Raw genomic sequence first — 93,143 nt, 5'->3', positions numbered from 1 at the left:
ATTCCATGTTTGCTGCCGCCGGCAGGAGGGTGGCGGCGAACGCCTCCCATTGCGCCAGAATCGGCTCGATGTCGCGCGAGATAAAGTCAGCAAGTCGCATGTAGGCGCCTCCAAAGCGTAAGCGGGTGTCGAGGTCCATTACCTTAATATGCTGCGCCCGAATCAGTGACGAATTTCGATGGGAAAGCCCCATTGAGGGCGAACGCTATCGTGGCCAGCCCGGCAATACGGAGGAGGCTGCGATCTCGGGGGGCAGGCTTAATCGGAAGCGGCCGTTCGCGGGACGCAGCCGAACGTCTCAAATTGGCCGGCTACTGACTCCTGCTACGAAAGCCAGCGACTTTGTCCCAGCCCCCGGGCACGCGTGTTGCAAGCGCTATCGTCATGGCGGAGAGAATGCCGCACTACGATGTGGAGGACAAAATCATGAGACAAACCGTATTAGGCGTGTTCGATAAATATGCCGACGCGCGCTCGGCACAACGGACATTGGGCGAGGCTGGCATCGCCCAAGCCGATATTGCCATCTACTCGATGTCAAATGACACACCGGTTGAAAAGGGGCCGCGTGTTTATGCACCGGGCAGCGGCGATGTACGCCATCACAACCCAGTGTTCGATCAACTCGAACAATTGTTTGCACGGCTCTTCAGAAGTGGCCAGTATCCACCGGAAACGGAGGATTACAGAGAAGTGATCCGTCGCGGTGGAACGATCGTCAGCGCCGACGTTTCCGAAATGCAGGTCGACCTGGCTCGCGATTTGATGCGCCGTGCCGGCGCAGCCGACATCGAGGAGCGCGCCAAGGTATGGCGAAATGATTCGGTGCGCTCGGAACAGGCGAACGAGCCGTCTCCTGCGCAGCAAGGCGACACGATCGCGCTACCCGGAAAGTGGGTGGGAACGATTCAAGGCGGCCGTGCGGCACGGTTGGGAACGGGTTACAGGCGGCTAACATTTTTATGCGGGACCCCGGCGATGGTGGGATCGGTGCCGGCGTCGGGCGTCGCGACGGACATCGACTTTGGGCGCGGTCGCTTCCGGCCGAATCTTGCGTGGTGAACTGCCTGATAGTCGTTGCCGCTGCCGTATTGCCGAACTCGAGCAGATGGCGAGCTTCCGTACTCGACGCGCAAGTTCGAACGCAACGACAGCTTTCGAGGGACAGCGGCCGTTCTACTCAGGCGCCACGCTCTTACAAAAGTGTAAGACGCCAGGCGAGGGCGAAGCTTCCGCATGGCCGATGCCGAACCGAAATCTCGATCGCGCCTAAGAACCTATCCGCCGGTCCGAGATGACATCACCATCTACCGTATTTGTCCGTGTCAGCATTCCAACGAGCTTGGAAAGCGCAGCGGTCTGGCTTGTGACTTCGTTCATCACAGACTCCACCGCACCACGCGAGAGTCGCTCATAGACGCCTGGCGACTTGGCGACGTCGACGACGAAATCCGCGATGCGTTCTGCCATTCGATCATCGTCGACAACGCAGGCTCCGCCACCCCGTCGCAATGTCGAAGGAATGCAGCCCCTGTCGGACGCGATAACAGGGACGCCAAACCCGATTGCCTCGATGACGGTGAGCGGTTCGGCCTCGTTTTCATAACGGGATGGAAAAACCAGCAAGTCGATCGACTCGTAGAACTTCCTCTTTTCATCACCCGAAACCCGGCCGACATAATCTGCTTGAGGATAGCGAATTAGCGCTGCATTAAATTCAGACCCGATCGTGTCGGCGACCGGGCCGGCTATAGCTGCACGAACTTGCAGACCTCTTCGATCGAGTGCGGAAAGCACGTCGAAAAATACGAAGATCCCTTTGTCGCGCGTGATATTTGCCAAAAAACCCAGCGTCAGCAGTTGCCCTCCACGCACCCGCGGGTGTCCACCTCGCGCTGCTGGAAACAGTGCGGTATTGGACAGCACCAGCGTTTCCCGGACCGATGTCGGGTACAGCTGTTTTAGGCGCGCCGCCATATGCGGGCACAATACGATGTGGGTTGCATTGCCCGCAAGATGGAAAACCAGTCGCGTCAATCGTGATGGTTTGTTGATGTATCGGAAACTATGATGGTGAATGAACACCGGAATATGCAGTAGGTTACCAATCAAAGCGAACATCCCGTCGTACAGCTGACCAAGTCCACCCGACAGACCGATATAGATTGACGATGGTCGCCGCACGGCTGCCATGATCGCGAAACGAAAGACGACCAATCCAGTGCCGAGCCGGCAGAGACGACCTGCCCACCCAGACCCGACTCGCGCCCCCGCAGTGTCGAACTTGACGATCCGGGCGCGGCCGCCCAGGCGCTCGGCGATTGCTTCGTTCGCCATCGACAGCCCATGAACGGGCGGCGGAAACGCGCCTACCATGAAAACGGCCGGACGCTTTGGCACTTCCACCATCGGACAATCTCCTGCAGTCGCTCAGGCGGGCTCGAGTTCGAGCTCGCGGTATGGGCAGCAGCCATAGTCACCCGCTGCCGCAACAATGTTTCGATGCGCGGTTATTGTTGCTTCGCGCTTTCCTGTCGAATCGGTGCGGGGGAACCCCAAGGGTGTAGCAAGCGGAGTGCCCACGTCCGAACACGTTCATCGTCGCAAATCGAGTGATCGTTTAGTGGGTAGAGCCGACGTCTGAACGTCCGCGCGTCGCGACGGCCGAATCTCGCCTCCTGGCCGCCCCCTGCCTGATGCGGTCGGCTCAGACCCGACGCGGTCATGCACCGTCGAGGCAGACAGACGCCCGGTTCAAGGCGGGACAGTCACTCATGCTGGGAGGCCGACCATCCTCTGCTAAGCCAATGCCAACATTGGTGAGCGCAGATCGCGTACGAATCCCGCGCGCACGCAAGAGTCGAGCGCGGCCCGAGTGAGGGTTAGTCAGGACCACAGCGACGCTTATACGCTTTCGACCTCGTCGACTACGCAGATAACTGGCCTTGGTATAGAACTTGCGATCTATGAAGAGGAGCACGAGCGCAATTCACATCATCCGCTTGACTGTCCTCGGTTTGCGCGCACACTCCACGTCTATGGTGACTGCCCGCAAAACGGAGTTCGACGATGACTAAGCCTTTTCAGCAGTGGAAAGTGTTGCCGCATGGCAAGCTCACAGAAGTCGACGAAAACGTCCTCACGGTGACCGGTGAACTCCATATGCCGCTCACCGACCTCCCACGACGCATGACCGTGGCGCGTTTGAACGACTCGCGACTGGTCGTATTCAGCGCAATTGCGCTTGATGAGGTCGAGATGCAAGCGCTCGAAGAATACGGGCGGCCCGCGTTTCTGGTGGTGCCCAACGACCATCATCGGTTAGACGCAAGAGTCTGGAAAGAGCGCTACCCGTCAATGCAGGTCGTTGCGCCCGAAGGCTCTCGGACGAAGGTGGAAGAAGCGGTGCACGTCGACACGACGGCCCCCAGATTTGGCGATCCGAATGTGCAGTTCGTGACCGTCCCTGGGACGCGTGCCCACGAGGCGGCGCTCGTCATACGCACGCCGAACGGCACGACGCTGGTGTTGAACGATCTCGTCGGTAACATTCGCCATGAATCCGGGTTCGGTGGCTGGCTGCTGCGCGTGATGGGATTCGCGGGGGACGAGCCGCATATTCCGAAGCCGGTGAAGGTGGTCCTCATCGAGGATAAAGAGGCGCTGCGCGTTCAGCTTCTGCAATGGGCAGAACTTGAGTCGCTGAAGCGCATTCTCGTGTCGCACGGTTCGCCCATTGAAGATCATCCGAGCCAGACTCTGCGCGCTCTGGCGAGCTCCTTGGGTTAACAACGCGCGGGCGCACGACAGCAGCGGCGTGCGGAGCGTCACTGTGCCGAAAGCGGCATCTAACCAACGACGGGGCGTGGCCGGCTGCTGCCCGATGCGTTGGATTCGTGTCAACCCGTGACAGACGCACAGCGTAGTATTTCAGCGGACTGCTCGGCCTGCTTAACGGTCGTTTGATTGGGGACGATGGAAGTTGCATCGTTTGCCGTTGCCGCCGTTCGCGCCTCGCCAACTGGCCCCTCTCCAGTGACCGGGCTGCCCCCCGCTCGGCACAGCGAGCGACATGGGCGGCCGGACAGGCCGCACCCTACAATCATCTCCATGTCCGCTGGATGTACCTGACCAGGCTCGAAAGCACGCTCGCATACGCTGCCGCTAGACTGCCATGCCTGCACGAATCGGACAATCACCCCGTGCATTCGGTCAGCATTCGCTGCGCGTTAAGGGGCGCTCATGAGCAACCAATTTTCCGGCACTGCATCCGGACAACTCGACAGTGTCTCAGCCTGGAGCCTGATCAGACCGTACTGGGTCTCCGAGGAACGTAGAACGGCGTGGGGCCTGCTGATCGCGATCATCGCCATGGACCTGCTTCTGGTCGGCATCAACGCCCGGTTGAACACGTGGAACCGCGATTTCTACAACGCACTGGAAGGTAGGGACGTGCACGAATTCCCGCAGCTGATGCTTTTTTTCAGCGCGCTCGCGTTCGCGTTCGTCGCGATCTCCGTCTATAACCGCTATCTGCGCCAGATGCTTGGCTTCCGATGGCGCCAGTGGCTGACCACGCGCTATCTGCAGGAATGGCTGGGCGACGGCACCTTCTACCGCATCGAGCGCGACCGCCTCACCGACAACCCTGACCAGCGGATCGCCGTCGATCTCGAATCATTCGCCACCACCACACTTTCGCTCACACTCGACCTGCTCTCGACGCTCGAGACACTCGTCTGGTTCTCGACCGTCCTATGGAGCACGGCGGGCGCGCTGGCAGTCATGATTGGCGGCACGCCCGTCCAGATTCCTGGCTACATGCTCTGGGCAGCCATCGTCTATGCGATTGCCGGCTCACTCCTGACAAACAAGGTGGGTCACCCGCTTGTGTCGATCAACTACCAGTTGCAGCGCGTCGAGGCGGATTTCCGGTTCGGCCTGATCCGTCTGCGCGAGAACGCTGAGCAGATTGCGTTCTACGACGGTATGCGGGCCGAGGAAACGACCGCCCAGGACCTGTTCGGCCGGATTCGTGAAAACTGGTGGCGCGTGATGAAGTACACGCGGCGCTACAGCTTCGTGCTCAATTTCTACGGTCAGATCGCCGAGATCTTCCCGATCGTCGTGGCGTCGCCCCGTTATTTCGCAGGTTTGTTCAGTTTCGGCACACTGATGCAAATCGCCGACGCATTCGGTTCGGTTAGCGAATCGCTTTCGTGGTTCATCAACAATTACGACACGCTCGTCCAATGGCGCGCAACGGTCAACCGTCTGCGCGAGTTCAGGCGCGTCATGCAGCGACCTCATCTGAAGGAGTCCGTGTCGCCCGCAACCGAGCATGGCGGCATCAATCTGCACTACGTCGTCGAGAGCCAGCTCGCCACGCACAACCTCATGCTTGCGCTGCCCAACGGCGAGACGCTCGCGAGCGTGCGCGACATCACCGTCAAGCCCGGTTCGCGCCGGCTCGTGCGTGGGCCGTCCGGCTCGGGCAAGAGCACGCTGTTGCGCGCGCTGGCTGGTCTCTGGCCGTTCGGAAACGGCTCGATCGACGCACCTGTGAACGCGCGCATGATGTTCATCCCGCAGCAGAGCTACCTGCCGGTTGGCACCTTGAAGGCTGGGCTCACCTATCCCGCAGCGGCCACCAACTTCAGCGACGAGGAATGTTGCGAGGCGCTGCGTCTGTGCCGGCTTGAAAGCTACGTTGACCGATTGCACGAATCCCACCATTGGTGGCGCATTCTTTCTCCCGGCGAGCAGCAGCGGCTAGCGGCCGCACGCGTGCTGATGCACAAGCCTGACTATGTGTTCCTCGACGAAGCAACGAGTGCGCTCGACACAGAGAACGAAGCGCATCTGTATCGCCTGTTGACCGAACGACTGCCGAAAGGGGCGATTGTCAGTGTCACGCACCGCAAGTCGCTCGCGAAGTTCCACCAGGAGACCCTCGATATCGCTCGTACGCGCGAGGACGAAGTGGCATATACACGGCCGCCGTCGACGTGACCGTTTGACCGCAGAGGGGTGGCGCCGCAAACTCTTTCACTTCCACGATGCCGGAATTCACCGGAGTGGCCCTGCTCACACCGTGCGGCTCTGTCTGTCGACGCTCCGCATGGCCCGGAGCATCGGGCTCCGCAGCGACGCTGGGACGTCAAAGCGCGGCGCCGCGGGCACCACAGCCTCGCTGCCGTACGGGCAGCGCTCACCCAATCCTGGTCCAGATGCCCACGCGGTACGACCGCGCGCGGCAAACCAGCGAGCCCAGTGATGGGACGCCGATACCAACAGGCGCGTTGGTGGACCGCTCCGGGTCGCGACCGGCCTCTCGACGGAAATGAGCAGCGCGGCCAGGATATGTGAAGTGGTTAATTTGGATGGTTAATCGAGGTAAGTGAGTGGTCGGTGATTCCGGATTGCATAACGTAAGTGGTCTCGATGAGTAGGGGCGGGGTGAGGGCATTTCCGGCCTCGCGTGACGAAAGACTTTCGTAAGTTTTTGCCGGCACGAGGCGGCGAAGCCGCCAATCCTTCACCGTAGCCCACACCATGCGCCCCTCAAATACGCAAAATCTGAAAACCAGAGGGTTTCATCGGTCAGACAGCCAGAACGGGCATGCGCTCCCTGATAGAATGCTTGGGCCGCAACGTAGTGGATTGCAGATGAAATTGCTTGATGCGTTAGTCGAACAGCGTATTGCCGCCGCAGCCGCGCGCGGTGAGTTCGACGATTTACCGGGCGCCGGCGCGCCGCTGCCCCTGGACGACGATGCACTGGTCCCGGAAGAAGTGCGCGTCGCCAACCGGATTTTGAAGAATGCGGGCTTCGTGCCGCCCGCCGTCGAGCAGTTGCGCGCTTTGCGCGATCTTCAGGCGCAGTTGAACGCGGTCAACGACAGGACCACCCGTTGCCGCCTCCAGGCCCGCATGCTGGCGCTCGATATGGCACTCGAATCGCTGCGCGGCGGCCCGCTGGTCTTGCCGCGTGAATATTGCCGGCGGATTGCCGAGCGACTCTCGGAGCGGGTCGGCAACCCTAATACGGCCGACGCGGGACCGCAGTGAGCGAGCCGCTAGTCCGCCCCGTCACGCTTGGCCCGGAGTCCGTCGAACCGGTCGACGCTATGACATCGCCGGTCTCTCGAGCCGAACGCGTCGGCGCCGGTTCTGTCGAATCGATGCCGTGCGGCGCACCAGCCGGTGAATCAATCAACGCCTCCTCGCCGGACGGACCGCCCGGGGCGCTGATCGCCGAGCGCGATCGCCGCTTCATGGCGCTGGCTCAGGCCGCAGCAGAAGAAGCGCGCGCAGCGGGCGAAGTGCCGGTCGGCGCGGTGCTCGTGCGCGGCGACGAAGTCATCGCCAAAGGTTTCAACCATCCGATCGGTGCGCACGACCCATCGGCGCATGCGGAAATGGTCGCGTTACGCGCAGCCGCGCAAGCCGTCGAGAACTACCGGCTGCCCGGCTGCGAGCTGTATGTGACGCTCGAGCCCTGTCTGATGTGTGCCGGTGCGATCATGCACGCACGCATTGCCCGCGTCGTGTTCGGGGCGCGCGATCCGAAAACGGGCGCGTGCGGCAGCGTCGTCGATGCATTCGCGAATCCGCAGTTGAATCATCACACCTCGGTGACCGGCGGCGTGCTCGAAGACGAATGCGGCGCCGCGCTCAAAACGTTCTTTGCCGAACGGCGGCGCGCAAGCCGCGAAGCACGCGCGGCAACGCGCGTCGAACCGGGACCGGCCGAGCCGCTCTAAAAACTACAACGTCGAACAGGTCTTGCCCATGACCGTCCATCGCACCATCGAACTGATCGCGCCGTCCGGCTATCCGCATGACCAGGAGGTGCTGCATCGCGCGTTGCACCGCCTGCATGAGCAGGGGCATCGCGTCGACGGCGTGGAAGCGACGAGGCGCCGCTACCAGCGTTTTGCCGGCACCGACGGCGAGCGCGCGGCGGAGTTGAACCGCCTGGCCGACCCTTCGCGGATGTTGCCCGACATTGTGCTGGCTGTCCGTGGCGGCTACGGCGCGATACGGGTTCTGCACGGACTCGATTACCTGGGGCTGCAACGGCGGCTGACCGATCAGCCGGTCGCGTTGGTAGGGCACAGCGATTTCACCGCGATCCAGCTGGCATTGCTTGCACGTGCCGGCGTGAAGACTTTCGGCGGCCCGATGTTGATGAGCGACTTCGGCGCGGAAGACCTGAGCGAATTCACCATGCGGCACTTCTGGTCGGCGCTGACCACGCCGACCATGACGGTGACGAGCCATGTGCCGCAAGCGCAATCCGTCGACGTGTCGGGCATGTTGTGGGGCGGCAATCTGGCAGTGCTGGCGTCGCTGGTCGGCACGCCGTACATACCGCCGGTGCAAGGCGGCATTCTGTTCCTGGAAGACGTCAACGAGCAGCCATTCCGGCTTGAGCGGATGCTTTACCAACTGCATCTTTCCGGCATCCTCGCGCAGCAGCAGGCGATTGTGCTCGGCGATTTTTCCGGCAGCAGATCGTACGATTACGACAACGGATTTGACCTTCAGGCGATGATCGAGCAGATGCGCTCGGTGATCGGGATTCCGATCATCACCGGCCTGCAATTCGGCCATGTTCCGGACATGCTGACGCTGCCGGTCGGCGCTGACGCGCACCTCGTAGCCGGCGCGCATGGGTTCAAGCTGACGTTATCGGGCTATCCCTGCCTGAGCTGAAGCGGCACAGAAGCGGAAGCGGGCGTTCCCCCGCTTTCTTTTTGATTTATGAATGCAACTAACGGTCAGCCATTCAATGCCACCGCCAGCAGAACCGCCACTGAAGGTCCATCGATTTTGTTGACAAAAACCGCCATCAACGGACCTGCCCGTCTCGCCTTAATTAAACTGATATTGAAGCGAGGCTAGGTTTCCATACCGTGCCAGATAGGCTGCAGCCCATTACCGCCATGCGGATTGTCGAAATTAATAACAAAAATTGTTGACAATATTTATGTCCATCCTAAGATAACCAACATACCGAGACGCACATCATGTCCGACACAGATTCCGCCAGCTCGAATAGTTCGAAACCCGAAGCGATCGCCGAGCGCATCCGCGCGGCGATCCTCGAGCATCGGCTGGCGCCGGGCACCAAGCTCACCGAAGCACAGTTGTGCGAAGTATTTGGCGTGAAGCGCGGTCCGATCCGCCAGGCGCTCGCGCAACTGGCCACGGATCACCTCGTCGACCTTGAACCGAACCGCGGTGCATTTGTTGCGAGTCCATCGTTGCAGGAAGTGCACGAGGTGTTCGAGATGCGCCGGATCATCGAGTTGGCCGTGGTGGAGCGCATTTGCAGCGGACACGGCATCCGGCGTTTGAAGAGTATTGGCAGCATGATCGGCCGCGAGCGTAAAGCGTTCGAGACACGTGATTTTCCGGCGTGGATTCGCCTGTCGGGTGAGTTCCACACCGAGTTGGCCGGGCTCACCGGCAACGCCGTGCTGTGCGACTGCCTGAACGGCCTGGTGGCGCGCTCCACGCTGATTTCCGCGCTGTACGAGTCGCTCGGACGCAGCCCGTGCTCGTTCGAAGACCACGAAGCGATTCTCGCCGCGCTCGACGCCGGCGATGCGAAAGAGGCGGCGGCATTGATGTCGCGCCATCTGCAAAGCGTCGAGTTGAAGATGCTGGAGCGCCCGGCACGCGGTGCTGCCGATCTGCATGAAGTGTTCGGTGCACGTAACGATGCACCCAAAGGCAAGTCCGCGCCAGAGTGAGGCAAGCGGCCGGCGCGCGCTCGTTGCTGGTGCGCGCCGCACTGAATTGAACTGAACTGAACTGAACTGAACTGAACTGAACTGAATCAGGCGTGGCAAGGCGGCTCGACGTGAGCGTCGCCGGCTTGCGTGCGCGTGGCCGTCGCTGAACGACAGCCTTGGAGTAGCAACACATCGTCAGGAGTCCGCGGCTGCCGGCGGTGCGATAACCACAAGTACGTCAGTACGGAGACACCCGCGGCGCGGACCTTCAGGCGCCTGAAATTCCCTCCGGTTCCACTCGGGTGAGGGGAGTACGCCTGGCATGGCCGATGCAACGTCCGTCGATTCGCTTGTCGATGGTCCCTATCTCAAGGAGGAATCATGGCTCAGTTCAGTGCAGCGCCCAGCAATCCCGCAATACCCGCTTATGGAGACGCTGACGCACCCGGCGATCCGTCGATGCCGGCAGGTTACAGCGAGAGGCTGTACAACGAAGACCTGGCGCCGCTGCGCCATCAAACCTGGGGCGCTTACAACATCTTCGCGTTCTGGATGTCCGACGTGCACAGCGTCGGCGGCTATGTATTCGCGGGCAGTCTGTTCGCGCTCGGGCTGACGAGCTGGCAGGTGCTGATTGCGCTGCTGGTCGGCATTACGATTGTCAATGCGCTGTGCAATCTGATCGCCAGACCGAGTCAGCAGAACGGCGTGCCCTATCCGGTGGCCTGCCGCGCGACGTTCGGCGTGCTCGGTGCGAATATTCCCGCCGTGATTCGCGGTTTGATCGCGGTGGCGTGGTATGGGATTCAGACCTATCTGGCGTCGAGCGCGCTGGTGATCGTGGTGCTGAAGTTCGTCCCGCAACTGTTGCCGTATGCGGACGTTCATCACCATGGCTTCATGGGTCTCTCAGCCCTTGGCTGGACCGGTTTCATGTTGTTGTGGGTATTGCAGGCGCTGGTGTTCTGGCACGGCATGGAGACCATCAAGAAGTTCATCGACTTCGCCGGCCCGGCAGTCTATGTGGTGATGTTCATTCTCGCGGGCTACATGGTGTATCGCGCAGGGTGGCGCAATATCGGCATCAACCTGGGCGGCGTCAAATATCACGGCATGGAAGTGGTGCCGGTGATGATTACGGCGACCTCGCTGGTGGTGTCGTACTTTTCCGGACCGATGCTGAATTTCGGCGACTTTTCGCGCTACGGCAAGAGCTTTCGCAGCGTGCAGCGCGGTAACTTCTGGGGCTTGCCGGTCAACTTTCTCGCCTTCTCGCTGGTGACCGTGGTCACGACCGCCGCTACGCTGCCGGTGTTCGGCCAGCTGATCACGGATCCGGTCGAAACGGTGGGCCGTATCGACTACCCGAGCGCAGTGATTCTCGGCGCGTTGACCTTCACGATCGCGACTATCGGTATCAACATCGTCGCTAATTTCGTGTCGCCGGCCTTCGATTTCTCGAACGTCGCGCCGCGCCTGATCAGCTGGCGTGCAGGCGGCATGCTCGCGGCGGTGGCGTCGATCTTCATCACGCCGTGGAATCTGTTCAACAATCCGGCGGTGATTCACTATACGCTCGATGTGCTCGGCAGCTTCATCGGACCTTTGTATGGTGTCCTGATCGTCGATTACTACCTCGTGAAACGCCAGAAGATCGTGCTCGACGATCTTTACACGGTTTCGCAAAGCGGCTCGTACTGGTACAGAAACGGCGTCAACTACCGGGCCGTGGGCGCGTTGCTGCCGGCCGCGCTCATCGCCGTGATCTGCGTGATGGCGCCGACGCTCGACGGGCTGGCAAATTTCTCGTGGTTCATCGGCGCCGGATTGGCTGCGGTGTTCTACCGCGTGCTCGCTCGCTGAGCCGGCGTCGCAACAGGAGTCGATATGCGCATCAAACTGATCAATCCGAATACGACGCAACGTATGACCGAGGCAATGGGCCGCTGCGCGCGCGAAGTCGCCGCGCCCGGCACCGAAGTGATCGCGGTGAATCCGACGATGGGACCACCGTCGATCGAAGGCTACTACGACGAAGCACTCGCGACGCCTGGCTTGCTGGCCGAGATCGTCGCCGGCGAGCGCGACGGTTGCGACGGCTACGTGATCGCCTGTTTCGGCGATCCCGGTCTGTATGCGGCACGCGAGCTGGCACGCGGTCCGGTGATCGGCATCGCCGAGGCGGCGATGCACGCGGCAAGCGTGCTGGCGCCGGGCTTTTCCGTCGTGACGACACTGGCACGCACTTGCGGCATGGCGTGGCATCTCGCGGAGCGCTACGGGATGAAGCGCTTCTGCCGCAATGTGCGTGCCACTGACGTCGCCGTGCTCGATCTCGACAAACCCGGCTCGGCGGCGCGCCGCATCATCCTCGACGAATGCCGCCGCGCGCTGGACGAGGACGGTTCGGACGCGATCGTGCTCGGTTGCGCCGGCATGGCGCAGTTGTGCGCGGAGATCGAAGACGCCTTGGGCGCGCCGGTTATCGAGGGCGTGACGGCGGCCGTCAAATGGACCGAGGCGCTGGTCGCGCTGCGGTTGTCGACGGCTAAACGCGGTGACTATGCGCGGCCGCTGGCGAAGCGCTACGACGGCGCGCTGGAAGCTTTCAGTCCGACCGATGCCGATCCGAACCCGGCGCCACCGCGCGATTTTGCGGCAAATACGCAGGAAACCACGAAAAACGCCGACTTGCTGGGGTAAACACTACAGAACCCGCACCGCACATACATTCCGTCTGACACGCACTATCTGCCCGGGTGTATGGGCGCACCCGGGCGTTTTCGCTACACTGGTTCCACTCGGCGCCGGTGCCCGAAATGCTTTTTATCTCCTCAAACCATGCCACTCGACTCGAACTATCCACGCGATCTGATCGGCTACGGCCGCCACCCAGTGCAAGCGAACTGGCCTGGTCGAGCGCGTGTGGCCGTGCAATTCGTCCTGAACTACGAAGAGGGCGGTGAAAACTGCGTGCTGCACGGCGATCCGGGCTCGGAGCAGTTCCTCTCGGAGATCGTCGGCGCGGCTGCTTATCCGGCTCGCCACATGAGCATGGAGTCGATCTACGAATACGGCTCGCGGGCCGGCGTGTGGCGCATCCTGCGCGAATTCGAAAAGCGCGGTTTACCGCTGACTGTGTTCGGTGTCGGCATGGCGATCGAACGGCATCCGGAACTGGCGCGCGCGTTCGTCGAACTCGGTCACGAAATCGCCTGCCACGGCTATCGCTGGATTCACTATCAGGACGTGTCGCCGGAGAAAGAAGCGGAGCACATGCGCCTCGGCATGGAAGCGATCGAGCGCGTCACCGGCGAACGTCCGCTTGGCTGGTACACCGGCCGTGACAGTCCCAACACGCATCGGCTGGTCGCCGAATACGGCGGTTTCCTATACGACTCGGATTACTACGGCGACGACCTGCCGTTCTGGATGGACGTCGAAGTGACGGGCGGCGCGACAGTGCCGCAACTGATCGTGCCGTACACGCTCGACACCAACGATATGCGCTTTGCGAGCCCGCAAGGCTTCAACACTGCTGATCACTTCTTCACCTATTTGCGCGACGCATTCGACGTGCTCTACGAAGAAGGCGAAGAAGCGCCCAAGATGCTGTCGATCGGCATGCATTGCCGCTTGCTCGGCCGTCCAGGGCGCTTTCGTGCGCTGCAACGTTTTCTCGACCATATCGAACAGCACGATCGCGTGTGGGTGACGCGGCGCGTCGATATCGCGCGGCACTGGCGTGAACATCACCCTTACCAGCAAAACAACCGCGGGGCAGCGGCATGAAGGCGATGCAATACACTCTGGACCAACTCAACAGCACCTCGACCGACGCGTTCGTCGCGGCGCTGTCGGGCATTTTCGAGCACTCGCCGTGGGTCGCGGAAATCGCCGCGAATCAAAGGCCGTTCGCCAGCATCGACGCGTTGCATCGCAAGATGTCGAATATCGTCGAAACGGCAGGTGAAGAGAAGCAACTCGCCTTGATCAACGCTCACCCGGAGCTTGCCGGCAAAGCTGCGGTACGCGGCGAACTGACGGCCGAATCGACACGTGAGCAAAGCGGCGCGGGCCTCGCCCAATGCACGCAGGAAGAATTCGACAAGCTGGTCGCGTTGAACAGCGCCTATCGCGAGAAGTTCGGTTTCCCGTTCATCCTCGCGGTGCGCGGCTTCGATCGCCACGGCATCATCGCGAACTTCGAAGCGCGTGTGAACAACAGCCGCGCCGATGAATTGCGCGCCAGCCTCGACCAGATCTACCGCATCGCACGTTTCCGGCTCGACGACCTGATCGACGCGTAAGACTCGTAACTTGACCGCGCCTGGATCTCGCTTATCTCGCCTGAACCGCGCGCGTCGCGGAACTCGAACCGAAACGTTTTTTCTGCACTAGCAAACATTAAGGAAGACAAAGATGGCACTGCCGATTCTCGACCCCAACGCACCGGACTTTACGCGCCGCTATGTGAACCTCGCGGACCCGCGTCTGGGCGCGCAGGCGCTCGAGGCCAGCGACGATTTCTTCGCGCCGAAGGAGCGCATGCTGAATCCGGAACCGGCTGTCTTCATTCCCCGCAAGTACGACGACAACGGCAAGTGGATGGACGGCTGGGAGACGCGCCGCAAGCGGGCCACCGGCTACGACTGGTGCGTCGTCAAGCTCGCGCGTGCGGGCGTGATCAAGGGGCTCGATCTCGACACCAGCCACTTCACGGGTAACTTCCCGCCGGCGGCTTCGGTGGAAGCCGCGCGCGTGGTGGACGGTGTGCCGGATCAGTCGACGCAATGGACGGAAATCGTCCCGTCGACCACGCTGCAAGGCAACAGCCATCACTATCACGAAGTCGGCGACACCAGCGCTTACACGCACCTGCGCGTGAACATATACCCGGACGGCGGCATCGCGCGTCTGCGCGTGTACGGTCAGCCGCAAGTCGATTGGGCAGGCGCGAGCCGCACGGAGCAGTTCGATCTGGCGGCGATGGAAAACGGCGCGTATCTGGTCGCCGCGAACAACCAGCACTTCGGCGCCGCGTCGACGATCCTGATGCCGGGCCGTGGCGTGAACATGGGCGACGGCTGGGAAACGCGCCGCCGCCGCGAGCCGGGCAACGACTGGGCGATTGTCGCGCTGGCGCAGCCGGGCGTGATCAGGAAGATCGAAGTGGATACGGCGCACTTCAAGGGCAACTATCCGGACCGTTGCTCGATTCAGGCCGCGTATGTGACCGGCGGCACAGATAGCTCGCTGATCACGCAGGCGATGTTCTGGCCGGTGCTGCTCGGTGAACAGAAGCTGCAGATGGACAAACAGCATGACTTCGAGAGCGAAATCGCCGCGCTGGGTCCCGTGACGCACGTGCGCTTCAACATCATTCCGGACGGCGGCGTGTCGCGTCTGCGTCTGTGGGGCACGCTCGCATGATGAAAACGCTGGCTATCGAACCGTTGACGAAGGAAGCGTTTGCCCCGTTCGGCGACGTGATCGAACTCGAAGGCGCGAAGCAGATTCCGATCAACCTCGGCACCACGATCCGTTACCACGACCTGGCGAAGGTGGACGTGACCGACGAGAACGGCCGCACGCTGGTGAACCTGTTTCGCGGGCAGCCGCGCACGCTGCCGTTCGAAGTGAAGATGCTCGAGCGCCATCCGCTCGGCAGTCAGGCGTTCGTGCCGTTGAACGACAGGCCCTATCTGGTGGTCGTGGCGCCGGCGGGCGAGCTGGATGCGTCGCAGATTCGTGCGTTCGTGACGAGCGGCTGGCAGGGCGTCAACTATGCGAAGGGCGTGTGGCACCATCCGCTGATCGCGTTGGGTGACGTGAGCGACTTCATCGTCGTCGACCGTGGCGGGGATGGGCTCAATCTCAATGAGCAGGATCTGGCCGAGTCGCTCTGGCTCACCGAAGATGTATTGAACGCGGTGACGGTTTGAGGCTGGTTGCTTCGGCGTATTGTTGAACGGGTGGTTTATGCAAAAAGCCCCCAGCGGATGCTGTGGGCTTTTTGCGTTTGCGGGACGCAAAGGACCGAATTGCTCGCGGATCAGATTCAGCAGATAACCCTCCGGCAGGTTCTGCCGGAAAAACGGGTGCAGGTCGCGCGGCCAGCGCCAGGCTTGTTCTCGCACCGGCATCGCGAGGCTGACGAAGTCGGTCGCCGCTGCGTCGCGGTTGTATTTGAGGACATAGTCGTCGCGCTCGCGGAACAGCGTAGCGACGTTCTTGCCCAGAACCTGAACGTCGAGCCTCATGAGCGCGAATCCGGCATGCGTTGCTCCGCCAGGATGTCCTCGAGCGTGCGCCCATGTCCATGCGCGACGACCTTGAGGTCGTAGCCCGCTGCTTCGAGCAGGCGTACGAAAACCGACACGCTCATGTCGTTTCTGGCGAGCGTTTCCATGCGCGCGACCGTGGTGCGGGCGACGCCGGCACGCCGCGCCAATTCATCCTGCGACAGGCTGCTTTCGCGCCGTACGGCCTTCAGCATGTCAGAGACGTCAGCAAGGGTGGTCATTTGTAGCCCTAGGGCATCTGTTTGGTGATATTAAGGAAATGTTGTAGCCTAAGGGCTATATTGTCGGCTGATAAACCGTGGGCTACAAATAACTTAACTTTCGCATTTATGTGTCCTTTGGGATACAAATTCAGGCGTCACGCCCCGGCAGCACCACCATCAAAACAGCAGCAAAGAAAAAGCGGGCTTCCCGCTCGTGCGAAAAGCCCGCTTCATGTTTTACAAAGCCGGGCGCGAGGTCCGGCGCGGTCTTCACTTCACCGCACCGCCTTGAAACCAGGCGGCGATCTTCATCCGCTCGTCGTCGGTCATATGTGTCACATTGCCCAGCGGCATGGCCTTCAACGTCACCGCCTGCTGATAGATCCGCTGCGCGTTCTGCGAGATTTCGTCAGGCGTATCGAGCAGCACACCGGCCGGCGCACTGCCCATCATCGTCGGATGTGCCGAGTGGCACGCAACGCAACGCTGTTGCAGCACCGGCGCGATATCGGCCACCTTGACAACCGGCGCATTCGCGGCTTGCGCCTGCGGCACGACCGGCTTCGGCATCGTCCAGAAGAGAGCGGCGAACATCAGCACGATGCCGACCAGCGGCAGATACCACAGCACCTGACCGCGGTGACGCATCACGAAGAACTGGCGAATCAGCGCGCCGGCCAGCATGATGATCACCAGCACGGCCCAGTTGTACGGGTGCGTGTAGGTCATTGCGTAGTGGTTCGACAGCATCGCGAACACCACCGGCAGCGTGAAATATGTGTTGTGCACCGAACGTTGCTTGCCGCGCTTGCCGTAGATCGGGTTCGGCGTGTCGCCCTTGAGCATCGCGTCGACCATCTTGCGCTGGCCGGGAATGATCACGAAGAACACGTTCGCCGACATGCTCGTGGCGAGCATCGCGCCCATGATCAGGTAAGCCGCGCGGCCCGCGAAGATGTGGCACGCGAGCCATGCCGCGATCAGCACATAAGCGCCGACGCAAATGCCGAGCACTTTGTCCTTATTGCCGAGGATCCGGCACAGCGAGTCGTAGACGATCCAGCCCGCGGCGAGGAAGCCGAGTGCCGACGCAATGGCGACGACCGGACCCATATCGAGCACGTTCCTGTCGATCAGATACGTGGTCGGCGAGAACAGATACAGCACGGTGAACAGACCGAAGCCCGACAGCCACGTCGTGTACGACGGCCACTTCGACCAGTGCAGGTCCTCCGGCATTTCCGGCGGCGCGACGGTGTACTTCTGCATGTTGTAGAAGCCGCCACCATGCACGTGCCACAGTTCGCCGAACACGCCACGCTTGCGCTGGTTCGGGTCCTGTGGCGGTTTCAGGCTGTTGTCCAGCGCGACGAAATAGAACGACTCGCCGATCCATGCAATCGCGGCGACGACGTGAAACCAGCGAATTGCCAGATTCAGCCAGTCGGTGATAAAGCCTTCCATGACACTCCTCCACTTCTGATTCATTGTGCGCGCAACGACGTTTGCGCCTTCTGGGACCCGGCGGCGGGTCGTCGGCATGCTTGACGTCACTGCGCAGACTGCGGGGTGTCCCCCAAGGGGACTTCTTTCAGGGCGAAAGACGCGGTGCGCCCAGTTCGCACGACGCCGTTTTTTTATGGAACTGCGGGTTGAGTCGCCAGTCCCTTAGCTGCCCCGATAGGTGCTGTACGACCACGGCGACACCAGCAGCGGCACGTGATAGTGCGCGCCGGCATCTGCCACGCCGAAGCGCAGCACGACGCGGTCGACAAAGCGCGGCTCCGGCACTTTCGTGCCGATCGATGCGAAGTAGTCGCCGGCGCCGAACACGAGTTCGTATTCGCCCGCGACCAAAGCATCGCCTTCGAGCAGCGGCTGGTCGCAGCGGCCGTCGTCATTGGTGACGGTGGTTTTGAGCGCGCGGCGGGTGTCGCCTGAGAGCGCGAAGAGTTCGACCTTGATGCCCGCGCCGGGACGGCCGTTCGCGGTGTCGAGCACGTGGGTAGTGAGCTTTCCCATTCGCAATTTTCCTTATGTGAATGCGAGGTTTCGGCGGCAGCCCGATCCAGATACGTGTGCGGCGGATCGAGGCTCCACGTCAGTGGCTACATACCCGTCGGCGAATTGAAGCGAGCGCCGTGGCAGCCATTGTAAAAAGGTTGTTCCCATCAGCGCGCGAGAGATAGGAAAGATAATACCTGGCGCATGACAGACAGCCCGTCGAAAGCCGTATCGAGTCGATTCGTTCGACGATTGCAGTGCATTTGACCTTACCGGCGGATCGTACTGGCGCCAAAAATGGCCCACTATATCGGCAGCGTGAACTCGGGTATCGCACTGGCGCGAGTTGTCAGCATTATTTTGGCCGTCGAAGGTTACACCTGTGCCGCGGCAGTGCCGCGCACGGCCCGAAGGAAGTCCTCTTGGGGACGCTCCGAAGGATGTCCTCTTGGGGGGCGCCCCGAAGGAAGTCCCCTCGGGGGATCCCGAAGACGGCGGAAGCACGCTGGGTAACCGGGCCAACGGCGTTCGACGGGACGCGGCGGCACGGTGGCGTGCCGTCACATCGCGTTCGAACGGCTTTGCACGGAAGCAATGAAGCGGAGAAACGAATGACGATGGAGCAGGCGGGTCTGGAACCCAACAAGCCAAAGAGAACGATGCTGGTCAGGCACGCGGACGTGCTGGTCACGATGGACGGCGCCCGGCGCGAACTGCGCGACGGCGGCCTGTATATCGAGGACAACCGCATCGTCGCGGTCGGACCGACGGCGGAACTGCCGCAAACGGCCGACGAAGTGCTGGACATGCGTGGGCATCTGGTGATTCCGGGGCTGGTCAATACGCACCACCACATGTACCAGAGCCTGACGCGGGCGATTCCCGCCGCCCAGGACGCCGAGTTGTTCGGCTGGCTGACCAGCCTCTACAAGGTATGGGCGAACCTTACGCCGGAGATGATCGAGGTCTCGACGTTGACGGCGATGGCCGAGTTGCTGCTGTCCGGTTGCACGACCTCGAGCGACCATTTGTACATCTACCCGAACGGCAGCCGCCTCGACGACAGCATCGCCGCGGCGCGCCGGATCGGCATGCGTTTTCACGCGGCTCGCGGCAGCATGAGCGTAGGGCGGAAAGACGGCGGTTTGCCGCCGGATTCGGTGGTCGAGCGTGAAGCGGACATCCTGAAGGACACGCAGCGTCTGATCGAGACGTACCACGACGAAGGACGTTACGCGATGCTGCGCGTGGTGGTCGCGCCGTGCTCGCCGTTCTCGGTGAGCCGCGATCTGATGCGCGAATCGGCGAAGATGGCGCGGCATTACGGCGTATCGCTGCACACGCACCTTGCGGAGAACGTCAACGACATTGCGTACAGCCGCGAGAAGTTCGGCATGACGCCGGCCGAGTATGCGGAAGACCTCGGCTGGGTCGGTCACGATGTCTGGCATGCGCACTGCGTGCAACTCGACGAAGCGGGCATCGCGCTGTTTGCCCGCACCGGCACCGGCGTCGCGCATTGTCCGTGCTCGAACATGCGGCTGGCTTCAGGCATTGCACCGGTCAGGCGAATGCGTCTCGCGGGCGTGCCGGTGGGCCTGGGCGTCGACGGTTCGGCGTCGAACGACGGTGCGCAAATGGTCGCGGAAGTGCGGCAGGCGTTGCTGTTGCAGCGGGTCGGCTTCGGTCCGGATGCGATGACCGCGCGGGAAGCCTTGGAAATCGCGACGCTAGGCGGCGCGAAGGTGCTGGACCGCGACGATATCGGCGCATTGGCGCCGGGCATGGCGGCGGATTTCGTGTCGTTCGATTTGCGTCAGCCGCTGTTTGCGGGCGCCTTGCACGATCCGGTCGCGGCGCTGGTGTTCTGCGCGCCGTCGCAGGTGAGTCATAGCGTGATCGGCGGCAAGGTGGTGGTGAAAGATGGACAACTGACGACGCTGGAACTCGGACCGGTCATCGAGCAACACAACCGGTTGGCGAAGACGCTTTACGAAGCGGCGGCGTAGTCGCGCAAAGCACGAGGCGTGAATCTATCGGCATCCATGACGCATGAGGGATGCCGGTAGATCACCAAAGAAGCTTAAGGTTTGTCGATCAGCGTCCTGGTCGCTTCGGCAACCAGACTGCGCAGCCAGCGCACTTCGTCGGAGTAATGGACGCGTTCGTGCCACAGCTGGTAGTACTGCATCGGCGGGAAATCGAGCGGCGCGGGCACCACGGTCAGCGGCAGGAACTTGGCGTAGTAATCGGCAAACAGGCGCGTCGTCGTGAAGATCAGGTCGGACTTGATCAGCACGTAAGGCGCCAGATTGAAGTACGGCAACGTGACGACCACATGACGCTTTAACCGCTCGCGCGCGAGATGCACATCGATCGCGCCGCGTTGGCCCACCGAGTAAGGAGTCGGCGCAAGATGCGGCGCATTCAGGTACTGGTCGAGCGTCAGCCCGCCGCGTTTGGCGAACGGATGCGCGTTACTCATCAGGCAGACGATCTGATCGACGAACAGATTCGACAGGTGCAATTGCTCCGGCGGCTCCGGCCAGTTGCCGACCACGATGTCGAGCTTGCCGTCTTCGAGCGCCAGTTCGTAGTCGAAGGCCGGCCCGAGCGAGTGAAACTCGAGCGTCGCGTTCGGCGCGGCCTGACGAAAGCGTTCGACCACCGTCGGCACGAACAGCACGTTCAGGTAGTCCGGGCAGCCGATCCGGTAGCAGCGGATCGAAGTGGCCGGATCGAAGTTGTGTTGCTGGAACTTGATGCGTTCGATCTCGCGCAGCGCGTTCTGCACCGGTTCGAGCAGGCGCAGACCGTACTCGGTCGGCACCATGCCGGACTTGCCGCGCACCAGCAGCGGGTCGCCGGTGATATCGCGCAAGCGGCGCAGCGCCGCGCTGATGGCGGGTTGCGATTGATTGAGTTTGACGGCGGCGCGCGTCACGCTGCGCTCCATCAACAGGGTGTGCAAGACGCGTAGTAAATAGGTATCGATCGCCTCGCGTTGCTGACTCATGACTTCTCCGAAATATATGTGCTGGCTGATCGAGCGGGCGTGGGGGTATATGGCTTTTAATATGAACACAAAACCACGTCAAGAGTGGGATACCCGCAGAGCACGCTGCGGCGCGGGTTTGCGGGGAATTTTGACGGCTCGACTGAGTGGGTCGAATTAGGTATTGTCATCCGGTTGTGGTGACGGATCGCACGCTGACAGGGCGTGCGGACGTGCCGTAACGGGCAGTCTCCGAGGTACTACGGAATCACATGAGCGACTCTTCTTATAGCGACGGCGCCGCCGCGCAGCCGGCGCACAGGCCGGAACAGGCGGCGCCCCGGTTGGTGCTCGAGGGCATCACCAAACAATATCCGGCCGTGCGCGCCAACGACGACGTCACGCTGATCGTCGCGCCCGGTGAAATCCATGCCGTGCTCGGCGAAAACGGCGCCGGCAAAAGCACGCTGATGAAGATCATCTACGGCGCGGTGCGGCCCGACGCCGGCGAGATTCGCTGGGAAGGCGAGGCGGTCGAGATCGCCAACCCGGCGGCCGCGCGCAAGCTCGGCATCGGCATGGTGTTCCAGCACTTCTCGCTGTTCGAGACGCTGACCGTCGGCGAAAACATCGCGCTCGCGCTCGACGAACCGTTCGACCTGAAGGCGCTCGCCAAACGCATCCGCGAAGTTTCCGCCGACTACGGCCTCGACATCGACCCGCAGCGGCACGTGCATAGCCTGACGGTGGGCGAGCGGCAACGCGTCGAGATCGTGCGTTGCCTGCTGCAGAACCCGCGCTTGCTGATCATGGACGAGCCGACTTCGGTGCTGACGCCGCAGGCGGTGCGCAAGCTGTTCGAGACCCTGCGGCGTCTCGCGGCCGAAGGCTGCAGCATCCTTTACATCAGCCACAAGCTCGACGAAATCCAGGAACTGTGCGACACCGCGACGGTGATGCGCGGCGGCCGCGTGACCGGTCACGTGAAGCCGAAAGAGGAAACCCACGCGTCGCTCGCGCAATTGATGGTCGGTCATTCGCTGCCCGATTACACGAGGCGTGAACACAAGCCGGGCGACGTGCTGCTCGACGTGAAGCAACTCTCGGTGGCGAGCGACGATCCGTTCGGCACCTCGCTCGACAACGTCTCGTTCGGCGTGCATGCCGGCGAGATCTTCGGCATCGCGGGCGTGTCGGGCAACGGCCAGGCCGAACTGCTGTCGGCCCTCTCGGGCGAAAAGCGCGGCGTGCGCGCCGCTGCGGTCACGATCTGCGGCAAGGCTGCGGGGCGTATGGGCGCGGGCGGGCGGCGCGCCCTCGGTTTCGGTTTCGTGCCGGAAGAGCGGCTCGGCCGCGGCGCAGTGCCGGCGATGACGCTGTCGGAAAACGCGTTGCTGACCGCGCATCGGCAGCAGATGGTGAATGCCGGCTGGATCAAGGCGGGTGCGATGCGCAGCTTCGCCAAACGCTGCATCGAAGCCTTCGACGTGCGTTGCGGCGGTTCGGAAGCGCTGGCGCAAAGTCTCTCCGGCGGCAATTTGCAGAAATACATCATGGGCCGCGAGATCCTGCAGGCGCCCAAGGTGCTGGTGGTCGCGCAGCCGACCTGGGGCGTCGACGTCGGCGCGTCGGCCTTCATCCGGCAGCAGCTGCTCGATCTGTCCGCGCGCGGCGTGGCGATTCTGGTGATTTCCGAGGAACTGGAGGAGTTGTTCGACATCTGCGATCGCATCGCGGTGCTCGCGCGCGGCAGACTCTCGCCGGTGCGTGCGACCGGCGCGACCAACGCCGAGGAAATCGGCCGCTGGATGGCCGGCCTGTTCGGCGACCGCGAGGGGGCGGCGCCTTCGGCGGAACAGCCGGCGCATGCCTGACCGGTCGCCGATCCGGTGCTTGATCTCACGTTAAAACCCAGAACCAGACAAATCACACGCTACCCATGATTCTTCCGTATCGACTCGAAGCACGCACGACGCCCTCGCGCACGATGCAGATCGCCGTGCCGCTGATTGCCGCGTTGCTCACGCTCGCGATCGGCTTCCTGATCTTCAGCCTCGTCGGCCGCGATCCGTTGCAGGCGATGCATGCCTTCTTCATCGAGCCGCTCGCGAGCGTGAACGGCTGGTCCGAACTGCTGCTGAAGGCGTCGCCTTTGTGCCTGATCGGCCTCGGCCTCGCGATCGGTTATCGCGCGAACGTCTGGAATATCGGCGCTGAAGGGCAGATGCTGCTCGGCGGCATCGCCGCGAGCGGCGTCGCGATCTATTTCGATCAGGCCACCGGCTGGTGGATCCTGCCGACCATGATGATCGCCGGTGTGTTCGGCGGGATGGTGTGGGCGGCGATTCCGGCGCTGCTGAAGAGCCGCTTCAACACCAATGAGATTCTCGTCAGCCTGATGCTCACGTATGTGGCGACGCAGTTGCTGATCTATCTGGTGAGCGGCCCGTGGCGCGATCCGCAGGGCATGAACTTCCCGCTCTCGGAGATGTTCAGCGGCGACGCGCTGTACCCGACGTTCGCCGGCGACTGGCATTGGAAATGGTTGCGCGGCACGCGTCTGAACGCGTCGGTGTTCGTCACACTGATCGCGATTCCGCTCGTGTGGCTGTTCATGCGCAAGAGCTTCGCGGGTTACCGGATGAACGTCGGCGGTCTCGCGCCGCTCGCCGCGCGCTACGCCGGTTTCTCCGACAAGAAAACCATCTGGACGTCGCTGCTGATCAGCGGTGGTCTGGCGGGCCTCGCCGGCATGGGTGAGATCGCCGGCCCGATCGGCCAGTTGCAGGCGACGTGGTCGCCGGGCTATGGCTTCACCGCGATCATCGTGGTGTTCGTCGGGCGGCTGCATCCGCTCGGCATCGTGCTCGCCAGCCTGCTGATGGCGCTGCTGTACCTCGGCGGCGAAGCGGTGCAGACCTCGATGCAATTGCCGCAGGCGCTCTCCGGCGTGTTTCAGGGGCTGCTGCTGTTCTGCCTGCTGGGCGCCGACCTGTTCGTGAACTACCGCGTGCGCCGCCGTTCGTTGGCCCCGCAAGTTCACTGATTGGCCCACTGATTTTCCCCGCCGGATCTCCATGGATATTCAACAAGCCAGCGCGCTCACTTCGAGCGCCGTTACCGCCGCGATTCCGCTGATGTTCGCGGGCGCAGGCGAACTCGTCACCGAGAAATCGGGCGTGCTCAACCTCGGCGTCGAAGGGATGATGCTGATGGGCGCGGTCACCGGCTACGCGGTCACCGCGATTACCGGCAACCCGTGGCTCGGCGTGGTCGCCGCGATCGGCGCGGGTCTCGCGATGTCGCTGCTGTTCGCGTTTCTCACGCTGACGATGCTCGCCAACCAGGTCGCCACCGGCCTGTCGCTGACGATCTTCGGCATCGGCCTGTCCGCCTATGTCGGCAAGCCGTACACGTCGGCCGCCGTGCGCGCGACGATCGACACGTGGACCATTCCGGGTCTCTCGAAGATTCCGGTGCTCGGCCCCGCGCTTTTCAGCCTCACGCCGCTCGACTACCTCGCGTTCCTGATGTTCGCCGTGATCGGCTGGTTCCTGTACCGCACGCGTGCGGGCCTGGTGTTGCGCTCGGTCGGCGAATCGCCGCAAGTCGCGCACTCGGTCGGCTTTCCCGTGGTCGGCGTGCGCTATGGCGCCGTGGCCTTCGGCGGCGGCATGGCAGGGCTCGCGGGCGGTTATTACTCGATCGTCAACCTGCACTTGTGGCAGGAGCAACTCACCTCGGGCCGCGGCTGGATTGCGCTCGCCCTCGTGGTGTTCGCGACGTGGCGCCCGGGGCGTCTGCTGATCGGCGCGCTGCTGTTCGGCGCGGTGACCGGCTTGCAGTTCTACGCGCAGGCGATCGGCGTGCCAGTGCCGACGCAATTCCTCGCGATGCTGCCGTATGTCGCGACCGTCGTCGTGCTGGTGCTGATTTCGCGCAATCCGAACACGATTCGCCTGAACGCACCGGCATCGCTCGGCAAGCCGTTTTTCTCGGCGGGCTGACGCGGTTGGCTTAGTCGACCGACCACACGTTTCCCCTCATTTGAGCAACACGCATCCGATAGACACGACAGGAGAAAACATGAAGAGAAGAAATCTGCTGACCGCCTTCGCATGGGGCGCGGCCTCGCTGGCGCTCGCCGCACCGCTTGCGCAAACCGCACGGGCCGCCGACGCACCGGGCGTCGCGTTCGTCTACCTCGGCAACCCGGGCGATGCCGGCTGGACCTTCGCGCACGACCAGGGTTCGAAGGAAGCCGAAGCGAAGTTCGGCAGCAAGATCAAGATCACCCGCATCGAGAACGTGCCGGAATCGGCCGACTCCGAGCGCGTGTTCCGCGACCTGGCGAACAAGGGCAACAAGATCATCATCGGTTCGAGCTTCGGCTACCAGGACTTCGAACTGAAGGTCGCGAAGGACTTCCCGGACACGGTGTTCCTGCATGCAACCGGCTACAAGAAGGCGCCGAACTTCGGCACCTACGACGTGCGCATGTATCAGGGCGCGTATCTGGCCGGCGTCGCCGCGGGCTACGTGACGAAGACCAACACGCTCGGCTTCGTCGCTTCGGTGCCGATTCCCGAAGTGATCCGCAACATCAACGCGTACACGCTGGGCGCGCGTTCGGTGAATCCGAAGGTGCACACCAAGGTCATCTGGATCAACAGCTGGTTCGACCCGGGCAAGGAAAAGCAGGCCGCTGAAACGCTGATCGGCCAGGGCGCCGACGTGCTGCTGCAAAACACCGATTCGAGCGCGACGCTCGCGACCGCATCGGAGAAGCACGTGCATGCGTTCGGCTGGGATTCGGACATGAAGAAGTTCGGTCCTGACGCCCACCTCGGCTCGGTGGTCGCGCACTGGGGCGTGTATTACAACGCGGCGATCCAGCAGGTGCTGGACGGCAAATGGAAGAACGACCCGGTGTGGTGGGGCATTCCGCAAAAGGCCGTCAATCTCGAAGACCTGAACACGTCGGCGATTCCGGCCGACGCGCAGAAACAGGTGGCGGCGAAGCGCGATGAACTGGCGGGCGGCAAGTGGGACGTGTTCACGGGCCCGATCAAGGATCAGGGCGGCGCGGTCAAGGTGCCGGCCGGCAAGACGCTGACCGATCCGGAATTGCAGCGCCTGAACTGGTATGTGGAAGGCGTGGACGGTTCGCTGCCGAAGTAACGCAGGTACGCGACGATCGACCGGGTCGCGATCGACCGGGTCGCGATCGACCGGGTCGCGATCGACCGGGTCGCGATCAACCAGGCGACGGTTTCCGCAACCGCTGCTGCAAGGAGCTGCGTCCAGTACGGACGCAGCTTTTTTTGCTTCAGGCTTTGCTTTGCATTCCGCTCGGGTTGAGCGCGTAACACCCTAGTCGATGCGCAAGCCGACCTTGATGGTGACCTGCCAGTACGCGACCTTGTCGTTTTCGATCTGGCCCCGCGTTTCCGTGACTTCGAACCAGTGCAAATTGCGCAACGTCTTGGACGCTCTTGTAATCGCGGTGCTGATGGCGTCGTCGATCGACTTGGTCGACGAACCGGTCAGCTCGATTTGTTTGTAGACGTGGTCTGACATGAACTTCCTCCTTTGATCTTCGTTGGTGTGCAAAAAAAGTATAGGCAATGGAACGCGGCCAGCGGCGGGCGCGGCCGTTATCATGTCCACGCACACTCAACCTGAAACCTGACGAGGCTCGAAAGTGGAACTTGGTTTTTGCGGTCCCGGATTGATGGGCGCGCCGATGATCCGGCATTTGCTGCGTGCGGGGCATACCGTGCATGTCTGGAACCGCACGCGGGCCAAAGCGCAAGCGCTGCTGGCGGACGGCGCTCAGGTCGTCGATACGCCGCTTGAGCTGGCCGCACGCTGCGAAGCGGTGCTGTTGTGCGTCGCGGATGCAGCGGCGGTCGAAGAGGTGATGTTCGGTGACGCGGGGCTGCTCAGTGCCGGCGCACCGGGCCGGGTGCGCTGGATTGTCGACCACTCCAGCATCCCGCCGGCGGCGACGCGCGCGCTCGCGCAACGCGCGGCGGCGGTTGTGGGCGAGGGCGCTGGCGTCGGCTGGATCGATGCGCCGGTGTCGGGCGGGGTCGCGGGCGCTGCGGCCGGCACGCTGGCGGTCATGGCCGGCGGCGCCTCGGCGGATGTCGAGGCTCTCAGGCCGGTGCTCGGCGCGTACGCGGCCCGCGTCACGCATATGGGGGAGGTCGGCGCGGGTCAGACCGCCAAACTCTGCAATCAGACCATCGTCACCGCGACGCTGGCGGCGATCGCCGAAGCGGTGAGTCTTGCGCAACGCAGCGGCATCGACGCCGCCAAACTGACCGAGGGTCTCGCGGGCGGTTGGGCCGATTCGGTGCTGTTGCAGATTTTCGTGCCGCGCATGACGCAAAACGGTCTCGCGCCGATCGGCGCGTTCCGCACGTTCCAGAAAGACATCGACACGGTTGCGGCCACCGCTTACGAAACCGGTACGCCGATGCCGGTGGCGTCGACGGTCCAGCAACTGTTGCGGCTGGGCGCGGCAATGGGCCTCGCCGAGGCCGATCTGTCAGCCTTCATCGACGTTTTGCAGACGCCGCGCGGCGGCTAAAGCCGGATGGTAGGCGCGCGTGCGGGTTGATTTCGCGATAACCTGCTAAAATATGCGGTTTTTCGCCGATATCACATTCAAAGGGACGCGCCGTGCTGTCTACCGCCAATATCACCATGCAATTCGGGCCAAAGCCCCTCTTCGAGAACATCTCGGTCAAATTCGGGGAAGGGAACCGCTATGGCCTGATCGGTGCGAACGGCTGCGGTAAATCCACCTTCATGAAGATCCTCGGCAGCGATCTGGAGCCGAGTTCGGGCAACGTGATGCTCGAGCCGAACGTGCGTCTGGGCAAGTTGCGCCAGGATCAGTTCGCGTACGAAGACGTGCGCGTGCTCGACGTCGTGATGATGGGCCACACCGAAATGTGGGCCGCGATGACCGAGCGCGACGCAATCTACGCGAACCCGGACGCCACCGACGACGACTACATGCACGCCGCCGAACTCGAAGCGAAGTTCGCCGAGTACGACGGCTACACCGCCGAAGCGCGCGCGGGCGAACTGCTGCTCGGCATCGGCATCGCGATCGAGGACCACAACGGGCCGATGAGCAACGTCGCGCCGGGCTGGAAACTGCGCGTGCTGCTTGCGCAGGCGCTGTTCTCGAAGCCGGACGTGCTGCTGCTGGACGAACCGACCAACAACCTGGACATCAACTCGATCCGTTGGCTGGAAGACGTGCTCAACCAGTACAACTCGACGATGATCATCATCTCGCACGATCGACATTTCCTGAACCAGGTCTGCACGCACATGGCGGACATGGACTTCGGCACGCTGAAGGTCTATCCGGGCAATTACGACGACTACATGCTGGCCAGCACGCAGGCGCGCGAGCGTCAGCAGAACGCCAACGCGAAGGCGAAGGAGCGCGTCGCCGACCTGCAGGACTTCGTGCGCCGCTTCTCGGCCAACAAGTCGAAGGCGCGTCAGGCCACCAGCCGTCTGAAGATGATCGACAAGATCAAGATCGAGGAATTCAAGCCGTCGTCGCGGCAGAACCCGTTCATCCGCTTCGAGTACGAGAAGAAGCTGCACAACATCGCAGTGGTCGCCGACAGGATTTCGAAGAAGTACGAGCGCCAGATCTTCAACGATTTCAGCATCAGCGTGCAGCCGGGCGAGCGTATCGCGATCATCGGCGAGAACGGTGCGGGTAAGACCACGCTGCTGCGCTCGCTGCTCGGCAAGCTCACGCTCGATCACGGCACGGTGAAGTGGGCTGAAAACGCGAATGCCGGTTACATGCCGCAGGACACGTACGAAGAGTTTCCGAACGACGTCACGCTGATGGAGTGGATCGACACCTACCGCAAGGAAGGCGACGACGAGCAGATGGTGCGCGGCACGCTCGGCCGGCTGCTGTTCAATGCCGACGATATCCGCAAGTCCGTGAAGGTGCTGTCGGGCGGCGAGAAGGGTCGCATGATCTGGGGCAAGCTGATGCTGGGCCGCCACAACGTGCTGCTGATGGACGAGCCGACCAACCACATGGACATGGAATCGATCGAGTCGCTGCAGATCGCGCTTGACAAGTACGAAGGTACGCTGATTTTCGTTTCCCACGATCGTGAGTTTGTGAGCGGGTTGGCGAACCGGATCATCGAAGTGCGCACGGATGGGACGTTGAATGACTTCGGCGGTAACTATGAAGACTTCCTGTTGAGCCAGGGCGTGCAGTAAGCCGTTCGTTGCCGCACTTTTTGTCGTCAAGCCTGCTTCTTTGAAGTGGGCTTTTTTTATGGCGTGGCGCAGGCAAAAAAACTCACTACGAAGTGACCGACATCAACTAACCAGAACGAAAACCCGATCTGCAAACCAATCCCTTGACCCAAAGCAACGCAAGCCGCGCCTGACGACCGATTATCACGCCTTCGATAATCCATCCATCGGGTCGCCATCCATGCTTACCTCTCACTCGTTCCCGCCTCTAACCATCCGCGGCCGCGCTCTACTGCCGATCGTGCAAGGCGGCATGGGCGTCGGCATCTCCGCTCACGGGCTCGCCGGCAGCGTCGCCCGCGAAGGCGCACTCGGGACCATTGCCAGCATCGACCTGCGCCATCATCACCGCGATCTGATCGAACTCTGCCGTCAATCCCCGGACCGGGCCACCCTGGAACAAGCCAACCTCACGGCGCTGGCCCGCGAAATCCACTCCGCCAAAGCAATCAGCGAAGGTCGCGGGATGATCGCCGTCAACGTGATGAAGGCAGTCACCGCGCAAGCAGACTACGTGCGCGTCGCCTGCGAAAACGGCGCCGACGCGATCGTGATGGGGGCGGGCCTGCCGCTCGATCTGCCCGACATGACCGAAGGCCGCGATATTGCGCTGATCCCCATCCTGTCGGACAGTCGCGGCGTTGCGCTGGTGCTGAAGAAGTGGATGAAAAAAGGCCGTCTGCCGGACGCCGTCGTGATCGAACATCCGGCCCACGCAGGCGGCCACCTTGGTGTGACCAACCTCGCTGACCTGCACGACCGGCGCTTCGACTTTTTTCGCATCATCGAAGAACTCGATGCGGTATTCACGTCGCTCGGCCTGGATCGCAAAGACGTGCCGTTGATCGTCGCGGGCGGCATCAATAGCCACGAAGCGGTGCGCGAACTGTTGAACGCGGGTGCAAGCGGCGTGCAACTCGGCACGCCATTTGCCGTCACCGAAGAAGGCGATGCGCATCCTGACTTCAAGCGCGTGCTGGCAGACGCGAAGCCCGATGACATCGTCGAGTTTGTCAGCGTCACGGGACTGCCCGCGCGCGCCGTGAAAACGCCCTGGCTGATGCGCTATCTGCGCAACGAAACAAAAATTCGCGAGAAGATCGGCACGCTCAAGCATGTCTGTCCGACGGCACTCGAATGCCTGAGCGTCTGTGGCCTGCGCGACGGTATCGAGAAGTTCGGCCACTTCTGCATCGATACGCGACTGGCCGCGGCGTTGCGCGGCGATGTGGCCAATGGTCTGTTCTTCCGCGGCCGCGAAGCATTGCCGTTCGGCAACGCGATTCGCAGCGTGCACGATCTGATCGAATTGCTGTTGACCGGCGTGACGCGACCGGCTGTCGCAGGGCGGTGGGCATTTTCGCTTGGTTGATACGCGTCAACGTCCGGGCTGACGAGACCTTCGACAATCTCCGCAGGCAAACAACCACTCGGGGAAGAACATGAAGCACTCGCTCAGAAACAGAATCAAGGCCGCCGCCGTCGCATCGAGCCTGCTATGCGCGGCCGCGCTGGCTCAGCAAGCGCACGCCGCTGGCGACGACCAGATGAGCGGCATTCACGCCGGCGACGTACTGGCGCGTCTGCGTGCGATCAGCATCATGCCGAACGTGACGACCAATCAAACGCTTTCGGCGTTGAACGTGGGCGTCAACAACGCCATAGTGCCGGAACTGGATCTGACGTACATGATCCGCGATTACCTCGGCGTCGAGCTGATTCTGGCCACGTCGCGCCATCAGCTCACGTCGAGCCTCGGCAATCTCGGTGGCGTGAACGTTCTGCCGCCCACGCTGCTGCTGCAATATCACTTCAATCACGCTGGGCGTATCCGTCCGTATCTCGGCGCGGGTATCAATTACACGTATTTCTACAACAACGGCCTGAGCGCCGGCGGGCAGCCGATCTCGATCACCAATCACAGCTTCGGGCCGGCGTTGCAAGCCGGCGTCGACGTGCAGGTGACCAAGTCGCTGTTCGTCAACGCGGACATCAAGAAGATCTGGATGCACACGGATACATCGCTCGGCGGTCAGTCGCTCGGCCGGCTGAGTATCGATCCGGTGGTGGTCGGTCTGGGTGTCGGTATGCGGTTCTGATTGCCGCCTCTTGGGCTCAGCGCTCAAAAAAGCAAAAACGCCGGAATTTCCCGGCGTTTTTTATTGCAAGCGCTTATTGCAAGCGCGAACCGCGCCGGACAGCGGTTACAGCTTGTCGTACTTGAAGCGCATCGCCGTGCCGTCCTGCTCGATGCGGACCCACACCGCGCGTTTTTCCTCGTCGCTGAGGAACACCCAATTGGACACTTCGGCGGCGGTTCGGCCGCAGCCTTTGCAGACTTCGTCGAAGAGCGTTGAGCAGACGCCGATGCACGGGCTGTCGGGAAGATCGTGGAGATTCGAAGCCATCGGAAACCTTGGGGCGGGAAGCGGAGTTCCGCTATGTTAACCGATGCGGTGTATGCGCCTTGCGGACCCAGCAAAGGTGAGAATGCTTACAAAACGGCTTCATTCGCAAGTGGATCGAGCGAATCAACGGCATGATCGCAAGGCAATTGCAGGCTCCGCACCAGCTGGCTTGCCGCCGGCAGCTGATGGGAGTGCTGTCCAACCAAAGTGCACACAGCGGGTATAACGTGACAACGGCACAACACCGCGACGGACACCTGCGTTTTTTTCGAGTAGACACGGGCCGATAACCCGATAAAATTGCGCCGATTTTGTAGCGGCACGGCTTATGCTGTGCCGTTTGCGCGACAGCCTGGCATTTTTTTTGAGGCGCGCAATAATTAGTGGTAGTTTTCGGGTTTTTCAGGGAGCCGCGCGTGCTGTACCGCGGCGTGAATGAGGAAGCGGTCGGCTCGGCCGGCCACGATCGGAGAACGAAATGAAAAGACGGGTAGTGGGGCAAGTGGCGGCGCTGGTCTTGTGTGCGACGCCCTGGTTGACGGCCGCTGCAAAAGACACGCAGCTCAACGTGTATAACTGGTCCGATTACATTGCCAAGGACACCATCCCGAACTTCACCAAACAGACCGGCGTCCAGGTCAAATACGACAACTACGACAGCGACGATACGCTGCAAGCCAAGCTTCTCACCGGCAATTCCGGCTACGACATCGTCGTGCCGACCAGCAATTACGCCGGCAAGCAGATCGCCGCGGGCATCTTCGCGCCGCTCGACAAATCGAAGCTGCCGAACCTGAAATACCTCGACCCGTCGCTGATGGCGCTGGTGGCCGGCGCCGATCCGGGCAACAAGTACACGGTGCCTTGGGCGTACGGTACGACCGGCCTCGGCTACAACGTCACCAAGGCGCAGCAGATCCTCGGCAAGAACGTGCCGCTCGACAACTGGGACGTCCTCTTCAAGCCGGAAAACATTTCGAAGCTGAAAGCCTGCGGCGTATCCGTGCTCGACGCACCGGACCAGATGTTCGCCGCCGCGCTGCACTACATCGGCAAGGATCCGATGAGCACGAACCCGGCCGACTACCGCGCCGCGCTCGCCATGATGAAGAAGATCCGCCCGTACATCACGCAGTTCAACTCGTCGGGCTATATCAACGACCTGGTCGGCGGCGATATATGCTTCGCGTACGGCTGGTCGGGCGACGTCGTGATCGCCAAGCATCGCGCGGTCGAAGCGAAGAAGGCCTACAAGATCGAGTACTACATTCCGAAGGGCGGTGCGCCGGTGTGGTTCGACGTCATGGCGATTCCGAAGGACGCGAAGAACAAGGAAGCTGCGCTCGAGTGGATCAACTACATCGAAACGCCGCAGGTGCACGCCGCGATCACCAACGCCGTCTACTATCCGAGCACCAACCTCGAGGCGCGCAAGTACGTGGACAAGGACGTGGCGAACGACCCGGCCGTGTATCCGCCGCCCGAGGTCATCAAGACGCTGTTCCTGCTGAAGCCGCTGCCGCCGGAAATCCAGCGGCTGCAGACGCGGCTGTGGACTGAATTCAAGTCCGGCCGCTGAACCCGCGGCCATTTTGAACGGGTAAGTATCGTCATGAAGCCCCCGGTGTCCGCCGGGGGCTTTGTTCGTCAAACGCCGGAGTGAAGCAGCATTATGATGAGTAGCGACCAGTTGGGCGCGCTGCCAGGGTCCGGCTTGCGGTCCCCGGGCCTCAGCACCGTTGGCGAAGACGCAGCGGATAACTTCGTCCAGATCGTCGATGTCGTGAAGAAATTCGGCGAGACCGTGGCGGTCAAGCAGGTCAATCTGTCGGTGAAAAAGGGCGAGTTGTTCGCGCTGCTCGGCAGCTCCGGCTGTGGCAAATCGACCTTGCTGCGGATGCTGGCCGGTCTCGAGAGCGTGACCTCGGGCAAGATCCTGATCGACGGTGAAGATCTTGCGCAGTTGCCGCCGTACCGGCGGCCGATCAACATGATGTTCCAGTCGTATGCGCTGTTTCCGCACATGAGCGTCGAGGCCAACGTCGCCTTCGGTCTCAGACAGGAAGGCGTGCCGAAAGCCGAAATGAAAGAGCGCGTGCACGACGTGCTCGAACTCGTGCAGATGGGCCGCTTCGCCAAACGCAAGCCGCATCAGCTCTCCGGTGGGCAGCAGCAGCGTGTCGCGCTCGCGCGCTCGCTGGTCAAGCGGCCGAAGCTGCTGTTGCTCGACGAGCCGATGTCCGCGCTCGACAAACAGATTCGTCAGCGTACGCAGATCGAACTGGTCAACATTCTCGACAAGGTCGGCGTGACCTGCATCATGGTGACGCACGATCAGGAAGAGGCCATGACGATGGCCGCGCGCCTCGCCGTGATGAGCGAAGGCGAGATCGTGCAACTCGGCACGCCGCACGAGGTCTACGAATTTCCTAACTGCCGCTTTTCGGCCGAGTTCATTGGCTCGACCAATCTGTTCGAAGGCAACGTCGTCGAAGACGAACCCGATCACGTGTTCATCGAGACGCCCGATCTGCCGAGCCGCCTCTACGTGAGCCACGGCATTACCGGTCCGCTCGGCATGCCTGTGACCATCTCGGTGCGGCCCGAGCGCATCTCGCTGACGCGCAAACCGCCTGAAGGCGCGTACAACTGGGGCAAGGGCGTCGTCACGAATATCGCTTACATGGGTGGCTATTCGCTGTATCACGTGAAGATCGAGGCCGGTAAAACGGTGATCGCGAATGTCACGAGTCTCGCATTGAGCGAAATCGATCCACCCACCTGGGGCGACGCAGTGTACGTGCGCTGGAGCGCATCGGCCGGCGTGGTGCTGACATCATGAAACGCATGATGAGTTCTCTGGCAGCGTGGCCGGTGCGGCGCTTCAACCTGACCGGCAGCACGGCGGTCGTGGCCGGCCCGTTCGTCTGGCTGCTGCTGTTTTTTCTCGTACCGTTCCTGCTGGTCGTGAAGATCAGCTTCGCCGATCTGCAGCTCGGCATTCCGCCTTATACGGAACTGACGACCTATACGGACGGCGTGGTTCACGTCGCGCTCGATCTTTCGCATTATGCGTTTCTGCTGACCGACAGCCTGTATTTCGCGACTTACGTGAATTCGGTGGTGGTGGCGGCGGTATCGACCCTGCTGTGTTTGTTGATCGGCTATCCGATGGCGTACTACATCGCGCGATCGAATCCGGCGAGCCGCAATCTGTTGATGATGGCGGTGATGCTGCCGTTCTGGACGTCGTTTCTGATTCGCGTGTATGCGTGGATCGGGATTCTGAAGAACAACGGTTTGCTGAACAACTTCCTGATGTCGACCGGGCTGATTCATACGCCCATCGAGCTGTATCACACGAATGCCGCGGTTTATATCGGCATGGTGTATTCGTACCTGCCGTTCCTCGTGATGCCGCTGTATGCGCACCTGGTGAAGATGGACATGACCTTGCTGGAAGCCGCCTACGACCTCGGCGCAAAGCCGTGGAAGGCGTTCTGGCAGATCACGTTGCCGCTGTCGAAGAACGGCATCATCGCCGGTTGCCTGCTGGTGTTCATTCCGGCGGTGGGCGAGTACGTGATTCCTGAATTGCTGGGCGGCGCGAACACGCTGATGATCGGCCGTGTGATGTGGAATGAGTTTTTCGACAATGCCGATTGGCCGATGGCGTCTGCCGTGACGTGCGCGATGGTGTTGTTGTTATTGGTGCCGATGGCGTTTTTCCAGTACGCGCAGGCTAAGGCGATGGAGGAAGGGCGCTGATGAAGCCGAACCGGATTTTGCAGTTGATTGCATTGGGGATTGGTTTTTTGTTTCTGTATGTGCCGATCGTGAGTCTGGTTGTGTATTCGTTCAACGAATCGCAGCTGGTCACGGTGTGGACGCGGTTTTCCACGCGGTGGTATGCCGCTTTGCTGCGCGATGATGAACTGATCGCGGCGGCGTGGCTGTCTTTGCGGGTGGCGTTGCTGACGGCGTTCGCTTCTGTGGTGATCGGTACATGGGCTGGGTTTGTGCTGGCGCGGATGGGGCGGTTTCGTGGCTTCGCGCTCTATACCGGGATGATCAATGCGCCGCTGGTGATTCCCGAGGTGATTCAGGGGATTTCGCTGTTGCTGTTGTTCATCGAAATGGCCAAGTGGCTGGGATGGCCCGCCGGGCGTGGCATTTTCACGATCTGGATCGGACACGTGATGCTGTGTATTTCTTATGTGGCCATCATCGTTCAGTCTCGCGTGAAGGAGTTGCATCCTTCTCTTGAAGAAGCTGCGCTTGATCTTGGGGCTACACCGGTCAGGGTGTTTTTCTCCATTACGTTGCCGTTGATTTCGCAGGCGCTCGTGTCCGGGTGGTTGCTGTCTTTTACGTTGTCTATCGACGATGTGGTTTTGTCGGCCTTCCTGTCGGGTCCCGGCTCGACTACTTTGCCGCTGGTGGTGTTTTCCCGTGTTCGGCTTGGGTTGAATCCTGAGATGAATGCGCTCGCTACACTGTTTATTGCCGTTGTCACGGTTGGGGTGGTGGTGGGGAATTATTTTATGCAGAGAGCGGAGAGGAAGCGGGGTGTGATGGCGGTTTAGGTTTTTTGCCTGCGCGGCGCTTTGGTTGTTGTGCCTGCGGTGTTGGCCTTTCCTTGCTTTGTTATTGGTCTATTAGCGTTCCCCCTGTGCGGGGGAGCACCTACTTTTCTTTGCCGGCCGCAAAGAAAAGTAGGCAAAAGAAAGCGGCTCACACCGCTAATTCTTAAGCGGGTCCCCTGGCTTGGAGGAGGTAGTGGAGCATCTGGAATCGGTGTCCTCGCACATTCCGCGCTGGTGACAAGGCAGTCATTCTTCCGGCGGCGCTGCGCGCGCCGCAGCGGTGCTTCACCAAACCGGCGGGTGATTCTGGCGTGCGCGGTTTTGTCTGTGCCGTGACCTGCAGCCCGTCCGTTTATGCGTTTCTGCATTGCGTGCAGTACCACATTTGCAAGCTCACCAAGCCAGCTTCACCCGACCTTATTTCCCACTAGCACATCGCCGAGACGAGGCCGATGGCTCCCACAGAAGGGGAGTCACCCCCTGGTTTACCTGGCCGATCGGACCGCGACGCACGCAGTGCGGAGTGGCAAGAATGACGCCGGGGGCGCGTGTCCGCTATCGGTTTTGTGAAGTACCGCTTCGGCGCGCGCAGCGCCGCCGGAAGTATGACTGCCTTGTCGCCAGCGCGGAGTGTGCGAGAACACCGATTCCAGATGCTCCACTACCTCCTCCAAGCCAGGGGACCCGCTTAAGGGTTAGCGGTGTGAAGCCGCTTTCTTTTGCCTACTTTTCTTTGCGGCCGGCAAAGAAAAGTAGGTGCCCCCCGCACAGGGGGAACGCTAATAGACCACTAAGAAATCAAGGAAAGGCCAACACCGCAGGCGTACAACCAGAAGCGCCGAGGAAGCAAACAGCACAGGGGGACCGCTAATAAACCAATATCAAATCAAGAAAAGGCCACCGCCGCAGGCACAACAACCAAAGCGCCGCGCAGGCAAAAAAACTTAAACCTTATAACCAATCCGAACCCCGCCCCAATGCCGTCCGGCAACAAACACAGGCGCCGACGCATCCTTCATCAAAACAAACTGGCCGCCGCCCATATCGCGCCGATAGGTCTGCAACAAAAACTTCTTGGTATGAGAACCAGCAGCAAGCCCGGTACGATCGTTGAACATCCGTCGATTCCTGCAGTTAGCCATATTCCAGACCACGTCCTCGCGCTGCGGCAAAGAAAACTTCAGATTATGGGTAGGCAGATAGCCGCGCACGTCGACAGCGGCACAAAACGCGACCCGTGGATCGAGCCCGAGCAACGGCTCCTGAATAGCCGGCAAAACCCGATCGGTAAAGGCAGTAAACCGGGTAACGAACTGAGCAGGATTGCTTCCAGCCACCGGGACATACTTCTGATCGAACAGATCTTCAATCGACACTTCGCCCCGAGCCACAGCCGTTTCGAATAACTTGCCTACCGCAGCCGCGGCCTGCTGCACCGCTTCGATAAACCGCGTGTCCGCCGTCTCCACGCCGGTCGCGGCAGTCAGTTCAATCAACGTCTCGGAAACACTCAGCAAATTCCCCAGCCGGTCCTTCGCCTGCACGAAGTTCTCGCTCGAATTCTCGACGCCCGTCGCCATCTCCAGCACCTGCGCCTCGAGTCCGTCGCATTGCGTCTCGATCTCGCCGGTCAACATGGCAATCTGCCCAGCCTCGTTGTTGAGCTGCGCAATCGCATCGCCCGTCGCATGCACGACGTCGCCGATCTTGCGCGTGCCCTCGCGTACCCGGTGCGCCCGCGCTGTGTTCACCGAGCCTTCGCTGATCAACTGCTCGGTCTGCCGCGTCAGCTGCGCCAGCGTCGTCTCGATCTGGCCGGTCGCTTGCGCGGTCTTCGCCGACAGGTTCTTCACCTCGGCGGCCACCACCGCGAAACTCTTGCCGGAATCGCCGGCGCGCGCGGCTTCGATCGCCGCGTTCAGCGCCAGCAGATGCGTTTGGCGGGCAATCAGCGAAATCTCCTCGGAGACGCGGCTCACGTGCGCAAGCGCGCTGCGCAGCGCGCCGATCTGGCTCTCGATCACCGTGACGCCTTCAACGAGCCCGTGGATGTCGGCCAGCGACGCTTCCAGCGTCTGCTGCGATGCCTGCACGCCGGTCGCGGCTTCAGCCGACACGCTGCGCATTTCGCGCGCGGCGGCGGCAATGCGGTGGTTGCCCGCGAGCGTTTGAGCGGCGGACTCGCGCAGCGTGCGGCATACCTGGGCCTGCCGCTGCACGCGCGCGGCGACTTCTTCGACGTGGCCCGATACGTCGAAGATTTCAATGCCCAGTTTGCCCGCTTGCGCGGCTATGTCGTCGTCTCGGGCTGGCAGCAGCTCTCCCACCTGTGGGCGCTGATCGTGATTCTCTGCAAATTTTTCTGGGGCCTGCTGCGCTTGCTCGGCGGCGGTTGAAAGCGCATCGTCATGCACCGGCCGTTCAACCCGGGTAACGTAGAGCCCTCCCCAAAGCTCGCACAGGACGCGCCCATGAGCGATTCAACCCAGCGTTTCACCGACCGTGTCGCGGACTACGTCAAGTACCGGCCGAGCTATCCGCGCGAAGTCGTGACGTTCCTGCACGACACCTGCGGGGTTGCGCCTCACGCTCTGGTGGTCGATATCGGCGCCGGCACGGGCATCTCAGCGAAGCTGTTTCTCGATGCAGGCCATCCGGTGATCGCGGTCGAACCGAATCGGGCGATGCGCGAAGCATCGAACGCGTGGCTCGTGGGGCGGGGCGATTTCCGCAGCGTAGCGGGCACCGCGGAAGCGACTACGCTCGACGACGCCAGCGTCGAGCTCGTGATCGCCGCCCAGGCCTTCCACTGGTTCGATCACGCAGTGGTGAGCCGCGAGTTTGCACGCATCCTGAAGCCGAAGGGGTTGGTCGCGCTGTTCTGGAACAGCCGCCTGCTGGAGGGCACGCCGTTTCTGGCCGGCTACGAGGCGCTGCTGAAAAAGTACGGCGTCGACTACACGGCGGTGTCGGAGCGCTATGGCGACGACGAATCGATGGCCGCATGGTTCGGCGACGGCTTCGCGTACAAGGCGAGCTTCCCGAACGGACAACAACTGGACTTTGACGGCCTGAAGGGGCGCTTGATGTCGTCGTCGTATGCGCCGAAAGCGGGGCATACGAACTATGAGCCGATGATGGCCGCGCTGCGCGAACTGTTCGACAGCACCGCGCAAAACGGCACGGTCGACTTCGCTTACGCGACGCGTGTTTATGTCGGCTACCCCAACGCCAACGGGTGATGGTTCAACGCGCCGCGTGCGACAGACGCACGCGGCGATGCGTCCGTTGTTTCAGGCAGACCCGGAAAGCCGCATCAAACCGGCGAGCGACTCGCGCTTGCCGTAGCTGCGGCCCTTGTCGCTGGCGCCGAGAAAGGCGCGCAGATCGGCCATCACACGCTCGGGCGCTTCTTCCATCGGGATGTGGCCGAGTCGAACGCAGCGGGCCTGTCACGCCGAACGGCGGCAAATCGAGACGGATCACGCGATGCGTGCGCTTGAGTTCGTCGGCGACGCGATTCCACGTATGCAGCGACGACGCGAAACCATGAATCATCACGATCGTGTCGCCGCTGCCTTCATCGACGTAGTGCACGTCGGCGCCCATGATCTTGACGAACTTCGAACCGCTTTGCGTATAGCGCCGCTGTAATTCGGCGCGCGGCACACTGGTGATGCCGAGGCGCGCGGCGAGCGAGCGCGGCGGCAGCGGCGCGGATGCGGCGGACGTAGCGGGTTTAGCGGGTATAGCAGGTCCCAGGCTTGCCATCGTTTTTGTCTCCCTTTTTAGTTCGAGTCGAGGATCGCGGCTGCCGCGTCGACGAGCGGCCCCTCAGCCGCGAACGACATCCAGGCGCATCAAGGCGCAAAGCGGTAATCGCGCGGCCGCACGCGGCGCGTGCGCTGGCGAAAACTGAACGTGAAGCCCGGCCAGATCGCGGTCACCTTGCCGCTCCTGGTCTGATACCAGCTATGGCAGCCGCTCATCCAGACGGAGCGTTGCATCTCCTTCTGCAAACGCGCGTTGAAGTCGCGCTGCACGTCGGGCCGCAGGTTCATCGTGCGTGCTTTACGCAGGCGCAGCACGCGCAGGCAATCGGCGATGTATTGCACCTGCGACTCGATCATGTAGATCATCGAGTTGTGACCGAGGCCGGTATTCGGGCCGGCCATCATGAAGAAGTTCGGGAAGTTCGCGATGCTGGTGCCGAGATACGCTTGCGGGCCGTCGCGCAACCACATTGCGCCGAGATCGGCGCCGTCGATGCCGGTCACGTCAAACGGCGCGCCGACGTCGTTGACCTGGAAGCCCGTGCCGCAAATGATCGCGTCGGCAGGGTGATGTGCGCCGTCGTCGGTCACGATGCCGTCAGCGACGATCTCGCGGATGCCGGCCGTCACCACGTCGACGTTCGGCTGACCGAGCGCTGGATAGTAGTCGCTCGACAACAGCACGCGCTTGCAGCCGAGCCGGTAGTTTGGCGTCAGCCTGGCGCGCAGCGCCGGATTCTTGACGCGCCGTTCCAGATAGCTCAGGCCGAACTTCATCGGAAACTTCATCAGTTCCGGATTGACGACGAACGCGATCGCGCGCGATTCGAGTTGCCAGTAGATGGCATGGCGCACGAAACGCTGCGTGAACGGCAGATGGTGGAACAGCCAGCGCGCGCGCGGGCCGATCGGCTTGTCGGGTTTTGGCATGATCCAGGGCGCGGTGCGCTGGAACAGTTCGAGCCGCGCGACGCGCGGCTGGATCCGCGGCACGAACTGGATCGCACTCGCGCCAGTGCCGATGACCGCGACGCGCTTGCCTTCGAGCGGATACGCATGGTCCCAGCGCGCCGAGTGAAACAGTTTGCCTGCGAAGCACTCGAGCCCGGCAATGTGTGGCATGGCCGGCCGCGACAACGGACCGCTCGCGGCGATCACGACATCGGCTTCGATGCTTTCGCGCACGCCGTTCGAATCGATCTCGACCTGCCATACTTGCCGCGCTTCATCGAAACGCGCGGCGGCCACGCGCGCATTGCAACGCACGAAACGATCGACGCCATACTTGTGCGCGCAATGCTTCAGGTACGCGAAAATCTCGGCCTGGCTGCCAAATGCGCGCGACCACGCCGGGTTAGGCTCGAAAGAAAATGAATACAGATGCGACGGCACATCGCAGGCCGCGCCGGGATAGGTGTTGTCGCGCCACGTGCCGCCGATGTCGCCGGCCGCCTCGTAGACCGTGAACGACGTGATGCCCATTTGCTGAAGACGGATCGCCATGCCGATGCCCGCGAAACCGCTTCCGACAATGGCAATGCGTGGCATGGCAGGTGAGGCAGGCGTCACAGCGGGTCTCCGGCGTTGGGCAAAGGCGTGCAAAGGGGCGTGCAAAAGGTGTGCAAAATCCGAATGTCTGCAGGTGTCTACTGCAGCATAACGCGCAGGGTAGACAACTGTACACTTCGCGTCAACATCGTTTAGAGTCCCGCTATTAAACGCGCGTGCCGCGCCCTGATCGAAACCTCATGACATCCGTACCCGAAGCGGCGCTTGACGCCGGCCACGGCGCCACAACCGGACAGGAACTGGCGCCCGGCAAGCGCAAGCTGATCGAAGCCGCGTTGCGCCTGACTGCGGGAGGCCGCAGTTTCGCGAGCCTGGGTTTGCGCGAGCTGGCGCGCGAGGCGGGGTTGAATCCCAACACGTTCTATCGTCATTTCGATACGCTCGACGACCTTGCGCGCGAAGCGGTCGAATCGGTGAACCGCCGCTTGCGGCCGATGCTGCGGCGCGAGCGCTGGCTGGCTGCGCACGATGAGCCGCATAGCGTGCCGCGCCGTGCGTGCGTGGCGTTCTTCGAGTTCGCCCTGGAAAGCCACGAAGCGTTCCGCAGTGCGCTGGCCGAGTATCACGGCACGTCGCCGGCGCTGCGCGAAGCGGTGCGTGCGAATCTCCACGAGGTGTCCGCGGAAATGGCGGACGACGTCGTGCAATTGAATCTGATGCCGGCGCTCGCCCGCGAAACCGTCGATGAGGTCTGCACGCAGATCGTGCTGCAACTGTTTCATCTATCGGATGAATACATCGCCGCGAATGCCGCGCGCCGGGAAGCGCTGATCGCGTACGCGGAGCGTTTTATCGTCAGGCTGTTCGCGGGGGCAGTGCTGCTCGCGCAACATGAAGCGGCGAGAGCGTAGCTGGCGGGACATAAAAAAACAGGCTCCGCGAAGGAGCCTGTTTTCAGGGTGGTAGCAGTGGGGGAACAGCTCAGGTATCGTTCCAGCCGCCCGAATCGTCGCTGCTGCCCAGATCGACGCCGCCGCCGTTATCGTTCCAGTCGTTCGAACCCTGGCCGAAATCGACACCGTTGCCATTGCCGCCGTCGTTGCCGCGGCGGCGCGTTTCGTCGTCGACGATCACATCGCGCTCCACCACGCGCTCACGTCCGGAATTCAGCGCTTCGCCGAGCAACACGCCGGTCAGCAAACCGCCCATGCCGCCGCCGAAACCGCCACCGCCTTGCTGCACGATCACCTGCGGTTGTTGCTGATAAGGACCTTGCTGCGGATAGGGCGCCTGCGGCGGATTGCCGAAACGCTCGGCTTCCTGCGCATATGGCGACTGCTGCGCGCTCGCGGCAGGTGCCGCATACGGATCGGGCCGTCCCTCGGCCCGCGCGCGCATGCTGGCGATGCGCTGCTCCAGTTCGTCCAGCTGATACGGCGGCACCGGATTCTTGCTGTTCGACAGCGATTCGACGAGGCCGCGCAACTGATCTTCGGTCGCTTCGACTTCCTTCTCCAGCGCTTCATGCCCTTGCACGGTGGAGAGCTTCACGTCGAGCTTCAGGGAACGCACGGCGTTCAGCATCTCGGTCGCGCGCTTGAGTTGCACGCGACGATCGTCGTCGGCGCGCGAATCGTCTTGCGAGCGGGCGCGGCGCAGCGTCCAGCGCAGCACCAGCGCAATCACGCCGATGACGAGGAGGATGCCGATCCACATGCCGATCCCCGGACCATGCCGTTGCTGCGCCTGCGACACCATCGCCGACTGTTGCTGCACGGCCGGCGCATTCTGTTGCACAAACGGGTTGGCCGCGCGGCTCGTGACGTTGCCACCGCCGCCGCCGGCACGTTCTGCGTCCTTGCGGATCCGAGCTTCGGTTTGCGCAAAACGGGTCGGGTCGGTGAAGCGGATTTGCGGGTCGAGCGTTTTGGCCTGCTGCACCTGGGCGAGCGCGTCGGCGGAGCGGCCTTCGCGATCGAGCACCTGGCTGTACAGATAGTGCGCGCGAGCATTGTTCGGATGCGCTTGCAGCACTTCGCTCAAGCCTGCGTCGGCTTGTTGCCAGTTGCCTTGCGCCATCGCGGATTCGATCTGCTGAACCGTCGGTACGGCGAACGCCGTGGCCGACACCAGCAGCAGCGAGGCGAATGCAGTTGCGAGAAATTTTTTCATATACGGGCCGGGCGCTGCGCGCCCGTCTCCTTGGCAATCGATTCCGGCGGCCCGGCGGCCGGACCGCCGGCGCACCGGTTACAGCGCATGTGGCGGGTGTGTTGGAATACACCCGGAACGCCGGTGAAACGCGCAGCGCCGCGCACCATGCCGACGCCGCTTGACACTCATACTGCGAACTACTACAACGCGATACTGCCGACGCAATTACTGAGCCGGCGTATTGATCTGTTTCTTCAATGCTTCGAGCCGGTCGTCGACCGAAGGGCCGTGGTTCAGATCCGCGAGCTTGTCGTCGAGCGCTTTGCCGCTCTTCACGTCAGCCGAATTCATGCGCGCGTCGGAGCGGGCATTCGACAGCGCGACCTTGTCTTCCAGCTTCTGGAAATCCTCGGACAGATTCTTGCCGCCGATACCGCCCAACGCGGTTGCCGCGACATCCTTGGCCTGGGCGATCTGCTGCTTGGCTTGCAGAATGTTCGAGCGTGCGTTCAGGTCGTTACGACGGCCGCGCATGTCTTCGATCTGGCTCTTCAACTGGTCGACCGATGGCTCCAGCGTGGCCAGTTCCCTGGCGAGCGCATCGCGTTCGGCTTCGGCCGTGGCTTGTGCGCCGAGGGCTTCACGCGCCAGCGCTTCGTCGCCGGATTGCAGTGCGCGCCTTGCGCCGTCTTCGTACTTTTTCGCCTTGTCCGCGGCAACATCGCGCTTGCTTTGCTGCGTGGCGACCTGCGCCTGAATCTCGATCAGCGAGTTCTCGGCTTTGGCGATGCCCTCGTCGAGTTCGCGCACGATCTGGCGCGAGTCGCGCGACGGGTCTTGCACCGAATCGGCTGCATCGTTCAGGAGACCTTTAAGCGTGCGCGAAATGCTGTCAAAAAGCGACATGAAAACCTCCAAAGAATGTAATCGGCGCTGAATAATCCGGCGCGCTTAACTGCTTTCTGCTGCTACTTTACGCCGCTGCGCGCGAAGCTGCGCAAGCAGTCGCCCCGGAGTTCGGGGCGCATACGCTGATTGCAATAGCGGCGCCGTAAATTGTTCGAATTTGCAAACCGGCTTTGCAAATCGGATTTGCAAACAGCCCGCAACGGTTAAAACGCGCGACGGGGAATTCAGTTGCTCGCGGATATTACACCACGCAATCTCTTAAAAACGGCTTAAAGGGCATGATGACGTAATCGCGAACTCTGCTCGCAAAGGGTGTCGCGAATGTGAAATGACGATTACGCGTGAGGCGCGCCTGAGCAGTCAAGACGCGCAACCGCCGATTCCCGCTGCGCCGTTTCCGCATAGCGCGTTTCAGGCGAAGCGGCTGCCTTCGGTGCTTGAATCGCCGTGCGGATTGTCTTCGTCGCGAGCGGCGTCGATGCGCGGGCGCTTGAGCACGCCGAGCGGCTGCATTTGCGCTTGCGCATCCTCTGCGGCCGCTTGCCCCGGCGCCGATTCCGCAACCGCCGCCTTGACGGCGGTGACGCGGGCCACGGCCTCGGCTGCCGCAGTGGCTTCTTCGTCGGCAGCGGCGGCGAGCGCGGCCAATACCCCGGCCGGCAACAACGGCGCAGGTTCTGCCGCTGCAGGTGCGCTCCCCAATTCATCGAGCCCCGGCGCGGTCGCGCCATCGACTGGCACGGCTGGCTGACTGCCGCCGCGCGTTTGCAAGGCTGCGGGCTGGGCCGCCCGCGCGTGCCGCGTGCCGCGCGCGACCCGTTGCAGCGCGGCGTTCAGCGCGTCCGGCGCGCGCGGCGCGCGCAGCCGGTCGACGATACTGGCCGCTTTCACCTGTTCGCTGGTCGCCCCGAAGCTCAACACAGCGCGCCGCATCAGTTCGCTGACGCTAATGCCGAGGTTCTCTGCGGTGGCGGTGATCGCGCGTTTCTGCGCGGTTGTGACGAATACGACGATGCGTTCGCTGGGCTTGTTCATGGTCGGCTCGCATACTTGTTGGCATTGGCCATACTTGTTGGCATTGGCAGTTTATCGCGTGCGTCTGGTGTAGGCCGTTCGCGCGCGTCGGTGGCGACTCATGCGCCGGGTCCATCATATGACGAGTCGCGCCGATGCGAAACGGGCGCTGCGTGAAAATGCCGCCACATCAATGAGTTGTCGTGTTTCCGGCGGGCTTGTCCACAGGCCTTTCAACATTTTCTATTGATAACCCGGGCAAGTGGCGCCGAACACCTGTGCGGCCCCCTCGATAGGTTAAAGCAAGCAGCGAGAAGGGAATTCTTACAAAAAAACTGTCTTGGGCGGCGCTTGATTTCTTTAAAATGCGCTGTTACGTTGCGCCGGACACCGTCCAAGGCGCGCCGTGCGCGGCAACGGCGTCCTCACGCTACGACCGATCCATGCGCGCGCGAGGAGCGTGCGCAGAAGGCGTTCAGTCACGCGCCCACTATTCCAGTCATGCCAATCATCAAACGACCGCATCCTTCAAATTCTCCGGCTGGTGAAGACCGGGATTCCTACCACCGCACTCCAGGACGCAACGCTGCTTCGCGCGACGCCGAGGACGGCCGCCGCTCGTTCGGCGGGTCCATCGCGCTCTGGTTCGTCGGCTTGCTGGCGACGATTCTCGTGGTCGGCGCGCTGATCGTCGGTTATGCGCTGGTGGTGATGGGGCCGCAACTGCCGTCGCTCGACGCATTGACCGACTATCGCCCGAAAGTGCCGCTGCGGGTCTACACCGCGGATCACGTGCTGATCGGCGAGTTCGGCGAAGAGCGGCGCAGCATCGTGCGCTTCCAGGACATTCCCGACCAGATGAAGAAGGCCGTGCTGGCGATCGAAGACTATCGCTTCTACGAGCACGGCGGCGTCGACTTCCTGGGCATTCTGCGCGCGGGCACCGCCGACCTGATGCACGGCGGCGCCTCGCAAGGCGCGAGCACGATCACGATGCAGGTGGCGCGCAATTTCTTCCTGTCGAGCGAGAAGACTTACACGCGCAAGATCTACGAGATGTTGCTGGCGTACAAGATCGAGCGCGCGCTGACCAAGGACCAGATCCTCGAGTTGTACATGAACCAGATCTATCTGGGCGAGCGCGCGTATGGTTTCGCCGCGGCCGCACGGGTGTATTTCGGCAAAGACCTGAAGGACATCACGCTCGCGGAAGCGGCGATGCTGGCCGGCTTGCCGAAGGCGCCGTCCGCGTACAACCCGGTGGTCAATCCGAAGCGCGCGAAGATCCGTCAGGAATACATCCTGAAACGCATGCTCGAATTGAAATACATCAGCCAGGACCAGTACGACCAGGCCGTCAAGGAAGAGATTCACACCCGCAACCCGGGCAACGAATACAGCGTGCACGCCGAGTACATCGCCGAAATGGTCCGGCAGATGATGTACGCGCAATACAAGGACGAAACCTATACGCGCGGCCTGAACGTCACCACCACGATCGATTCCGCCGACCAGGACGCCGCTTATCGCGCGGTGCGCAAGGGCGTGATGGATTATGAGCGGCGCCATGGCTATCGCGGGCCGGAAGGCTTCGTGGAATTGCCCGCTCCGGGCGACGACCGCGATCAGACGATCGACGACGCGCTGACCGATCACCCCGATAACGGCGAGATCATCGCCGCGGTGGTGACGGCCACGAGTCCGAAACAGGTGAAGGCGCAACTGGTCGACGGAACCGAAGCGACGATCAGCGGCGACGGCTTGCGCTTCGCGGCCGGCGCGCTGAGCGCGCGCGCGGCGGCGGCCACCAGGATCAAGCCGGGCTCGATCGTGCGTCTCGTCGCCGACGACAAAGGCAACTGGCAGATCACGCAATTGCCGCAAGTGGAAGGCGCACTGATCTCGCTGACGCCGCAGGACGGCGCGATCCGCGCGCTGGTGGGCGGCTTCGACTTCAACAAGAACAAGTTCAATCACGTGACGCAAGCCTGGCGTCAGCCGGGTTCGAGCTTCAAGCCGTTTATCTATTCGGCGGCGCTGGACAAGGGCCTCGGACCGGCGACGATCATCAACGACGCGCCGCTGTCGTTCCCGCCGAGCACGCCGGGCGGCGACGCGTGGGAGCCCAAGGACGACGACCAGCCGGACGGGCCGATGCCGATGCGCGTCGCGCTGCAGAAGTCGAAGAACCTGGTGTCGATCCGCATCCTGTCGTTCATCGGCACCAGGTACGCGCAAGACTTCGTGACGCAGCGTTTCGGTTTCGACGCCGACAAGACCCCGCCGTATCTGCCGATGGCGCTCGGCGCGGGCCTCGTCACGCCGCTGCAATCGGCCGGTGCGTATTCGGTGTTCGCGAACGGCGGCTACCGGATCAATCCGTATCTGATCAACGAGGTCACCGACGCGCGCGGCGAGCCGCTGTCGAAAGCTCAGCCGCTGACCGCCGGGCGCGATGCGCCGCGCACGCTTGAACCGCGTAACGCGTACATCATGAACAGCCTGCTGCATTCGGTCGCGACGGCCGGCACCGGCGCGGGCACCAACGCGCTGCATCGTTCGGACCTGGAGGGCAAAACCGGTACCACCAACGACGCGAAGGACGGCTGGTTCGCCGGCTATCAGCAATCGCTGGTGGCGGTCGCGTGGATGGGCTACGACCAGCCGAAGAGCCTTGGTAGCCGCGAATTCGGTGCGCAGCTTGCGTTGCCGATCTGGGTCGAGTACATGCAGCGCGCGTTGCGCGGCGTGCCGGAGGGTGAACCGGCGCAGCCGGAGGGCGTTGCGGTGGTCGACGGCGAACTGTTCTACACCGACATGACGCCGGGCAATGGCTTTATCGCGAGCATCGGACTGGACTCGGCAAATCCGACTGCCGGTGTGAGCGACGCGGTCGGCGGCGTGGGTCCGGCGGGCATGACACCGCCTGCGGTGCCGCCGCCGAGCGTTTCGTCGAACGAAAAGAAACAGATCCTGGACCTGTTCGAATCGAACAAACCTTGATGCGGAGCGCGTCCGGGGCGCGACGGCTCGGACGCCGTAATAATAAGTAAGCGTGCCCGCCATGGCCTGGCGGGCGGCGGGGCCTGCGGATTTTGTCGTGGCCCTGCGCGGTGTGTTTTAATCACGCCTGCTGTGCTTTTATGGGTCCCACAGAGACGCTCGATTCCTAACCGGTCTCGGCTTCCAGCACCGCTACGTCTCGCCGCGAGTGAGACGTCCATCTTTGATTCACGCGCCGCGCGAGACCCGGTATGACGCGAGCGTGAGCCACTTCGTCCGCCAGCAGTTGTCGTGCTGCTGCGGCTGGCGTGTTTGCCATCCTGCATCCACCGGGTCTAACGCATGAAAAGTCGAATACTCATCTGGCTGATGACGGGGCTGCTGCGGGCGTTTGCTTTCCTGCCGTACGGCGTCGTCGCGCGGATCGGCACTGGAATCGGCGCGCTGCTGTATCGCATTCCGAGCGCACGCCGGCGTGTCGTTCATACCAATCTCAAACTGTGTTTCCCGGACATGAGCGACGAGGCGCGCGAACGCCTTGCGCGTGCGCATTTCTGTCATGTGATCCGCAGCTATGTCGAGCGTGGGCCGCAATGGTTCGGCAATGCCCGGGCGATCGAGCGCCTCGTCGAAGTGGAGAGCGCGATCGACCTCGACGACATGCAGGCTCAGCCGACGATTTTTGTCGGCTTTCATTTTGTCGGCATCGAGGCGGGCTGCATGATGTACTCGACGCGGCACCCGGTCGCTTCGTTGTACACGCCGATGTCGAACCTGTTGTTGGACGCAATGGCCAAGCGGCAGCGCGGGCGCTTCGGCACCGAGATGATTCCGCGCAGCGATAGTGTGCGACGCGCGTTGCGGGTGCTGCGGGAGGGTAAGCCAGTGATGCTGGCCGCCGATATGGATTTTGGGCTGCGGGATTCGGTGTTTGTGCCGTTTTTTGGTGTGCCGGCATGTACCTTGACGTCCGTTTCACGGTTGGCGAAGGCTGGGAATGCGCGCGTCGTGCCGTTTGTGACTGAAGTGCTGCCGGATTATCGTGGCTATAAGCTGACTATTTTTAATGCGCTAAACGATTTTCCTTCCGATGATGCCGCGGTGGACGCGCGGCGCATTACCGCGTTTCTCGAGACGCAAGTGCGACGGATTCCTGATCAATATTATTGGGTTCACAAGAGGTTTAAGAATCGGCCGGTGGGGGAAGCAGGGGTTTACTGAGTTTTTTGCGTGCGCAGGCATAACAACCATAGCGCCGCGCAGGCAAAAACACCTAAACCCGAATCCCGCGCCGCTTCAAGCACTTAGCCGCCATGTCCAAACCTTATCAACAGGTCTTTCAACAAAATCTGTGGATAAGCCAACCGCCCCACAAAGGGCCGGCCCGCCGCGCCCATTGGCGTCCTGCCATTGCATTCGTGGGCGCCGCGAACGACAAACCGATCCGCATCAAGCACTTAGGCGCACAAGCCCATAGTTATCAACAACCCTGTCAACACAAACTGGGGATAACGTTGAGACATGCCAAGGGTTTCAGTTGACGGCAAGAGCCACGCACAGTGCCCTTTTGCTCATTGCGCACCGCGATCCGAAACCTGAGTGCGTTCAACGTGTTAGCCTGCTTGTCAGATAGTTTTCAACAGCCTCATCAACAAAAACTGGGGATAACTACACGGGGCTTAAGTTAAGTATGGAATCCCAGGTTTAGTTGGAAACGCTCGCATTCGCCGTCGAAGCGGACGGCGCGGACTCTACCGGCGGATTGCCCATCGCCTGAAACAACGCCGCCGTATCGGTCAGCCGCGCGCCGGTATAGCGAATCTCATCCAACTGAGCGCTACGAAACTGCTGCTCGCTCGAACGGGTCGACGATACCGGCACGGCGCCCAGCCGATAACGCGCCGACGTCTCCTCGAAAATTCCTTGTGCCGAACGCGCGCCGACATTCGCCGCATCGAGCGCTTGCGCATCGTGCTGGAGGGCGGCCAGGGTATCGGCGACGTTCTGGAACGCGGCCAGCACGGTTTGCTTGTATTGCGAAACCGTGGCGTCATACGTATCCACCGCCGCGCGGCGCTGCGCGAACAGCGCGCCGCCATGAAACAGCGGCTGCGACAGCGACGCGCCGATGCTCCATATCGCGCCTGCACCGGACAGTGCCACCGGCCAGCTAAAGCCGCCTTGCCCCATCGACGCACTCAGCGACAAACTCGGGAACATCTGCGCCGTCGCGACGCCGACATCGGCCGCCGCCGCCTTCAACGCGGCGTCCGCGGCCTGGATGTCGGGGCGCGTGCGCAGCAACTCGGACGGCACCACCACCGGCACCTGTTCGGGCACATGCAGTTGCGCCAGATCGAGGTCGTCGGGCGCGGCGTCCGGCGTGCGGCCGAGCAGCACGGCGAGCGCGTGACGTGTCGTCAGCCATTGCTGCTTCAGGCCCGGCAAGCTCGCGGACAAACTCGCCGCGCTCTGTTGCGCGCTCAACTGGTCGGCGTGCGACACCGCGCCGAGCGCGTAGCGCCGCTGCGTATCGCGTGCCTGATCGTTGGCGAGCGCCACCAGTCGCTCGGTCGTGTCGATTTGCGCGTGCAGCGCCGAACTGGTGATCGCCGCCGTGACGATGTTGGCCGCCAGCGCGCGGCGCGCGGCATCGAATTGATACGCCTGCACGTTCACGCGTGCGGCAAGCGCGGCATTCGCGAGCCGTGCCGCGCCAAACAGGTCGAACGTGTAGTGCGCCTGCAATTGACCAACGAACACGTTGTACAGAAATGTATTCGGGCCGGCCTCGGGTATCGCGAGCGCGCGATTGCGGGTCGCCTGGCCACCCGCATCGATGGTCGGCAGCAGCGAACTGCCGATCTGCGCGCGCAGTTGCTCGCGTGCGGCGGCGAGGCTCTTGTCGGTGGCGGCCAGCGTCGGGCTGTTGCGCAAACCTTCGTCGATCAACGCGTTAAGCGCATCCGATTGATAAAGCTTCCACCATTCGGGCACGGGTTTCGCGCCGACCACGAACTGCTGCGCGACGCCTTGCGCGGAGGCGGTTTGTGCCGGTTGCGCTTCGGCGCCGTAGTGGGCCGGTTGCGGCATCGCGGGCGGCTCGCCGTTCGGTCCGAACGAGCAGGCGGCCAGCGCCAGTGCGGCGCAGCCGAGGGTCGTGATGCGCAAATGTCGAGGAAATGCGAAAGTCACTATGATCAATTCCCCGTATGTGTCGCGCCGGACGGCGCCGGGGGCTCGCGCTCGTCGCCACGCACTCTGAACGACGCGGCGTACAGCGCGGGCAGATAGAACAGCGTGAGGATGGTCGCGCTCGTGATGCCGCCCATCAGCGCGGTAGCCATCGGGCCGAAGAAATTCGAGCGCAACAGCGGAATCAGCGCGAGCACGGCGGCGGCGGCGGTCAGCGTGATCGGCCGGAAACGCCGCACGGTCGCGCCGACGATCGCGTCGAAGCGTCGATGGCCGGCCGCGATGTCCTGCTCGATCTGGTCGACCAGAATCACCGAGTTGCGCATGATGATGCCGAACATCGCGATCACGCCGAGCATCGCGACGAAACCGAACGGCTTGCCGAACAGCAGCAGCGTCAACACCACGCCAATCAGGCCGAGCGGAGCGGTCAGCACCACCATCAGCACGCGCGCAAAGCTCTGCAACTGGATCATCAACAGCGTCAGCACCGCGATGATCATGATCGGCATCTGCGCGTTGATCGACGTTTGACCCTTGCCGCTTTCCTCCACCGAGCCGCCCACTTCGATCCGGTAGCCGACCGGCAGTGCGTCGCGAATCTGGCTCAACGCTTTATCGACGGCATGCGTGACGTCGATCCCTTGCGCACCGGCCATGACGTCGGATTGGACGGTAATCGTCGGTTGCCGGTCGCGCTCCCAGATCACGCCGTATTCCAGATCGTTGCGCAGATGGCCGAGTGTGCCGAGCGGCACCGGGCCGTTCGGTGTCGGCATCGCCAGCGTCAGGAGTTGCGCGGGGTCGACACGTTCCGATTTCGGCGCGCGCAGATCCACGCTGATCAGCTTGTCGCGTTCACGGTACTGCGTGACCGTGTAGCCGGACAGCGTCATCGCGAGGAAGCTCGACACGTCGTCGGAACTCACGCCGAGTTCGCGCGCTTTCTTCTGATCGACCTCGAAGCGCACCGAGCGTTCGGCGGGTTCGTCCCAGTCGAACTGGACGTTGTTGGTGCGGCGGTCGGCGCGCATCGTCGCGGCGACGCGCTCGGCGATCGACCGAACGGTGGCGATGTCGTCGCCGCTCACGCGGAACTGCACCGGATAGCCGACCGGAGGCCCGTTCTCAAGACGCGACAGGCGCGTGCGGATCGCCGGAAACTGGTTGCGCAGTTCCGGTTCGAGCCACTGCGCGAGTTTCTCGCGATCCTTGACCGACTTCGCCGTGATCACGAACTGAGCGAAGTTCGGTTGCTGCAATTGCTGATCGAGCGGCAGATAGAAACGCGGTGCGCCGGTGCCGACGAAGTCCACCGTGTGATCGATTTCGGGGCGGCCCACCAGGGCTTTTTCCAGGCGCTGCGCCTGACGCAAGGTCGCTTCGAACGATGCGCCTTCAGGCAGGCGCACGTCCACCAGCAACTCGGGACGGTCCGAGCTCGGGAAGAACTGTTGCGGCACCAACGTAAAACCAGCCATCGCCAGAATGAACAGTGCGACGGTGATTGCCAGCACGACAAAGCGCCGCTCGATGCACCAGCTGATCCAGCCGCGCAGGCGCGTGTAGAAGCGCGTGTCGTAAATGTCGTGTTCGTGATCGTGCGCTTCGTGCGCCTCGCGTTTGCGCTCGGGCAGCATGTGATAGCCGAGCAGCGGAATCAGCACCACCGCCGCGAGCCATGAAGCGATCAGCGCGATCGCCGACACCTCGAAGATCGAACGCGTGTACTCGCCGGTGCTCGATTTCGCGAGCGCGATCGGCAGGAAACCCGCCACGGTCACCAGCGTGCCGGTCAGCATCGGAAACGCCGTGCTGGTGTACGCGTAGGCCGCGGCGCGCGTGCGGTTCCAGCCTTGCTCGAGCTTCACCGACATCATTTCGACCGCGATGATCGCGTCGTCGACCAGCAACCCCAGCGCCAGCACCAGCGTGCCGAGCGACACTTTGTGCAAGCCGATATCGAACAGATACATGCACAGGGCCGTGACCGCGAGCACCACCGGTATCGAGATCACGACCACCATGCCGGTGCGCACGCCCAACGACACGAGGCTCACCACCAGTACGATCGCGATGGCCTCGGCGACCGCTTCGAGAAAGTCGTCGACCGAGCGCTCGACCGCGTGCGGCATGCTCGACACTTCGACGAGCTTCAAGCCGGCGGGCAGGTATTTGCGCAACTGGACCGTTTCCTGATCGAGCGCCTTGCCCAGGCGAATCACGTCGCCGCCCGGTTGCATCGTCACGCCGATGCCGAGCACAGCCTTGCTGCCGAAGCGCATTTGCGTGGCGACCGGGTCGTCGTAGCCGCGTTTGATCGTCGCGATGTCGCCGAGACGCAACGAGCGGTTGTTGATGCGGATCAGCGTGTCGGCGAGCGCGGCGACGTCCTTGAACTGGCCGGTGGGGCGCACGAACACGCGATCGTCGGTGGTGGTCAGCGTGCCGGCCGGCGAGACGCTGTTCTGCGAATTGATCGCCTGGGCGAGTTGCTGCGGCGAGATGCCCAGGCGCGTGAGCTGCGTGTTGGCGATCTCGATGTAGATGTGCTGATCCGGATCGCCGAAGTAATCGACCTTGCCGACGCCCGGCACGCGCAGCAGCACCGTGCGCAATTGATCTGCGTAATCGTGCAGTTGCGCGGCGGAAAAGCCGTCGCCTTCGAGCGTGTAGATGTTGGTGTAGACGTCGCCGAATTCGTCGTTGAAGAACGGGCCTTGAATGCCCGGCGGCAACGTCGCCGCGATATCGCCGACTTTCTTGCGCACCTGATACCAGGTTTGCGGAACGTCCTTCACCGGCGCGGAGTCTTTCATCGAGAAAAACATCAGCGATTCGCCGGGGCGCGAGTAACTGCGCACGAAGTCGATCGCGGGCGTTTCCTGCAATTTCCGGCCGATCCGGTCGGTGACCTGTTCCTGCATCTGGCGCGCGGTCGCGCCGGGCCAGAAGGTGCGGATCACCATCACGCGGAACGTGAAGGGCGGGTCTTCGGATTGTGCGAGGCGCGTGTACGCGAGGATGCCGAATGCGGTCGACAGTGCGATCAGGAAGACCACCAGCGCCTGATGGCGCAGCGCCCATGCGGACAGGTTGAAGCGTCCTTCTTCAGGCGTCGTGCTCATGAAGCGAAGTCCTCGGGATGCAGCGGCGGGATCACGCGGACTTTCTCGCCGGCGCTCACCGTGTGCACGCCTTGCAGCACGACTCGATCACCGTCTTTTAGTCCTTGGGCGATGGCGATCGTGCGCTCGTTGTAGCGCGTCACGGTGACCCGGCGCAGTTCCACCGTGTCGGCGGCAGTAGCGTTGGCAGTCGCGTTATTACCTGCGTGCACGACCCACACAGCCGGCTGCGTGCCGTCGTGGAACAACGCAGTGGCGGGCACGATGAACACGCTGTTCCGATTCGCCGACGCGTTCGCGGGCGACAACGCGATATCGGCTGTCATACCTAGGCGCACGTCGGGACCGGGATTGTCGAGCGTGAGTTTGGCGCGGTAGGTGCGGCTTTGCGGATCGGCGGCGGGCGACAGTTCGCGCACGCGCGCGGTGAAGCTGCGCCCCGGCAGCGCGGCCAGCGTGACCGTGGCGGTTTGCCCGACCGACAGCGCCGCCAGCGCGCTTTCCGGCACATCGCAGACCACGTCGATATCGCCGCTCCACGCGAGGTTGTAGACGGCCTGGCCCGCGGACACATTCTGGCCGGTGTCCGCCTGTTCGGCGGTGATCACGCCGGCATGATCGGCAACGAGCGTGGTGTACTGCAACTGATCTTTCGACAAAGCCGCCTGCTGCACGGCCTGATCGCGCTGTGCGACGGCGGATGCATAGGCATTGGTCGTCTGTTCGAGTTGCGCCGGCGCGATCAGGTTCTCTTTCGCCTGCGCCTGGTCGCGATCGAACTGCTGCTTCGCATAAACCAGCGTGTGCTCGGCCGCCGCGAGCTGCGCTTGCGCGCTGGCGGCGCTCTTCTGCGCATCGGCCGGGTCGAGCCGGGCCACGATCTGCCCGTTCTTCACGACGTCGCCGAGCCGCACGCGCCGCTCGACGATCTTGCCGCCGACCCGAAACGACAGCGGCGTCGCATAACGCGATTGCACTTCACCGGGCAACGACGACGCCAGCGTGGCGCTGCCGTCCGCATGCACGGCAACGGCGACCACCGGACGCGGCGCCGGCGCGGCAGGCTCTTTCTTCGAGCACGCGGTGAGCGTGACGACGCCGGCCAACGCGAGAGCGCATGCCGCACGGGCATATCGATGGGACTGCTGGCGCATCGCAGACGATGCAGAAGGACCGGGACGCTTCACGATTACCCCAACTTGGCGACAGCGAACGAACACGGCAAGCCGCAACGGCCCGCCAGCTACGACGCGAAGGCCGGATCATGCAACCGACATACGCGTTTGAATTTGAATGTTGAGGTGTATTTTAATACATGCATGTATTTGAATGTCGAGATGAATTGGAATTCTTTTCGGTGCTAGACTTGCGCCCATGAAACGCCAACGACTCACACGCGAACAGAGCAAGGACCAGACGCGCCTGCGGCTGCTCGACGCTGCGCAAGCAATTTTTATGAAGAAAGGTTTCGTCGCGGCGAGTGTCGAAGACATTGCCGGGGCGGCAGGCTATACGCGCGGGGCGTTCTATTCGAACTTCCGCAGCAAGAGCGAACTGTTCCTCGAATTACTGCGGCGCGATCACGAAACGATGCAGGCGGGTCTGCAGGCGATCTTCGAGAACGCGGCATCGCGCGAGGAAATGGAAAGCCGCGTGCTGTGCTACTACAGCAACCTGCATCGCGAGAACAAATGCTTTTTGCTGTGGGTCGAGGCAAAGCTGCTGGCGGTTCGCGACGGCCGTTTCCGGATCCGTTTCAACGCGTTCCTGCACGAGAAACTGGAACAGTTGAGCGCGTATATCCGCGAGTTTTCGGTGCGGGTGGGCACGCCGCTGCGGTTGCCGGCCGAGGAACTGGCGATGGGCTTGATGGGTTTGTGCGACGGCGTGCAGTTCTTCTACACGGTCGATCCGCAGAACGTGCCGGCTGAGATGGCGGAAAAAGTGCTGGCGGGATTTTTCGCGCGCGTGGTGTTTGGGCGCGAAGCGTAGTTATGGTGAGCGGCAGGGCGCGACGCGAACACGCCCGGGTCGCCGCTTGGGGCGAGCGGCCCGGTGTGGTTTGACGAGTGCGGCTTAGTTGGTCGGCAACTGCGCGCAGGTATCCGCGGCCGGCGACGCGCAGACGAACGAATATTGCCCGCTATAGCGCAGGACTTCTTCGCCGACGTGCAGAACGACCTTGATGTCCGGGCACCGCTCGTAAGCGATGAACGCCGAGCAGGCGGCAGCGGACCAGCACACGAGCGAAAACGCGATTTTTTCGAAAAGCTGAAAACGATGTGGCATAGCGATGATTTCCTTTCGAGCGCTATATTACCAGCATCTAAGGGTTTATACCTAGTAGAAATCCACTGCAAATAAGCTTTGCAAGCGTGTCGCGAGCGCATCGCGAACCTGACCGTTTTGTCATGTCCAGGTCAGGGTTGGGACATGGACGGGTCGATACAATCGAATCGTTGGGCAAGCCTGAGCGCGCTTTGCCGCTTGGGCTCGGCGCACGCGGCACGATGCCGCCGGCCCGCGTTACCGTGGCAGGAGTCGTCCCATGAATCAATTGCAGTCGATGCGCGTATTCGTCAAAGTGGCCGATCTCGGCAGTTTCGTTCGTGCGGCCGGCGCGCTGGATCTTTCCGCAGCGGTCGTCACGCGCCACGTCGCCGATCTGGAAGGGCGGCTCGGCACCCGTTTGCTCAATCGCACCACGCGCCGTCTTTCGCTGACCGAGTCCGGCACGACCTATCTGGAACGCGTGCGCCACATTCTCGACGACCTGGAAGGCGTGGAGCAGATGGTGGTGGCGCGCAATCACGAACCTGTCGGCACGTTGCGGATCGTCGCGCCGATCGTGTTCGGGCTGCACAGTCTCGCGCCGGTCGTGCAGTCGTATGCCGAACGCTATCCGGATGTGATGCCCGACGTCACGCTGGCCGATCGTCATGTCGATCTGGTCGAAGAGAGCTTCGACGTCGGCATCCTGGTCGCGCGGCAGATGCGCAGCGCAAGCATCGTCACGCGGCGTTTGACCACCGGCTACATGACGGTCTGCGCGAGCCCGGCGTATCTGGCGCAGCATGGCACGCCGACCCACCCTGAGCATCTGCGCGCGCATCCGTGTCTGAGCCGGCCGGCCGGGCAGGGCGGCGACGAGCGCGTATTCACCGGACCGGACGGCGAAGTGCGGGTGCGGCCGGCCAATGCGATCGCGGCGAACAATACGGAAATGTTGCGCCAGTTCGCGCTGCTGGGCATGGGCGTGGCAATTTTGCCGAGCTATCTGATCGGCCGTGATCTCGAGGCCGGGCGGCTGGTGCCGTTGCTTGGCGATTACCGTCTGCCGCAGATCGAAATCACGATTGCTTACCCGAGCCGCCGTCACTTGCCGGCGAAGGTGCGCACGTTTATCGACCATCTCGTCGAGTATTTCCAGCACGCCGGCGAACCGGCGCGTAATCCGCGAACCGTTGCGCCGCCCCGCGCGCTTGCCGGACTGCCGGCTTATGCAGAAGACGATCTGCCGGTGCCGGCTATGTCGGATGACGCGGCGCGGCCGTTGCGCAAGTCATCGCGCGGGCGGATCGCGGCGGCCGCGCCGGCTTGACCGTAAGGCCGTTGAATGGCTTGATCGTTAGGCACGGCGGTGCTCCTCCTGAGTTTGCCCGCCCGCCAGCGTGCGGCCGATCGCATAGGTATCGTGCCGGTGCATGTCGTAAGCGGCGTGATGAAAGAAGGCTTCGATACGCTCGATGCCGCTCGAATGCGGCGCGCGATGGATCCAGTCAGCGCCCGGCTTGAGGGTAGACGAGCGGGTTGACGAAAGCGAAAACAGCGGTGAAGCCGGCGCCCCGCTCATGCGCCCAGACCCGGCCCATAGTTGCCGCTGATCAGACGGGTGACGGATGCCACGTCCGTATAGTCCTGCTCCGGCAGACCGTCGAGCATCGACAACACCTCGTTGCTGGCGCCCGCATCGCGAGCGAGCTCGACGAGCGCATCCTTGTTGGTCGGGAAATGGACTTCGCGCAGGATGTCGGCGATCTGCAAGTCGATCGATTCGCCGGGAATAGCCGATGCGGTCATGCGAGCGCTCCTGTTCTTTTCGATGTGAATTTTTTTGTCGCCGGCCAAACGCGCAAGACCTGGCGAGCACCCGCTAAACAGCGCCTGAAGCCTGAAGTTCGCCCCAGGTCAGACGTCCGCGCCGGGACGGCGCGAAAACCCGCCGTCAGGTCTGGAGTTGCTCGTTCTGCCCGGAAAGGCTTCGATCCAGATGCCGCGACTTGGGCAGCGCAATATGTTGCCATTGTTGCGGGCGGTTGTCGTCCGTGGCAGCGACGTCCGGGGCCGCGGGCGCGACAGGGGCAGCGTTGGCGCGTTCGGCAAGGCTACTGGCGGTGGTGCTCTCGGTCGCGGTGCGAATCGGCGCGGCAAAGCATGAGGCCGACAGCGTCACCATCGTCATCAGTGTCGAGGTTTTCATCGCCCGACCTCCTAAACTCATGCGGCGCTAACAATGAAGCAAGCGCTGTGCCGTCCCCGCGTCGAAAAGACGGCTCAATCTGTGTACGGCGTTGCTGTCCGCAGCCGACGCATATCTACTATCTTAGATGGCAAATTTCCGCCGTGCGCGCAAATGCGGCAAAACGCTATTGTAGGTCTGAGATGATGGCAGGAGAAAGGCAGGTCCGTCGCGAACGGTCGTGCCGGGGTTATGCTGCGCCGTCACATGATGCGGCAGCGCGGCGTGCCGGGTGCCGTTCGCCAGGAATGGCGTCTAGCGCAAAACCTCGAAGCGCGTCCATGGCCACGACGGCCGGTCGCGCATATACCCGTTGAGCCAGTTCCACTGCGGATGGCGTTTCATGAACGCCTGGGCATCGAACGGCCGTCCGCACGGATGACCCCAACGCGCACTGAACGCCATCTGGCGTGCCATTTCGCTATCGACCACTTTGCCGTCGTTGGCGCCCCACGGATTGAACGGCCCATGATCGGTGCCGCCGAAGCGCGCGTCATCCAGTTCCAGATGCCCGCAGATGGTGCGCGAGCACGGGTTGTCGTTGCGATCGAGATAGACGTCGTGATGATCCGCGATCATCTGCCTGGCGAGTTCGACGTCGATCTTGCCGTGATGTATCTCCTCGAGTTGCATGAAGCGCAGCCGCCGCGCGCCGTTCTTGCGCACGTCCGTATAGTCTTCGCCTTCGCCGATGCATTCCTGGTTGCGGATCTTCAGATCGGTCGCGGTGTTGTAGCCGCTGTAGAAACCGTCCTTCGTGCTTTCGAAGCCCGAATAGTGCAGCCCGAGTTCGTAGCGGGCGATCTCGCCGGTTTTGGTGTCGCCGAGCAGCCAGCTGTTCGCATAGCCGCCGTTATTGGCGATCGCGAACATCTCGCACCATTCGCCGATGCTGTTCGCATACTGCGAGGCGCGCCGCGAGCGATAGAACTCCGGCGCACCCGACGGGTTGTAGCCGGCAAAGTTGGAGATGGTGGTTTCGGTCACCATCAGGCCGGCGGCCGTCACCCAGAAATCGGTGAGACTGGAGATGCAGCCGGGCAGGCCTTGCATCAGAATCCGGTTGCCGCGATCCGGCACGATGTCGAATATCACGTTGAACGCGTCGCCCGCGGCGTAGCGGTCCCAGGAGTTGTGCGCCATCACGATGCGGCCGTCGCGCGTGGCGTTGCCGGTGGCGATGAACGCGCTGCAATGATGGCCGCGCCGCCCGCGCCACGGTTTCAGCCCGAGCCTCGGCTGTTGCTGCGAGGCGTAGGTCGGCCACCAGCTTTGCAACAGGTCCATGTAGCCGTTCCAGGCCAATACTTCGGCGAACGGCAGCTTCGCGCCGTCGGCGATGCCCTGGATTTCGTCGGCGAATTCGGTGTCGAGTTTGGGCGCGAACTGGGTGACGGCGGCGTTGACGAAGGTGTCGAAGTCTTCGCCGGTATCCCACTTCGCAAGGTAGCGGGCGGTGCGGATCGCGTTCTGGATTTCAGTGGCGAGCAACTGGCCGTGCTGCTCGCCGCGATCGTACGGCTCGCCTTCGATATGCAGAAAGATCCAGCCCGCCTGATCGCGGCGCACGGCATCGAGGGACGGTTCGCTCATCTTCGCTCCGATCGAAGGGCGGGCGTCTCGGTGCGCCCGTCTTGGCGTAACGCGCGCCGCGTGCAATCGCCGCAGCATTTTTCCATTGTAGAGAATCTGCCGCGCTTTGCACGGCCCGCTGCGTGCGTGGGGGTGGCACCGCTCGAAGCGCGCGGCGTGCCTGAACGCCGGCTCGACGAACGCCAGCCTTAGTGATGCGGGTTCATGCGGAAATACGCGTCGAGCAGCGAGGTCTTGTAGACCACGCCCGCGAGTGTCGGATGCGCGGTGCTTTCGATCACCGGCAGCCGCTCGCCCTGAAACGCCATGAAGTGCTGCAATGCAACGCCGAGCGGCATATCCGGTGTGAGCACATCGAAATGCAGCTGCAGATAATCGGCTGCGGTTTTCGCGGACGTGTCGCGCTTGTCGAGCAGATCGGAGGTGATGTCTTTCAGCGCGACCACGCCGAGAAACGCGCCGGATTCGTTGGCGACGTACAGGTACTTCACCGGATATTCGAGGAACACGCGCGTCATATCGTGCACGGTCGCGTTGGGCGGCACGACGGTTTCGGCCGGCCGGATCAGCTCGCGCATCTGCGTCGCACGCAGCCGCGAGCGCTCCTGTTCCTCGCGATTGCGGCGCAGCGTGATTTCGTACATCGAAGTCTTCGCAATCGCACGCGACACAAAATAGGCGACCACGCACGAGAGCATCAGCGGCAACACCACCTGATAGCTGAGCGTCATTTCGAAGATCATCAGGATTGCCATCAGCGGCGCCTGGGTGGCGCCCGCCAGAAACGCGCCCATGCCGACCATCGCATACGCGAACGGCGCCGAGGTGCCGTGCGGCCACAGCGCGTGCATGCCCTGGCCGAACAGCGAGCCGACCACCGCGCCGACGAAGAGCGTCGGCGTGAACACGCCGCCGATCGCGCCGGAACCGGCGGTGGCCGCCGTCGCGACGAGCTTGAACACTAGCACGAGAACAAGCGCGCTCCACGTCCATGGCGAGTGCAGGATCGAGTTGACCACGCTATAGCCGTTGCCCCATACCTCGGGCGTCCACACCGACAGAATGCCGACCACCAGCCCGCCGAGCGCGAGCCTCACCGGCAGCGGCAACGGCAACTTGCGAAAGCCGGTCTTCGAGGCATCGAGCAGCCGCAGGAATTGCGGCGCGGCCGCGCCGCACAGCAGGCCGAGCGCGACGAACAGCAGCACCTCGACGCCGGCCACCGGCGGGAACACCGGCATCTCGTACGGCGGCTTGTAGCTCGTGAATTCACGCATGGTGATGTTGGCCACCACCGCCGCGACCACTACGGGGCCGAAGCTTTCCATCGCGATCGAGCCGAGCACGATCTCGGTGACGAAAAACGCACCGGCAATCGGCGCGCTATAAGCGGACGTAATGCCGGCTGCGGCGCCGCATGCGACCAGCAGGCGCAGGCGCGGCGGGTCGAAGTGCACCCAGCGTCCGATCAGCGACGCGGCCAGCGCCGCCAGTTGCACCATCGGACCTTCGCGGCCGATCGAGCCCCCGCTCGAAATCGTGAACAGCGACGACACGCTGCGCCACACGCTCAGCTTCACCGGCACGACGCCGTCGCCGATCGCGACCGCTTCCATGTAGTCGATGTGATTGCATTTGTCGGCGTAACGCTGCGCGAACAGCAGAATGAAGCCGGCGATCAGGCCGCCCGCAGCCGGCAGCCAGACGCGCACGGTCCACGGCAAGCCGCGCGCCATTTCGACGAAGCTGCCGGACTTGCCCGACACCGCCAGTTGCAGCAGCGCGATGCCTTCGCGAAAGAGAATCGTCGCGAACGCGCCCGCGACGCCGACCACCACCGACCAGACCAGCATCGTATGGGCGTCGGACAGGCGGAACAGGCGTTGGGCGCGGGTGCGCAGCTTCAGCAGGAATGAAAGCACGTAGGCAGTGGAGGGCGTGATGGGTGGATGAAAAGCGCGCGCCGGAACAGCACCGCGCCCGCTATCTTAAGCGGGCGCGATGACGCCGGCGGGTAAAGGATGGCAGCGTGGATCAAGCCGCCGCCTTGTCGAGTTCAGGATAGTGCCTGAAGATGCAAGCCTCGTTATGCGCGATGCGCCGGTCGGACTCGAGATAGGCGGCGATGTTCGGCCGCGCCATCACCGCATCGTGCAGCGCGGCAAGACGCGGATAGTGCTCGCCGAAACGCTTGAGCGCGCGCGGAAACGCATACAGCAGACCGTCGATCAGCTGGAACATCGACAGGTCGACGTAAGTCAGCGCGTCACCCACCATGAACTGATCGCCGGCCGGGTTCTGTTTCAGCACCCGCTCGAAGTACTTCATGAACTTCGGAATCCGGTTGTCGATGAAGTCGTGCGCACGCTGCCGGGCGGCGTCTTTCTGGTCCTCGTAGTAGAGGTCGCTGGCGAGCGGATGATGCGTATCGTGCGCTTCGGTGACCACGTCGGCGATCGTCAGTTGCAGGCCGTTGGCGACGTAGCGCAGGCTCTCGACGGCAGGCGCCAGGTTCAGGCGCGGGCCGAGGTAGAACAGGATGTTGGCGGTCTGCGAGATCACGAGATCGCCGTCTTTCAGGAAGGGCGGCGCATACGGCGGATACGGCTCGTCATGGCTCTTCATGAGCGACATCATCGCGCTCGTGCCCAGGCCGTCGGACTTCTTGCCGCGTGCCACTTCCACGTAGTCGACGCGGGCTTCTTCCAGTGCCAGCCGCACGAATTCGCCGCGGCCCTGCAAGCCGTCCCAATAGTAAAGTTTCAGGCTCATCGGTCGATCCTCCTTCCGGTTGCATGAACGGGTTTGCGTGAACGGGTTACGTCAGCGGCCAGTATGCCGTGTGAGCGCGCCGGATGGTTCTCCTGAACGAGCAAAACCCCGCACGCAGCGGGGTTGGTTTGACGGCGAGGGCGGCTTAACCGAGCAGGTGCTGGACAGTCCACGTGATTCCCAGTCCACCGGCGATCAGCCACACATACAGGATCAGGCCGGTGGTCAGCGCGCGGGGCCCGGCCTGACGGATCTGCGAGATGCGGGTTTCGATGCCGAGCGCGGTCATGGCCATCGTGAGCGCGAAGGTGTCGAGCGTGTTCAGCGTGTTCGTCGCGGTTTCGGGCAACATGTGCAGCGAATTGATCACGACGAAGGCGAGGAAGCCGAGCGCGAACCACGGAATCGCCAGCTTGCGCGGTGCGTGGTGCGTGCCGCCTTGCGCCGAAGCCGAAGCCGATGCACGGCGCGCCGAGCGGTTCACCCACATGCCGACCACTAGCAGCACCGGCACCAGCAGCATCACGCGGGTCATCTTGACGATGGTGGCGACGTGGGTCGCTTCCGGGCTCACATTGCTGGCCGCGCCGACCACCTGCGCCACTTCGTGAATCGTGCCGCCGAAGAACAGGCCTGCGCCGAGCGTGTCGAGATGCAGCCAGCCTGCCTTGAACAGCACGGGGTAGAGGAACATCGACAGCGTGCCGAACAGCACCACGCTGCCGACTGCCATCGCGCTCTTGTGCGGCTTCGATTGCAGCGTCGATTCGAAGGCGAGCACCGCGGCTGCGCCGCAGATCGCGCTGCCGGCCGCGGTCAGGAGCGCGGTGTCGCGATCGAGCTTCATGATCTTCATGCCGGCCCACGTGCCGATCACGAGTGTGCTCACCACGATCAACAGCGATTCCGCGAGCCCCGGCAGACCCACCTGGGCGATTTCCTGCAAGCTGACACGCAATCCGAAGAACGCGACGGCGATGCGCAGCAGCTTGCGCGCCGAAAAGTTGACGCCTGCCGCCCAGCTTTCGGGCATGCCGTCGCGCAGCGCGTTGCCGTAAATGGCACCGGCCACGATGCCGACGATCAGCGGGCTCAAACCCAGGCCGGCGATGGCGGGAATCGATGCGATGCGGGTCACGGCGGCGGCAAACAGCGCCACGAACAGAATGCCGTTGAGTTGGCCGCGGGTCGAAGGCCCGGTGGATGCGGCGGCAGTAGCGGTGAGGTGAGCGGTGGACATGGCGTTGCGCCTTTCTATAACTGTCGTGTTTCGATGGGCTCAATCCTAAATTAGGTATATCGATATGAAAAATCGTGATTTAGAATGTAAAGTATCGGATCTGCTGATACATTGACCACCATGACCCCGGATCAACTTATAACATTCGCCGCTGTCGCCGAGCATCGCAATATCAGCCGGGCCGCTGTGGCGTTGCATTTGTCGCAGCCGGCGGTATCCGGGCAATTGCGGCAGTTGCAGGATGAATTCGGCGAGCCGCTGTATCAGCGCGACGGCCGCGGCGTGCGGCTCACGCCCGCCGGCGAGCAGCTCGCCAGCTACGCCACGCGGCTGCGCGACACGTGGCGTCAGGCGCACGCGTACCGGGATGCGTTGCGCGGCATGGAGCAGGGCACTTTGCGCATCGGCGCGAGCACCACGCCGGCCAGTTATCTGCTGCCTTACCTGATCGCCGATTTTCATCGCCGCTATCCTGACGTGTCGCTGCATACCGCCGACGGCAACACCACGGAAATCGTCGGCGCGCTCGATTCGGTCGACATTGCGATGATCGAGGGGCCGGTCGGCTCGGATCTGCCGCCGGACACCGCGGTGCACGCGTGGCGCGAGGACGAGATCGTCGCGATCATGCCGCGCGCGCATCCCATGGCGCAGCCGGGCGGCGAGGGCGGCCGGGTGCAACTGGCGGCGTGCGGCGCACATCCGCTGGTGTTGCGAGAAGCCGGTTCGGGTGTGCGGCAGATCGTCGAACGGGCTTTCGCGCGGGCGGGCGTGCCGATGCGCGTCGCGCTGGAAATTGCGGGGGTCGAAGGCGTCAAGGAAGCCGTGCGGGCCGGCATGGGCATCGGTTTTGTCTCGGCGATGTCGATGCGGCACGAAGACGGCGCGCTATGCCTGTTCTCGCTCAGCCCTGAGCCGTTGACGCGGCGGCTATCGATTCTGGTGCCGCATGCAAGCGCGCCCTCGCGCGTGGTTGAGCGGTTTCTTGCGCTATGTCTCGCCAGCAGCCCCTGATCGCTGGGCGATGAGCGTGCCAACTTGAGGCCTGGGGAATTCCACTATGGTGCACGGCCTTCGCCTCGGCGCACTATTCGCTCATCCCAAGCGCAACAGCGCTTTTTTTAGGTCGCAGTTTGGAACCGGTTCCATTTGCCGGTACCAGAAACAGGGCTGGGTAAATTCGACATGGCTGATGTAGTGATTGTCGCAAGCGCATTCGGGATCGACGCGGTTCGCGCCGGTGGCCACGTAAAGTGGACGAGCGTGAGCGCGGCGGCTGGTGCTTGCGGTTTCGAGGTGCGCCGCGAGTTGTTCGCGAGCGATGCCGACGCTTCCATTGAAGCGCTGCGCTCGTTGGGCAACGCCATGGCGGAACTCGGTTTGTGGTCGGTCTACTCGACGCCGGATTTGCTTTACACAGCCGAAGGCGTGCTCGATGTCTACGCCTTGCGTCTTGCCGTGACCGAGGCCGCGGCACTCGGCGCGCGTTTTGTGAAATTGCAGCTCGGCGGCTTTGTCGCGCAAACGAACGGCGCGGCGATTGCGGCCTGCTTGCGCGGGATGAGCCCGCGGCTCGTCGTCGAGAACGGCCAGTTGGAGCAGGGCGGCTCGCTCGCGCAGTTCGTCGGGCTGTTCGACGCGTTGGCGCGCGAAGGTCACGCCGATGTGCTCGGCATGACCTTCGACATCGGCAACTGGTTATGGCGCGGTGTCGCGCCGCTCGAGGCCGCGCAGCAACTCGCGGCGCATGTCGAATACGTTCACTGCAAGATGATGACCGGCGAGGGCGCGCGCCGCTTCGCGAGCGCGCCGGCGGCTGACGACGCGCAGTTCGCGGCGGTGCTCGCCAGCTTGCCGCGCGATGTGCCGCGCGCCATCGAGTTTCCCTTCGATGTCACGCGCATCGAGGCCGACGCGGCGCATTACGTCGCGTGGCTGGCCGCCGCGTGAGCGGTGCGCGGGACCTGGGAGAACGGCCAAATAACGCGTCGATGGATACAAGCGATACACGCCACGCACGCCACGCAAGCAGCAAGACACACGTAGCAAAAGAACACGTACCAAAAGAACACGTACCAAAAGAACACGCAGGAGCAAGCATGAACGAGACAAGCCGGACACCCGCAGCACTCGACGTCATCACCTACGGTGAAGCGATGGCCATGTTCGTGGCCGCCGAAACCGGTCCGCTCGCCGGCGTCGGGCACTTCACCAAGCGCGTCGCGGGCGCCGATCTGAACGTGGCGATCGGCCTCTCGCGCCTTGGTTTCAGGGTCGGCTGGATGAGCCGCGTGGGCAACGATTCGTTCGGCCAGTACGTGCGCGACACTTTGCGCAAAGAGGGCATCGACCAGCGCTGCGTCACGACCGACGAGCGCTATCCGACCGGCTTCCAGCTGAAGTCGAAATGCGACGACGGCAGCGATCCGGCGGTCGAATACTTCCGCAAGGGCTCGGCGGCGAGTCACCTGTCGCTGGCCGACTACGCGGCGGATTACGTGCTGTCCGCGCGTCACCTGCATCTGACGGGTGTGGCGCCGGCAATCTCGGCAAGCTCGCGCGAACTCGCGTTCCATCTGGCGGGTGAAATGCGCGCCGCCGGCAAGACGATTTCGTTCGATCCCAATCTGCGCCCGACGCTGTGGCCGTCACGCGCCGCGATGGTCGAAGGTTTGAACGCGCTGGCGGGATTGGCCGACTGGGTGCTGCCGGGGATCGGCGAAGGCGGGATTCTGACCGGCTACACCCAACCGGACGACATCGCGCGTTTCTATCTCGACCAGGGCGCGCGCGGCGTGATCATCAAGCTCGGCGCGCAAGGCGCGTACTTCCGCACCGCCGACGATGCCGGCGTGGTCGCGTGCAAGCCGGTCGCGAAGGTGGTGGATACGGTCGGCGCGGGCGACGGATTCGCCGTCGGAGTGGTCAGCGCATTGCTCGAAGGCAAGCCGCTGCCGCAAGCGGTGGCGCGCGGCAACCGGATCGGCGGGTTGGCGATTCAGGTGATCGGCGATTCCGAAGGCCTGCCGGGCCGCGCGGAACTCGACGCACTGGAACTCGACGATGTGCCGCACATCGCGACCGCGGCCTGACGTTCGGCGATCGCACAGCCGCCGCACGCAACGAAATCGATAACGACAAGAGCGCTCGAACAGCGCCGCTGGACCCCCATCACCGTTTCGGGACGTAGTAAGGAGACACCCATGACCTCATCGCTTGCGATTCGCCGTTGGTGGACGATCATGCCGATCGTTTTCATCACCTATAGCCTCGCTTATCTGGATCGCGCGAACTACGGTTTCGCGTCGGCCGCCGGCATCAATCAGGATCTCGGCATCAGCAAAGGGCTGTCGTCGCTGATCGGCGCGCTGTTCTTTCTCGGCTATTTTTTCTTTCAGATTCCCGGCGCGATCTACGCGGAACGGCGCAGCGTGAAAAAGCTCGTGTTCTGGAGCCTGGTCCTGTGGGGCGGCTGCGCGGCGCTGACCGGCATGGTCAGCAATATTCCGTCGCTGATGGTGATCCGCTTCGTGCTCGGCGTCGTCGAAGCCGCCGTGATGCCCGCGATGCTGATCTTCATCAGCAACTGGTTCACGAGGCGCGAGCGATCGCGCGCCAACACCTTCCTGATTCTCGGCAATCCGGTGACGGTACTGTGGATGTCGGTGGTGTCGGGTTATCTGGTGCATTCGTTCGGCTGGCGTCACATGTTCATCGCCGAAGGCGCGCCCGCGATTCTCTGGGCGGTCTGCTGGTGGTTCATCGTGCAGGACAAGCCGCAGCAGGTGTCGTGGCTCACGCAGCAGCAAAAGGACGATCTCGCCGAAGCGCTGCGCGCCGAACAGGCGGCGATCAAGCCGGTGCGCAATTACAGCGAAGCGTTCCGCACGCCCGCGGTGATCAAGCTGTGCGCGCAATATTTTTGCTGGAGCATCGGCGTGTACGGCTTCGTGCTGTGGCTGCCGTCGATCCTGAAGAACGGTTCGACGCTCGGCATGGTCGAAACCGGCTGGCTCTCGGCGCTGCCGTATCTGGCTGCAACGATCGCGATGCTGGCAGCGTCGTGGGCATCGGATAAACTCAATCGCCGCAAGGTGTTCGTATGGCCGTTCCTGCTGGTCGGCGCGGTCGCGTTCGCCGCATCGTACGCGCTCGGCTCGTCGCACTTCTGGGTCTCGTATGCGTTGCTGGTGATCGCCGGCGCCGCGATGTACGCGCCGTACGGCCCGTTTTTCGCGATCGTGCCGGAGCTGCTGCCGAAGAACGTCGCGGGCGGTGCGATGGCGCTGATCAACAGCATGGGCGCGCTCGGTTCGTTCGTCGGCTCGTATGTGGTCGGCTATCTGAATGGTGCGACCGGCTCGCCTGCGGCATCCTATGCGTTTATGAGCGTGGCGTTGGTCGCCGCGGTGATCCTGACGCTGATCGTCAAACCGCAGCCGCAGCCGATGGCCACGGCGCCCGCGCTTGCCACACCGTTGCAAGGAAAATAAGCCGATGAAGAAGATCGTCGCCTGGAAGGCGCTGCCCGAAGACGTGCTCGCGTATCTGCAACAGCATGCGGACGTCGTGCAGGTCGACCCCACCCGGTACGATACGTTCGTCGCCGCGTTGAAGGACGCGGACGGCGGCATCGGTTCGAGCGTCAGGATTACGCCGGCGATGCTCGAAGGCGCGACCCGGCTGAAGGCGTTGTCGACCATCTCGGTGGGCTTCGACCAGTTCGACGTCGCCGACCTGACGCGCCGCGGCATCCTGCTCGCGCACACGCCGGACGTGCTGACCGAATCCACCGCGGACACGGTGTTCTCGTTGATTCTTGCCTCGGCGCGCCGGGTGGTCGAACTCGCGGAATGGGTGAAAGCCGGCAACTGGCAGCGCAGCATCGGGCCGGCGCTGTTCGGCGTGGATGTGCAGGGCAAGACGCTCGGCATCATCGGCCTGGGGCGGATCGGCAGCGCGGTCGCGCGCCGCGCGGCGCTCGGCTTCAACATGAAGGTGCTGTACACGAACCGGAGCGCGAACCCGCACGCGGAACAGGCGTACGGCGCGCGGCGTGTCGCGTTGGCTGAGCTGCTCGCCGGCGCGGACTTCGTCTGTCTGCAAGTGCCGTTGACGCCCGAGACGAAGCACATGATCGGCGCGGCAGAACTCAAGTCGATGAAGCAAAGCGCGATCCTGATCAATGCATCGCGCGGCGCCACGGTCGATGAAAAGGCGCTGATCGAAGCGCTGCAAAACGGCACGATCCACGGCGCGGGCCTCGACGTGTTCGAGACCGAACCGCTGCCGGCCGATTCGCCGCTCCTGAAAATGCCGAACGTGGTCGCGCTGCCGCATATCGGCTCGGCAACCCACGAAACCCGGCATGCGATGGCGCGCAACGCGGCGGAAAATCTCGTCGCCGCGTTGGAGGGCACGCTTGCCACCAACATCGTCAACCGCGAAGTGCTGGGCCAATGAGCACGACGCCCCTTGCTACCCCGCGCCGCGCGACGATCACGGACGTCGCGCGCGAAGCCGGCACCGGCAAGACCAGCATCTCGCGCTATCTGAATGGTGAGATGAGCGTGCTGTCGCCGGAATTGCGCGCGCGCATCGAGGCCGCGATCGAACGGCTCGACTATCAGCCGAACCAGATGGCGCGCGGCCTGAAGCGTGGCCGCAACCGGCTGATCGGCATGCTGCTCGCCGACCTGACCAACCCGTACACGGTCGAAGTGCTGCAAGGCGTCGAAGCGGCGTGCCATGCGCTCGGGCTGATGCCGCTGATTTGCCATGCGGCCAATGAAGTCGAAATGGAGCGGCGCTATCTGCAACTGCTGACCACCTATCGCGTGGAAGGCGTGATCGTCAATGCGCTCGGCGTGCGCGAAGAAACGTTGCGGCCGGTGGGTGGCGGCGGGATTCCGGCGGTGCTGGTCGACCGCACGGTGGATGGCCTCGTGACCGACATGGTCGGGCTGGACAACCGGGCGGCGGCCGAACTGGGCACGCGGCATCTGCTCGAGAACGGTTTCGACGACATCTGGTTTGTCGTGCAGCCGTTCGAGCAGGTCAGCTCGCGGCGACTGCGCGAGGCGGCGTTTCGCGACGTGATGAGTGGCGAGGAGGGAACGGGCGGCAAGGGTGGCGCGCGTGGGCATACGCTGGTGCTGAACCTTGTGGATAGCGCAGCGGTCGAGCGCAGCCTCGCCGAGCTGGATCGCGCGCTCGAGGCCGCGGCGAGCAGTGGCGGCCGCGCGCACAAGCCTGGCCGCGTCGCCTTGTTCGCGGCCAACGCGCCGGTCGCGCTGTGCCTCGCACTGCACCTGAAGGCGCGTTACGGCGCGGATTGGCAAGCGCGCGTCGCGCTGTTGTCGATCGACGACCCCGAGTGGGCCGAATTGACCGGCATCACGACGATCCGCCAGCCGACCTACGAGATCGGCTACCGCGCGGTGGAGTTTCTGCATGAGCGCATCGAGGGTATCCAGACTGCGGCTCGCGACTGCCTGCTGCAAGGCGAATTGATCGTCCGCGCGTCAACTTCGCGCTGATCTGCGATCATGCGGGCTGCGGCGCGCAGCGGGTGCGCGCCGGTCATCGCAAGGAAACTCATGGTTGTTGCACCGCTTACCCTGTCGAGCGTCGCCCTCGCGACGCTGTTCGTCGCCGCCTTACCGTTGATTGTGTATCGCCGTCTGCGCCGGCCGCTCGCGCTCAACCCGCGCGACGCGATTGTCGGCATTGCCGTGTTCGCGCTGTTCGCAATGGTGATCGAACGCGCGCTGAACGACTACGTGCTGCATTGGAACGAGGCGAGCGCCGCCTTGCTGTCGAATCCGCTGGCGTTCGTCGTGTACGGCGCGCTGGCCGCGGGTATCTGCGAGGAAGTAGGGCGTTTCATCGGCATGCGCCTGATGCTCAGGCGCGCGGCGGCGAAGCCTGGGTCCGCTGCTGCGGTTGCGGGCGACGGCACCGCGCTCACCTACGGCCTCGGCCACGGCGGCGCCGAAATATGGCTGGTCGGCGTGCTGGTGCAGGTGCAGTGGATTCTGTTTGCGATCTTCGCAAACCGCGGCCAGCTCGACGGCTACCTGAGCAACCTGCCGGCCGAATCGCTGATGCGCATCCATCTGATTCTCGCCAGCCTGACGCCGCAGACGGCCGGCATCTTCGCGCTTGAACGGGTGGCCGCGCTGGTGTTCCAGATTGGTCTTTCGGTGTTGATGTGGCGTGGCCTGCGGGCGGGCTGGCGAGGTATTCTGCCGCTGGCGATCGTTCTGCACGCGCTGGTCGACGTGCCGGCCACGCTGTTCCAGGCGAACCTCGTGCCGCTCGCCGCGGTGGACGGTGCGTATGCGCTAGGGGCGCTCGTAGTCGCAGGCGTGCTGGTCAGGGTGTTCCGGCGTCCGGCGCTGGCCGCCTGAGCGCATCGCGGCGCGGATCAATGCACACATCATCGACGAATTTCTAACTTTCGGCCTCTCATGGAAGCTTACCAATACGACTGCGCGAATCCCGAGTTCGAGGAACTGGCGCGCGTCATCAGCGATCTGTTCCCCGAGCAAACCCAGTTCGTGCAACGGCCTGCCGACGAAGGCATGCCGACGCTGGCGATTCACTGGGTGGCGATGCGATTCGGTGCGCGTGCGCGCCGGATCGTGATGAACGTGGTGATCGCGCCGGCCGCGTGGGCGCGTTATCGCGCGTTGCCGGCGTGGCTGCGCGGCCGGAGTTTCGCGGTGCTGCGGGCGTATGTCGAAGCGAGCATCGGCTCGCTCGAGGAGCAGTACGCGAACGGCGAGACGGTGCCGCGTGATGTCACCGTGGAGCTGGGCGATGAGTTTGCTTGACGGGGTGGCGGCATAACGCCGTTGGTTCGAGCGCGAATGTGTGTGCGGGTCGAAGGGTTTTCGGCGTTCCCGGCGGCCGTGGGTATCGATCGGCGCCCACAAGGGGCAGCGCGGGTGTCAGTCGGCGCGACGATAGACTTTCGCGAAGCGCGCGGCCTGCACGACGCCGTAGTCGCCGGGGGCGTATTGCATGATCCAGTCGCCGGCTGCGCCGTGCAGCACGTCGCCGCCATCGGCCGAGCGGGCGAGCGAGAACGCTTCATTCATTTGCCTGGCCAGCACGACTGCCTGACGGTTGCGATAGGCGCCCGGTTCGCCGTGCGTGAGGGCGGCATCTGCCGGCAGGTATTTGGCGTCGAAGCGCTCACGCGACACGACCCAGCGATCGCCGGTCGAACCGGTGATCAGCGCATCGCCGCGGGCGTAGCGGTTCGGGCCTTCCAGGCTCATTAGTTCGCCTTCGGCGGCGGCGAATTCGACGCTGACAGTTTCGTCTTTGACGACGCGATGAGCGGTTGCGTCGGTGCGCAGGTCGAGGTTTTTGAGTTCGGTCATGAAGCGGGTTGGTGTGGGTGTGGGTTCTGGTGACGGGAAGATAGCGCCAAGGGCCACGCACTTAAGGGCTGATGGCTTGCGTATGCGCATCATGCCAGATGGATCGGAGATCAATGTTTTTTGGCTATGCGGCGCTAGTTCGATGAAGTACCGCTGCGGCGCGCGCAGCGCCGCCGGAAGCATGACTGCCTTGTCACTCACGCGGAGTGTGCGGGAACACCGATTCCAGATGAATAAACCAATATCAAATCAAGGAAAGGCCAACGCCGCAGGCACACAACCACCAGCGCCGCGCGGGCAAAAAAACCGCCTACCACGCAGCGCGCACCCCAACCTTATGGCTTCACACCCTCATCATCAGCCGGAGCCTGCTTCCCGGCCCCCTTGCCATGGTGCCGATGCTCGCCGCCAGGCTGATGAAACGTCACATCGGCAAGCTTCTTCTGTTCCGGAGAAAAACTGCCATACAGCGGATCAAACGCGTCGACCAGTTTCTTCATGCCATCCGCATGAGCTTGCGCGATCGTCGCGTACTGCTTCATATCGTCCAGTGCCGACAGGTTCGTAGCAGCCCTGCGCTGCTGAAACAGCTGTCCCATCGTCTGGCCGTTATTGCGCATGACATCGGCAAACGCGTTCCATTGCGACTCCTGCGCCGAGGTGATCTTCAACTGCGTGTGCAGGTAGGTGATGCGGTCTTCGACATTGCGCTCGTGACCCGCTTTGGCGGCTGGCGCCGAGGCGGTCGCGCTCATCGATGCTGATGCCGGCGCGGAAGTTTGGGCGAACGCGCCGCTCATGGCGAGTGCGGAGGTCAGCATAACCAGTGCTTTTTTCATCGAAACTCCTGATGTCTGTTCGAATTGGGACAAGGCGCGCATGGCGAGCTGCCCACCACCCGTCTGCCCTTGGACGACGCAAGGCGGCCTGCTGTCCGCTTCGCCGTCGCCGCCATTTGTATCACGATATCCCTACACTGCGGCTGCAGTGCGACAAACGCTTACAACCGAAACGAACAGGAAATAGCCGGTGGATAAATTCGTCAGCATGGAAATCTTCGTTGCCGTGGTCGAGGCGGGCAGTCTGACGGCGGCAGCCGAGCGTTTCGATATTTCGTCGGCAATGGTGGGTAAACACATCCGCTCGCTCGAAACCCGGCTCGCGACGCGGCTGCTCACACGCACCACGCGTCGTCAAAGTCTGACGGAAATCGGCCGCCACTATTACGAGCAGTGCAAGCGGATTCTGGCCGACGTGAAGCAGGCGGAGTCGCTTGCCGAGGCGATGGCGGCCGCGCCGCGCGGCGTCCTCAAGGTGACGGTACCGCTGACCTACGGCGTCGAAGTGTTCGCCCCGGCAATGACCGATTATCTGACGGCCTGGCCGGACGTCACCCTCGAACTGGATCTGTCGAACCGCGTGATCGATCTGGTGGAAGAGGGTTTCGACGCGTCGGTGCGAATCGGTCGTTTGCCGGATTCGAGTTTTGTCGCGCGGCCGTTGAAGCCTTACCGGATGCGCGTGTGCGCGTCGCCGGCGTATCTGAAGCGCGCCGGCACGCCGCGCACACCGGCCGATCTGGCGCAGCACGAATGCCTGGGCTTTCTGCATTGGGGCCGCGAAGGCTTGTGGCGCCTCGGCGGCGAGACTGCCGATGAAAACCAGCTGCGCGCCGGCCGGTTTCGGGCCAATAACGGCCAGGCGCTGAAAGTCGCCGCGTTGCGCGGCTTCGGGCTGGTGTTGCAACCCGAAGCGCTGCTCGCGAGAGAGATTGCCAGCGGCGAACTGGTGTCTGTGCTCGAGGACTATCTGCCCGACGGCGCACCTGTCAATCTGATCTATCCGCGCGATCGCCGCGCGACGCCCAAGCTCACCACCTTCATCGATTTCGTGGTCGAGCGGTTCGGCGCCTGAGGTTCGATGCATGAGGTTCGATGCATGAGCGCGCGGTTCGTGGTTCCTTTGCTCGCCGCTCGATGCTGAAGACGCGCGATAATCCGCTCCATCGCTGACCAACTTCTACCGCACTCGATGAGACCTCCGCGCCTCGACCAACTCGACGACCTCGACCGCAACCTCGTTGCGCTGCTGCAAGCCAACGCCCGCGAGAGCGTCGCCAATCTCGCGCGCCAGCTGGACGTGGCGCGCACCACCGTGATCGCGCGCATCGCGCGGCTCGAACGCAGCAACGTGATCGCGGGCTATAGCGTGCGGCTCGGGCAGGACGTGCTCGACTCGAGCATCTATGCGTACGTCGGCATCATCATCGCGCCGAAGTACGGGCCGGCGGTGCAGAAGCGCCTCGGCAAGATGCCCGAGGTGCAGCTGCTGTGCGCGGTGAGCGGCGAGTTCGACTACGTCGCATGGCTGCGCGCCGATTCGCCCGACCGGCTCAACGATCTGCTCGACCAGATCGGCGAACTCGAAGGAGTGGAACGGACCACGACCTCGATCATCCTGGCGCGCAAGATCGATCGGGGGATGGTGTGACTATGCCGGCCCGGTTTTTACACCGCTTTAATACGTTTTCGACATATCGACTGATTGCTTCGTCATAACGTCGAACATTATGGTCATAGCGCAGCATTTTGCGCGTATGAACTGTTTTTGCTTCTCCCTAAACTGTGTCTCAAGGGTTCAGCCCGCAGGGCGCGACGCTTAAGCGCCGCGCACTTCCGAAGCCCGAGACAGCAGATAACAGCAACCATCTTGCATGGGACCGGAGTAAGTGCTTTGCATGGGACCGGAGTAACGCGCTAAAGCGCGAACTCCAGTCGACAGCGCCAACTCCGGTCGACAGCTTTGCATGGGACCGGAGTAGGCGCTAAAGCGCCAACTCCGGTCGACAGCTTTGCATGGGACCGGAGTAGGCGCTAAAGCGCCAACTCCGGTCGACAAAGGAGAAGCGTATGAAAGTAGCCATCGTTGGCGCAGGTTTGATCGGTCACACCATCGCCCACATGTTGCGTGAGACCGGCGACTACGACGTCGTCGCGTTCGACCGGGATCAGAACGCGCTCGACAAGCTCGCCGCTCAGGGCATCCCGACCCGCCGCGTCGATTCCGCCGATGCCGCCGCGCTGCGCGCTGCCGTGCAGGGTTTCGATGCGCTCGTCAACGCGCTGCCGTATTACCTCGCGGTGAATGTCGCGTCGGCAGCCAAGGGCGCGGGCGTTCACTACTTCGATCTGACCGAAGACGTGCGCGCCACCCACGCGATCCGCGCGATCGCCGACGACGCCGATCACGCCTTCATGCCGCAGTGCGGTCTGGCGCCAGGCTTCATCGGCATCGCCGCGCACGAACTGGCGAACCGCTTCACGGAAATCCGCGACGTCAAGATGCGCGTCGGCGCGTTGCCGGAGTTTCCGACCAATGCGCTGAAGTACAACCTGACATGGAGCGTCGACGGCCTGATCAACGAGTATTGCCAGCCATGCGAGGCGATTCGCGACAGCCGTACGCAATGGGTGCAGCCGCTCGAAGGCCTCGAACATTTCTCGCTCGACGGCACCGAATACGAAGCCTTCAACACCTCCGGCGGCCTCGGCACGCTGTGCGAAACGCTGTCCGGCCGGGTCGAATCGCTCGACTACAAGTCGGTGCGCTATCCGGGCCACCGCAACCTGATGCAGTTCCTGCTCGAAGATCTGCGTCTTTCCAGCGACCGCGACACGCTCAAGACCATCATGCGCCGTTCGGTGCCTTCGACCGCCCAGGACGTCGTGCTGGTGTTCATCACGGTGAGCGGCATGCGTGACGGTCAACTGGTACAGGAGGTGTTCACCCGCAAGATCTTCGCGAAGACGGTGTGCGGCGTGCCGATGAGCGCGATCCAGATCACCACGGCCGGCGCGATGTGCGCGGTGCTCGATCTGTTCCGCGAGAAGAAGCTGCCGCAAAGCGGCTTCGTGCGCCAGGAGCAGGTGTCGCTGCGCGACTTTCTCGCGAACCGCTTCGGCCAGTTGTACGAGGGGCAGACGCTGGATACGATGGCGACGGTATAAGCCGTCACCGTCAGCGTCAGGCTCACAACCGGGGGTCGTGCGGCAACGCGGTCATGTCTGCCGCGAGCAAGGAAGAAGGCCCGCAGAGGGCCAACCGGACGCCCCGCCAGACGGGGCGTTTTTGTTTCGGATGGCGATGCCATGCCGAAGCGGGTGGGCCGCATCGTCCCTCACGCCTGCGGTTCGCCTACGATCCGCTCGAGCAACGCTTCGTAGTCCGCGCTAGTTGGCGCGGTATTGTCGAACATCAACAGGTCTTCGCGAATGTCGCCGCTCGGCACGAAGCGGCGTTGCCGATACTCGTCCCAATGCGCGAGTTTGTATGCATCGTTCGGATTGCCGCGGTCGACGATACGCTGATGCGCCAGCGCTTCCGACGTATAGACCCATACGACCCGCAGCGCCACATCCGCGCCGACACCCAGCCACGCGCGATCGAACAGGCGCCGCTCGCGAACTTCGCGCGACAGCGGCCCGACCACCAGCGCGCTCACGCCGAGCGCGAGATTGTCGCGAGCGGTATCGAGCAGACCGCGATACTCCGCGTCGCGCAGGTGCTGCAGGAAAAGCGGACTGTCGCGGTCGTTCGGATCGCCGGTCAGCATGCCCATGGCGACCGCGCTGTAGCTGCCGTACAGCGTATCCTTATCGAGCAGGCAGAAGGGCGCGGCGCTCGCGCTCATCAGCGGGCCGATCAGCTTCTTTGCCAACGTGGTCTTGCCGGTGCCTGCGTGACCGCAGAAGAAAACCAGATGGGTCACGAAGGCGTGTTCGCGGGAGTGTCTGGCGGGCCGCCGTGCGGGTCGGCGCGCAACGGCTCACGCGCGAATGTGCCGTTGGCTTCGAGCCACATCACATTGATGATGCCGAAGCCCAAGGCCACGCCGATGCCGAGAATCCAGCTGAAATACCACATTGCGGTCTCCTTGATCGTAGGTCCGGCGTGGCGCACAACCGGGCGTTGCGCGCAGCCGGTACAGCGAGGCGAACATGCCGGCAAACAAAGGCAGCACGCGCTGGACCCGAGGGTAAATCCGCAGTCGGCAGCGCCCACACAGCAGCCCTTTGCAGCGATCATGAAGAAAGACGCAGCGCCGCGCAAGAGCGCGCGTCGAATTTCTCCATCCGGCCAGCATGGCACAGCTGTCGCGCATTGCTATCATCCTTTGCAGTGAATGAGCGGGGCGATTCACGTGTGTGGCGGCAGAACCAGCAGCAAGCATCGCGCAATGCGTCAAGAACGAGAAGTCACACGACAACCCACACCAGGGAGACCCAGCATGGCGGCGCACCCGCATTTCCGCTGGAAAGCCATGCTGCTCGCCGGCACCGTCGTGTCGCTGGCCGCTTGCGCCTCGACGCCCGCCGAGCCTGTCCCGTTCAGGGAAGTGCCGTCAGCGCGCATCGTCAAGCCAGGCTATACGCAGCGCGCGGCCGAACGGGTTGCCGTCGATGTGCGCCGTGAGCGTTCGCGCGACGTCATCGTCCGGTTTCGCGATGCACTGGTGTATATCGACGGCGAGCAGGTCACCGATCTGCTGAACGGCGAGCATGTGGTCTTCTATCTGAGCCCGGGCGTGCATCGCATCGGCGTGTCCACGCAGTTCGATCCGGTTGTCGAGTTGCAATTCGCGGTGACGGCGGATCCACGCTACACGAACCGCGCTTCGGTTACGTTCGGCCAGGATCACCGCATCGCCTTGCGCCGTGTCGCCCTGTAACGCACCACGCGCACACCGCGCCAAGCCGCTTCCAGGTTTAACAAACTCGATACATGGGGTTCACTCGGAGCACTTAACATGGCGGTTATCGCGTATTCGCTCATGCAGACCTGACGCCGCGCCGATGCACACTGCGACGGCGGCTGGTCCGCTTCCATGTTCAAGGTAATCCAACATGCTGATCAATTGCGCCGCTTATCAGGACGGCCGGAAGCTGGCCGACATCGAGATCGACAACATCAGTGACTACGTCGCGCGGCCCGAGTGCTTCGTCTGGGTCGCGCTGAAAGACCCAGGCCCTGGCGAGCTGGCCGTGATGAAACACGAGTTCGGCCTGCACGAGCTCGCGATCGAGGACGCGCAAAACGGCCATCAGCGCCCGAAAATCGAGGAATACGGCGAGTCGCTATTCGCCGTGCTGCACACCGTCGAGATGGACGAAGAGGGCGAACTGCTGATCGGCGAAGTCGACGTATTCGTCGGGCGCAACTATGTGCTGTCAGTGCGGCGCGGCACCCGCGTCGGCTTTCAGAATGTGCGTGCCCGCTGCGAACGCGAGCCGCATTTGCTCAAAGAAGGCTCGGCATTCGTGCTGTACGCACTGGCCGACGACGTCGTCGATCGCTATTTTCCGATCGTCGAGGCAATGAACACTGAGATCGAGGAACTCGAAGACCGCATCTTCGAGCGCAACAATTCGGCGGCCTCGCGCGCGATCATCGAGGATCTGTACTCGCTCAAGCGGCGCCTCGTGATCCTCCAGCACCACATCACGCCGTTGCAGGAAGCGATCGGCAAGCTGACGGGCGGTCGCATTCCGAGCGTCTGCGGCGGCATGCAGGCGTACTTTCGCGACGTCTACGATCACCTCGAGCGGATCGTCAGAACCATCGAAGGCAGGCGCGAAATGGTCGTCACCGCGGTGCAGGTCAATCTGGGGATGATCTCGCTCGCCGAAAACGAGGTGACCAAGCGTCTCGGCTCGTTCGCCGCGCTGTTCGCGGTGCCCACCATGATCGCGGGCATCTACGGGATGAACTTCCAGAGCATCCCCGAGTTGCACTATAAGTACGGTTATCCGGTCTGTCTGGCCGTCATGCTGACAGTCGACCTGGTGCTGTTCTGGCGCTTCCGCAGAGTAGGCTGGCTATAGATCAGTCGCGGCCGGTCGCGGCTAAACCACACTGAGCCACCCTGATTCACCGCCATTCGCCCCGAGCGTCGCGCCCGCGCTTCGATCGCTCCAGCGTTCTCCGGGCTTGCATCGTGCGCAATAAAAGTCCAGCATAAGCGGCCCGCCGGCTGCAAACCTTGCAGCCGGCGGCAACCATCCGCTACGCACGGACCGAGCGAGGGACCCATGCCAAAACGCTGCCTGCCGGTGCGCTTATACAGCACGCCGGCGCGAATCGATCGACCGCACCGCACGGACGCACAGGCTGCGCGCCGATGCACTGCAACACTGCGAATCGTTGACATTCCGAACAGACTGCGCTGAGAATAGGCCTCGCAAACGTTTGCGCGCCACTAAAAATACGGCTCGTTCGCGAGCCCTGACAACTTTGGAGATTTGCATGAGCCATCGCATTCGCCGCCGCCTGCTGGCGGCTGCCGTCCTCGCCGCCGCCACTGCTGCCTTGCCGCTTTCCACCGCGTACGCGCAAACCGCGCCCGCCCACAAGCCGAAGGTCGCGCTGGTGATGAAGTCGCTCGCGAACGAGTTTTTCCTGACCATGGAGAATGGCGCGAAGGACTACCAGAAACACAATCCCGCGCAGTTCGATCTGATCACCAACGGCATCAAGGACGAGACCGATACCGCGAACCAGATCCGCATCGTCGAACAGATGATCGTTTCGAAGGTCGATGCGATCGTGCTGGCCCCGGCTGATTCGAAGGCGCTGGTGCCGGTCGTCAAGAAAGCGGTCGATGCGGGCATCGTGGTCGTGAACATCGACAACCGGCTCGACCCGGACGTGCTCAAGTCGAAAGACCTGAACGTGCCGTTCGTCGGTCCGGATAACCGCAAGGGCGCGCAGAAGGTCGGCGACTACCTGGCGAAGAAGCTGAAGTCGGGCGACGAGGTCGGCATTCTCGAAGGCGTGTCGACCACCACCAACGCACAGCAGCGCACCGCGGGCTTCAAGGACGCGATGCAGACCGTCGGCGCGAAAGTCGACTCGGTGCAATCGGGCGAATGGGAAATCGACAAGGGCAACGCGGTGGCGTCGGCCATGCTCAATGAATATCCGAACCTGAAGGCGCTGCTCGCCGGCAACGACAACATGGCGATCGGCGCGGTGTCGGCCGTGCGCGCGGCGGGCAAGCAGGGCAAGGTGATGGTGGTCGGCTACGACAACATCGGCGCGATCAGGCCGATGCTGAAGGACGGCCGCGTGCTCGCCACCGCCGACCAGTACGCCGCCAAGCAGGCCGTGTTCGGTATCGATACCGCGCTGAAGGCGATCAACGAGCACAAGAAGCAGTCGCAGTTGTCCGGCGTGGTGGAAACGCCGGTTGATCTGGTGACGAAGTAAGCACCGGCCAGTCAACCCGGGCACACGGATTCGCGGATTCGCGCATACGCCGCTGTACGGTTTATGCGCGGTGAATCATGCGAATCCGTGTCAATTCAATAAACGCTCAAGAATCCTGTTGCGCCGCCGTTAAGTCCAGAGGTAAGCGTCATGACGGCGGCTGCGCGGCGGGAGGGTGTGTGGCCGGAAGCGCCTGCGCATTTCGCGCGCGCATTGGGCCGGCATGACACGTGGCGCTCGGCGGCTTGCTTCATTCGAGCGAATCGCATGAAGCCTCTTCGAGCGCCCCGGAACCAGGATTGCAATGGATTCAACCGACCACGACGCCTTACCCGCCGTACTGTCCGTCAGCGGCATCGGTAAGACCTATGCCGAACCGGTGCTCGCCGACGTTTCGTTGTCGCTGCGCGCCGGTGAGGTATTGGCGCTGACCGGCGAGAACGGCGCAGGCAAGAGTACGCTGTCCAAAATTATCGGTGGGCTCGTCGACCCGAGCGCCGGCACGATGCGCCTCGGCGGTGCGCCGTATGCGCCGGCCAGCCGCACCGAAGCCGAAGCGCTCGGCGTGCGGATGGTCATGCAGGAGCTGAATCTGCTGCCGACGCTGTCGGTCGCGGAAAACCTGTTTCTGAACCGCTTGCCGCAGGCCGGCGCATTGCGCTTCGGCTGGATCGACCGCCGCAAGCTGCGCGAGGACGCCCGCCATGCGATGGCGCAAGTCGGGCTCGACGCGATCGATCCGGATACGCTGGTGGGCGAACTCGGCATCGGGCATCAACAGATGGTCGAGATCGCGCGCAATCTGATCGGCGACTGCCGCGTGCTGATCCTCGACGAGCCGACCGCGATGCTGACCGCGCGCGAGGTCGACTTGCTGTTCGAGCAGATCGAACGGTTGAAATCTCGCGGCGTCGCGCTGGTGTATATCTCGCATCGCCTCGAAGAACTGGCGCGCGTGGCTGAACAGATCGCGGTGCTGCGCGACGGCAAGCTGGTGCATGTCGACGCGATGGCCAACCTGAGCAGCGACCAGATCGTCACGTGGATGGTGGGGCGCGAACTCGGCGAGCGGATCGATCTGGGCGTGCGCAAGATCGGCGCGCCCTTGCTGAAGGTTGACCGGCTAACGCGTGGCAAGGCGGTACGCGACGTATCGTTCGAGGTGCGCGCGGGCGAGATTTTCGGCGTCAGCGGATTGATCGGCGCGGGCCGCACCGAGCTGATGCGGCTGATTTACGGCGCCGATCAGAAGGACGGCGGCACGGTGTCGCTGGCGCGCACGCCGGGCGAAACGCCTGCGCCGGTACAGATCGGCTCGCCGTCGGACGCGGTGCGTGCCGGCATCGCGCTGATCACCGAAGACCGCAAAGGCGAGGGCCTGTTGCTGCCGCAACCGATCGCCGCCAACGTGTCGCTCGGCAATATCGGCAGCGTGGCGCGGCACGGCATCGTCGATGCGAAGCGCGAGAACGCGCTGGCGCAAAAGCAGATCGACGCGATGCGGATTCGCAGCTCGGGGCCCGGGCAGATTGTCGGCGAGCTGTCGGGCGGCAACCAGCAGAAGGTCGTGATCGGCCGCTGGCTGGCGCGCGAGTGCCGCGTGCTGCTATTCGACGAACCTACGCGCGGCATCGACGTCGGCGCGAAGTTCGATATCTATGGCTTGATGGGTGCGCTGGCTCGCGAAGGCCGCGCGCTCGTCGTGGTGTCGAGCGACCTGCGTGAACTGATGCTGATCTGCGACCGGATCGGCGTGATGTCCGCGGGAAGCATGACGGGTGTGTTCGAACGCGACGGCTGGTCGCAGGATGCGTTGCTGGCCGCGGCTTTCGCCGGTTACCGCAGCCGCGAAGCGTTGCTGCACGCCCCCGATACCAACGAAGCAGGGAGTCTGTCATGACCCATCAATCGATGCAGGAAGCATCGGGCGGCAAGCCGGGCGCGCAGGTGACGCCGCCGGCCGACCCGTCCGCGCCGCTCGCCAGCGGCAAGCCGGCCGGCACGCGGCTGGGCTTTTCGAACTACCTGGGTCTCGCCGGCGCGTTGCTGGCGATGATCGTGCTGTTCTCGCTGCTGAGCTCCCACTTCTTGACGTACGACACGTTCAGCACGATCGCCAATCAGATCCCTGATCTGGTGGTGATGTCGGTCGGCATGACCTTCGTGCTGATCATCGCCGGGATCGATCTGTCGGTGGGTTCGGTGCTGGCGCTGGGGGCGTCGGTGGTCAGCGTGGCGGCCTTGAAGTGGGGCTGGGGGCCGTTGCCGTCGGCGCTGCTCGGGGTCGCCGCGGCGGCGCTGACCGGCACCCTGACCGGCTCGGTGACGGTGGGCTGGCGGATTCCGTCGTTCATCGTCTCGCTCGGCGTGCTCGAAGCGGCGCGGGGCCTCGCGTATCAGATGACGAATTCGCGCACTGCCTATATCGGCGACGCCTTCGATTTTCTGTCGAACCCGATCGCGCTCGGCATCTCGCCGGCGTTCCTGATCGCGGTGGCGGTCATGGTCGTGGCGCAGCTGGTGCTCACGCGCACGGTATTCGGCCGCTATCTGGTCGGTATCGGCACCAACGAGGAAGCGGTGCGGCTCGCGGGCGTCAACCCCAGTCCGTACAAGATCATCGTGTTCGCGTTGATGGGCGCGCTCGCGGGACTGGCCGCGCTGTTCCAGATTTCGCGTCTGGAAGCGGCCGACCCGAACGCGGGCGTCGGCCTGGAGCTGCAGGTGATCGCGGCGGTGGTGATCGGCGGCACCAGCCTGATGGGCGGGCGCGGTTCGGTCATCAGCACTTTTTTCGGTGTATTGATCATTTCGGTGCTGGCAGCCGGCCTCGCGCAGATCGGCGCGAACGAGCCGACCAAGCGGATGATCACCGGTGCGGTCATTGTCGTGGCGGTGGTGCTGGATACCTACCGCAGCCGCCGCAAGCGCGCCTGAGCGGCGCCCGGCAAAGCGGCACGGCAGGTCATGGTTGGCAGTGGCAGCAGGCTTAAGGTTCAAGGGTTTGGGTCTGTCATCGATGAAACGTCCGGTGCGGCGCCAGTTGGCGCAGCCGGCGGGAACAACAGGCAGGAGAGCAACAGTTTATGGCGACGATCAAGGATGTAGCGGCCGTGGCGGGTGTGTCGTTCACCACGGTTTCGCACGTGGTGAACAACTCGCGGCCGGTGTCGGCCGACGTGCGGGCGAAGGTCGAACACGCGATCCGTCAGCTTCACTATGTACCGTCGGCGGTGGCCCGCTCGCTCAAGGCGCGGGCGACGGCGACGATCGGTCTGGTGGTGCCGAACAGCACGAATCCGTATTTCGCGGAACTGGCGCGCGGCATCGAAGACGGTTGCTCGCGCAATGGCTACTGCGTGTTCTTCTGCAATTCCGACGACGATCCGGCCAAGCAGCGCAACTACCTGCGCGTGCTGCAGGAAAAGCGTATCGACGGGCTCATCGTCGCTTCCGCCGGCGACGACGAGGTGCTCGCGCAAACGCTCGCCGACGCGCGCGAGCCGCTGGTGGTGGTGGACCGCAACATCGAAGGCCTGAACGCGGATCTGGTGCAGATCGACCACGAGAAGGGCGCGTACCTCGCCACCCGCCATCTGCTCGAACTGGGGCACGTGCGGATCGGCTGCATTACCGGGCCGGTCAAGACGGCGGTGAGCGCCATGCGGGTGCACGGTTTCATCCGCGCGATGACCGAGCGCGGCATCGACATTCCGCCCGATGCGATTGTGGAAAGCGATTTTTCGGGCACGGGCGGCCATCGCGCGGCCGGTCAGCTGTTCGACACCGTGAAACCGTCGGCGATTTTTGCCGGCAACGACATGATGGGCATCGGCGCGCTGCGCGCCGCGGCGGAGCGCAATATCAGCGTGCCGCGCGATTGCTCGATCATCGGCTTCGACGATATCGAACTGGGGCGCTTCACTTATCCGGCGCTGTCGACGGTCGGGCAGTCGGTGCGCGCGCTCGGCGATATGGCCGCGCAGACGCTGATCGAACGCATCGCCGGGACCTCGACAGGCACGCCGCGCGCGCCGGGCCGCCGGCGAGTCGTGTCGCCGCGGCTGATCGTGCGTGAATCGACCGCGACGTGGGCCGGAGCGGCCAAGCGCAATCTGGCAGCCTGAGCAGACTTGAGGAGAAGGCAGTGGCAAGCAATGAAACGCGCGGACGCGTGGCGGTGGTCGGCAGTCTGAACATGGACCTCGTCGCGCGCGCGCCGCGTCTGCCGCATCCCGGCGAGACGCTCGCCGGCCGCACCTTTGCGCAGGTGGCGGGCGGCAAGGGCGGCAACCAGGCGGTGGCGGCCGCGCGCCTCGGCGCGCAGGTGTCGATGCTCGGTTGTGTCGGCGCCGACGCGAACGGCGCGCAATTGCGCGCCGGACTCGAAACGGAGGGCATCGATTGTGCGGCCGTCGAAACCGGGGCGCAGGCCACCGGTGTCGCGCTGATCGTCGTCGATGACGCCAGCCAGAACGCGATCGTAATCGTCGCGGGCAGCAACGGCGAAGTCACGCCCGCGACGATCGCGCGTTATGAAGCGGTGCTGGCCGCTGCCGACGTCGTGATCTGCCAGCTCGAAACGCCGCCCGATGCGGTGCGCGCAGCGCTTGCCGCGGCGCGGCGCCTGGGCAAAACGGTGATCCTGAATCCCGCGCCCGCCACCGGCCCCTTACCGGCCGACTGGCTGCCGCTGATCGACTATCTGATTCCGAACGAACTCGAGGCCGCGACGCTGACCGGTATGCCGGTCGCCACGCCCGCCGATGCGGCTCAGGCGGCCGCCAAACTGCGCCGGGCCGGCGCGCGCAGTGTGCTGGTGACGCTCGGTCCGCGTGGCGTGCACGCGACGCTCGACGGCACGGAGGCGACGCTTTACGACGCGCCGCGCGTCAACGCTGTCGATACCACGGCGGCAGGCGACACCTTCATCGGCGGATTCGCGGCGCAACTCGCGCGAGGCGCGAGCGTCGATGCGGCGATCCGTTTCGCGCAACGCGCCGCGGCGCTTTCGGTGACGCGCGCCGGCGCGCAGCCTTCGATTCCCACCCGAGCTGAACTGGACGCATCGGCTTGACGAACGCATGACGTGGTGGCGCTGTCCGCGAGAGCCGGACAGTGCCGCGTTCCGGTTTCGACGGTCGGCGGCGCCACTGTCAAAAGAATCTCTCACTTCCAGCGCGCGTTCCCCACATCGCCGCGCCAGACAGCTTTTTGTAATTTCTTCCATCTGCTTACAACGGCTTTCTTCATACCATATAAAAGCTTCAAGTGCGGCGATCGAGTGCCGTAAACGAAAATTAGATCGGCGCGCCAAAAAAAAGCGCCGCGCGCTGAAAGACGACACGGTACCCCGCGCTGCATATGCAGCCTCTCATCTGGTTAAGTACAGGAAAAAGCATGTTGAACAAAGGGATCTCGATCAAGGCGCGGATTGGCCTCACGATGGCTTTTCTCGCCGCACTGCTGGTTGCTATCGGCGTTTTCGGTTTGTTCGGCATGAGCCGCTCGAACGACGCATACCGGGATACTTTCACCAACGCAATGCCGAGTGCGGTCGACATCGCCAACGCCGAGCTTTACGCGGCGCGCGAGCGCCTGGCGCTCGATCGCGCCGCGTTCCAGGCGGGCACGCCGGATGCCGCAGCGACGATCGAGCGCGCGCACGCCATGCGCACCTTGTCCGACAAATGGTGGAAAGGGTACATCGATCTGCCGCGCGACGCGGAAGAGGACCGCCTCGCCCAGACGGTGATCGGTAAGCGCGACGCGCTGCATCAGCAGCTGGACGCGTTCGTCGCTGTCATCACGGCGAACGACCAGACCAAAATCGTCGACAGCGCCAAGCGCTTGCAGGTTGCCTATAACGATCTGGCCGAAGCCGACCTGGCGCTGAGCAAATTCCAGTTCGTGTTGGCCAAGAGCGGTTTCGACTCCGCGCAAAACAGCTTCGAGGTGTTCCGCATGGTCAGCATCGGCGCGCTGCTGGCCGGGGTAATCGCCGCCGTGCTGTCGTACCTGACGCTCAGCCGCGCGATTGGCCGGCCGCTCGGCGAAGCGCTCGGTCATTTCGATGCGATCGCCGCAGGCGATTTGCGCCACCCGGTCGTGATCGCCTCGCGCGACGAAATGGGGCAGTTGCTCGAAGGCATCGCCAGGATGAAGCACAGCCTCACCGAAACGGTGCGCACGGTGCGCAGCGGCAGCGAATCGATCGCGACCGCCACCCGTCAGATCGCCGCCGGCAATATCGACCTGTCTTCGCGTACCGAAGAGCAGGCGTCGGCGCTGCAGGAAACCGCATCGAGCATGGATGAGCTGACCGGCACGGTCAAGCAGAACGCCGACAACGCCCGCCAGGCGAGCTCGCTGGCGGCCAACGCGTCGGAGATCGCCAACCGGGGCAGCGCGGTGGTCGGCCAGGTGGTCGGCACGATGGGCGACATCAACCAGAGTTCGGCGAAGATCGCCGACATCATCTCGATCATCGAAGGGATTGCGTTCCAGACCAATATCCTGGCGCTGAACGCGGCCGTGGAAGCGGCGCGGGCCGGCGAAGAAGGGCGCGGCTTCGCGGTCGTGGCAGGCGAGGTGCGCAGTCTGGCGCAGCGTTCGTCGGCGGCGGCCAAGGAAATCAAGGAACTGATCGACACCTCGGTCGAGCGCGTGCAGTCCGGCTCGGCGCTCGTCGACGAGGCCGGTCGCACGATGGATGAAATCATCGGCGCGGTGCAACGCGTGACCGACATCATGGGTGAAATCGCAGCGGCCTCGGAAGAGCAAAGCAGCGGCATCGACCAGGTGGCGCGCGCCGTCACGCAGATGGACGAGGTCACGCAGCAGAATGCGGCGCTGGTCGAAGAAGCGGCGGCAGCAGCACAATCGCTCGAAGATCAGGCCGGCAAGCTGCGCACCGCGGTCGCGGTGTTCCAGCTCGAAGACGGCGGCCATACCGCGCCGGTCAGCGCCGCGCCGAAGCCGAAGCGCGCAGCAGCGCCGATCCGGCCGATGGCGGCGCGCAAGGCGTCCGCTGGGGCAGCGAAGGTGTCCGGCGCACCGGCAGCAGCGCCGTCCGCACCGTCCGCTGCCGAGCCGGTCAAGGCGTCCGCCAAGGCGTCCGTCAAGGCGCCTGCCAAGGCATTGGCGAGCGCCGGCAGCGATCAGGATTGGGAAACCTTTTGATCGGTGTTCGTGCTGCAACGTTCGTTCCCTATTGCGACGCATGTGAACTCGTGCGGCGCGGATCACCGAACGAAAACGCGCACGACAACCCGCACGACAGCAAAAAGGCCGCGATTGCGTACGCAACCGCGGCCTTTTGCCGTGCACTGCGGACTAACGAACGTCTACGATGACAGTCGGTGCCCTGGCGCGTCCTGTGATCCGGTACATTGACGGGCGCGACTGCGTCTTGCATCGGCGACATCGGCCGGCGCCGGCAGTCGGCGAGCGGACCTCGGACGGCACAAACGCAATCCCGGCGCCGCGAGTCCGCAGCAACCCACCTTTCAACGCGCCAGCCATAAAGGACCGACATGACGCCACACGACCTCGCGCACCGCCTCGTCGAAGCACGCAGGCAGCATTGCCCGATCGATGCGCCCGCCCCCGACAGCTTGCCGCCCGATGCGGCAACCGCGTACGCGATCCAGCAGGCCGTCATCGCGGGCCTCGGTGAATCGACCGGCGCGTGGAAGATCGGCGCCAAAGCGCCGGGCGGCGCGGCCTCGGGCGCGCCGATTCCGGCCTCGCTGGTGCTGCCCTCGCCGGCGCGGGTCGCCCGCGCGGGTTTCTTCCGGATACTGCTGGAACTGGAGATCGCCTTCCGCTTTACCGAGGCGATCGAGCCGCGCGGCAGAGCGTATGCGCGCGACGAGGTGCTGTCGAAGGTGGGCGTGGTGTTGCCGGCCATCGAGATCGTCGACAGCCGCTTTACCGAGTGGCCGAACGTCGCGCCCCTCGCGCAACTGGCCGATGCGCAGAACAACGGCGCGTTGATCACCGGCCATCCGGTTGCCTATGCGGGCCTCGCGCGTGGCTTCGATTTCGTGTCGCCCGAACTGGAATTGAGCTTCAACGGCGACTCGCTGGTGCCGGAAGCCACCGGCAATCCCGCGGGCGATCCGCGCGAACTGCTGGTCTGGTTCGTCAACCACTGCGCGGCCATGGGTATCACCATCGAACCCGATTGGACCCTTACCACCGGTTCGTACGTCGGCGCTCACAATGTGGACGGGCCCGGCATGGTCCGTGGACATATCGACGGTCTCGGCGAAGTCGAGATTGAACTGACCTGAGTGTGTAACGGCGCGTTACGAAGCTCGCTGCAAACGGCTGCCCTCAGGCAGCCGTTTTACATTTGCCGCGGCCACGGCGGCCCCTGGCCGTATACACCTATGGAAGCCGAGGCGCGCGCGACCGTCATACACTTATTGCTTGCGGCTTGCCATGTCGCCTATGCGGTTAATGCGGGCGGGCAGGAACCAGGTGCGGCGAACGCCAATGCCGCGTTGAAGGCAATGCCAAACGGCGAGGAACAAATCCGCCGGCACGTTGACGAACAGCTTGAAGATGTGTCGGGCGTCGATGCACCGGGGGCGGACGCACGAACATGTAACACACAGCTCGTGGCTGTAGACCTAACGCTCACGCCGTGCGTTGATTGAGAAAAGCAGGCGGGCAAGCAAAAAACGCACGACGTCTACGCGTAATGCAACAAAGTGTGCGCATGCAGACAGGCTGTCTGACGCAGCGACGAGATCGTCCGATGAACGAGAACGGTCCGTGCAACGCAGCAGTAGAAACAGAGGGGGAGCAGGCAGCGCAGAGGCAGGGGAGCCCGCTTCGAAAACGCTGTGATGTGAGTGGAAGATTGTAAGTGAGCGACTCTGTGTTTCCAAGTGAGGAATGTCGGGAGGCGGGTACGGCGCGATTTTCGCAACGTAGTTCGTGAAAAAAAATTTAAAAGGGTTTAGGATGAATTCGAGCGATGTCGTTTCCGAATAGCGCGCCGCGCACGACATCGGTCTAGACTTCGGCGAGGAGGTAGCATGGATATCTACAGCAGTTTCGCGACCCGCTTCGAGAAAACGCGAGAGGATGAACTCTCGCTCGAGGAGTATCTCGCGCTCTGCAAAGACAATCCCGCCGCGTACGCCACGGCTGGCGAACGCATGTTGATGGCAATCGGGGAACCAGAACAGATCGACACACGCAACGATCCGCGCCTGTCGCGCATCTTCGCGAACAAGGTCATCAAGGTATACCCCGCATTCCGTGAGTTCTACGGAATGGAAGATGTGATCGAGCAGGTGGTCGCGTACTTCCGGCATTCGGCCCAGGGGCTCGAAGAAAAGAAACAGATTCTGTATCTGTTAGGCCCGGTCGGCGGCGGTAAATCGTCGATCGCGGAACGCTTGAAGCAGCTGATGGAACGCGTGCCTTTCTACTCGATCAAGGGCTCGCCCGTGAACGAGTCGCCGCTTGGGCTTTTCGATTACGACGAGGACGGTCCGATCCTCGAAGAACAGTACGGTATTCCGCGCCGCTACCTGAAAAACATTCTGAGTCCGTGGGCCGTGAAGCGCCTGCACGAATACAACGGCGACATCCGCAAGTTCCGCGTGGTGCGCCGCTATCCATCCATCCTGCGGCAAATCGGCATCGCCAAGACCGAACCGGGCGACGAAAACAATCAGGACATTTCGTCGCTCGTCGGCAAGGTCGACATCCGCAAGCTCGAACAGTACGCACAAGACGACGCCGACGCGTATAGCTACTCCGGCGGCCTGTGTCTTGCGAATCAGGGCTTGCTCGAATTCGTCGAAATGTTCAAGGCGCCGATCAAGGTCCTGCACCCGCTGCTCACCGCGACTCAGGAAGGCAACTTCAAGGGCACGGAAGGCTTCGGCGCGATTCCGTTCGACGGCGTGATTCTGGCGCACTCGAACGAGTCCGAATGGAAGGCGTTCCGCAACAACCGCAACAACGAAGCACTGCTCGACCGGATCTTCGTCGTGAAGGTGCCGTACTGCCTGCGCTACAGCGAAGAGGTCAAGATCTATGAGAAGCTGCTGCGTAATTCGTCGCTGGCCAGTGCGGTATGCGCGCCGGGCACGCTCAAGATGATGGCGCAGATGTCGGTGCTCACGCGCTTGCAGGAGCCGGAGAATTCCAGCCTCTTTTCGAAGATGCAGGTGTACGACGGCGAGAATCTCAAGGACACCGATCCGAAGGCGAAGTCGTATCAGGAGTACCGCGACTTCGCGGGCGTGGATGAAGGGATGACCGGCGTGTCGACCCGCTTCGCGTTCAAGATCCTCTCGCGGGTGTTCAACTTCGATTCGACCGAAGTCGCGGCCAATCCGGTGCACCTGATGTACGTGCTCGAACAGCAGATCGAGCGCGAACAGTTCCCACCGGAAACCGAGCAGAAGTATCTGTCGTTTATCAAAGACGTGCTCGCCTCGCGCTATGCCGAGTTCATCGGCAAGGAGATTCAAACCGCGTATCTGGAGTCGTATTCCGAGTATGGCCAGAACATCTTCGATCGCTACGTGACGTACGCCGACTTCTGGATTCAGGATCAGGAATTCCGCGATCACGACACCGGCGAGAGCTTCGACCGCGCGGCGCTGAACGCCGAACTGGAGAAGATCGAGAAACCTGCGGGCATCAGCAACCCGAAGGACTTCCGCAACGAGATTGTCAACTTCGTGCTGCGTGCGCGTGCCGCGAATGCGGGGAAGAACCCCGCGTGGATCAGCTACGAGAAGCTGCGCGTCGTGATCGAAAAGAAGATGTTCTCGAACACGGAGGAATTGTTGCCGGTGATTTCGTTCAACGCCAAAGGCTCGGCCGAAGAGCAACGCAAGCACGAAGACTTCGTCAACCGGATGGTCACAAAGGGGTATACGCCGAAGCAGGTACGCTTGCTGTGTGACTGGTATCTGCGCGTGCGCAAGTCGTCATGATACGCACTGCGTGCCGCTCGCGCGGCCCGGCCGCGCGAGCACCTTGCGAGGCGCAAGCTGCATGGGATGGGCGTAAGCGCTAAAGCGCCAACGCCCATCGACACGCTCTGCATGGGATGGGCGTAAGCGCTAAA

At 63.0% G+C, this 93,143-nt stretch carries 81 protein-coding genes and 3 pseudogenes; 54 read left to right on the top strand and 30 right to left on the bottom strand.

Features of this window, described 5'->3' with window-relative positions; translation table 11 throughout:
* Positions 1-396 precede the first annotated feature (396 nt).
* Positions 397-1,062 carry a hypothetical protein gene (locus SB772_RS35760; protein WP_410837835.1) on the top strand — a complete coding sequence of 222 codons (666 nt, stop codon included), beginning with the start codon at positions 397-399 and terminating at the stop codon, positions 1,060-1,062.
* Positions 1,063-1,269: 207 nt separating this feature from the next.
* Here SB772_RS35760 and SB772_RS35755 read toward each other — a convergent pair whose 3' ends face one another.
* Entirely contained in the window at positions 1,270-2,409 is a 1,140-nt protein-coding gene (locus tag SB772_RS35755; RefSeq protein WP_410837834.1) for a glycosyltransferase family 4 protein, read from the bottom strand.
* Positions 2,410-3,069: 660 nt separating this feature from the next.
* On the opposite strand from SB772_RS35755, the gene SB772_RS35750 reads away from it, so the two are divergent.
* The 12 genes from SB772_RS35750 to SB772_RS35695 all read left to right on the top strand — a co-directional run bounded on the left by SB772_RS35750 (position 3,070) and on the right by SB772_RS35695 (position 15,691).
* Positions 3,070-3,789 (top strand): hypothetical protein, encoded by a 720-nt coding sequence (locus SB772_RS35750; protein WP_410837833.1) that lies wholly within the window; start codon positions 3,070-3,072, stop codon positions 3,787-3,789.
* Positions 3,790-4,242: 453 nt separating this feature from the next.
* Positions 4,243-6,012 carry an ABC transporter ATP-binding protein/permease gene (locus tag SB772_RS35745; RefSeq protein ID WP_410837832.1) on the top strand — a complete coding sequence of 590 codons (1,770 nt, stop codon included), beginning with the start codon at positions 4,243-4,245 and terminating at the stop codon, positions 6,010-6,012.
* A 657-nt stretch (positions 6,013-6,669) separates the two neighbouring features.
* Positions 6,670-7,071: a DnaJ family domain-containing protein gene (locus SB772_RS35740; RefSeq protein ID WP_410837831.1), complete on the top strand. Its 402-nt coding sequence runs from the start codon at positions 6,670-6,672 to the stop codon at positions 7,069-7,071.
* 113 nt (positions 7,072-7,184) lie between these two features.
* A complete protein-coding gene (tadA, locus tag SB772_RS35735) occupies positions 7,185-7,766 on the top strand; it encodes a tRNA adenosine(34) deaminase TadA (RefSeq protein WP_410837841.1) in 582 nt (193 codons plus the stop codon).
* 28 nt (positions 7,767-7,794) lie between these two features.
* A complete protein-coding gene (ldcA, locus tag SB772_RS35730) occupies positions 7,795-8,721 on the top strand; it encodes a muramoyltetrapeptide carboxypeptidase (protein WP_410837830.1) in 927 nt (308 codons plus the stop codon).
* A 314-nt stretch (positions 8,722-9,035) separates the two neighbouring features.
* Positions 9,036-9,764, top strand: coding sequence for a GntR family transcriptional regulator (locus SB772_RS35725; RefSeq protein ID WP_410837829.1), 729 nt, complete (start codon positions 9,036-9,038; stop codon positions 9,762-9,764).
* A 363-nt stretch (positions 9,765-10,127) separates the two neighbouring features.
* On the top strand, positions 10,128-11,609 hold the full coding sequence (locus tag SB772_RS35720) for an NCS1 family nucleobase:cation symporter-1 (protein WP_410837828.1): 1,482 nt from the start codon (positions 10,128-10,130) through the stop codon (positions 11,607-11,609).
* A gap of 24 nt (positions 11,610-11,633) precedes the next feature.
* Positions 11,634-12,449 (top strand): aspartate/glutamate racemase family protein, encoded by an 816-nt coding sequence (locus SB772_RS35715; protein WP_410837827.1) that lies wholly within the window; start codon positions 11,634-11,636, stop codon positions 12,447-12,449.
* Between the two features lie 138 nt (positions 12,450-12,587).
* Entirely contained in the window at positions 12,588-13,538 is a 951-nt protein-coding gene (gene puuE / locus SB772_RS35710; protein WP_410837826.1) for an allantoinase PuuE, read from the top strand.
* Positions 13,535-14,056 carry a 2-oxo-4-hydroxy-4-carboxy-5-ureidoimidazoline decarboxylase gene (gene uraD / locus SB772_RS35705; RefSeq protein ID WP_410837825.1) on the top strand — a complete coding sequence of 174 codons (522 nt, stop codon included), beginning with the start codon at positions 13,535-13,537 and terminating at the stop codon, positions 14,054-14,056. Before puuE ends, uraD begins: the two co-directional genes overlap by 4 nt.
* A 112-nt stretch (positions 14,057-14,168) precedes the next feature.
* The gene (gene alc / locus SB772_RS35700; protein WP_410837824.1) at positions 14,169-15,179 is read left to right on the top strand and encodes an allantoicase; all 1,011 of its coding nucleotides are present in this window, start codon (positions 14,169-14,171) and stop codon (positions 15,177-15,179) included.
* Positions 15,179-15,691 carry an ureidoglycolate lyase gene (locus SB772_RS35695; protein ID WP_410837840.1) on the top strand — a complete coding sequence of 171 codons (513 nt, stop codon included), beginning with the start codon at positions 15,179-15,181 and terminating at the stop codon, positions 15,689-15,691. Before alc ends, SB772_RS35695 begins: the two co-directional genes overlap by 1 nt.
* Positions 15,692-15,778: 87 nt before the next feature.
* Here SB772_RS35695 and SB772_RS35690 read toward each other — a convergent pair.
* The 5 genes and pseudogenes from SB772_RS35690 to uraH all read right to left on the bottom strand — a co-directional run.
* Positions 15,779-16,009: pseudogene (locus SB772_RS35690) on the bottom strand (HipA N-terminal domain-containing protein); the annotation flags it as partial.
* The gene (locus tag SB772_RS35685; protein ID WP_410837823.1) at positions 16,006-16,272 is read right to left on the bottom strand and encodes a helix-turn-helix domain-containing protein; all 267 of its coding nucleotides are present in this window, start codon (positions 16,270-16,272) and stop codon (positions 16,006-16,008) included. The gene SB772_RS35685 and the pseudogene SB772_RS35690, both read right to left, overlap by 4 nt.
* A 130-nt stretch (positions 16,273-16,402) precedes the next feature.
* A complete protein-coding gene (locus SB772_RS35680) occupies positions 16,403-16,528 on the bottom strand; it encodes a hypothetical protein (RefSeq protein WP_410837822.1) in 126 nt (41 codons plus the stop codon).
* Positions 16,525-17,718 (bottom strand): urate hydroxylase PuuD, encoded by a 1,194-nt coding sequence (locus SB772_RS35675; RefSeq protein ID WP_410837821.1) that lies wholly within the window; start codon positions 17,716-17,718, stop codon positions 16,525-16,527. Before SB772_RS35675 ends, SB772_RS35680 begins: the two co-directional genes overlap by 4 nt.
* Positions 17,719-17,922: 204 nt before the next feature.
* A complete protein-coding gene (gene uraH / locus SB772_RS35670) occupies positions 17,923-18,276 on the bottom strand; it encodes a hydroxyisourate hydrolase (protein WP_341315475.1) in 354 nt (117 codons plus the stop codon).
* 593 nt (positions 18,277-18,869) lie between these two features.
* On the opposite strand from uraH, the gene SB772_RS35665 reads away from it, so the two are divergent.
* Positions 18,870-20,267 carry an 8-oxoguanine deaminase gene (locus SB772_RS35665; RefSeq protein ID WP_410837820.1) on the top strand — a complete coding sequence of 466 codons (1,398 nt, stop codon included), beginning with the start codon at positions 18,870-18,872 and terminating at the stop codon, positions 20,265-20,267.
* A gap of 74 nt (positions 20,268-20,341) precedes the next feature.
* Here the strand turns inward: SB772_RS35665 and SB772_RS35660 are convergent, their stop codons facing one another.
* On the bottom strand, positions 20,342-21,274 hold the full coding sequence (locus tag SB772_RS35660; protein ID WP_007181594.1) for a LysR substrate-binding domain-containing protein: 933 nt from the start codon (positions 21,272-21,274) through the stop codon (positions 20,342-20,344).
* A gap of 251 nt (positions 21,275-21,525) precedes the next feature.
* Here SB772_RS35660 and SB772_RS35655 point away from each other — a divergent pair, with 251 nt between their 5' ends.
* From SB772_RS35655 to SB772_RS35640, 4 genes are all read left to right on the top strand, one after another.
* The gene (locus tag SB772_RS35655) at positions 21,526-23,127 is read left to right on the top strand and encodes an ABC transporter ATP-binding protein (protein ID WP_410837819.1); all 1,602 of its coding nucleotides are present in this window, start codon (positions 21,526-21,528) and stop codon (positions 23,125-23,127) included.
* Positions 23,128-23,192: 65 nt separating this feature from the next.
* Positions 23,193-24,299: an ABC transporter permease gene (locus tag SB772_RS35650; protein WP_410837818.1), complete on the top strand. Its 1,107-nt coding sequence runs from the start codon at positions 23,193-23,195 to the stop codon at positions 24,297-24,299.
* Between the two features lie 31 nt (positions 24,300-24,330).
* Positions 24,331-25,260: an ABC transporter permease gene (locus tag SB772_RS35645; protein ID WP_341315479.1), complete on the top strand. Its 930-nt coding sequence runs from the start codon at positions 24,331-24,333 to the stop codon at positions 25,258-25,260.
* Positions 25,261-25,339: 79 nt separating this feature from the next.
* Complete coding sequence (locus SB772_RS35640; protein ID WP_410837817.1) at positions 25,340-26,434, top strand: BMP family ABC transporter substrate-binding protein; 1,095 nt, start codon at positions 25,340-25,342, stop codon at positions 26,432-26,434.
* A gap of 192 nt (positions 26,435-26,626) precedes the next feature.
* On the opposite strand, the gene SB772_RS35635 is transcribed toward SB772_RS35640, so the two are convergent.
* Entirely contained in the window at positions 26,627-26,833 is a 207-nt protein-coding gene (locus tag SB772_RS35635) for a dodecin (protein WP_410837816.1), read from the bottom strand.
* 124 nt (positions 26,834-26,957) lie between these two features.
* Between SB772_RS35635 and SB772_RS35630 the strand changes: the two genes are divergently transcribed.
* The 4 genes from SB772_RS35630 to SB772_RS35615 all read left to right on the top strand — a co-directional run bounded on the left by SB772_RS35630 (position 26,958) and on the right by SB772_RS35615 (position 31,674).
* Positions 26,958-27,851, top strand: a complete 894-nt coding sequence (locus SB772_RS35630) for an NAD(P)-dependent oxidoreductase (RefSeq protein WP_410837815.1) — start codon at positions 26,958-26,960, stop codon at positions 27,849-27,851.
* A gap of 92 nt (positions 27,852-27,943) precedes the next feature.
* Positions 27,944-29,536 (top strand): ABC-F family ATPase, encoded by a 1,593-nt coding sequence (locus SB772_RS35625; RefSeq protein WP_410837814.1) that lies wholly within the window; start codon positions 27,944-27,946, stop codon positions 29,534-29,536.
* Positions 29,537-29,756: 220 nt separating this feature from the next.
* On the top strand, positions 29,757-30,947 hold the full coding sequence (locus SB772_RS35620) for an NAD(P)H-dependent flavin oxidoreductase (RefSeq protein ID WP_410837813.1): 1,191 nt from the start codon (positions 29,757-29,759) through the stop codon (positions 30,945-30,947).
* Between the two features lie 70 nt (positions 30,948-31,017).
* Positions 31,018-31,674 carry an OmpW/AlkL family protein gene (locus SB772_RS35615; RefSeq protein WP_410837812.1) on the top strand — a complete coding sequence of 219 codons (657 nt, stop codon included), beginning with the start codon at positions 31,018-31,020 and terminating at the stop codon, positions 31,672-31,674.
* A 105-nt stretch (positions 31,675-31,779) separates the two neighbouring features.
* Here SB772_RS35615 and SB772_RS35610 read toward each other — a convergent pair whose 3' ends face one another.
* Positions 31,780-31,983, bottom strand: coding sequence for a DUF1289 domain-containing protein (locus tag SB772_RS35610; protein WP_410837811.1), 204 nt, complete (start codon positions 31,981-31,983; stop codon positions 31,780-31,782).
* 478 nt (positions 31,984-32,461) lie between these two features.
* On the opposite strand from SB772_RS35610, the gene SB772_RS35605 reads away from it, so the two are divergent.
* The 4 genes from SB772_RS35605 to SB772_RS35590 all read left to right on the top strand — a co-directional run bounded on the left by SB772_RS35605 (position 32,462) and on the right by SB772_RS35590 (position 36,569).
* Positions 32,462-33,562 carry a polyamine ABC transporter substrate-binding protein gene (locus tag SB772_RS35605; RefSeq protein WP_410837810.1) on the top strand — a complete coding sequence of 367 codons (1,101 nt, stop codon included), beginning with the start codon at positions 32,462-32,464 and terminating at the stop codon, positions 33,560-33,562.
* A gap of 96 nt (positions 33,563-33,658) precedes the next feature.
* Positions 33,659-34,825: an ABC transporter ATP-binding protein gene (locus SB772_RS35600; RefSeq protein WP_410837839.1), complete on the top strand. Its 1,167-nt coding sequence runs from the start codon at positions 33,659-33,661 to the stop codon at positions 34,823-34,825.
* Positions 34,822-35,751 (top strand): ABC transporter permease subunit, encoded by a 930-nt coding sequence (locus SB772_RS35595; protein WP_410837809.1) that lies wholly within the window; start codon positions 34,822-34,824, stop codon positions 35,749-35,751. Before SB772_RS35600 ends, SB772_RS35595 begins: the two co-directional genes overlap by 4 nt.
* The gene (locus SB772_RS35590; protein ID WP_410837808.1) at positions 35,751-36,569 is read left to right on the top strand and encodes an ABC transporter permease subunit; all 819 of its coding nucleotides are present in this window, start codon (positions 35,751-35,753) and stop codon (positions 36,567-36,569) included. The genes SB772_RS35595 and SB772_RS35590 overlap by 1 nt, the downstream gene beginning before the upstream one ends.
* A gap of 944 nt (positions 36,570-37,513) precedes the next feature.
* Here the strand turns inward: SB772_RS35590 and SB772_RS35585 are convergent.
* On the bottom strand, positions 37,514-38,896 hold the full coding sequence (locus SB772_RS35585) for a methyl-accepting chemotaxis protein (RefSeq protein ID WP_410837807.1): 1,383 nt from the start codon (positions 38,894-38,896) through the stop codon (positions 37,514-37,516).
* Positions 38,897-39,040: 144 nt separating this feature from the next.
* On the opposite strand from SB772_RS35585, the gene SB772_RS35580 reads away from it, so the two are divergent.
* On the top strand, positions 39,041-39,811 hold the full coding sequence (locus SB772_RS35580; RefSeq protein WP_410837806.1) for a class I SAM-dependent methyltransferase: 771 nt from the start codon (positions 39,041-39,043) through the stop codon (positions 39,809-39,811).
* 190 nt (positions 39,812-40,001) lie between these two features.
* On the opposite strand, the pseudogene SB772_RS35575 reads toward SB772_RS35580, so the two are convergent.
* Positions 40,002-40,340 (bottom strand): annotated as a pseudogene (locus tag SB772_RS35575) (alpha/beta fold hydrolase); the annotation flags it as partial.
* 89 nt (positions 40,341-40,429) lie between these two features.
* Positions 40,430-41,890 (bottom strand): flavin-containing monooxygenase, encoded by a 1,461-nt coding sequence (locus tag SB772_RS35570; protein WP_410837838.1) that lies wholly within the window; start codon positions 41,888-41,890, stop codon positions 40,430-40,432.
* A 200-nt stretch (positions 41,891-42,090) separates the two neighbouring features.
* Between SB772_RS35570 and SB772_RS35565 the strand changes: the two genes are divergently transcribed.
* A complete protein-coding gene (locus SB772_RS35565; RefSeq protein ID WP_410837805.1) occupies positions 42,091-42,762 on the top strand; it encodes a TetR family transcriptional regulator in 672 nt (223 codons plus the stop codon).
* 70 nt (positions 42,763-42,832) lie between these two features.
* On the opposite strand, the gene SB772_RS35560 is transcribed toward SB772_RS35565, so the two are convergent.
* The 3 genes from SB772_RS35560 to SB772_RS35550 form a co-directional block, all read right to left on the bottom strand.
* Positions 42,833-44,023, bottom strand: coding sequence for a tetratricopeptide repeat protein (locus SB772_RS35560; RefSeq protein ID WP_410837804.1), 1,191 nt, complete (start codon positions 44,021-44,023; stop codon positions 42,833-42,835).
* 207 nt (positions 44,024-44,230) lie between these two features.
* Entirely contained in the window at positions 44,231-44,911 is a 681-nt protein-coding gene (locus SB772_RS35555; protein WP_410837803.1) for a PspA/IM30 family protein, read from the bottom strand.
* Between the two features lie 414 nt (positions 44,912-45,325).
* Positions 45,326-45,949, bottom strand: a complete 624-nt coding sequence (locus SB772_RS35550; RefSeq protein ID WP_410837802.1) for a hypothetical protein — start codon at positions 45,947-45,949, stop codon at positions 45,326-45,328.
* 480 nt (positions 45,950-46,429) lie between these two features.
* On the opposite strand from SB772_RS35550, the gene SB772_RS35545 reads away from it, so the two are divergent.
* Together SB772_RS35545 and SB772_RS35540 are read left to right on the top strand one after the other, a co-directional pair.
* Positions 46,430-48,931 carry a penicillin-binding protein 1A gene (locus tag SB772_RS35545; protein WP_410837801.1) on the top strand — a complete coding sequence of 834 codons (2,502 nt, stop codon included), beginning with the start codon at positions 46,430-46,432 and terminating at the stop codon, positions 48,929-48,931.
* 342 nt (positions 48,932-49,273) lie between these two features.
* Positions 49,274-50,152, top strand: coding sequence for a lipid A biosynthesis lauroyl acyltransferase (locus tag SB772_RS35540; RefSeq protein WP_410837800.1), 879 nt, complete (start codon positions 49,274-49,276; stop codon positions 50,150-50,152).
* A gap of 483 nt (positions 50,153-50,635) precedes the next feature.
* Here SB772_RS35540 and SB772_RS35535 read toward each other — a convergent pair whose 3' ends face one another.
* The 3 genes from SB772_RS35535 to SB772_RS35525 are packed head-to-tail and all read right to left on the bottom strand — an operon-like array spanning position 50,636 to position 56,408.
* Positions 50,636-52,126 carry an efflux transporter outer membrane subunit gene (locus SB772_RS35535; protein ID WP_410837799.1) on the bottom strand — a complete coding sequence of 497 codons (1,491 nt, stop codon included), beginning with the start codon at positions 52,124-52,126 and terminating at the stop codon, positions 50,636-50,638.
* 5 nt (positions 52,127-52,131) lie between these two features.
* Positions 52,132-55,254: an efflux RND transporter permease subunit gene (locus tag SB772_RS35530; protein ID WP_410837798.1), complete on the bottom strand. Its 3,123-nt coding sequence runs from the start codon at positions 55,252-55,254 to the stop codon at positions 52,132-52,134.
* Positions 55,251-56,408: an efflux RND transporter periplasmic adaptor subunit gene (locus SB772_RS35525; protein WP_410837797.1), complete on the bottom strand. Its 1,158-nt coding sequence runs from the start codon at positions 56,406-56,408 to the stop codon at positions 55,251-55,253. Before SB772_RS35525 ends, SB772_RS35530 begins: the two co-directional genes overlap by 4 nt.
* A gap of 220 nt (positions 56,409-56,628) precedes the next feature.
* Between SB772_RS35525 and SB772_RS35520 the strand changes: the two genes are divergently transcribed.
* On the top strand, positions 56,629-57,246 hold the full coding sequence (locus SB772_RS35520) for a TetR/AcrR family transcriptional regulator (protein ID WP_410837796.1): 618 nt from the start codon (positions 56,629-56,631) through the stop codon (positions 57,244-57,246).
* A gap of 84 nt (positions 57,247-57,330) precedes the next feature.
* Here the strand turns inward: SB772_RS35520 and SB772_RS35515 are convergent, their stop codons facing one another.
* Positions 57,331-57,543, bottom strand: a complete 213-nt coding sequence (locus SB772_RS35515; protein ID WP_410837795.1) for a hypothetical protein — start codon at positions 57,541-57,543, stop codon at positions 57,331-57,333.
* A gap of 259 nt (positions 57,544-57,802) precedes the next feature.
* Here SB772_RS35515 and SB772_RS35510 point away from each other — a divergent pair, with 259 nt between their 5' ends.
* Entirely contained in the window at positions 57,803-58,855 is a 1,053-nt protein-coding gene (locus tag SB772_RS35510) for a LysR family transcriptional regulator (protein ID WP_410837794.1), read from the top strand.
* Positions 58,856-58,906: 51 nt separating this feature from the next.
* Here SB772_RS35510 and SB772_RS35505 read toward each other — a convergent pair.
* The 7 genes and pseudogenes from SB772_RS35505 to SB772_RS35475 all read right to left on the bottom strand — a co-directional run.
* A pseudogene (locus SB772_RS35505) lies at positions 58,907-59,107 on the bottom strand (AraC family transcriptional regulator); the annotation flags it as partial.
* Complete coding sequence (locus tag SB772_RS35500) at positions 59,104-59,334, bottom strand: DUF2795 domain-containing protein (RefSeq protein ID WP_410837793.1); 231 nt, start codon at positions 59,332-59,334, stop codon at positions 59,104-59,106. The pseudogene SB772_RS35505 and the gene SB772_RS35500, both read right to left, overlap by 4 nt.
* Before the next feature lie 145 nt (positions 59,335-59,479).
* Positions 59,480-59,734, bottom strand: a complete 255-nt coding sequence (locus tag SB772_RS35495) for a hypothetical protein (protein ID WP_410837792.1) — start codon at positions 59,732-59,734, stop codon at positions 59,480-59,482.
* 294 nt (positions 59,735-60,028) lie between these two features.
* Positions 60,029-61,366, bottom strand: coding sequence for a C45 family autoproteolytic acyltransferase/hydolase (locus SB772_RS35490; RefSeq protein WP_410837791.1), 1,338 nt, complete (start codon positions 61,364-61,366; stop codon positions 60,029-60,031).
* Positions 61,367-61,554: 188 nt separating this feature from the next.
* Positions 61,555-63,288: a ClcB-like voltage-gated chloride channel protein gene (locus tag SB772_RS35485; RefSeq protein WP_410837790.1), complete on the bottom strand. Its 1,734-nt coding sequence runs from the start codon at positions 63,286-63,288 to the stop codon at positions 61,555-61,557.
* Between the two features lie 112 nt (positions 63,289-63,400).
* The gene (locus tag SB772_RS35480) at positions 63,401-64,138 is read right to left on the bottom strand and encodes a glutathione S-transferase (protein ID WP_410837789.1); all 738 of its coding nucleotides are present in this window, start codon (positions 64,136-64,138) and stop codon (positions 63,401-63,403) included.
* A gap of 145 nt (positions 64,139-64,283) precedes the next feature.
* Complete coding sequence (locus SB772_RS35475) at positions 64,284-65,378, bottom strand: YeiH family protein (RefSeq protein ID WP_410837788.1); 1,095 nt, start codon at positions 65,376-65,378, stop codon at positions 64,284-64,286.
* A gap of 120 nt (positions 65,379-65,498) precedes the next feature.
* Here SB772_RS35475 and SB772_RS35470 point away from each other — a divergent pair, with 120 nt between their 5' ends.
* From SB772_RS35470 to SB772_RS35435, 8 genes are all read left to right on the top strand, one after another.
* Positions 65,499-66,392: a LysR family transcriptional regulator gene (locus SB772_RS35470; protein WP_410837837.1), complete on the top strand. Its 894-nt coding sequence runs from the start codon at positions 65,499-65,501 to the stop codon at positions 66,390-66,392.
* 171 nt (positions 66,393-66,563) lie between these two features.
* On the top strand, positions 66,564-67,328 hold the full coding sequence (locus SB772_RS35465) for a sugar phosphate isomerase/epimerase family protein (RefSeq protein WP_410837787.1): 765 nt from the start codon (positions 66,564-66,566) through the stop codon (positions 67,326-67,328).
* Between the two features lie 149 nt (positions 67,329-67,477).
* On the top strand, positions 67,478-68,470 hold the full coding sequence (locus SB772_RS35460) for a sugar kinase (protein ID WP_410837786.1): 993 nt from the start codon (positions 67,478-67,480) through the stop codon (positions 68,468-68,470).
* Positions 68,471-68,581: 111 nt separating this feature from the next.
* Positions 68,582-69,871, top strand: a complete 1,290-nt coding sequence (locus SB772_RS35455) for an MFS transporter (protein ID WP_410837785.1) — start codon at positions 68,582-68,584, stop codon at positions 69,869-69,871.
* Positions 69,872-69,875: 4 nt separating this feature from the next.
* On the top strand, positions 69,876-70,841 hold the full coding sequence (locus tag SB772_RS35450; protein ID WP_410837784.1) for a 2-hydroxyacid dehydrogenase: 966 nt from the start codon (positions 69,876-69,878) through the stop codon (positions 70,839-70,841).
* Positions 70,838-71,917, top strand: coding sequence for a LacI family DNA-binding transcriptional regulator (locus tag SB772_RS35445; RefSeq protein WP_410837783.1), 1,080 nt, complete (start codon positions 70,838-70,840; stop codon positions 71,915-71,917). Before SB772_RS35450 ends, SB772_RS35445 begins: the two co-directional genes overlap by 4 nt.
* Positions 71,918-71,977: 60 nt before the next feature.
* Positions 71,978-72,790 (top strand): YhfC family intramembrane metalloprotease, encoded by an 813-nt coding sequence (locus SB772_RS35440; RefSeq protein ID WP_410837782.1) that lies wholly within the window; start codon positions 71,978-71,980, stop codon positions 72,788-72,790.
* Between the two features lie 60 nt (positions 72,791-72,850).
* A complete protein-coding gene (locus SB772_RS35435) occupies positions 72,851-73,216 on the top strand; it encodes a DUF3022 domain-containing protein (RefSeq protein WP_410837781.1) in 366 nt (121 codons plus the stop codon).
* A gap of 117 nt (positions 73,217-73,333) precedes the next feature.
* Here SB772_RS35435 and SB772_RS35430 read toward each other — a convergent pair whose 3' ends face one another.
* Complete coding sequence (locus SB772_RS35430) at positions 73,334-73,771, bottom strand: PGDYG domain-containing protein (RefSeq protein WP_410837836.1); 438 nt, start codon at positions 73,769-73,771, stop codon at positions 73,334-73,336.
* A 335-nt stretch (positions 73,772-74,106) separates the two neighbouring features.
* Complete coding sequence (locus tag SB772_RS35425) at positions 74,107-74,610, bottom strand: Spy/CpxP family protein refolding chaperone (protein WP_410837780.1); 504 nt, start codon at positions 74,608-74,610, stop codon at positions 74,107-74,109.
* 190 nt (positions 74,611-74,800) lie between these two features.
* On the opposite strand from SB772_RS35425, the gene SB772_RS35420 reads away from it, so the two are divergent.
* The 3 genes from SB772_RS35420 to SB772_RS35410 all read left to right on the top strand — a co-directional run bounded on the left by SB772_RS35420 (position 74,801) and on the right by SB772_RS35410 (position 77,778).
* On the top strand, positions 74,801-75,685 hold the full coding sequence (locus SB772_RS35420) for a LysR family transcriptional regulator (RefSeq protein ID WP_410837779.1): 885 nt from the start codon (positions 74,801-74,803) through the stop codon (positions 75,683-75,685).
* Positions 75,686-75,802: 117 nt separating this feature from the next.
* Complete coding sequence (locus SB772_RS35415; RefSeq protein WP_410837778.1) at positions 75,803-76,261, top strand: Lrp/AsnC family transcriptional regulator; 459 nt, start codon at positions 75,803-75,805, stop codon at positions 76,259-76,261.
* 419 nt (positions 76,262-76,680) lie between these two features.
* The gene (locus SB772_RS35410; protein ID WP_410837777.1) at positions 76,681-77,778 is read left to right on the top strand and encodes a saccharopine dehydrogenase C-terminal domain-containing protein; all 1,098 of its coding nucleotides are present in this window, start codon (positions 76,681-76,683) and stop codon (positions 77,776-77,778) included.
* A 170-nt stretch (positions 77,779-77,948) separates the two neighbouring features.
* On the opposite strand, the gene SB772_RS35405 is transcribed toward SB772_RS35410, so the two are convergent.
* Together SB772_RS35405 and cydX are read right to left on the bottom strand one after the other, a co-directional pair.
* Positions 77,949-78,539 carry an AAA family ATPase gene (locus SB772_RS35405; RefSeq protein ID WP_410837776.1) on the bottom strand — a complete coding sequence of 197 codons (591 nt, stop codon included), beginning with the start codon at positions 78,537-78,539 and terminating at the stop codon, positions 77,949-77,951.
* Entirely contained in the window at positions 78,536-78,694 is a 159-nt protein-coding gene (gene cydX, locus SB772_RS35400; RefSeq protein ID WP_410837775.1) for a cytochrome bd-I oxidase subunit CydX, read from the bottom strand. The genes SB772_RS35405 and cydX overlap by 4 nt, the downstream gene beginning before the upstream one ends.
* A 364-nt stretch (positions 78,695-79,058) precedes the next feature.
* Here cydX and SB772_RS35395 point away from each other — a divergent pair, with 364 nt between their 5' ends.
* From SB772_RS35395 to SB772_RS35345, 11 genes are all read left to right on the top strand, one after another.
* Entirely contained in the window at positions 79,059-79,499 is a 441-nt protein-coding gene (locus tag SB772_RS35395; RefSeq protein WP_410837774.1) for a hypothetical protein, read from the top strand.
* 175 nt (positions 79,500-79,674) lie between these two features.
* Complete coding sequence (gene corA, locus SB772_RS35390; protein ID WP_410837773.1) at positions 79,675-80,652, top strand: magnesium/cobalt transporter CorA; 978 nt, start codon at positions 79,675-79,677, stop codon at positions 80,650-80,652.
* Positions 80,653-81,073: 421 nt separating this feature from the next.
* Positions 81,074-82,036, top strand: a complete 963-nt coding sequence (locus SB772_RS35385; protein WP_410837772.1) for a sugar ABC transporter substrate-binding protein — start codon at positions 81,074-81,076, stop codon at positions 82,034-82,036.
* Positions 82,037-82,340: 304 nt separating this feature from the next.
* Positions 82,341-83,936 (top strand): sugar ABC transporter ATP-binding protein, encoded by a 1,596-nt coding sequence (locus tag SB772_RS35380; protein WP_410837771.1) that lies wholly within the window; start codon positions 82,341-82,343, stop codon positions 83,934-83,936.
* Positions 83,933-84,973 (top strand): ABC transporter permease, encoded by a 1,041-nt coding sequence (locus SB772_RS35375; protein ID WP_410837770.1) that lies wholly within the window; start codon positions 83,933-83,935, stop codon positions 84,971-84,973. Before SB772_RS35380 ends, SB772_RS35375 begins: the two co-directional genes overlap by 4 nt.
* 149 nt (positions 84,974-85,122) lie before the next feature.
* Positions 85,123-86,163, top strand: a complete 1,041-nt coding sequence (locus SB772_RS35370; protein ID WP_410837769.1) for a LacI family DNA-binding transcriptional regulator — start codon at positions 85,123-85,125, stop codon at positions 86,161-86,163.
* Positions 86,164-86,183: 20 nt separating this feature from the next.
* Positions 86,184-87,113, top strand: coding sequence for a ribokinase (gene rbsK, locus SB772_RS35365; protein WP_410837768.1), 930 nt, complete (start codon positions 86,184-86,186; stop codon positions 87,111-87,113).
* A gap of 323 nt (positions 87,114-87,436) precedes the next feature.
* The gene (locus tag SB772_RS35360) at positions 87,437-89,218 is read left to right on the top strand and encodes a methyl-accepting chemotaxis protein (RefSeq protein WP_410837767.1); all 1,782 of its coding nucleotides are present in this window, start codon (positions 87,437-87,439) and stop codon (positions 89,216-89,218) included.
* A gap of 353 nt (positions 89,219-89,571) precedes the next feature.
* Positions 89,572-90,333 (top strand): 2-keto-4-pentenoate hydratase, encoded by a 762-nt coding sequence (locus tag SB772_RS35355; RefSeq protein ID WP_410837766.1) that lies wholly within the window; start codon positions 89,572-89,574, stop codon positions 90,331-90,333.
* Positions 90,334-90,432: 99 nt separating this feature from the next.
* Positions 90,433-90,702 carry a hypothetical protein gene (locus SB772_RS35350; RefSeq protein ID WP_410837765.1) on the top strand — a complete coding sequence of 90 codons (270 nt, stop codon included), beginning with the start codon at positions 90,433-90,435 and terminating at the stop codon, positions 90,700-90,702.
* Between the two features lie 384 nt (positions 90,703-91,086).
* The gene (locus tag SB772_RS35345) at positions 91,087-93,009 is read left to right on the top strand and encodes a PrkA family serine protein kinase (protein WP_410837764.1); all 1,923 of its coding nucleotides are present in this window, start codon (positions 91,087-91,089) and stop codon (positions 93,007-93,009) included.
* Positions 93,010-93,143: the final 134 nt, after the last annotated feature.

The organism is Paraburkholderia sp. SIMBA_030 (assembly GCF_046535245.1).
In the GTDB taxonomy this organism is placed as follows: domain Bacteria; phylum Pseudomonadota; class Gammaproteobacteria; order Burkholderiales; family Burkholderiaceae; genus Paraburkholderia.
The sequence above is the reverse complement of the archived record's forward strand: the minus strand, read 5'-3'. Positions and strand labels throughout refer to the sequence as shown.

Excerpts from the sequence above, each read along its gene's own strand:
- SB772_RS35760 (WP_410837835.1), top strand. The coding sequence starts at position 397 with ATGCCGCACTACGATGTGGAGGACAAAATCATGAGACAAACCGTATTA.
- SB772_RS35755 (WP_410837834.1), bottom strand. The coding sequence starts at position 2,409 with ATGGTGGAAGTGCCAAAGCGTCCGGCCGTTTTCATGGTAGGCGCGTTT.
- SB772_RS35750 (WP_410837833.1), top strand. The coding sequence starts at position 3,070 with ATGACTAAGCCTTTTCAGCAGTGGAAAGTGTTGCCGCATGGCAAGCTC.
- SB772_RS35745 (WP_410837832.1), top strand. The coding sequence starts at position 4,243 with ATGAGCAACCAATTTTCCGGCACTGCATCCGGACAACTCGACAGTGTC.
- SB772_RS35740 (WP_410837831.1), top strand. The coding sequence starts at position 6,670 with ATGAAATTGCTTGATGCGTTAGTCGAACAGCGTATTGCCGCCGCAGCC.
- tadA (WP_410837841.1), top strand. The coding sequence starts at position 7,185 with ATGCCGTGCGGCGCACCAGCCGGTGAATCAATCAACGCCTCCTCGCCG.
- ldcA (WP_410837830.1), top strand. The coding sequence starts at position 7,795 with ATGACCGTCCATCGCACCATCGAACTGATCGCGCCGTCCGGCTATCCG.
- SB772_RS35725 (WP_410837829.1), top strand. The coding sequence starts at position 9,036 with ATGTCCGACACAGATTCCGCCAGCTCGAATAGTTCGAAACCCGAAGCG.
- SB772_RS35720 (WP_410837828.1), top strand. The coding sequence starts at position 10,128 with ATGGCTCAGTTCAGTGCAGCGCCCAGCAATCCCGCAATACCCGCTTAT.
- SB772_RS35715 (WP_410837827.1), top strand. The coding sequence starts at position 11,634 with ATGCGCATCAAACTGATCAATCCGAATACGACGCAACGTATGACCGAG.
- puuE (WP_410837826.1), top strand. The coding sequence starts at position 12,588 with ATGCCACTCGACTCGAACTATCCACGCGATCTGATCGGCTACGGCCGC.
- uraD (WP_410837825.1), top strand. The coding sequence starts at position 13,535 with ATGAAGGCGATGCAATACACTCTGGACCAACTCAACAGCACCTCGACC.
- alc (WP_410837824.1), top strand. The coding sequence starts at position 14,169 with ATGGCACTGCCGATTCTCGACCCCAACGCACCGGACTTTACGCGCCGC.
- SB772_RS35695 (WP_410837840.1), top strand. The coding sequence starts at position 15,179 with ATGAAAACGCTGGCTATCGAACCGTTGACGAAGGAAGCGTTTGCCCCG.
- SB772_RS35685 (WP_410837823.1), bottom strand. The coding sequence starts at position 16,272 with ATGACCACCCTTGCTGACGTCTCTGACATGCTGAAGGCCGTACGGCGC.
- SB772_RS35675 (WP_410837821.1), bottom strand. The coding sequence starts at position 17,718 with ATGGAAGGCTTTATCACCGACTGGCTGAATCTGGCAATTCGCTGGTTT.
- uraH (WP_341315475.1), bottom strand. The coding sequence starts at position 18,276 with ATGGGAAAGCTCACTACCCACGTGCTCGACACCGCGAACGGCCGTCCC.
- SB772_RS35665 (WP_410837820.1), top strand. The coding sequence starts at position 18,870 with ATGACGATGGAGCAGGCGGGTCTGGAACCCAACAAGCCAAAGAGAACG.
- SB772_RS35660 (WP_007181594.1), bottom strand. The coding sequence starts at position 21,274 with ATGAGTCAGCAACGCGAGGCGATCGATACCTATTTACTACGCGTCTTG.
- SB772_RS35655 (WP_410837819.1), top strand. The coding sequence starts at position 21,526 with ATGAGCGACTCTTCTTATAGCGACGGCGCCGCCGCGCAGCCGGCGCAC.
- SB772_RS35650 (WP_410837818.1), top strand. The coding sequence starts at position 23,193 with ATGATTCTTCCGTATCGACTCGAAGCACGCACGACGCCCTCGCGCACG.
- SB772_RS35645 (WP_341315479.1), top strand. The coding sequence starts at position 24,331 with ATGGATATTCAACAAGCCAGCGCGCTCACTTCGAGCGCCGTTACCGCC.
- SB772_RS35640 (WP_410837817.1), top strand. The coding sequence starts at position 25,340 with ATGAAGAGAAGAAATCTGCTGACCGCCTTCGCATGGGGCGCGGCCTCG.
- SB772_RS35635 (WP_410837816.1), bottom strand. The coding sequence starts at position 26,833 with ATGTCAGACCACGTCTACAAACAAATCGAGCTGACCGGTTCGTCGACC.
- SB772_RS35620 (WP_410837813.1), top strand. The coding sequence starts at position 29,757 with ATGCTTACCTCTCACTCGTTCCCGCCTCTAACCATCCGCGGCCGCGCT.
- SB772_RS35615 (WP_410837812.1), top strand. The coding sequence starts at position 31,018 with ATGAAGCACTCGCTCAGAAACAGAATCAAGGCCGCCGCCGTCGCATCG.
- SB772_RS35610 (WP_410837811.1), bottom strand. The coding sequence starts at position 31,983 with ATGGCTTCGAATCTCCACGATCTTCCCGACAGCCCGTGCATCGGCGTC.
- SB772_RS35605 (WP_410837810.1), top strand. The coding sequence starts at position 32,462 with ATGAAAAGACGGGTAGTGGGGCAAGTGGCGGCGCTGGTCTTGTGTGCG.
- SB772_RS35600 (WP_410837839.1), top strand. The coding sequence starts at position 33,659 with ATGAGTAGCGACCAGTTGGGCGCGCTGCCAGGGTCCGGCTTGCGGTCC.
- SB772_RS35595 (WP_410837809.1), top strand. The coding sequence starts at position 34,822 with ATGAAACGCATGATGAGTTCTCTGGCAGCGTGGCCGGTGCGGCGCTTC.
- SB772_RS35590 (WP_410837808.1), top strand. The coding sequence starts at position 35,751 with ATGAAGCCGAACCGGATTTTGCAGTTGATTGCATTGGGGATTGGTTTT.
- SB772_RS35580 (WP_410837806.1), top strand. The coding sequence starts at position 39,041 with ATGAGCGATTCAACCCAGCGTTTCACCGACCGTGTCGCGGACTACGTC.
- SB772_RS35570 (WP_410837838.1), bottom strand. The coding sequence starts at position 41,890 with ATGCCACGCATTGCCATTGTCGGAAGCGGTTTCGCGGGCATCGGCATG.
- SB772_RS35565 (WP_410837805.1), top strand. The coding sequence starts at position 42,091 with ATGACATCCGTACCCGAAGCGGCGCTTGACGCCGGCCACGGCGCCACA.
- SB772_RS35560 (WP_410837804.1), bottom strand. The coding sequence starts at position 44,023 with ATGAAAAAATTTCTCGCAACTGCATTCGCCTCGCTGCTGCTGGTGTCG.
- SB772_RS35555 (WP_410837803.1), bottom strand. The coding sequence starts at position 44,911 with ATGTCGCTTTTTGACAGCATTTCGCGCACGCTTAAAGGTCTCCTGAAC.
- SB772_RS35550 (WP_410837802.1), bottom strand. The coding sequence starts at position 45,949 with ATGAACAAGCCCAGCGAACGCATCGTCGTATTCGTCACAACCGCGCAG.
- SB772_RS35545 (WP_410837801.1), top strand. The coding sequence starts at position 46,430 with ATGCCAATCATCAAACGACCGCATCCTTCAAATTCTCCGGCTGGTGAA.
- SB772_RS35540 (WP_410837800.1), top strand. The coding sequence starts at position 49,274 with ATGAAAAGTCGAATACTCATCTGGCTGATGACGGGGCTGCTGCGGGCG.
- SB772_RS35530 (WP_410837798.1), bottom strand. The coding sequence starts at position 55,254 with ATGAGCACGACGCCTGAAGAAGGACGCTTCAACCTGTCCGCATGGGCG.
- SB772_RS35525 (WP_410837797.1), bottom strand. The coding sequence starts at position 56,408 with ATGCGCCAGCAGTCCCATCGATATGCCCGTGCGGCATGCGCTCTCGCG.
- SB772_RS35520 (WP_410837796.1), top strand. The coding sequence starts at position 56,629 with ATGAAACGCCAACGACTCACACGCGAACAGAGCAAGGACCAGACGCGC.
- SB772_RS35515 (WP_410837795.1), bottom strand. The coding sequence starts at position 57,543 with ATGCCACATCGTTTTCAGCTTTTCGAAAAAATCGCGTTTTCGCTCGTG.
- SB772_RS35510 (WP_410837794.1), top strand. The coding sequence starts at position 57,803 with ATGAATCAATTGCAGTCGATGCGCGTATTCGTCAAAGTGGCCGATCTC.
- SB772_RS35500 (WP_410837793.1), bottom strand. The coding sequence starts at position 59,334 with ATGACCGCATCGGCTATTCCCGGCGAATCGATCGACTTGCAGATCGCC.
- SB772_RS35495 (WP_410837792.1), bottom strand. The coding sequence starts at position 59,734 with ATGAAAACCTCGACACTGATGACGATGGTGACGCTGTCGGCCTCATGC.
- SB772_RS35490 (WP_410837791.1), bottom strand. The coding sequence starts at position 61,366 with ATGAGCGAACCGTCCCTCGATGCCGTGCGCCGCGATCAGGCGGGCTGG.
- SB772_RS35480 (WP_410837789.1), bottom strand. The coding sequence starts at position 64,138 with ATGAGCCTGAAACTTTACTATTGGGACGGCTTGCAGGGCCGCGGCGAA.
- SB772_RS35475 (WP_410837788.1), bottom strand. The coding sequence starts at position 65,378 with ATGTCCACCGCTCACCTCACCGCTACTGCCGCCGCATCCACCGGGCCT.
- SB772_RS35470 (WP_410837837.1), top strand. The coding sequence starts at position 65,499 with ATGACCCCGGATCAACTTATAACATTCGCCGCTGTCGCCGAGCATCGC.
- SB772_RS35465 (WP_410837787.1), top strand. The coding sequence starts at position 66,564 with ATGGCTGATGTAGTGATTGTCGCAAGCGCATTCGGGATCGACGCGGTT.
- SB772_RS35460 (WP_410837786.1), top strand. The coding sequence starts at position 67,478 with ATGAACGAGACAAGCCGGACACCCGCAGCACTCGACGTCATCACCTAC.
- SB772_RS35455 (WP_410837785.1), top strand. The coding sequence starts at position 68,582 with ATGACCTCATCGCTTGCGATTCGCCGTTGGTGGACGATCATGCCGATC.
- SB772_RS35450 (WP_410837784.1), top strand. The coding sequence starts at position 69,876 with ATGAAGAAGATCGTCGCCTGGAAGGCGCTGCCCGAAGACGTGCTCGCG.
- SB772_RS35445 (WP_410837783.1), top strand. The coding sequence starts at position 70,838 with ATGAGCACGACGCCCCTTGCTACCCCGCGCCGCGCGACGATCACGGAC.
- SB772_RS35440 (WP_410837782.1), top strand. The coding sequence starts at position 71,978 with ATGGTTGTTGCACCGCTTACCCTGTCGAGCGTCGCCCTCGCGACGCTG.
- SB772_RS35435 (WP_410837781.1), top strand. The coding sequence starts at position 72,851 with ATGGAAGCTTACCAATACGACTGCGCGAATCCCGAGTTCGAGGAACTG.
- SB772_RS35430 (WP_410837836.1), bottom strand. The coding sequence starts at position 73,771 with ATGACCGAACTCAAAAACCTCGACCTGCGCACCGACGCAACCGCTCAT.
- SB772_RS35425 (WP_410837780.1), bottom strand. The coding sequence starts at position 74,610 with ATGAAAAAAGCACTGGTTATGCTGACCTCCGCACTCGCCATGAGCGGC.
- SB772_RS35415 (WP_410837778.1), top strand. The coding sequence starts at position 75,803 with ATGAGACCTCCGCGCCTCGACCAACTCGACGACCTCGACCGCAACCTC.
- SB772_RS35410 (WP_410837777.1), top strand. The coding sequence starts at position 76,681 with ATGAAAGTAGCCATCGTTGGCGCAGGTTTGATCGGTCACACCATCGCC.
- cydX (WP_410837775.1), bottom strand. The coding sequence starts at position 78,694 with ATGTGGTATTTCAGCTGGATTCTCGGCATCGGCGTGGCCTTGGGCTTC.
- SB772_RS35395 (WP_410837774.1), top strand. The coding sequence starts at position 79,059 with ATGGCGGCGCACCCGCATTTCCGCTGGAAAGCCATGCTGCTCGCCGGC.
- corA (WP_410837773.1), top strand. The coding sequence starts at position 79,675 with ATGCTGATCAATTGCGCCGCTTATCAGGACGGCCGGAAGCTGGCCGAC.
- SB772_RS35385 (WP_410837772.1), top strand. The coding sequence starts at position 81,074 with ATGAGCCATCGCATTCGCCGCCGCCTGCTGGCGGCTGCCGTCCTCGCC.
- SB772_RS35380 (WP_410837771.1), top strand. The coding sequence starts at position 82,341 with ATGGATTCAACCGACCACGACGCCTTACCCGCCGTACTGTCCGTCAGC.
- SB772_RS35375 (WP_410837770.1), top strand. The coding sequence starts at position 83,933 with ATGACCCATCAATCGATGCAGGAAGCATCGGGCGGCAAGCCGGGCGCG.
- SB772_RS35370 (WP_410837769.1), top strand. The coding sequence starts at position 85,123 with ATGGCGACGATCAAGGATGTAGCGGCCGTGGCGGGTGTGTCGTTCACC.
- SB772_RS35360 (WP_410837767.1), top strand. The coding sequence starts at position 87,437 with ATGTTGAACAAAGGGATCTCGATCAAGGCGCGGATTGGCCTCACGATG.
- SB772_RS35355 (WP_410837766.1), top strand. The coding sequence starts at position 89,572 with ATGACGCCACACGACCTCGCGCACCGCCTCGTCGAAGCACGCAGGCAG.
- SB772_RS35350 (WP_410837765.1), top strand. The coding sequence starts at position 90,433 with ATGGAAGCCGAGGCGCGCGCGACCGTCATACACTTATTGCTTGCGGCT.
- SB772_RS35345 (WP_410837764.1), top strand. The coding sequence starts at position 91,087 with ATGGATATCTACAGCAGTTTCGCGACCCGCTTCGAGAAAACGCGAGAG.